Origin of the sequence: Streptomyces sp. NPDC059166, from assembly GCF_042755185.1 — a bacterium.
Classification (GTDB): domain Bacteria; phylum Actinomycetota; class Actinomycetes; order Streptomycetales; family Streptomycetaceae; genus Streptomyces.
This window is the reverse complement of sequence record NZ_JBHZCI010000007.1, coordinates 115,344-198,238: the sequence shown is the minus strand read 5'-3', so window position 1 is coordinate 198,238 and position 82,895 is coordinate 115,344. Positions and strand designations below refer to the sequence as shown.

62 protein-coding genes (1 of these 62 only partly in view) are annotated in these 82,895 nt (G+C 71.4%); 26 read left to right on the top strand and 36 right to left on the bottom strand.

The genetic code is table 11. The features are described from left to right. Window positions 1-175: 175 nt before the first annotated feature. Window positions 176-2,896, bottom strand: a complete 2,721-nt coding sequence (locus ACFXOA_RS07960) for a cellulose binding domain-containing protein (RefSeq protein WP_385023810.1) — start codon at window positions 2,894-2,896, stop codon at window positions 176-178. 787 nt (window positions 2,897-3,683) lie between these two features. On the opposite strand from ACFXOA_RS07960, the gene ACFXOA_RS07955 reads away from it, so the two are divergent. From ACFXOA_RS07955 to ACFXOA_RS07940, 4 genes are all read left to right on the top strand, one after another. After that, entirely contained in the window at window positions 3,684-3,911 is a 228-nt protein-coding gene (locus tag ACFXOA_RS07955; RefSeq protein WP_362672133.1) for a type A2 lantipeptide, read from the top strand. 76 nt (window positions 3,912-3,987) lie between these two features. Further along, window positions 3,988-4,794 carry an HlyD family efflux transporter periplasmic adaptor subunit gene (locus tag ACFXOA_RS07950; RefSeq protein ID WP_385023807.1) on the top strand — a complete coding sequence of 269 codons (807 nt, stop codon included), beginning with the start codon at window positions 3,988-3,990 and terminating at the stop codon, window positions 4,792-4,794. Continuing rightward, a complete protein-coding gene (locus ACFXOA_RS07945; protein ID WP_385023805.1) occupies window positions 4,791-7,070 on the top strand; it encodes an NHLP family bacteriocin export ABC transporter peptidase/permease/ATPase subunit in 2,280 nt (759 codons plus the stop codon). The genes ACFXOA_RS07950 and ACFXOA_RS07945 overlap by 4 nt, the downstream gene beginning before the upstream one ends. Before the next feature lies 1 nt (window position 7,071). Further along, entirely contained in the window at window positions 7,072-9,930 is a 2,859-nt protein-coding gene (locus tag ACFXOA_RS07940; protein ID WP_385023803.1) for an NHLP bacteriocin export ABC transporter permease/ATPase subunit, read from the top strand. A 217-nt stretch (window positions 9,931-10,147) separates the two neighbouring features. On the opposite strand, the gene tkt is transcribed toward ACFXOA_RS07940, so the two are convergent. Further along, entirely contained in the window at window positions 10,148-12,328 is a 2,181-nt protein-coding gene (tkt, locus tag ACFXOA_RS07935) for a transketolase (RefSeq protein ID WP_385023801.1), read from the bottom strand. 581 nt (window positions 12,329-12,909) lie between these two features. Here tkt and ACFXOA_RS07930 point away from each other — a divergent pair. Further along, window positions 12,910-14,751: a SpoIIE family protein phosphatase gene (locus ACFXOA_RS07930; RefSeq protein WP_385023799.1), complete on the top strand. Its 1,842-nt coding sequence runs from the start codon at window positions 12,910-12,912 to the stop codon at window positions 14,749-14,751. A 164-nt stretch (window positions 14,752-14,915) separates the two neighbouring features. On the opposite strand, the gene ACFXOA_RS07925 is transcribed toward ACFXOA_RS07930, so the two are convergent. Genes ACFXOA_RS07925 through ACFXOA_RS07915 form a run of 3 tightly spaced genes read right to left on the bottom strand, consistent with a single transcriptional unit; the run spans window position 14,916 to window position 18,228 of the window. Beyond that, window positions 14,916-15,818 carry a polysaccharide deacetylase gene (locus ACFXOA_RS07925; RefSeq protein WP_385023797.1) on the bottom strand — a complete coding sequence of 301 codons (903 nt, stop codon included), beginning with the start codon at window positions 15,816-15,818 and terminating at the stop codon, window positions 14,916-14,918. Between the two features lie 14 nt (window positions 15,819-15,832). Continuing rightward, the gene (locus tag ACFXOA_RS07920) at window positions 15,833-16,987 is read right to left on the bottom strand and encodes a GAF domain-containing protein (protein ID WP_385023795.1); all 1,155 of its coding nucleotides are present in this window, start codon (window positions 16,985-16,987) and stop codon (window positions 15,833-15,835) included. Further along, entirely contained in the window at window positions 16,984-18,228 is a 1,245-nt protein-coding gene (locus tag ACFXOA_RS07915; RefSeq protein WP_385023793.1) for an MFS transporter, read from the bottom strand. The genes ACFXOA_RS07920 and ACFXOA_RS07915 overlap by 4 nt, the downstream gene beginning before the upstream one ends. Before the next feature lie 247 nt (window positions 18,229-18,475). Here ACFXOA_RS07915 and ACFXOA_RS07910 point away from each other — a divergent pair, with 247 nt between their 5' ends. Further along, window positions 18,476-19,162, top strand: coding sequence for a GntR family transcriptional regulator (locus ACFXOA_RS07910; RefSeq protein ID WP_385023791.1), 687 nt, complete (start codon window positions 18,476-18,478; stop codon window positions 19,160-19,162). Here ACFXOA_RS07910 and ACFXOA_RS07905 read toward each other — a convergent pair. Both ACFXOA_RS07905 and ACFXOA_RS07900 read right to left on the bottom strand, forming a co-directional pair. Beyond that, window positions 19,102-20,619, bottom strand: a complete 1,518-nt coding sequence (locus ACFXOA_RS07905) for an amidase (RefSeq protein ID WP_385023789.1) — start codon at window positions 20,617-20,619, stop codon at window positions 19,102-19,104. The genes ACFXOA_RS07910 and ACFXOA_RS07905 overlap by 61 nt on opposite strands. 38 nt (window positions 20,620-20,657) lie before the next feature. Further along, window positions 20,658-21,986, bottom strand: coding sequence for a purine-cytosine permease family protein (locus ACFXOA_RS07900; RefSeq protein ID WP_385023787.1), 1,329 nt, complete (start codon window positions 21,984-21,986; stop codon window positions 20,658-20,660). Window positions 21,987-22,228: 242 nt separating this feature from the next. On the opposite strand from ACFXOA_RS07900, the gene ACFXOA_RS07895 reads away from it, so the two are divergent. After that, window positions 22,229-23,170 carry a DUF3626 domain-containing protein gene (locus tag ACFXOA_RS07895; protein WP_385023785.1) on the top strand — a complete coding sequence of 314 codons (942 nt, stop codon included), beginning with the start codon at window positions 22,229-22,231 and terminating at the stop codon, window positions 23,168-23,170. 69 nt (window positions 23,171-23,239) lie between these two features. Here ACFXOA_RS07895 and ACFXOA_RS07890 read toward each other — a convergent pair whose 3' ends face one another. The 5 genes from ACFXOA_RS07890 to ACFXOA_RS07870 form a co-directional block, all read right to left on the bottom strand. Further along, complete coding sequence (locus ACFXOA_RS07890) at window positions 23,240-24,145, bottom strand: Gfo/Idh/MocA family protein (RefSeq protein ID WP_385023783.1); 906 nt, start codon at window positions 24,143-24,145, stop codon at window positions 23,240-23,242. Window positions 24,146-24,190: 45 nt separating this feature from the next. Beyond that, on the bottom strand, window positions 24,191-25,405 hold the full coding sequence (locus ACFXOA_RS07885; RefSeq protein WP_385023781.1) for an ROK family transcriptional regulator: 1,215 nt from the start codon (window positions 25,403-25,405) through the stop codon (window positions 24,191-24,193). A 76-nt stretch (window positions 25,406-25,481) separates the two neighbouring features. Next, the gene (locus ACFXOA_RS07880) at window positions 25,482-26,348 is read right to left on the bottom strand and encodes a carbohydrate ABC transporter permease (RefSeq protein ID WP_385023814.1); all 867 of its coding nucleotides are present in this window, start codon (window positions 26,346-26,348) and stop codon (window positions 25,482-25,484) included. 77 nt (window positions 26,349-26,425) lie between these two features. Further along, window positions 26,426-27,409, bottom strand: a complete 984-nt coding sequence (locus ACFXOA_RS07875; protein ID WP_385023779.1) for a carbohydrate ABC transporter permease — start codon at window positions 27,407-27,409, stop codon at window positions 26,426-26,428. A gap of 34 nt (window positions 27,410-27,443) precedes the next feature. Next, the gene (locus tag ACFXOA_RS07870; protein WP_385023777.1) at window positions 27,444-28,847 is read right to left on the bottom strand and encodes an ABC transporter substrate-binding protein; all 1,404 of its coding nucleotides are present in this window, start codon (window positions 28,845-28,847) and stop codon (window positions 27,444-27,446) included. 135 nt (window positions 28,848-28,982) lie between these two features. Between ACFXOA_RS07870 and ACFXOA_RS07865 the strand changes: the two genes are divergently transcribed. From ACFXOA_RS07865 to ACFXOA_RS07850, 4 genes are all read left to right on the top strand, one after another. Continuing rightward, window positions 28,983-30,029: a zinc-binding alcohol dehydrogenase gene (locus ACFXOA_RS07865; protein ID WP_385023775.1), complete on the top strand. Its 1,047-nt coding sequence runs from the start codon at window positions 28,983-28,985 to the stop codon at window positions 30,027-30,029. A 133-nt stretch (window positions 30,030-30,162) separates the two neighbouring features. After that, window positions 30,163-30,963, top strand: a complete 801-nt coding sequence (locus ACFXOA_RS07860) for a sugar phosphate isomerase/epimerase family protein (protein ID WP_385023773.1) — start codon at window positions 30,163-30,165, stop codon at window positions 30,961-30,963. After that, window positions 30,960-32,354: a hypothetical protein gene (locus ACFXOA_RS07855; protein ID WP_385023771.1), complete on the top strand. Its 1,395-nt coding sequence runs from the start codon at window positions 30,960-30,962 to the stop codon at window positions 32,352-32,354. The genes ACFXOA_RS07860 and ACFXOA_RS07855 overlap by 4 nt, the downstream gene beginning before the upstream one ends. Continuing rightward, window positions 32,351-34,315 (top strand): glycogen debranching N-terminal domain-containing protein, encoded by a 1,965-nt coding sequence (locus ACFXOA_RS07850; protein ID WP_385023769.1) that lies wholly within the window; start codon window positions 32,351-32,353, stop codon window positions 34,313-34,315. The genes ACFXOA_RS07855 and ACFXOA_RS07850 overlap by 4 nt, the downstream gene beginning before the upstream one ends. A gap of 64 nt (window positions 34,316-34,379) precedes the next feature. Here the strand turns inward: ACFXOA_RS07850 and ACFXOA_RS07845 are convergent, their stop codons facing one another. From ACFXOA_RS07845 to ACFXOA_RS07835, 3 genes are all read right to left on the bottom strand, one after another. Further along, complete coding sequence (locus ACFXOA_RS07845; RefSeq protein WP_385023767.1) at window positions 34,380-34,511, bottom strand: hypothetical protein; 132 nt, start codon at window positions 34,509-34,511, stop codon at window positions 34,380-34,382. A gap of 279 nt (window positions 34,512-34,790) precedes the next feature. Next, window positions 34,791-38,180, bottom strand: coding sequence for a CARDB domain-containing protein (locus ACFXOA_RS07840; protein WP_385023765.1), 3,390 nt, complete (start codon window positions 38,178-38,180; stop codon window positions 34,791-34,793). A 508-nt stretch (window positions 38,181-38,688) separates the two neighbouring features. After that, entirely contained in the window at window positions 38,689-39,288 is a 600-nt protein-coding gene (locus ACFXOA_RS07835) for a TetR/AcrR family transcriptional regulator (RefSeq protein WP_385023763.1), read from the bottom strand. Window positions 39,289-39,348: 60 nt separating this feature from the next. Between ACFXOA_RS07835 and ACFXOA_RS07830 the strand changes: the two genes are divergently transcribed. Beyond that, window positions 39,349-40,416, top strand: coding sequence for a hypothetical protein (locus tag ACFXOA_RS07830; protein WP_385023761.1), 1,068 nt, complete (start codon window positions 39,349-39,351; stop codon window positions 40,414-40,416). A 263-nt stretch (window positions 40,417-40,679) separates the two neighbouring features. Then, window positions 40,680-41,387 carry a DUF2470 domain-containing protein gene (locus ACFXOA_RS07825; RefSeq protein WP_385023759.1) on the top strand — a complete coding sequence of 236 codons (708 nt, stop codon included), beginning with the start codon at window positions 40,680-40,682 and terminating at the stop codon, window positions 41,385-41,387. Window positions 41,388-41,421: 34 nt separating this feature from the next. Here the strand turns inward: ACFXOA_RS07825 and ACFXOA_RS07820 are convergent, their stop codons facing one another. Beyond that, window positions 41,422-41,787, bottom strand: coding sequence for a YybH family protein (locus ACFXOA_RS07820; protein ID WP_385023757.1), 366 nt, complete (start codon window positions 41,785-41,787; stop codon window positions 41,422-41,424). Between the two features lie 98 nt (window positions 41,788-41,885). Here ACFXOA_RS07820 and ACFXOA_RS07815 point away from each other — a divergent pair, with 98 nt between their 5' ends. Continuing rightward, window positions 41,886-42,818 carry a LysR family transcriptional regulator gene (locus tag ACFXOA_RS07815; RefSeq protein ID WP_385023755.1) on the top strand — a complete coding sequence of 311 codons (933 nt, stop codon included), beginning with the start codon at window positions 41,886-41,888 and terminating at the stop codon, window positions 42,816-42,818. 118 nt (window positions 42,819-42,936) lie between these two features. Here ACFXOA_RS07815 and ACFXOA_RS07810 read toward each other — a convergent pair whose 3' ends face one another. Continuing rightward, window positions 42,937-43,014, bottom strand: a complete 78-nt coding sequence (locus ACFXOA_RS07810; protein ID WP_371604899.1) for a 50S ribosomal protein bL37 — start codon at window positions 43,012-43,014, stop codon at window positions 42,937-42,939. Window positions 43,015-43,403: 389 nt separating this feature from the next. Here ACFXOA_RS07810 and malX point away from each other — a divergent pair, with 389 nt between their 5' ends. From malX to ACFXOA_RS07785, 5 genes are all read left to right on the top strand, one after another. Then, complete coding sequence (gene malX, locus ACFXOA_RS07805) at window positions 43,404-45,008, top strand: maltose/glucose-specific PTS transporter subunit IIBC (protein ID WP_385023753.1); 1,605 nt, start codon at window positions 43,404-43,406, stop codon at window positions 45,006-45,008. Window positions 45,009-45,010: 2 nt separating this feature from the next. Continuing rightward, on the top strand, window positions 45,011-46,213 hold the full coding sequence (locus ACFXOA_RS07800) for a MalY/PatB family protein (RefSeq protein ID WP_385023751.1): 1,203 nt from the start codon (window positions 45,011-45,013) through the stop codon (window positions 46,211-46,213). Between the two features lie 364 nt (window positions 46,214-46,577). Continuing rightward, complete coding sequence (locus tag ACFXOA_RS07795; protein WP_385023749.1) at window positions 46,578-47,048, top strand: MarR family winged helix-turn-helix transcriptional regulator; 471 nt, start codon at window positions 46,578-46,580, stop codon at window positions 47,046-47,048. Continuing rightward, window positions 47,045-49,804 carry an FUSC family protein gene (locus tag ACFXOA_RS07790; protein WP_385023747.1) on the top strand — a complete coding sequence of 920 codons (2,760 nt, stop codon included), beginning with the start codon at window positions 47,045-47,047 and terminating at the stop codon, window positions 49,802-49,804. The genes ACFXOA_RS07795 and ACFXOA_RS07790 overlap by 4 nt, the downstream gene beginning before the upstream one ends. Before the next feature lie 107 nt (window positions 49,805-49,911). Then, window positions 49,912-50,286, top strand: a complete 375-nt coding sequence (locus tag ACFXOA_RS07785; RefSeq protein WP_385023745.1) for a VOC family protein — start codon at window positions 49,912-49,914, stop codon at window positions 50,284-50,286. A 76-nt stretch (window positions 50,287-50,362) separates the two neighbouring features. On the opposite strand, the gene ACFXOA_RS07780 is transcribed toward ACFXOA_RS07785, so the two are convergent. Beyond that, the gene (locus ACFXOA_RS07780) at window positions 50,363-51,808 is read right to left on the bottom strand and encodes a gamma-aminobutyraldehyde dehydrogenase (RefSeq protein WP_385023743.1); all 1,446 of its coding nucleotides are present in this window, start codon (window positions 51,806-51,808) and stop codon (window positions 50,363-50,365) included. Window positions 51,809-52,007: 199 nt separating this feature from the next. Between ACFXOA_RS07780 and ACFXOA_RS07775 the strand changes: the two genes are divergently transcribed. Continuing rightward, window positions 52,008-53,459 carry a PucR family transcriptional regulator gene (locus ACFXOA_RS07775; RefSeq protein WP_385023741.1) on the top strand — a complete coding sequence of 484 codons (1,452 nt, stop codon included), beginning with the start codon at window positions 52,008-52,010 and terminating at the stop codon, window positions 53,457-53,459. A gap of 136 nt (window positions 53,460-53,595) precedes the next feature. Here the strand turns inward: ACFXOA_RS07775 and ACFXOA_RS07770 are convergent, their stop codons facing one another. From ACFXOA_RS07770 to ACFXOA_RS07720, 11 genes are all read right to left on the bottom strand, one after another. Further along, window positions 53,596-54,315, bottom strand: a complete 720-nt coding sequence (locus tag ACFXOA_RS07770; protein WP_385023739.1) for a FadR/GntR family transcriptional regulator — start codon at window positions 54,313-54,315, stop codon at window positions 53,596-53,598. Window positions 54,316-54,496: 181 nt separating this feature from the next. Beyond that, the gene (locus tag ACFXOA_RS07765; RefSeq protein WP_385023737.1) at window positions 54,497-55,480 is read right to left on the bottom strand and encodes a sugar kinase; all 984 of its coding nucleotides are present in this window, start codon (window positions 55,478-55,480) and stop codon (window positions 54,497-54,499) included. Beyond that, window positions 55,477-56,142: a bifunctional 4-hydroxy-2-oxoglutarate aldolase/2-dehydro-3-deoxy-phosphogluconate aldolase gene (locus ACFXOA_RS07760; protein ID WP_385023735.1), complete on the bottom strand. Its 666-nt coding sequence runs from the start codon at window positions 56,140-56,142 to the stop codon at window positions 55,477-55,479. Before ACFXOA_RS07760 ends, ACFXOA_RS07765 begins: the two co-directional genes overlap by 4 nt. A 70-nt stretch (window positions 56,143-56,212) precedes the next feature. Further along, entirely contained in the window at window positions 56,213-57,358 is a 1,146-nt protein-coding gene (gene dgoD / locus ACFXOA_RS07755; RefSeq protein ID WP_385023733.1) for a galactonate dehydratase, read from the bottom strand. Between the two features lie 242 nt (window positions 57,359-57,600). Continuing rightward, entirely contained in the window at window positions 57,601-58,365 is a 765-nt protein-coding gene (locus ACFXOA_RS07750; RefSeq protein ID WP_385023731.1) for an ABC transporter ATP-binding protein, read from the bottom strand. After that, window positions 58,362-59,162, bottom strand: coding sequence for an ATP-binding cassette domain-containing protein (locus ACFXOA_RS07745; protein ID WP_385023729.1), 801 nt, complete (start codon window positions 59,160-59,162; stop codon window positions 58,362-58,364). The genes ACFXOA_RS07750 and ACFXOA_RS07745 overlap by 4 nt, the downstream gene beginning before the upstream one ends. After that, the gene (locus tag ACFXOA_RS07740) at window positions 59,159-60,013 is read right to left on the bottom strand and encodes an ABC transporter permease (RefSeq protein WP_385023727.1); all 855 of its coding nucleotides are present in this window, start codon (window positions 60,011-60,013) and stop codon (window positions 59,159-59,161) included. The genes ACFXOA_RS07745 and ACFXOA_RS07740 overlap by 4 nt, the downstream gene beginning before the upstream one ends. Beyond that, complete coding sequence (locus ACFXOA_RS07735) at window positions 60,010-60,975, bottom strand: ABC transporter permease (protein ID WP_362670712.1); 966 nt, start codon at window positions 60,973-60,975, stop codon at window positions 60,010-60,012. The genes ACFXOA_RS07740 and ACFXOA_RS07735 overlap by 4 nt, the downstream gene beginning before the upstream one ends. Then, window positions 60,975-62,492, bottom strand: coding sequence for an ABC transporter substrate-binding protein (locus ACFXOA_RS07730; RefSeq protein ID WP_385023725.1), 1,518 nt, complete (start codon window positions 62,490-62,492; stop codon window positions 60,975-60,977). The genes ACFXOA_RS07735 and ACFXOA_RS07730 overlap by 1 nt, the downstream gene beginning before the upstream one ends. A 37-nt stretch (window positions 62,493-62,529) precedes the next feature. Then, window positions 62,530-63,270 (bottom strand): DUF1684 domain-containing protein, encoded by a 741-nt coding sequence (locus ACFXOA_RS07725; RefSeq protein ID WP_385023723.1) that lies wholly within the window; start codon window positions 63,268-63,270, stop codon window positions 62,530-62,532. Window positions 63,271-63,502: 232 nt separating this feature from the next. Next, window positions 63,503-64,153 (bottom strand): LamG-like jellyroll fold domain-containing protein, encoded by a 651-nt coding sequence (locus ACFXOA_RS07720; RefSeq protein WP_385023721.1) that lies wholly within the window; start codon window positions 64,151-64,153, stop codon window positions 63,503-63,505. Between the two features lie 424 nt (window positions 64,154-64,577). Between ACFXOA_RS07720 and ACFXOA_RS07715 the strand changes: the two genes are divergently transcribed. Then, window positions 64,578-64,847: a hypothetical protein gene (locus ACFXOA_RS07715; RefSeq protein WP_362550864.1), complete on the top strand. Its 270-nt coding sequence runs from the start codon at window positions 64,578-64,580 to the stop codon at window positions 64,845-64,847. A 526-nt stretch (window positions 64,848-65,373) separates the two neighbouring features. On the opposite strand, the gene ACFXOA_RS07710 is transcribed toward ACFXOA_RS07715, so the two are convergent. From ACFXOA_RS07710 to ACFXOA_RS07700, 3 genes are all read right to left on the bottom strand, one after another. Further along, window positions 65,374-65,790: a nuclear transport factor 2 family protein gene (locus tag ACFXOA_RS07710; RefSeq protein WP_385023718.1), complete on the bottom strand. Its 417-nt coding sequence runs from the start codon at window positions 65,788-65,790 to the stop codon at window positions 65,374-65,376. Window positions 65,791-65,919: 129 nt separating this feature from the next. After that, on the bottom strand, window positions 65,920-66,348 hold the full coding sequence (locus ACFXOA_RS07705) for a helix-turn-helix domain-containing protein (RefSeq protein WP_385023716.1): 429 nt from the start codon (window positions 66,346-66,348) through the stop codon (window positions 65,920-65,922). Window positions 66,349-66,479: 131 nt separating this feature from the next. Next, complete coding sequence (locus ACFXOA_RS07700; protein WP_385023714.1) at window positions 66,480-68,438, bottom strand: acyl-CoA dehydrogenase; 1,959 nt, start codon at window positions 68,436-68,438, stop codon at window positions 66,480-66,482. Window positions 68,439-68,862: 424 nt separating this feature from the next. On the opposite strand from ACFXOA_RS07700, the gene ACFXOA_RS07695 reads away from it, so the two are divergent. After that, window positions 68,863-70,425 (top strand): amino acid permease, encoded by a 1,563-nt coding sequence (locus ACFXOA_RS07695; RefSeq protein ID WP_385023712.1) that lies wholly within the window; start codon window positions 68,863-68,865, stop codon window positions 70,423-70,425. A gap of 95 nt (window positions 70,426-70,520) precedes the next feature. Here ACFXOA_RS07695 and ACFXOA_RS07690 read toward each other — a convergent pair whose 3' ends face one another. Then, window positions 70,521-71,150, bottom strand: coding sequence for a TetR/AcrR family transcriptional regulator (locus ACFXOA_RS07690; protein WP_385023710.1), 630 nt, complete (start codon window positions 71,148-71,150; stop codon window positions 70,521-70,523). 194 nt (window positions 71,151-71,344) lie between these two features. Between ACFXOA_RS07690 and ACFXOA_RS07685 the strand changes: the two genes are divergently transcribed. Genes ACFXOA_RS07685 through ACFXOA_RS07670 form a run of 4 tightly spaced genes read left to right on the top strand, consistent with a single transcriptional unit; the run spans window position 71,345 to window position 78,031 of the window. Then, window positions 71,345-72,163: an urea amidolyase associated protein UAAP1 gene (locus tag ACFXOA_RS07685; RefSeq protein ID WP_385023708.1), complete on the top strand. Its 819-nt coding sequence runs from the start codon at window positions 71,345-71,347 to the stop codon at window positions 72,161-72,163. Next, window positions 72,160-72,777 (top strand): urea amidolyase associated protein UAAP2, encoded by a 618-nt coding sequence (locus tag ACFXOA_RS07680; protein WP_362550837.1) that lies wholly within the window; start codon window positions 72,160-72,162, stop codon window positions 72,775-72,777. The genes ACFXOA_RS07685 and ACFXOA_RS07680 overlap by 4 nt, the downstream gene beginning before the upstream one ends. Further along, a complete protein-coding gene (uca, locus tag ACFXOA_RS07675; protein WP_385023705.1) occupies window positions 72,774-76,346 on the top strand; it encodes an urea carboxylase in 3,573 nt (1,190 codons plus the stop codon). The genes ACFXOA_RS07680 and uca overlap by 4 nt, the downstream gene beginning before the upstream one ends. A gap of 59 nt (window positions 76,347-76,405) precedes the next feature. Beyond that, a complete protein-coding gene (locus ACFXOA_RS07670; RefSeq protein ID WP_385023703.1) occupies window positions 76,406-78,031 on the top strand; it encodes an allophanate hydrolase in 1,626 nt (541 codons plus the stop codon). A gap of 132 nt (window positions 78,032-78,163) precedes the next feature. On the opposite strand, the gene pntB is transcribed toward ACFXOA_RS07670, so the two are convergent. From pntB to ACFXOA_RS07655, 3 genes are all read right to left on the bottom strand, one after another. After that, window positions 78,164-79,582 carry a Re/Si-specific NAD(P)(+) transhydrogenase subunit beta gene (gene pntB / locus ACFXOA_RS07665; protein ID WP_385023701.1) on the bottom strand — a complete coding sequence of 473 codons (1,419 nt, stop codon included), beginning with the start codon at window positions 79,580-79,582 and terminating at the stop codon, window positions 78,164-78,166. 1 nt (window position 79,583) lies between these two features. After that, complete coding sequence (locus ACFXOA_RS07660; protein ID WP_385023699.1) at window positions 79,584-81,110, bottom strand: Re/Si-specific NAD(P)(+) transhydrogenase subunit alpha; 1,527 nt, start codon at window positions 81,108-81,110, stop codon at window positions 79,584-79,586. Between the two features lie 445 nt (window positions 81,111-81,555). Next, window positions 81,556-82,895: the 3' portion of a glycoside hydrolase domain-containing protein gene (locus ACFXOA_RS07655; RefSeq protein WP_385023697.1), read on the bottom strand. 283 nt of this gene lie beyond the right edge of the window; the window shows 1,340 of its 1,623 coding nt (coding positions 284-1,623); its start codon lies beyond the right edge, outside the window; it ends in the stop codon at window positions 81,556-81,558.

Sequence of the window (82,895 nt, the reverse complement as noted above, 5' to 3'; positions counted from 1 at the left end):
TGTTTTTAGCAGTGTGAGCTCTTGGTAGGGGGGGGCCCGGGGGGTTTTCGCCGGGCCCCACGTCGTGCTCGACCCGCCCGCTCGGCCGGCCGCGTGTCCCCCAGGCTCCACGGTGTGAGGGGCACGTCGCCGGGCGGGCCGGTGCGAGGCCCTGCCCCGCACCGGCCCGACCAGGTCATCCGACGGTGCAGGCCTCACCGTCCAGCGTGAACGCGGCCGGGGCGGTACTGACCCCGGTGGTCGTACCGGTGAAGCCGAAGCCGGCGGTGGAACCCGGTGCCACCTTGCCGTTCCAGCCGGCGTCCTTCGCCGTCACCTTCGCCCCGGACTGCTGGTAGGAGGCGTTCCACATCTGGCCGACCTTCTGGTTCCCCGGGAAGGACCAGACCAACTGCCAGCCGTCGTACGGCGTGGAACCCGTGTTGGTGACCGATACATCGGCCTGGAATCCACCCGACCACTGGTTGGTGATCTTGTAGGTCACGGCGCAGGAGGAGTCCCCCGGCTCCGGGTCGGGATCGGGATCCGGGTCCGGGTCGGGATCAGGATCGGGATCCGTTCCGCCTCCCCCGCTGTCGGATGTCTCCCCGACCTGGATGCCGCGTCCGTTGGTGGAGACGTAGACCCGGCCGTACACCCGTGGGTCGCCCGTGATGGCGGCACCCGTCCAGGCCCACTGGTGGGCGTCGTCGTTGATCCTCGTCCACGTCGCACCCTTGTCGGTGGACCGGAAGATGCCGCGCACTCCGCCGATCTTCGCGCTGACGAAGACCGTCTGGTACGACGCACCCGGGGCCGCCTTGCCGAAGCCCACGCTGTCGGCCTGTTCCACACCGGCGAACCGGGTGAACGTCGCGCCCGAGTCGGTCGAACGCCACAGCCCGTACGTGCCCGCTGCCGAGCCGCCCGCGAACCAGATGTCGCCCTCGGTGCCGGGCAGGGCCTTGAAGCGGACGTTCCCCTCGGCGGGCAGGCCGCTCGCCTTCGCGGTGAAGCTGGCGCCGCCGTCGGTCGACACGTAGAAGGTGCCGGCCTTGAATCCGTAGAACTTCTTCGGGTTCACCCGGTCGGACTCGACCGTCGCCCCGGCCGGAATGCCGGTGGAGGCGGTCCAGGAGTTCCCGTAACCGGTGGTGCGGTGGACGCCCGCGCCCTCCGGGCTCCAGACGAAGCCGCTGCCGTCCGCGGCCGCCGCGACCGTACCGCCCGCGGTGACCCCGGAAGGCTCGGATGCCTGGAACCAGTTGGCTCCGTTGTCCGTGGAGAAGCCGATGTGAGGTGCCGCGTCGGCGTTCCCCACCCGGACCACCGTGCCGGGAGACTTCTCCGCGAAGTCCAGGCTGGTGGTCGAGTCCAGGTTCGGCGAGGTGAACATCATGGCGGGCACGGCGTCCAGGTCCGTGTGCCGGAAGCCGCCTATGTCACCGAGTGCGCTGAGCAGGGGAGCTCCGGAAGGAGGGCTCGCCAGGTCGTTGACCGCGGTCTCCTCGAGCCCCTTCACCATGGGTGTGATCTTGAACTTGCCGCCGGAGTCCCACTGCGTGAGGTTCTCGGTCCCGTAGACAGTGGCACCGGTGCCGTACATCATCCGGTTCGAGTCGAACGGGTCGATCTCCAGTGACTCGGTCATCCATCCCAGCTTGGGTGCGGTCTCGGGCGGCGAGGGGTTGGCTCCCCAGCTGAGCCACGGCGAGGAGGAGATGTCCATCGTGTAGCGGTCGGATCGGTTGGGGTAACTGGTGAAGTCCCAGGCCCTGGTCCAGGTGGCGCCGCTGTCCGTGGACCGGAAGATCTGGGTGTCCGGCCACCAGGAGCTGTAAGCCGTCGCCATCAGGGTTCCCGGCTTCTGCCGGTCGACGGACAGGCCGCTGAATCCGTGGTAGACGTCCGCCTCCGTGACGGGGCTGACATCCTTCCACGCGCCGGACCCTGTGTCGTAGCGCCAGATCTGGCCCTTGGCTCCGTCGTACGGGCCACCCGTGTCGCTCGTCGTCAGGTAGAGGTAGCCCGTGGCGGAGTCGAGAACCCCCTTGTGGGCGAGGTATCCGGTCGGCTGGCCGGCGATCCTCGACCAGGTGGAACCGCCGTCCGTGGAGCGGTAGACGGTGTTCTGCTTGTCGGCGACGCCGACGTAGATGTCCTTGGTGGCGCTGCCGGCGCTCCCGGACCGCTCGTCGAACGTCACCCAGACGATGCCCTGGTTGTCGTTGCCGTAGCCGCTGGTGTCGGTCGGATCGGCGGCGTAGTTACCCGGGTTGGGGAACGCGGACACCTGCGACCAGGTGACCCCGGAGTCCGTGGAACGCCACAGTCCCTTGCCGCTGGGAGCACCGAGGTACAGCACGGAGTTCTTGTTGGGGTCGACCGCGAGCCGCTCCCCCATGCCGCGCCCCGGCATGTTGCCACCGAGCTTGAAGGGCAGCGTGGTCGCCTTCCAGGAGGCCCCGCGGTCCGAGGAGCGCAGAACCGCGCCGTTCGTCGGGTCCCAGCTGTTGGTGTACGTGCCGACCGCCGCGTACACGTTGTCGGGATCCACGGTGTCCGAGGCCAGGCTGACCACCCCGGACCAGCCCCACCGGTCCCAGTCCACCCAGTCGAGCAACGGCTTCCACTGCTTGCCCGACTGGTCCCAGCGGTAGGCACCACCGATGTCGGTTCGGGCGTAGGCGAGGTTCTTCTCGGACCGGTTGAAGACGATGCCCGGCACGAAGCCGCCGCCGTCGATCCTCGCGTTCTTCCACGTGTAGGTGTCCGCCGCGATGGACACATCGGATGCCTGGGCGACGGCGCGACCGTCATCCGGACGTGCCACGGCCGGCGTTCCGGTGATCGCTAACCCGGCGGTGAGGGCAAGTGCCGCCACCAGGGCGGCGATCGGTCTGGTGCTGAGGCGCACGGAAACGTCCTCTCCGAGCTGGGCCGCCGCACAGCGGCGGTAGGGGACCGACAGAAATGGGAGCGCTCCCATAGAGCAGGCCGATCGTAGCGCCGCCCACGGGACGGAGAGAAGGGTCGTGCAGCCGGTTCATCGGATGAATGCGGTCACCCCCACACCCCGCCCCACCCCGCGCCCGCAGCCCCGCGCCCGCACCTCCCCGTCCACCCCGTCTCGCACCACGCTCCTCGATCGGCTCCGCACGGACGGCACAGTTCCTCCATCTCTCCGGAGGTCGCGTGGCCTCACGATCACACAAAACCTGAATGCGCTTCATGGGCGCATCCACTCCGGAAACCCGGGCCGGAAAAAGACACTCGCTCATCTTTTACAATGGCGTGAATATCGATACCTTCCGAGCATTATTCGGCGACGCGAATCGCCTGCGCGCGCGAATCGGGCCGCCCCGCAGTCCGGCGGATCTGCACACGGCACGCCCACAACGATCACCGGAGACGAAGCGAACTCGCAGGTCCAGTCCACCTCGTGAGGCGATTGGGGCCGTACTGCCCCAGTTGGGGCATGCGGCCGTGCGACCGCGGAGAATTCATCCGGTGAAACTCGTGAAGGATCCGCCGACACGGAATGGACGCTTGTGCAGAAAAATCGATTCCGACGGCCCGGCAACCACCGATCGACCTCGGTCCGATTCGCTGCCCGAGGCGTGGGCGTGCTTTGATCCTGGGCCATACGGAGGCCGCAGCACGGGTTTCCGTGAATAGCAATTCCCATACGAAGGGCGCTCATCATGAACCACACCCCCCAGGTCGAGACCGCCGAGATCTCCGACAGCGACCTCGACAACGTCTCGGGCGGCCTCGTCGGCGGCCTCGTCGGCAACGTCACGGGCACCGTCGAGGGCATCGTCCCGGTCACCGGCGTCGTCGGCTCGGTCACGGGTCTCGTCGAGTCGGCCACCGGCGTGAACACGGGCGCGGTCACCGGTCTGGCCACCGGCCTCACCGCCGGTCTCTGAGAGACGGCAGTGCCCGCCGAGCCCCGGAACCGGTCGGTTCCGGGGCTCGGTGCCGACCGAGGTGAGGAAGCGTCCCGTGCAGTTCCGTCAGCAGGCCCTCTCGAAGCTGCAGTCGCCCGAACAGCTCGACCTCCCCGTGCGCTTCGCCCGCCCGCAGGGTCTGCTCGTCCTCGTCGTGACCCTCGTGGTGATGGCCGGTGCCTGCTTCTGGGCGGTGACGGGTTCCGTCGCGAGCACGCTCGATGCCCCCGGCATCCTCACGCACTCCAGGGGCAGTTACATCCTGCAGAGCCCCGTGTCCGGCCAGATCACCGAGGTACTGGCCGACGAGGGCACGTCACTGCCACGCGACTCCCCCCTGCTCAAGGTCCGCACCCAGGACGGCGAACGCGTCGTCCGCACGATCGACGCCGGCCGGCTCACCTCCGTCAGCGCGACGATCGGCGCGGTGGTCACCACCGGCACGGACGTGGCGAGCGTCGAGCGGACCGGAGGCTCCCACGACCCACTGGTCGCCCTGCTGTACGTCTCGGGCGGCAAGGCGGCCTCTGTCCCCGTGGGCGCGTCGGTCGACCTCACCGTCCAGTCGGTCCCCGCACAGCAGTACGGGGTGCTTCGCGGCAAGGTGGCCGCGGTCGGCAGGAGCGCGCAGACGGAGCAGCAGATCACCCGTTTCCTCGGCGACGCGCAGCTCGGGGAGCAGTTCTCCCGGCACGGCAGGCCGCTCGCCGTCGTGGTCCGGATCGAACGCGCGGCCTCGACGGAGTCGGGCTACCGGTGGTCCTCCGCCGACGGACCGCCGTACGGGATCGGCTCGATGACCCTGGCCACCGGCTCCGTCCGCCTCACCGACCAGCGCCCGATCGATTGGCTGCTCCCGTGACCGCTCCTCACCCCTCCCCCGCCGCACAGAAGCTGCCGCCCGCCGGCCGCGGGCGTCACCGCCCCGAGCGCCGGTCCGGCGCCGGGCGGCGCTCTCGGTCCGGGCCCGGCCGGGAGGGCGGGAGGACCAGGACCGTACGCAGCCCCACCGTGCTCCAGATGGAGGCGGTGGAGTGCGGCGCCGCCTCGCTGGCGATGGTGCTCGGGCATCACGGCCGCCACGTACCGCTGGAGGAGCTGCGGATCGCGTGCGGTGTGTCGCGCGACGGCTCGCGCGCCAGCAACGTGCTGAAGGCCGCCCGTGGTTACGGTCTGCGGGCCAAGGGCATGCAGATGGAGCCCGCCGCCCTGGCGGACGTCCAGGGGCCGGCCATCCTGTTCTGGGAGTTCAACCACTACGTCGTGTACGAGGGGCCGGGTCGCCGTCTCGGGCGTCGCGGGGTGCACATCAACGACCCCGGCAAGGGGCGCAGGTTCGTGTCCGCCGAGGACTTCGACACCAGCTTCACCGGAGTCGTCCTCGTCCTCGAACCCGGGGAGGACTTCCGGCGAGGGGGCCGCAGACCCGGCGTCATGGCGTCCCTGCCCGCACGGCTGCGCGGGACGACGGGCACGATGCTCGCCGCCCTGCTCGCCAGTCTGCTGCTGGTCGCGGTGGGAGCGACCCTGCCGGCGCTGAGCCGCACCTACATCGACACGTTCATGATCGGTGAGCAGACGTCCCTGCTGGGCGTCCTGTTCGCCGCGATGGGCACGACCGTCGCCCTCACCGTCGTCCTGACCTGGCTGCAGCAGGCGAACCTGCTGCACGGACGCATCATCACCTCCACGCTCGGCAGCGCACGGTTCTTCCGTCATCTGCTGCGGCTCCCGGTGACCTTCTTCTCCCAGCGCAGCCCCGCCGACCTGGTGCAGCGCCTGCAGTCCAACGACGCGGTGGCCGAGACGCTCGCACGGGACCTCACCGCGGCCGGGGTGGACGGCGTCGTCGTCCTCCTCTACGCCTTCCTGCTGTGGACCTACGATCCGCAGCTGACGGCGGTCGGGGTGGGGATCGCGCTGCTCAACGTCGTCGCGATGCGGATCGTCGTGCGGCTGCGGGCCACCGGGACCCAGAAGCTGCGGGCCGACAGCGCGCGGCTGACGAACACCTCGTACACCGGTCTCCAGCTGATCGAGACGATGAAGGCGACCGGCGGCGAGGACGGGTACTTCCGCCGGTGGGCGGGGCAGCACGCCACCACGCTCGACGAGCAGCAGCGCCTGGGCGTTCCCAGCGCATGGCTGGGTGTCGTCGCTCCGGCCCTCGCGACCCTCAACAGTGCGCTGATCCTCTGGATCGGCGGTCTGCGTTCCGTCGAGGGGCATCTGTCGATCGGTCTGCTCGTCGCCTTCCAGGCGCTGGTGACGCGGTTCACCGCACCGGTCACCCGTCTCAACGGGGTGGCGGGGCGCATCCAGGACTTCGCCGCCGACGTGGCCCGGCTCAAGGACGTCGAGAACTTTCCCGTGGACCCCCTCTACTCCCGGCCCGAGCCGGTGGCCAGCACCCGGCGCCTCATGGGCCATGTGACGCTGGAGGAGATCACCTTCGGGTACAGCCCTCTCGACGCGCCCCTGCTCAAGGACTTCTCGCTGTCCGTGGGACCCGGGCAGCAGGTCGCGCTCGTGGGTGGATCGGGCAGTGGCAAGTCGACGGTCTCCCGGCTCATCTCCGGGCTCTACAGCCCGTGGGAGGGCACGATCCGGATCGACGGGCAGCGGCTGGAGGACATCCCCAGGGGCGCGCTGGCCGCCTCCGTGTCCTTCGTCGACCAGGACGTCTTCCTCTTCGAGGGGACGGTGCGGGACAACGTGGCGCTGTGGGACCCGTCGGTCCCGGACGAGGCGGTGGCCGAGGCCCTGCGTGACGCCGCGCTGCACGACGTCGTCGCCCGGCGCCCCCAGGGCATCCGCAGCCGCGTGGAACAGGACGGCCGGAACTTCTCCGGCGGGCAGCGCCAGCGGCTGGAGATCGCCCGTGCGCTCGTGCGCCGCCCCAGCATCCTGGTGCTGGACGAGGTCACCAGCGCACTGGACGCGGAGACCGAACGGATCATCATCGACAACCTGCGCCGTCGCGGCTGTGCCTGCGTTGTCATCGCACACCGGCTGAGCACCGTCCGCGACAGCGACGAGATCGTCGTCCTGGACCACGGGACGGTCGTGGAACGCGGGCGCCACGAGGATCTGGTGGCAGCGGGCGGGGCGTACGCCGATCTGGTCAGGGAGCACTGAGTTGACGTCGGTTCATCACCTCGCGAGCCCGGAGGCTCCCGGACACGACCCCGTCATCGGCGCCCTGGGCGCCCTCGGGGAGCCGGTCGACCGCACCGGGATGCGGAGCGTCTCCCTGGAGGGTCCGCAGGTCCTCTGGCTGGTCGTGGGCGGTGCCCTCGACCTGTTCGCGGTCGACGCGTCGGTGCGGGGGCACTGGCACTTCCTGGGCAGGCTGGAGCCGGGGACCCTCGTGCTCGGTCCGGTCGAGGGCCCGCAGCACACCCTCGTCGGCCGGCCGCTCCAGGAGTGCGCGCTCCGCCGCATCCCGTTGCGTGAGCTGTACCGCCCGGAGTACGCGGGGCAGGAGGCGTACGAGGGCCAGTACCGCAGCAGCTACGACACCGGGGACACCACCCTGAGCCTGCTGGAGCACGCCTTCTCGCTCGGGGTGGGCCGCAGTCACAGGGTGTTGTTCGAGGCCCCGCTGGACGGCCGGGCGGGCGTCGAGGACGGCGTGGGGGACGACGACGTCCTGTGGCTGCCGGTCTCGCCCGGCAGTGTCCAGTACGGCGCCGCGTTCAGCGCGGAGGCCGCGGGTGACCTGCTCGTCGACCCGGACATGTGGCAGGGGATGGTCAACCAGCAGTACCGGCTGCTCTCCGCGCTGGACCGCTGGATCGAACAGCTGGAGCGGGCTCACGAGGACCGGACCGCGGCCGGCCTGAAGGCCGGGGAGACCGTCCGGAGGGAGGCCGATCAGGCACTGCTCACCTCGATCAGCGGGCCGGGGAAGGGCGCGCCGCGCACGCCGGGGGCGTCGGACGACGCCGTGTACGCGGCCTGCCGCCTGGTGGCACGGGACTCCGGGATCGTCCTGGCCGAGCCCTCGGCGGGCGGAGTGGCGGGTGATCGGACGGATCCCGTCGAACGCGTCGCGGTCGCCTCGCGCGTACGGACCCGGGCGGTGCGGCTGGACGGGCGCTGGTGGCGGGAGAACTCCGGTCCCCTGGTGGGACGTCGCGCCGTTTCCGGGGCACCCGTCGCGCTGCTCTGGCGCCGTGGCCGCTACGAGGCGGTGAGCCCGCTGACCGGGCGGCGCAGCCGCCTGGGCGCTTCCTCGGCCGGTGAGTTCGAGGAGCGCGCGGTGATGTTCTACCGGCCGCTCCCCGAGCAGCCGCTGAGAAAGCGGCAGTTGCTGCGCTTCGCACTGTTCGGCACCCGTGGCGACCTGCGGAACCTGGCGCTGGCGGGTCTGGTGACGGTCGCGCTCGGTTCACTCGTCCCGATCGCCACGGGCAAGGTGCTGGGCGTGTACGTCCCCAGCGCTCAGACCGCGCTCATCGTGCAGGTGTCGCTGGCCGTCATCATCGCCGGGGTCGTCTCGGCTGCCTTCATGCTGTTGCAGAACCTCACGATCCTGAGGATGGAGGGGCGCATCGAGAGCACGCTCCAGCCCGCGGTCTGGGACCGGCTGCTGCGCCTGCCCACGAGATTCTTCGCCGAGCGATCCACCGGGGAACTGGCGAGCGCCGCGATGGGCGTGAGCACGATCCGCCGGGTGCTGTCCGGTACGGGACCCGTCGTGGTGCAGGCCGGCACGCTCGGGCTGATGAACCTCGGTCTGCTGCTCTGGTTCAGTGTGCCGCTCGCCCTCGTCGCAGTCGCCATGCTGGTGGTCATCGCCGGGGTGTTCCTCACGATGGGCCTGTGGGAGCTCCGCTGGCAGCGCCGTCTGGTCGAGTTGGGGAACAAGCTCAACAACCAGGCGTTCCAGACCCTGCGCGGACTGCCCAAGCTGCGGGTCGCGGCGGCGGAGAGCTTCGCCTACGGGGCGTGGGCGGCGCAGTTCGCCCGCAGCCGTGAGCTCCAGAAGCGGGCCGGCCGGATCAAGAACCTCACGACCGTGCTCAACGCCGTCTATCTGCCGCTGTGTTCGCTGATCGTCTTCGTTCTCCTGGCGGGTCCGGCGCGCGGCTCGCTCACCGCCGGTGAGTTCCTGACCTTCAACACCTCGGTGACGATGCTCCTGACGGCCGTCACCCAGCTCACCGGGGCCTTCGTGTCCGCCGCGGCGGTACTGCCGATGTTCGAACAGATCAGGCCCGTCCTCGACGCGATGCCGGAGGTGCGGGCGGCGAGCACCCAGCCGGGCACGCTGTCCGGGGAGATCGAGGCCCGCGGCGTCAGCTTCCGCTACTCCGACGACGGTCCGCTCGTCCTGGACGAGGTGTCCCTGTCCGTGCGCCCCGGCGAGTTCGTGGCGATCGTGGGCCCCAGCGGCTGCGGCAAGTCGACGCTGCTCAGGCTGTTCATCGGCTTCGACCGGCCGGTCTCCGGCAGCGTCCTCCACGACGGCCAGGACCTGGCCTCGCTGGATCAGGCGGCGGTACGCCGCCAGTGCGGGGTGGTCCTGCAGAACGCCCAGCCGTTGTCGGGGTCCATCCTGGACTGCATCTGCGGTGCAGAGGTGTTCAGCCAGGAGGAGGTGTGGGAGGCCGCGGCGATGGCGGGGCTGGCCGAGGACATCAAGCGCATGCCGATGGGGCTCCACACGATGATCTCCGGGGGCGGCTCGATCTCGGGAGGTCAGCGTCAGCGGCTGATGATCGCCCAGGCGCTCGTGCGGCGCCCCCGGATCCTCTTCTTCGACGAGGCCACCAGCGCACTCGACAACGAGACCCAGCGCACCGTCATCGAGAGCACCCGTGCCCTGCGCGCCACCCGGGTCGTGATCGCTCACCGGCTCTCCACGGTGATGGACGCGGACCGTGTGATCGTCATGGCGGACGGCCGTGTCGTGCAGGAGGGGCCTCCGGCCGAACTGCTGGCGGACACGGGCGGGCGGCTCCACGAGCTGGTGCGGCGGCAGATGGGCTGAGGCCCGGAGGCAGGCACCTGCGGCCTTGTCCTCGGCGGGCCCCGGGCCCGCCACGGCAGGGAGCCCGAGTGGCCCCGCGTCCCCCGCTCGCCGCCGACGGCCCGGGGGCGGCGCGTGACCTGCCGGCCGTCGTCCGCCGGAACGGGAGCGGACCGGGGTCGCGCCGGCTCCGTGGCCGAACGCGCCGCCCGGTCCGCCGGGGTTCCGCCGCCGCGGTTCAGCCCCGCTGCCCACCCGGCCTGGGCGGCTGAACCGCGTCGCGGACGGAGGCGCGTGCCGCCGCTGCGACCGCGTCGGCGGTGATGCCGAACTCCTCGTAGAGGCGCTCGTAGTCGGCCGAGGCGCCGTAGTGTTCGAGGCTGACGATCCGCCCCGCGTCGCCCACGACCTCGCGCCAGCCCTGGCCCACGGCCGCCTCGACGCTGACGCGGGCACGGACGTCGGGCGGAAGCACGTCGTCCTGGTAGGCCCGCGGCTGCTGTGCGAACCATTCGCGGCAGGGCATCGAGACCACACGGACGGCCAGTCCCTCGTCGGCCAGCAGCTTGCGTGCGTCGAGGGCGATCTGCACCTCGGAGCCGGTCGCCACGAGGATGACGTCGGGGGCGCTCCCCGCGGCATCGACCAGGACGTACGCGCCACGGGCCGCGCCGTCGGCGGCGGCGTGGACGCCGTCGCCGCGGTCGAGCACCGGCACGTTCTGCCGTGTCAGGACGAGTCCGGCAGGGCGGTCGGTGTGCTCGAGGATGGTCCGCCAGCAGACGGTGGTCTCGTTGGCGTCGCCGGGTCGTACGACGTCGAGGCCCGGGATGGCGCGGAGCGCCGCCAGGTGCTCGACGGGCTGGTGGGTGGGGCCGTCCTCGCCCAGCCCGATGGAGTCGTGGGTCCACACGTAGGTGGCGGGGAGCTGCATGAGCGCGGCCAGGCGGACCGCGGGACGCATGTAGTCGCTGAAGGTGAGGAACGTACCGCCGTAGGGGCGGGTCAGGCTCTGCAGCGCGATGCCGTTGAGCACGGCGCCCATGGCGTGTTCACGGATGCCGAAGTGCAGCGTCCGCCCGTACGGGCCTCCGGCGAACTCCTTGGTCTGGCGGTTCTCGGGGACGAACGAGGGGACGCCGTCCATGGTGGTGTTGTTGCTGCCCGCGAGGTCCGCCGAGCCGCCCCACAGTTCCGGCAGCACCGGCGCCAGGGCGTTGAGCACCTCACCGGACGCCTTGCGCGTGGCCATGCCCTTCGCGTCGGCGGGGAACTCCGGCAGGGCTCCGGTCCAGCCGTCGGGCAGTTGCTGCTTGCGCAGGCGGTCGAGCAGCTCGGCCCGCTCCGGGTGGGCGGACCGCCAGTCCTCGTAGGCGCGGTCCCAGGCCTCCCGTGCCTGCCTGCCGCGCTCCGCGACCGCCCGGGTGTGGGCGAGGACGTCGTCCTCGATCGGGAAGAACTCCTCGGGGTCGAAGCCGAGGAGGCTCTTGGTCCCCGCGACCTCGTCGTCGCCCAGGGCCGCGCCGTGGGCCTTGCCGGTGTTCCGCTTCGTGGGGGCCGGCCAGCCGATGATCGTACGGAGCATGATCAGCGAGGGCCGGGACCGCTCCGCCTTCGCCTCCTCGATCGCCGCGAGCAGGGCGTCGACGTCCTCGACGTAGTCACCGGTGCGGGTCCAGTCCACGGTCTGCACGTGCCATCCGTAGGCGGCGAAGCGTGCCGGGACGTCCTCGCTGAACGAGATGTCGGTGTCGTCCTCGATGGAGATCTGGTTGGAGTCGTAGAAGGCCACGAGGTTGCCGAGCTGCTGATGACCGGCCAGCGACGCGGCCTCGGAGGCGACGCCCTCCATCATGTCGCCGTCCGAGGCCAGGACGTAGACGTGGTGGTCGAAGGGGCTGGTGCCCGGCGCCGCCTCGGGGTCGAGCAGACCGCGCTCACGGCGCGCGGCCATCGCCATTCCGACGGAGGCGCCCATCCCCTGCCCCAGCGGGCCGGTGGTGATCTCGACGCCGCGGGTGTGCTGGTACTCGGGGTGGCCGGGGGTGGCCGACCCCCAGGTGCGCAGGGCCTTCAGGTCGTCCATCTCCAGGCCGTAGCCGGCCAGGTAGAGCTGGATGTAGAGGGTGAGGCTGGTGTGACCGCACGAGAGGACGAACCGGTCCCGGCCCAGCCACCGGTCGTCGGCCGGGTCGTGGCGCATGACCTGCTGGAACAGCAGGTAGGCGAGTGGCGCCAGGCTCATCGCCGTGCCGGGGTGGCCGTTGCCCTTCTTCTGGACGGCGTCGGCGGCCAGCACCCTGACGGTGTCGACCGCCCGCACGTCCACGTCGCTCCAGCCCGCCCGGCCGGCCACCGGCAGGGCAAGTCGAGGATCACGGGATGCGATGCTGCCGGAGGTGGATCGCTCGGGCGCCATGGTCTGTCTCCCTCGGATGTCGCTTCTGGTCACGACGGGGCCGCCCACCGGGGCTCGCCACCCTTCGCATCCTCTGTTCCTCCGTCCGCCTCCGCACCCGGAGAGACCCTGGGCGGCGGCGGGCCCGGAACCGCGGGACCGGAGGGTGCGGCGGCCCGTGGAGGTGGTGCACGGTCTCCGTCGTGCGGTCGCCTACCCGCTGTGCGCCCGTTATGCCTCCGGCGCACCGGCTCCACGGCTCCGCGTGCGCCGGAGGCGGTTCCGGGGCCGCCGGGAGCGGATGAGCCCGAGGAGGGTCCCGGCCGGCGGACCGGTGGGCTCTCCCGAGCGGCGGAACGGGCGCGCCGGATGAATGATGAGCTGATGCCGTGGTGCCACGGGTGCGCCCGGCGGCCTCGCCCGGACGACCGGAGGGGCCCGCACAGGTCAAGAGGCGGAAGGCGTGAGCGCATGATCCGGCAGACCGCGCCCCCTGCTTCGGACCGGGCGCCCGTACGCCTCCCACGCCGTGGTCCGAGGGACGTGCGCGCGGCGGGCCCGGGCGGCGGGGGCCGGCGCACCGGACCGGTGAGGGCCGGACGATGAGGTCCCGGGACGGGCTGCTCGAGGTCGACTTCATGCGTACGGTCTTCGACAGCCTGGGGGCCGGGGTCTTCGTCACCGACATGACCGGCCGTCTCACCGCGTGCAATCCCCGCGCGGCACGGCTCCTCGGCCGGCCGAGGGACGCGATGCTCGGTCACGACCTTCACGATCTGCTGCATCGTGGGCGCGACGGCGGGACGATCCCGCGGAGCGAGTGCGGTCTGCTGGCGGTGCTGGAGAGCGACCGACCGGCCGAGGGCACCGAGGAACTGTTCCTGCGCGGTGACGGCAGCCTGGTACCCGTCATCTGGGCGGCCACACCCCTGCGCCACGAGGGGCATCCGGAAGGCATGGTGATCGTCTTCCACGACTTCAGCCTGCACCGGGACGCCGCCGAGCAGACGGCGGCCTACCTCGCCGCTCTGGAAGGACTCACCGCCCGGCTGACGATGGTGGCCGAGGTGTCCTCGGTCCTCATCTCCCCCTCGGGCCCCGCCGAGACGCTCAGGAAGCTGGCCGGCCTGCTCGTGCCCGACATGGGCGACTGGGCGGCGATCGACCTGCGCTCGCCGGGGGACACGGGTGCGATGCGCCGGGTGGCGGTGCGTTCCTCCCTCGCCCAGGAGACGGCGGACGCACTCATGGGCCCGCTGCCGCCGTTGCCCGAGTCCACCCGCTCGAAGGCGATCCAGGCACTGCGGAACGCGGAGACCGTCGTGCTCGACGCGGACGCCCTCGCGGAGCCGGCCGACAGCCCGCTCGCGAGGGCGCACCGGGAACTGTTCGACCGGCTGGGCGGTGCCTGCGCGGTCGTGGTGCCGCTGCACACACGGCGTCAGGTCCTCGGCGCACTGACCGTGGCCCGTGTCCCGCCTGGGTCCTCCTACACGGAGGCCGAGGTCTTCGTGCTCGCCGACATCGGACGCCGCGCCGGCCTCGTCCTGGAAGCCGCGGAGCTGTTCGAGCAGCAGCGCCACATGGCCGAGACCATGCAGCGCCAGCTCCTCACCCCGCTGCCGCAGGTCGACCACCTGACGATGGCAGCGCGCTACCGTCCCGCCGAGAGCGCCGCCGAGGTGGGCGGGGACTGGTACGACTCGTTCCTGCTGAGCGACGGGGTCCTGACGATGGTGATCGGCGACGTGGTCGGCCATGACCTCAAGGCCGCGGCCCACATGGCCGAGGTGCGCAACATGCTGCGCGCCCTGGCGTGGGACCGGACGGAGCCCCCGAGCCTGATCATGCGCCGGCTGGACGAGGCGATGACCCACACCAGTGACGCCCCCATGGCCACCTGCGTCTTCGGGCGCGTCGAGGGCCCGGAGGGCGGGCCCTGGCAGCTCCGATGGGTCAACGCCGGCCACCCACCGCCGCTTCTGGTCACCCCGGACGGGGAGGCCACGTTCCTCGACGCCGGGCACGGGCCGCTCCTCGGCCTCAGCTCGGCCCTGCACCTGGGGCTCGGATGGCCCGACGCGCGCGCCGACCTCCCGCCCCGGTCCACCCTCCTGCTCTACACCGACGGCCTCGTCGAAAGCCGCGACCGCGACCTGGAGGCCGGGCTCGAGACGTTGCGCGGGCATGCCTCGGCCCTGGCCGGCCGCGACGTCGAGGAGTTCCTGGACGAGCTCCTGGAACGCATCGACCCGAGCGGCGACGACGTCGCCATGCTCGTTCTGCGCATCCCCGCGGCGGGCGTCGGAGCCGGGGCCGGGCAGGCACCCGCCCAGCACGCGCACAGCCCGGCCGCACCGGGACGCGGCGCACCGGGGTCCCGCGTCGAGGACACGCCCGTGCGCGACACCTCCGACGCTCCTGACGCGCGGGACCATTCCTGACGCGTGGGGCCGGTCCCGGCGCGTGGGGCCGGTCCCGGCGCGTGGGGCCGGTCCCGGCGCACACCTCGGGCCGTCCGGCCAGGGGCCGCCGGGGCACACCGTCGATGCCGGGTGGAGCCTCACCGACAGCACCGTCGTGACGCGGGACACCACGGCGGCCGGGGTCAGCGCATGTCGGCGGGGCGTTCCCTGCCTTCGAAGGGGAAGCGCCGGCGGAAGTCGTCCGCCGCGTCCTCCAGAGTGCAGAAGGACACGCCCTCGAAGGCCGACACATAGGCGATGAACCGCTCGAGCATGAGCAGGACCTGCGGCCGGCCCGACACGTCCGGGTGGAGGGTGACCGGCACGACGGCGTAGTCCAGCTCGCGGTGCACCCAGTCGAACTGGTCCTTCCAGTCCTGCTCCAGCGCACGCGGTGACACATAGCCGTGACTGTTGTGGGAGTGCTTGTTGAACATCATCGGCGGGAGGTCGTCGACGTACCAGTTGCCGCAGAACTCGACCAGGTCGACCTCGTGGCCGTGGACGAGCGGCTTCATCCAGTCCTCGGCCTGCCGGGAGTAGTCGATCTTCGTCCAGGAGTCGCCGACCCGGGCGTAGAAGGGGGTGAAGTCGCGGTAGTTCTGGGAGTGGTCGTAGGAGAAGCCGTACTTGTGGAGGAGCGCGGCGGTGGACTCCGACATCTCCCACCAGGGAGCGACGTATCCCCTCGGCCTGCGCCCGGTGAACTCCTCGATCAGTTCGACCGACCTGGCCAGCACGTCCTCCTCCTGCTGCGGGGACATGGCCACGGGGTTCTCGTGCGAGTAGCCGTGCGCACCGACCTCGTGCCCGGCCTCGACGATCATGCGGGTCTGCTCGGGGAAGGTCTCGATCGAATGGCCGGGGATGAACCAGGAGGTCCGGATGGAGTGGCGTTCGAACAGCTTGAGGAGACGGGGGGTGCCGATCTCACCGGCGAAGACACCGCGCTGGATGTCGTTCGGCGAGTCCTCCCCACCGTAGGAACCGAGCCATCCGGCGACGGCGTCCACGTCCACACCGAGAGCGATCTTGATGTCCTTCATGCGGATCTCCTTGTTCACAGGGCGGTGCGGATGCGGGTGGCGGCTGTCTCGAGGGCCGTCGTGTCGGTGTCCGTCCAGTCCCGCTCCCGGAGACTGTGGACGGAGATCCATCCGGTCATGGCACCGTCGGTCTCCACGGGCGCGAGCATCTGGGCACGGACCCCGTAGACGTCGACGAGCGCCGCGGGCGGGTGTGGTTCCGCGGCGAAGCCCGGCTGGACCAGGGGGCGGCGATGGTGTTCGAGCCACTCGACGGTGTTGAGGCGGCGCTGGTCGAGTGAGGCGTCACGGCGGATCGGACGCACCCCCGGGCGGAGCTCCTCCCCCGCCGTGACGTCGACGTGGAGCCCGTGTTCCGGCAGATCGGCGCGGAAGGTGGTGCGGTCGGCTCCGGTCTCGGCGAGGAGCAGCGCGAGTGTCTCCCCGATCAGGGCACGCAGACTGCCCGAGCGCAGGAGATCGCCGCGGCCGGGGAGCGCCGGCGCGACGCCCGCGAGCCGCAGGGCCTTCCAGAGTGTCGCGGTCACCGAGTCGAAGACCGGCAGTCCCAGCCGTTGTTCGAGCGGGTCCGCCAGCTGCGCTCCGTGGACATTCGTGCAGACGACCGCGACGGCGTGCACGTCGTCCCGTGCGGCGCGCTCGATCTGCGCGGCGACGTCGGAGGCCGGTATGCGGGCGAAGGCCTCGTTGTCATCCGTGCCGAAGGGTTCGGCCATGACGCACTCGATGCCCTCGTCCGCATAGGTCTTCACGATTCGCTCGCAGACGTCCCGGGTGTACGGGAGGGCGAGGCCGAGCCGTGTCACGCCGTACGCGGCGCACGCGTCGAGCAGGGCCAGGGTGGAGGTGGTGGCCGGGATACCGGTGGCTTCGGTGATCGCGCGGGTGAGGGCGCGGTCGCGGTCGGGACCCAGCCAGGATCCGGAGGTCCCGTTCCAGGCGATGACGTCCACATCGGCGTCGGCGAGCTGGTGCGCCGCCTCCAGCATGGGGCCGGGGTCGAACTGCGCGTCGCTGTCGCCGTCGAGCGCGATCCTGGTGACCGGGACGCGGGCGAAGTGCGCGGTCGCGGCGGAGGTGCCGTGCAGCAGGGCGTATGTCTCCGGCTCCAGGCAGGTGTTGGACGAAGGGGTCAGCATGCCGAGCCGAGGGGGTGTGTGGCTGCTCATCGGACCGCGAGCCTCCTGGAGTAGTCGATGACGAGGGACGAGACGGTGAACAGGGCTCCGGCGCCGACGAAGTAGAGCAGCGCCCAGGTGTAGGAGCCGGTGGCGCCGACGACGAAGCCGACGACGATCGGTGTGACGATGCCGGCGATGTTGCCCGAGAGGTTCATGGCCGCGCCGACGAGACCGGCGTTGGCGCGTCCGCCCAGGATCGAGGGCAGCGACCAGTACAGCCCTGCCCAGCGGAGGAAGAACAGGACCACGGCGAGCAGGGTGACGGCGGTCATGGCGTCGGGGACGAGGACCACGCCGAGGAGGCCCGCGACGACGACGGCGCCCGCGATGCCCATCAGGGTGCGCATGACCCTGTTCGCCCCTGCTCCGGCCGCCTGCCAGTGGTCGGAGAGCCATCCGCCGGTGAGTTCACCGACGAATCCTGCGCCGAAGATGACCAGGGTGGACCAGCCGATGGACTTGATGTCGAAGCCCTTGGTCTCCGAGAGGTAGAGCGGGCCCCACGTGAGGATGCCGTAGAAGACGCCGTTGAAGCCCGTCCAGCCCAGGCACATGCCCCAGAAGGAGCGGTACTTCAGGTAGTCGGACAGCCGTCCGCGCCTGTCGGTCCCGGCGGAGTCGGCGTCCTCGGCGGCGTGGGCTTCCTCGATGTACGCGGCTTCCGCCTCGTTCACGCCGCGATGGGCGCGCGGCGTGTCGCGGAGGAACCACAGGGCGACGAGGCCGAAGCCCAGGGTCAGGGCTCCTGCGACCACGAAACTGATGCGCCAGCTCCCGGTCCAGGAGATGAGGCCGGAGATCGCGATCCCGCCCAGGGCGGAACCGAGTGGCGCGCCGCCGTCCATCAGGACCGCGCCGCGGCCTCGCTCCTTCGCGGGCAGCCACTGCGCGTTGAGTTTGCCGCCCGCCGGCATGACGGGTGCCTCCACGGCACCGAGCAGCAGACGGAACCCGAGCAGGGAACCGACGCCGGTGGCCACGCCGGTCAGCCCGGTGGCGAAACCCCAGCCGACGCAGGCTCCGCCCGCCATCACCCGGGGGCCGTAGCGGTCGATGAGCCGGCCGCTGGGGATCTGCATCAGGGCGTACGTCCAGAAGAAGGCGCTGAGGACGAAGCCGGTGACCTCCTTGGAGAGGTGGAGGTCCTCGGTGATGAGAGGCAGAGCCACGGACATGGAGCCCCGGTCGATGTAGTTGAGCGACACGACGGCGAGCAGGAGGACGAACACCTTCCAGCGTGTGCGGGTGGGCCGGATCCCGTGCGGGGCTCCCGGTGAGTCCGTCGGGGCGTCCTGCGCAGGGGCGTCCGGCGTAGGGGAAGGGTGAGCTGGCGGCATGGCGGAACCTCGAATCGGCGGAATTCGGGTACGTGCTGACGTGCAACTTCGTCGCTATGGCATACCAAACAATGGCGGGCGCACCCCGCCGGGGTCAAGGGTTTGGTATACCGTGAGGACTTCTTTGCAGGGAGAACACATGACAGAGGAACAGTCACCGGTGGGGAACTCCACGGGGACGGGCTGGCTGCGGGACCAGGTCTGTGAGGGGATCCGCGACCAGATCATCACCGGGCGGCTGGGGCCGGGCGACCGCCTCGTCGAGCGGGATGTGGCCGAGGAGTTCGGCGTCTCCCGGATCCCGGCGCGCGAGGCGATCCGCATCCTGATGGGAGAAGGGTTCCTCGAGGCGCTGTCACCGCGCCGGATCGTGGTCAAACAGCTCTCACGCCGCGACGTCCTGAACCTGTTCGATCTGCGCGAGGCGCTGGAGGTGCTCGCCGTGCGCCGCGCCGCGGAACGCGCGGACGAGGCGCAACTACGGCAGTTGCGGAGGCTGCTGGAGAGCGCCCGCAAGGCGACCGACTCCGGCCGGCCGGAGCGTGTGTCCCGCGCCAACACGGCCTTCCACCAGTACATCGTGGAGATCGCCGGCAACGACCTCCTCGCCAGGACGCTGGAACCTCTGGAAGGACGGCTGCGATGGCTGTTCCACCAGATCGACGACCCCGCCTCGGTGTGGGAGGAGCACCGCCGAATCTACGAGACCGTCGCGGCGGCCGACGCCGAAGCGGCGGCCGCCCGTGCGCTGAGCCACGTACGCCACTACCGGGAGGTGGCGCTGCGCCTCCTGTTCGACGGCTCGGACTCCTCCGGCGCCCTCTGACCCCGGTCCCAAGGGCCGTCCGGCCACCTGTGGGCCCAGGGCGCCGCACGTTCGAACGCCGCCGCCACGCGCAGGACCTGGGCGTCGGCGAGGTGACGCCCCACGATCTGCATGCCGACCGGCAGCCCGTCCCCGGTCCAGCCTGCGGGGACGCTCACCGCCGGCTGCCCGGTGAGGTTGGCCGGGAAGGTGAACCCGGTCCAGGCGGTGTCCGCCACGACCCGCCCGTCGATGAGTTCGGGCCCCTGGATGCCGACGGCGAAAGGAGGTACCGCCGCCGTCGGGGTGACGAAAAGGTCGTAGGCGGACATCAGCCGTGCCGTTCGGTTGACGACCGCCTTGCGGACCATGTTGGCGTCGGTGAACTCCTCGGCCCTCCAGGGCCGTCGCATCATGGCCACCAGATGGGGCGACATCCGTTCGCCGTACGTGTCGGCCAGACGCCGCATGCCCGTCAGGTCGGTCTCCGCCGCGATGAGCGCGGCGAACGCCTCGGAGGGGTCGTCCCACCCCGGGTCGACCGCGTCGACACGGCAGCCGAGGTCCCTCTCCAGGACCTCGACCGCCGCGCCCACGACGCGGCGGACCTCCGGGTCGACCGCGAGGTAGCCGAGGTCGGCGCTGTAGGCGACCCGCAGACCGCTCGTGCCCGTGCCCCGTGCCCTGTCCGTCCAGTCGACGTCGTCGCACGGGATCGAGTGCCGGTCACGCGGATCGGGCCCGGCCAGTACCGACATCATGAGTGCGGCGTCCGCGACGGTGCGGGTCAGAGGCCCGATGTGCTCGAGGGACTCCCACCCCGAGACGCCCGGATAGCGCTCGTCCCGGCAGCCGGGCCACACGGGGACCCTCCCCATGGCGGCCTTGAAGCCGACCAGCCCGCAGTGCGCGGCCGGCACCCGCACCGAACCGCCCCCGTCGGAACCGAGGGCCACGGGGCCGAGCCCGGCGGCGACCGCGGCGGCGGACCCCGCGCTCGAACCACCGGGAGTCATCGCGGTGTTCCAGGGGTTGCGCGTGGTGGGGAACAGCGGGTTGTGGCCCACCGCGCTGTATCCGAACTCCGTGGCATTGGTCTTGCCGAGGACGACCGCCCCGGCGCCCAGGACGCGTTCCACCACGATGTCGTCCTCGTCGGGCACGAAGTCCTCGTAGGCGGGCGAGCCCGAGGTGGTGCGGATGCCCCGGGTGGTGATCAGGTCCTTCACCCCCATCGGCACGCCCGCGAGCGGTCCGACGTCCTCGCCGTGCGCCAGCCGCTCACCGATACGGCGGGCGCGTTCGCGCGCCTGGTCCGGGACGGTCGTGCAGTAGGCGTGCAGTTCGGTGTCGGCGTCGTCCGTCCGGTCCAGGACCGCGTCCACGGCTTCCAGGGGTGACAGTTCGGACTTTCGTATACGGGCGGCCAGTTCGGTGGCGGACATACGGCAGATCTCGTCGCGTGCGGCGCGGTCCATGTGGTGCACTCCTCGGTGCGGCGGGCGGGGCGGATCGGTCAGGCGGTCCGGGCCGCCGGGACGGCGGCAGAGCGCTCCAGGGCGTAGTGGACCCCGCAGGCGACGGCCATGCCGACGACCGCGTCGACCGAGCCCGGCACCAGGTAGTGGGCCACCGTCGCGGCACCCGCCCCGGCGGCCCACGCGGCGAGCGCGGACGGGCGGTAGGCGCGTGGCTCACGCCCCGCCGTACGCCGTCGCAGGACGAGCTGGTCCATGATCAGCACGGCGCCGATGGGCGGTACGAAGATGCCCAGCAGATTCAGCCAGTCGAGGAAGAGGCTCCAGACCCCGGTGAGCGCGGCGACCAGGCCCACCACGCTCAGGACGATCGCCAGGGGGCGCATCCGGAGCGGAGTGATCGCGGACCAGCCGACGGCTCCGTTGTAGAGACAGTGCGAGGCGACCGAGCCGAGGTTCACGAAGACGAACACCACCGCGACCGTCGTCAGCAGGGGGCCGTGCCCGGTGAGAAGCCCGAGGAAACCGCCGCCGTTGACGGCGGGGTCCACGGCGCCCCCGACAGCCACGACGAACCCGCCGATCAGATAGGCGACGCTGTTGGCGAAGGGGAAGGCGCAGCTCGCCGCGACGACCGCGGCCCGGCCGTCGCGCGCCCAGCGGGTGAAGTCGGCGGTCATGGTCCCGGAGTCGGAGAAGCCCGCGATCACGATGCTCATGGCCGCGCCGAAGGAGAGGGCGTGTCCGGTGCCCTCGTACGACCAGGCCTGCCCGAGTGAGGCGCCGCCCTCGGTCACGCCGAACCAGAGGGCCACACCGGCCAGCACGACGAACAGCGGTGTGGCGACGAGACCGATCAGCGAGAGGGCGCGGATCCCGAGGACGGTCAGCACCGTGTAGAACACTCCCCCGGCCAGCGCACCGAGCAGCGGCGCCCACCCGAGGGCCTCCTGGAGCGTGGTCCCGCTCAGGCCGATCTGGAAGGAGTACCAGCCGATGACGACCGTGGAGAGGAAACCGGCGGGGATCCGGCTGCCGAGAGTGCCGAACGTGCGGGCGGCCTGGTGGGAGAAGTTCTCACCCGTGCGTCCCGCAAGCCAGCTCAGGGCGCCGACGTAGGCGAAGAGGACGAGGTTGCCGAGGACGATCGCCGCCGCCCCGCGGGCGAGGCCGAGGCTGTGGACGATGACTCCGCCGAACACCGCGTTGCCCAGGTTCATCGGAAAGCCGAACCACACCGCGGACACGGAGAGCATTCCTCGCCGTGCCTCTGCCGGTACCGGCTCGTGCTCGTACTCCTCGCCGAGCGGACCGTCCTGACCGCGCGCCGATCCGCGCCGCTCCGCCGCACCCGTAGTCGTGGCCACGAGACCTCCCGTTTGGTATACCGTTTCGACGCTTGGACGGTAGGTTCGGCGTGTTTCGGCCAGAGGCATGGCTTGTTACGGGCCCGGGACACCGAAATCCGGTTCGGCCGAGGGACCTTCGCGGCGGGCCGGCGCCCCGGGCGGCGGGCCGGGGCGGGATCCCGCGAGGGGCCGCCCCGCGACAGCCGCGCCCGTCCGGCAATCCAGGTGCCTCGGCGGCCAGGAACGGGGACACTGTGCGGATGTATCCCACGGCCTCACGGACACCTCAGGAACACGCCCTGCAGCATGTCGCGGAACTCTCCTCGGGCCCGCCGGCGGACCCGGCACTGCGGGTGACCCTCAACTTCCACCCGGACCGAACGATGCGTGGCGGGACGGTCCTGGAGGCGATGGCCGAGGACGGCGTGTACCTCTCGCAGTTCGTCACGGGGACCGGCAACGGCGGGCTGACCGCAGTTCCCGGCGGGGACCGGTGGCGTTGGGAGAGCCGGATCTTCGACGGCGCGTACGACGCGGCGCCCGCTCACGAGCGTCCGGTCTACGGAGCGCTGAACTTCCGTCTCAAGCCTGTCGGCGCGGCGCCCCGGTTCGGCTCGGCGCACTTCCGGCTGACGGCCGGGACGCTGGGGCGGACCACCTTCTGCTACCCCGACAGCTTCCTGGAACCCGTCCATTTCGGTGTGGCCGACCGGCTGGGGCTCATCGGGACGGCACTCGCCGACAGCCCGGACGATCTCGACGACTACATCGAGGCCCAGGTGCACGGCCCGGTCGACCTGAACAGCCACGTGGAGGCGCTGGTCCTGGATCCCTCCTTCCGGGGCACCGAGGTCGAGTCCGCGGCTCTGCGCCTGGGCTGTGCCGTGGAGTGGCATCCGGGGCTGCGGCTCGAGGCCGACGCGCTCCGTGGTCACCACGACTACCGTGGGCAGGAGTACGTCGACCTGGCCGGGCGGATCGCCGTGGACGGCGTGCTCGATCCGCGCATCGTCGGGGACGCGGCGAGAACGGGCCGGCACGATCCGCAGGCGGTCAAGAAGGTGTGGCACTACCTGGCGCGCTTCGGGACGGCAGCGCACCAGGCGCCCGGCCCGGGCCAGGTCGGGCGCGGAACCGCAGGCGCGGAGAACGACGGCGCCCGAACGGGGGCCCTTCCAGAGGGCGTTCGCCGGCCCGGGTAACCGTGGAGCGCCTTCCGCCGTTTCGAGTGCGTACGGCTCGGGCGCCACACCCCGGTCGGCCGCGGAACCTCAGCGGCCGTCGCGCGCCGCCCGGTCGAGCAGCTTCTGGATGTGCAGGCCGCGCGCCGCGTCGATGCCGGTGCCCACGCCGGTCCGTACGGCGGTGGCGAACTCCCGGCGCAGGACCGGCCAGCACTCCTCGTGGTCGATTCCGGCGGTGTCATAGACCAACTCCTCGCCGGGCCCGAAGAGTTCGACCCGGGTCCTGGCCCGGGGAAGACTCACGCTCCCCGAGAGCGAGGCCTGGCTGACCGCGCCGTTCTCGTGCTCGCAGGTCAGCTCGATCCAGCGGCGCGGGTCCCCGGTCGCCCGCACGGAGACGATGGGTGCGACCGCGCTGTCGAGGATGTCCAGCAGGTGCGGGCCGAGGTCGAGCAGCGCTCCGTGCTCCAGGCGCCACGACGTGGCGAACTCGCCGCCGAGGAAGGCCCCGTGCAGATAGCAGGAGCGCGCCCCCGTCACCTCACGGGTGGCGGCCTCGGCGAGGAAGGCGCGGGTGGCCGGGTGGTAACGCTTCGTCAGGACGAGTTGCGAGACCACTCCGTGCTCGCGGACGGCGTCCGCCACCGCGCGGGCCGTGTCGAGGTCCGGGCCGAGCGGCTTCTCCAGCAGGAGGGCGCGACCCGCCGCCGCGGCCCGCGGGGCGAGGGTCGCCTGCACGGCCGGAGGCACGGCGAAGGCGACGGCCTCGCAGCGGTCGAGGAGTTCCTCGAAGGAGCCCGCGACCGGCGCGCCGTAGGGGCCGGCCACCTCGGCCGCGGCCTCGGGGCGCCGGGCCCAGACGGCCGTCAGTTCGGTCTCCGGGCCGGTGGCCAGCACCCGGGCGTGCATGGCGCGGGCCCAGGGGCCGGCGCCCACGAGGCCGACCCGTACCGGCTGTTCGGACCAGGTGTCTGCGAGGGGGGCGGTGGACATGGTGCTCTCCGTCGTTCTGCTGTGGGTGTGGCGAGGCGGCGGCGTTCAGGCGCCGTCGCGGGCCGTTGCGGCGGCCGCGAGGCGCGCGTCGGCGCGGTCCGGTGAGTAGAGGTGGTCGACGACCATGCGGGCGGCTCCGGCCAGGGCCGCGCGGTCGCCCAGCTCGGAGGTGACCACCTGGAGGTGGGCGGTGGTGCGGGGCATGGCGCGCTGGTAGAGGAGTTCGCGTACGCCGGTGAGGAACGGGGTGCCCGCGAGGTCCCCACTCAGCATGAGCACACCGGGGTTGAGCAGCGTGACGACGGTGACCAGCACCTCGCCCACGCGCTGCCCCGCCTCACGGGCGAGCCTGACGGCGTCCGGCTGCCCCGAGGCCAGGTGATCGCGTACGTCGGATCCCGACGCGGTGGGCACCCCTGCCGCCGTCAGCTGTCCGGCGATGGACCGCCCGCTGGCGACCGCGGCGAGGCAGCCGTAGGAGCCGCACATGCACAGCGCGTCGGGGCGGTCGTGGAGCCGGATGTGGCCGATGTCGCCGGCGCCTCCGTCGATGCCGCGATAGATCTCCCCGCCCACGACGACACCCGCGCCGATACCGGTGGACGCCTTGACCAGGACGAAGGCGCTGCAGTCCGGGTGTCCGGCCCGCTGTTCGGCCAGGGCCATCAGGTTGGCGTCGTTGTCGACGAACACGGGCAGGGGGCCGGGTCCGGGCACCGGGCCGACGTGTTCGGTCCAGGCCTGGCGGAGGCGTTCCCGTACGGGGAAGCGGTCCCAGCCGGGCATGATCGGCGGCTGGACGATGCGGGCGGTCTCCCAGTCGACGGGCCCGGGGACGGACAAGCCGATGCCGCAGACGTCTGCGGGGGACGTGCCCGCCTCGGCGAGCAGCGGGCCGAACCAGCGGGCCAGTTGATCGAGGGCGTGGTCCGGTCCGTCGGCGATGACGAGGGTGTCGGTGTGCTCGGCCAGGGTGTTTCCGTCGAGGTCGAGCGCCGCCACGCGGGCGTGCCGCGTCTCCATGTCGGCGACCAGGACCACCGCGTGCGTCGGGTCGAACTCCAGCCGGGACGAGGGGCGTCCACCGGTGGAGGTACCGGCGGCGCCGCGGAGCCAGCCGGCGCCGAAGAGCTGGTCGAGGCGGTGTCCCACGGTCGAGCGGGAGAGGCCGGTCGCCTGCTGGAGCTCTCCCCGCGTGGTGGCCTCGCCGCTGCGAATGAGCTGCAGCAGATGCCCCGCGCTGGCCTGGTTTCCTGCCATCCCCGCCGTCCTCGCTCTGTCCGTCGCGTCCGTGCCCGGCCGGGGACCAGGTGCGGCCCCCTCCGGTCCGGCGTTCTCAGCTCTTGTCCGCACCGCTGGTCAGGCCCTCTGTGAGGAGCCGTTCGGCGGAGAAGAACAGGAGTACCACAGGGATGGTGAGCACCACCGAACCGGCCATCAGCACGGTCTTCGACACCTCGATGCCGTTGGCCAGTTGCTGCAGGCCGAGGGAGACGGTCCACCGGTCCGGGTCGGCGGCGAGGAAGAGGAGTGCGAACAGGAACTCGTTCCAGGCGATCATGAAGACGTACAGGCCGGTGGCCATCAGGGTGGGCAGCGCGAGCGGCAGGATGATCCTGCGTACGGTCTGGAGGCGCGAGGCCCCGTCGATCGAGGCCGCTTCCTCGATGCTGAAGGGGATGGTGACGAAGTAGTTCTTCAGCATGTAGATCGAGACGGGCACGGTCTGCGCGATGTACACGATGGCGAGCCCGACGAGGCTGCCGGACAGGCCCATCTTCGCGAACATGACGAAGAGCGGCACGGCCAGCAGGGTGGCCGGGAAGAGGTAGACGGCCAGGAACAGCGCGCTGACCTGCCGGTTGCCGAAGAACTTCAGCCGGCTCACCGCGTACGCGCCGGGTACCGCCGCCGCCAGGGTGAGCAGCACCGTGGCGATGGCGACGAGCGCCGAGTTGACCAGCATGCCGAGGAAGCCCTGGCCGCCGTCCGCCTGGGACTTGAGGACGCTCTCGTAGGTGTCGAGTGTGAAGTCCTTGGCCGAGACCCAGAGGTTGCCCGGGTCGAGGAGGAGCGCGTCGATGGGCTTCACCGACAGCATCAGCATGTAGTAGAAGGGCACGATCGTGATCGCCGCGAGGAAGGCGATCACCACCCAGCGCAGCACACCGAAGAAGCGCTCCTCGAACTGGGCGCGGCTCATGCCTGCCCGGGGCCGGCGGGGGGCCGGGGCGGGGCGGGTGAGGTCAGGGCGCCCCTGGGTCACGGTCTCGGTGGCGGTCATGCCGCTTCCTCCTGCATCTTCTTGCCGAAGAACTTGAAGTAGACGCCCAGGAGGGCCATGAGGACGACGGCCAGGACTAGGGCCTGCGCGGAGGCCGCACCGACGTCGAAGCGCGAGGTGAGGAAGTCGTAGACACGGACGGCGACGACGTCGGTGCCCGAACCCCCGCCGGTGAGCAGGTAGATGTCGTCGAACTTGTTGAACGTCATGATGAAGCGCAGGACGGACAGCAGGGCGATGACGGGCATCAGCTGCGGCAGCAGGATGTGCCGGAAGCGCTGCGAGAGGGTGGCGCCGTCGACCTCGGCCGCCTCCTCCAGGCCGGCCGGTACCGCCTGGAGGCGGGCCAGCATGAAGAGGAAGGCGAAGGGGAAGTAGCGCCAGGTCTCGAACGCGATGACGGTGAGCAGCGCGAGCGGGATGTCGAAGTGGACTCCGAACAGCCCCACTTCGTAGGACCGGGTGGAGAGGAAGGCGATGGGGTCGTCCCATCCGAAGAGCTTCTGGCCCCACTCGTTGACGATGCCGTACTGCGGGCTGAGTGCCACCTCCCAGACGAAGGAGACCGCGACCACGGGGGCGACGTACGGCAGGAGCATGGCGGCGCGCAGGGCGCCCCGGCCGCGGAAGGGCCGGCGCAGGGCGAGGGCGGCGACCAGGCCGAGGAGGACCGAGCCCGCGGTGGCTCCGACGGTGTAGAGGAGTGTGGTGCCGAGGCTGCTCCAGAAGCCGGGCGAGCCGAAGACCTGGGCGAAGTTGTCCAGGGTCCACCGTCCGAGGAGGCCGTTCTCCTGGATGTCGACGAGCCTGGCGTTCTGGAAGGCGAGCAGGACGGTCCAGATGATCGGCAGGATCACCACCACCAGGACCACCAGGAAGGTGGGGGTCACGAAGGCGAGGCCCGCGCGGTTCTCCCTGCTGCTCGAGGACTGCGGGGTCGGGACGCGGCGCTTCTTCGCACCGCTCGGGGTTGTGCTCATGGGGTCGGTTTCCTCGTGAGGGAGCGGCGTGGGGCTACTGGAGGGACTTCTGGAGGGCGGTCACTTCTTCGTCGGCCTCCTGGGCCGCCTCTTCCGGTGTGAGCTGGCCGCTGGTCATGGCCCCGATGGCCTTGGCGACGGGGAGTTCGCCGTTGGTGGCACCGACGAGGGTGCCCTGGCCCTGGGTGAGGCCCCACCGCTGCATGTCGCCCACTCCGGTGACGAGCCGGTCGAGGAGGGCGGAGGGGTATGCCTTGCTCATCGACTCTCGGCGGTCGACGCCCATGACGCTGGACCGCCATTCCTGTGCGAAGGCGCCGGGCTGCTGGACGGTGCCGGTGCGGACGGGGATCTTGCCCTCGGGGGCCATGCCGAACCAGTCGGCGTACCCCTTGCCCATCATGTATTCGATGAACTCGCGGGAGGCGCCCGTCTCGGCGGTGCGGGTGACGGCCCAGGAGGTGATCTCGCCGAACTGGGCGGGCTCCTTGCCGTCGGGGCCCTTCAGGGAGGTGACGACGCCGGTGTTGCGGGCGAGGAAGCCCGGGTCCTTCTTGCACTGCGGGCAGCTGGGCAGTGCGTCGGACCGCAGACCGGCCAGCTCGTCCAGGAGGAAGGACGACCAGACCATCATGGACGACTTCCCGGCGAAGTAGGTGGCGCGGGTGGTGTCCACGCTCTGGGTGCCGGGCGCACCGTGCTTGCGGGCCAGGTCGTCGTAGGCGGTGAAGGCGTTGCGGCAGGCCGGGGAGTCGAGGGCGGGTTCGCCCTTGCCGTCGACCAGCTGGCAGCCGTTGGCGAGGGCGAGGTCCTCGAAACTCTGCTGGGTGAAGACGTCCGAGGGGTCGGTGGCGAGCGAGATGCCGTCCCGTCCCCCCTTGTCGAGCGTGGCGGCGGCCTTCAGGGCGCTCGCGTAGTCGTCGGGAGCGTCCAGGCCTGCCTTCTCGAAGAGGTCCTTGCGGTAGACGAGTATCTGGAGCCATGCGTCGGAGGGGACTCCGAGGCGGGTGGATCCGTCGGCGGTGAGCGCGAGCGCGTTGCTGTTGAAGGTGTCGGGGTGGAGGTCCTCGACCACGCGCTTCGCGACGTCGGTGTTGAGAAGGCCGTTGCCGTACATCTGCCAGACCTGGCCCATGGGCACGGCCCCGATCACGTCCGGGAGCTTTCCGGCGGCGGCGGCGGACATGATCAGCTGCGGCAGCTGGGCCTCGTCCACCCCGACCAGATCGACCTGGACCCCGGTCTCCTTCTCGAAGCGGCTGACGACCTTCCTGGTCGCCGCCATCCTCGGCGGCAGGTTCTCCTGCGACCACACCGTGATCCTGTTGTCCGGCCGCTCGGCACCGGAGCTGCCGGAGCAGCCTGCCAGCAGCCCGGCTGCCAGGGTCGCGGCGAGCCCGAACAGGGTCGCCCTCGACCGTCGGGTCTTCATCACCATGCTGTGTCCTCACGCCACTTACGCATTTGCCTGATGCATCTCAGCATCACTTTTGCGTATTGACAAGACATAACTCTGAGATATCTTCGACTGAAGTCAGCGAGCAACACCCCTCCCAGCGCTACCGGAGCCCCCGTGGAACGCGTCGTCCAGTTCACCGGCCCCCGTCAGGTCGAAGTCGCCGAGCACGAAAGCGCTCCGCTCCCTGCGGGACACCTGCGGGTCAGAACTCGCTATTCGGGCATTTCCGCCGGTACGGAACTGACCGCCTACAGGGGCACGAACCCCTACCTCACACGCACCTGGGACGCCGAGGCGCGGATCTTCCGTGACGGCGCGGCCGGCATCGAGTACCCGGTGGCCGGCTGGGGCTACTCGGAGGTCGGCGAGGTGACCGAGGTCTCCCCCGAGCTCGTCGGCACCCCCGGCATGCCGGTGGTGGGCGATCTGGTCTGGGGCATCTGGGGCCACCGGAGCGAGGGCATCGTCCCCGCGGAGCGCATGGCGGGCCACACGCTGCCCGCCGGCCTGGAGCCGCTCGCCGGGGCCTTCGCCCGGGTGGGCGCCATCGCGTACAACGCGATCCTCGCCGCCGACATCCACCTCGGCGAGGACGTGGCCGTCTTCGGCCAGGGAGTCATCGGGCTCCTCACCACGCGGCTCGCCCAGCTCAACGGCGCACGCGTCACCGCGGTCGACGCCCTGGACGGCCGGCTCGCGACCGCGCGTGAGTACGGCGCACGCCGCACCCTGAACGCCCGCGCCGACAGCGTCGCCGAACGCATCCGCGAGGCCACGGGCGGGGCGGGCGCAGACGTCGCCATCGAGATCAGCGGCGTGTACCCGGCCCTGCACGAGGCCGTACGGTCCGTCACCGTGGGCGGCCGCGTCGTGGCGTCCGGGTTCTACCAGGGCGACGGCGCGGGGCTGCGCCTCGGCGACGAGTTCCACCACAACCGCGTACAGCTGATCTGCTCCCAGATCGGCGGGGTGCCTCCGCAGCTCGCGGGACGCTGGACCGTCGAGCGGCTCCAGCAGACGTTCCTCTCGCTGGTCGCCGAGGGCCAGGTCGATGTGAAGTCCCTGGTCAGCCATGTCGTCCCGGTGGCCGAGGCGGCGGATGCCTATGTGCTGCTCGACGAGAGGCCCGCCGACGCCCTCCAGGTGGTCCTGGAGTTCTGAGGTCCCGCAACGCCCCGCCCGCACGGCGGTGAGGACCCTCGCCCCCACCCGGACCGGCACGGCGACGTGCCGGTCCAGCCCCCCGAACAGCCAGCACTCCAGCGCGCCCCGTACGGGCGCCGAAAGGCATCCCATGCTGAGAACCGCATGCCAGGAACAGCTCCTCCCCGGCGACACGCTCCAGGACAAGTGGGCCTTCGCCCAGGAGGCCGGCTACGACGCCGTGGAGCTGCGGTCCAGGGGCGACTTCCACTTCCGCGACCGGCTTCCGGAGCTGAAGCAGGCGCTCGCCGACGGCGTGGTCATGCCGACGGTCTGCGTCGAGATGCTGCACTTCTTCGCCGCTTTCGACGACGACCTGCGCCGGGACGCGCTGGAGCAGATGAAGTCCCAGCTGTCCGTCGCGGCCGAGATCGGCGCACTCGGTGTGCAGACCCCCGCGTCGTACGGGATGTTCTCGCGCCGGCTGCCGCCCTTCGAGCCGCCGCGCACCGAGGAGCAGGACCGCGAGGTGCTGCTGGCGGGCCTCTCCGAGCTCGGCGAGCACGCCCGCCGGGAGGGCGTCACCCTGTACCTGGAGCCGCTCAACCGGTACGAGGACCACATGGTCAACCGGCTGGAGCAGGCCGTAGACCTGATCCGCACGGTGGGCCTGGACTCCGTCCGGATCGGCATCGACAGCTACCACATGAACATCGAGGAGTCCGACCCCTCGGCCTCGATCCTGGCGGCCGCCCCGTACATCGGCCACGCCCAGGTCAGCGACTCCAACCGGTTCCAGCCCGGCGCCGGTCACCTCGACTGGCCGGCCTGGCTCGGCGCCCTGCACAGCATCGGCTACGACGGCTACCTCGCCGCCGAGTGCAGGCTGACCGGCGACCCGGTGGCGGCCGTGCGCTCCGTCCCCGGCTTCCTCCGGAGGTCCGGGGCGTGACGACGCTGCTCGAGACCCCCGTGCCCGCCGCCGCCGATCACCTGACCCTTCGGCGCGGCGCGGCACGGGTCCTCCTCACCAACTGGACCGGTTCCTCCACGGTGCCGTCGCGCGGCCTGTATCCGCACCAGTGGAGCTGGGACTCGGCGTTCATCGCGATCGGGCTGCGCCATCTGTCCGTCCGCAGGGCGCAGCTCGAGCTGGAGAGCCTGCTCGGTGCCCAGTGGGCCGACGGACGGATCCCGCACATCGTGTTCAGCCCGGCGGTACCGCTGGACGCCTACTTCCCGAGCCCCGACTTCTGGCGCTCCTCCACCGAAGGCGCGCCCGCCGGCGCCCCGGCCGGTACCGAGACCTCCGGGATCGTGCAGCCCCCGGTCCACGCGCTCGCCGCGTGGCTCGTCCACCAGGCCGACCCCGAGACCTCACGCCGCCGAGGCTTCCTGCCCCGCGTGTACCGAGGACTCGTCGCCTGGCACGACTACCTCACGGGACGTCGCGATCTCGGCGGCGGCGGGCTGGCGGCCATGGTGCACCCGTGGGAACCCGGCATGGACAACAGCCCCTGCTGGGACGCCCCGCTGGCGAGGGTGAAGCCCGCGCCGCCCGGTTCGTACCGGCGGGCCGACCTCGACCACGGCCAGGCGGCCGAGCGCCCCACCGACCTGGACTACGGCCGGTACGTGCGGCTCGCGGCCGATTACCGCGACGGCGGTTACGCCGATGTGCCCGGCGGGCACGAATTCGCCGTCGAGGACCCCTGCGTCAACGCGCTGCTGATCGTCTCCGAGCAGGCACTCGCACGGATCGCCGCCGAGACCGGAGCCGATCCCGCGCCTCACGAGGAACGCGCCGCCCGGCTCACCGACGCCCTGGTGGAGCGGCTGTGGTCGCCCGCCGACGGCATGTTCCTCTGCCGTGACCTGGTGGGCGGCGAGCTCATCCCCGAACGCAGCGTCGCCGGGCTCGTCCCGATGATCGTCCCGGGCCTGCCCCAGCACATCGTGCAAGCCCTGCTGGACACGGCGACCGGCCCGGGGTTCAGGCTCGGCGAGGTCCCGATGGCACCGTCGTACGACCTCACGGGCCACGCCTTCGACCCCTCGCGCTACTGGCGGGGGCCGGCCTGGTTCAACACCAGCTGGCTGCTGGAGCGCGGGCTGCGCCTGCACGGCCACCCCCGCACCGCGGACGCCCTGCGTTCGGCGATGCTCGACGCCGCTGGAGCGAGTTCGTTCGCGGAGTACGTGGATCCGTTCACCGCGCACGCGCGCGGCACCCGGGCCTTCGGCTGGACGGCGGCCCTCACCCTGGATCTGCTGGCGGCCCACGACCGCACGCCCGGCCACGCCGGTGACCCGGGCGGCACCTCGAACGGAGTACACACGTGAGCGGCTCGGGGGACACCACCCTGGTGCACTCGGGAACCTTCGCCGTACTGGGGGCGGACGGAGGTGTGACGGGCCGGCGGGGCACCTCGCCCGACGGCCTGTTCCACCGTGACGCCCGTCATCTCAGCCACTGGGCCCTCACCGTCGACGGTGCGGCTCCGGCTGTGCTGGTTCCGTCCGAAGGTGACGGGGTGTCACTGTCGGTCCTCACTCCCCCGGGCACCAGGGACGAACCGGCGGCCTACACGGTCTTCCGTGAACAGGCGGTCGACAGCGGTGCGCTGACGGAGCGTCTGCGTCTGGTGAACAACCGTCCGTCACCGGTCGCCGCGGAGCTCTCGCTGACCGCGGACGCCGACTTCGCCGACCAGTTCGAACTGCGCTCCGACAAGCGCGGTTACGACAAGGAGGGGGCCCGGCACACGGCGCTGGTCCACGAGGACGGTGTCACGTTCACCTACGGACGCGGCGACTGGATCTCCCGTACGGAGGTCCGCGCCTCCCCCGCTCCGGAGTCGGTCGGTCCGGCGGTGCCGGGAACGGCACACCGACTGGACTGGCACCTGGAGATCCCCGCCCACGGCACGGCCGAACTGCTGCTGACCGTCGCGGCGCACGCGCACGGGACTCCCGCACCCGCACGACCGGGCACACCCGCGGAGACCGCAGCGAGGCAGGCGGCGGACGCGGCGGCCTTCACCGGCACGCCTCTGCCCCTGCCCGAGGACGCGCCGGACGGTCTCGCCGCGGCCTGCGCGCGCGGGCTGAGCGACCTCGCGGCCCTCCGGGTGCCCGCGACGGGGCCGGACGGCGAGCGGCTCCGGGTACCGGCGGCCGGAATCCCGTGGTTCCTCACCCTCTTCGGGCGGGACTCGTTGTTCACCTCGCTGTTCGCCCTTCCCTACCGCCCTGAACTGGCCGAAGCCACCCTGCTGGCGCTCGCCGCCACCCAGGGCACCGGCTACGACGCGGGCCGGGGCGAGCAGCCGGGGCGCATCGTGCACGAGATCCGGCACGGCGAGCTGGCGCACTTCCGACAGGTGCCGTACGGCCGCTACTACGGTTCGGTCGACGCCACCCCGCTCTTCCTGGTGCTCCTGGACAGCCTCACACAGGCCACCGGCGACACGACGCTCTCCGCGCGGCTGGAGCCCCAGGCCCGGGCCGCGGTGGAGTGGATGTTCCGTGACGGCGGGCTGGGGGACGGCGGATACCTGGTCTACTCGCCCGATCCGCAGGGCCTGATGAACCAGAACTGGAAGGATTCCGAGGGCGCGATCTGCTTCCTCGACGGCACCCAGGCCGAAGGTCCGATAGCCGTCGCAGAGGCCCAGGGGTACGCCTACGACGCGCTCGTGCGCACCGCGCGCACCGCGCGCGCCGTGTGGGGCGACGCCGCGTACGCCGACCGGCTCGACGGCGCGGCCGCCGAGCTCAGGGAACGGTTCGTGCGGGACTTCTGGATGCCGGGCCCGGACTTCCCGGCGCTGGCGCTGGACGGCAGCGGCAGGCAGGTCGACTCCCTCGCCTCCGACGCGGGGCACCTGCTGTGGTCGGGGATCCTGGACGACACCCGCGCGCGGCGGGTGGGCGCCCGTCTGCTGGAAGCGGACTTCTTCTCCGGCTGGGCGATCCGGACCCTGGCCTCCGGTGCGCCGGGGTACCACCCGCTGTCCTACCACCGGGGCACGGCCTGGCCGCACGACAACGCGGTCATCCTGCTCGGCCTGGCCCGCCACGGCCTCTTCGCGGAGGCCAGGACTCTCGCGCTTGGCCTGCTGGCCGCGTCGGCACATCACGGTCACCGGCTGCCGGAGGTCATGGCGGGCTACTCCCGATCGGAGCACCCCCGCCCCGTGCCCTATCCGCACTCCTGCTCGCCGCAGGCCTGGGCGGCGGCCACCCCGCTGGCCGTCCTGACCGCGCTGCGTGAGGAGTGTGCCCGCGGCGCCACCGGTTGACGGGACGAGGCAGCGCCCGCCTCCGGGTCATGCGGGTCCGAGGGCCGGCATGACCCGGAGGGCTTCACCGCCTGTCGTTGCCCTTCTCCTGCAGGCGGCGGCCCTCTTCCCTGAGCTGCCGGTTCTGCAGGACCTTGCCGTCGGCTTCCATGATCCGCCCGCGCACTCGGTTGATCGCGGAAGTCATCTTGCCCATGAAAGGTCACCTCACGTCGTCGGGCGGCTGCCACGCGACTGGCGAAATGTCGCGCATGTCCGCCTTTCCCTCATTTCTCGCATCTCTCGAATCCGAATGCAAGTACGGATATCCCCTCCGCTCGCGGTGGCCCGGGCAGCATCGACGGGTGGACGGGTGCCGGGCGGCGACACCGCGGGGAGGGCGAGGGTTCCTTCGGGACGATCCCTCACGCCGACGGCCCCGGTGGGTTCCCGAGGGGAGGCCCACCGGGGCCGCGGCACGTCCGCGAGTGAGGGACTAGCGCCGGGTGCCCGCCTTCCCCGCGGTTCCGTTGACGACGAACTGTGAACCGGGTTCGACCACCACGTCACCGTCCGCGGAGCCGGTGATGGTGACGTCGGTGAGCGTCGCGCTGCCTCGCGCTCCGCCGTGGGCGAGGATTCCGGCCCCGTTGACGGAGTTCTCGATGGTCACACCGGAGATCACCGCCCCGGGCACGGAACCGCCGCCCGACTTGAACTGGATCCCGTCGTAGGTGGAGTCACTGATGTCGGTGTCACGGATCGTGACGCCGGGGATGTCCTGACCGGCGGCGAAGAGGGTGATCGCGCCGAACTCCTGGGCCTCGCCCCAGAAGGCGCCGCCCGTACGGTGGAGTGCGTTGTTGGCGATCAGCGTCTGCCCCGAGAAGGGCAGGGGGTCGTGGTCCGTCGCCAGCATGATGCCGGGGTAGTTCATGGTGTCGGAGATGATGTTGTTCTCGATCGTGTTGCCGTAACCGCCGTAGATCGCGACTCCGTTGGCCCGCCAGGGCAGTTGGATGGTGTTGTTGCGGAAGTGGTTGTCGTGCCCGACGTCCACGGACGGGTTCTTCACGTACTTGCTCGACCACACGGCCAGCGCGTCGTCCCCGGTGTTCCGTAGGGATGAGTTGAACACCGTGGAGTTCCTCGTGCCGTTGGCGAAGTTGATTCCGTCGGCGTAGGTGTTGCGGATACGCATGCCGGTGAACTCGACGCCGTCCCCCGGACCCCAGAGGTCCGGGATGTTGTCGTAGTCGCGTCCGACCCAGACACCTACGTTGGCGTGCTCCAGCCACACGTTGGTGATCGCGGTCCCCTCGCCGAAGCGGCCGTTCAGTCCGACGCCTCCCTCGGCGTTCCCGTCTCCGCCGCGGATGGTCCCGGAACCGAAGATCGCGAGGTCGGAGATCTTGGTGTTGTCGTCGATGTCGAAGCCGAAGTTCCCCTCGTGGGGGTGGTTGATGCCCCCCGCGTTCTGCGGCGGGGTCAGCGTGTACAGCTGGGAGTGCCACATGCCCGCGCCGCGGATGGTGACGTCCCTGATGCCGACCTGGTTGAACTGCCCCCGGTTCAGCGGGTCGTCGGTCAGGATCTTCTGCTCCTGCCGCCACTGGCCCGGTGGGATCCAGACGCAGCCGATGTCACCGTTCTGGTCGGCGGTCACCGCGCGCTGGATGGCGTCGGTGTCGTCGATGCCGTCGTTCGGGACCGCCCCGTAGGCGGTGATCGAGGTGCAGCCGGACGGCTGGGCCGTGGCGGGGGCGACCTGCTCCAGGTCGACCAGGTCGATGATGTAGAAGGCGGCCGAGTCGCCCGCGTCGCGCTGGAGCCGGAACTTCGTCCCCGCCGGGTAGGTGCGGGTGAGCAGGGCGTTGGACTCGTCGAAGAGTCTCCGGGCGTCCGCACCGGGCTGGTTGGTGAGGCCTTCGGGGCTGTCGGTGTCGCCGTAGAGCCAGCTGTGCTTGGAGGAGAGGGTCAGCTTCCGGACGAAGGTGTTGTCCGCGTAGAGGCTGATCGTGGCCTCCGCCCCGCCACCTCCGGGCGCGTCGGGGATCGAGTTGCGGACGACGATCGAGTTGGACGGCACGGTCGAGGTGATCTCGACGTACTCTCCGGTGGCGTTGAGCCGTACGGATTCACGGCCGGACGACTCCGTGGCGAAGTTGGTGTGGCCGAAGGTGCGTTCCTTGTCGGACTTGAGCAGGGTGCCTCTGTACGTGCCCTGCTCCGCCTCGAACTCGGTGTAGGGCACCGCGGCACCACGACCGACCACGATGGCCCGCGAGTAGACGTTGTTGCTCTCGTCGGTCTCGGCGACGGCGCCCGTGGCGTCAGCGGTGGCCGTCAGGTTGGCCCCGCCGCTCTTCGCGGTCCAGCTCCCCGTGATGGGCACCGTGACGGTGCCTCCTGCCGGAACGGCACCGGTCGTGCCGTTCAGGGTCGTGTTCTCCACCTGGAGCCGGGTGACCGAGGACGCGGTCGCCGCCGTCGTACCGCGGTTGTGGACGGATACCGAGAAGGTGACTGCCGCGCCGACGGCGGGGTTGGCCGGGCTGGAGGAGATCCCCAGCACCTGCAGGTCGGGACCGGGACTCTGGGCGACCACGAGCTTCGACGCGGTGGTGCGGCTGTTGTTGCTGTTGTCCTGCTCGACGACCGTGTCGGTCGGGTCGACCACAGCCGAGACACCGTAGCTGCCCTGCGGACGCTTGCCCACGGCGACGGCCACCGTGGCCGAGGCTCCCGGGGCCAGCGCGCCCACCGACGCGCTGCCGGCGACGGCACCCTCCAGGCTGACCTCGACGGCGGTCGCCGCCGACGCGGACGTTCCCGCGTTGCGCACGGTGGCGTTCACGGTGATGTCGTCCTTCTCCGACGGGGACGCGGGTGACCACGTCAGGTCGGAGACGATCAGATCCGGGTTGGGTGCGGCGGTTCCGACCACCTGAAGTTCGGCGACCTGCGCCCCGGGCGCACCTGTGTTGGAGGAGAACTTGAGCTGCACGTCCGCGTACCGCCCGCTGACCGGAATGGTCACGGTGTTCTGGTTCCCGGACGGGCTGAAGACGTGGTCGGCCCGCGCCTTGACCGAGGTGAAGCCGGTCGAGGCCTGGGCGCGTCCCAGTACCTCGATGCTCTGGGTGCGGGTGGCCCACGCCTGGTCGGGCGAGAGCTTGACCACGACGGCTTCGACGTCGGCGTCCGCCCCGAGCTTCACCGTCAGCGTCGAGGGGTGGCCGTTCGACTCCCAGTACGTGCCGGTCTCACCGTCGTTCGCGTGGGCCGCGACATAGGTCTGCGTGTACGAGGACGCCTCGATCGGCTTGTCGAGCGCGAGGTTGGTGCCGTCCACGGGCGTCGGGCCGGGGTCGTTCTCGCCGTACACCTCGACCTGGGAGAGCTGTGCGGCGTTCCAGCCGGTGTTCGCGGTCACCTGCACCCGGATGTAGCGCACCTGTTTCGACGCGAAGTCGACGGTGACCGTGTTCCCCGTCGTGGGACCGAACACCCGGGCGGCGGACGCCGAGAGGGTGCTGAAGGTGTTCCCGTCCGTCCCGCCCTGGACGGCGAGGGTCTGGGTGCGCGCCTCCCAGGTGGCCGGCAGGCTCAGGACCACGCGGTCGACGTCCAGGGATGCACCGAGGTCGATCCTGACCCACTGCGGGAAGGTTCCCGGGCTCTCCCAGTAGGTCTGCTGACTGCCGTCGGTGATGTTCGACGCCGGGTAGGCGCCGTGCGCGCCACTGGTCGTGACCTGCTTGCCCCGGGCCAGGTCGGGCCCCGGGGCCGCCGCCTGCGCCGTGACGGGCAGGAGCCCGACGGTCATCAGCGCGGCCGTCACCGCGCCGGCGGCGAGCCGCCGGACGAGTCTCTTCCATCTCATGCTGTCCTCGTGTTCCGTGAGGCGGCGGGCCGGAAGGACACGGCCGCGTGTCACCGGCCGCGCGGGGCACCTACGGCGCCTGACGGTGGGTCACATGGCGGGTGCGTGCTGCTGCCGGTACACCGACGGGGGACTGTCCAGGACGCCGGCAGGAGACCGGGAACGGGCCCCCTGCCAGCAACTCACGCTTATTGCTTAGATTTTTGAGTGATCCAGTCAATATTTTGCGGTTCCGGGGTGACAGGTTTCTATCGCGTCACACATTTGTCAACGGTTCTCACACCGGCCCGCCGGTACGCCCCGCATCGGGGGCCGCGCCACACCGTTCGCGCGCCGACCGGACACCCTGGCCGCCGGCAAGACCACGCACACCCCGGCCGGCCGTGATCACGTGAACCCTGTGACCATCCGGCCCCGTCCACGAAGACGCGGCGAGACTGCCGGTGGGGGGCTCTCCCGGGGTCCGTCGCGTCGGGTGGGCGATGCTCAGCGAGGGGGCCGCCAGAAGCTAAGGGCCCTCCGCCCGCCCGACGAGAGGCAGGAACAGGACGTCCACGATCTCCTCCAAGTCACTCTCGGAGGGTGCGCGGTGGGCCATGAGCAACTCGTGGAGGACTTGCACCACGGGGAGCGAGACCACCCGGTCCGGGAGGGCGAGGGCCGGGTCGATCTCCCCGCGCCCGGCCGCGCGGGCAAGGATCTCACGCATCGCGTCCGTGCCGGGGCGGCGGTTCCTGGAGGCCAGGTAGTCCGACAGATCGGTGTCCTGCCCCTGTTCGGCAGCCAGCACCTGGCGCACCGGGGCCAGCTCGGCCATGCGCCGCACGACGGAACGCAGCAGAGCCAGCACATCACCGCGCAGGTCACCCGTGTCGGGCGGCTCCTCCGCGACCGGCGGCGCCTTCCGGCGCAGAGCGGCCAGGACGAGTTCCCGCTTGCCCGGCCAACGGCGGTAGAGGACGGCGCGGCTGGTACCCGCCCGCGCGGCGACGGCCTCGTAGGTCAGCCGCTCGTAGCCGAGAACCACCAGCTCGTCCCAGGCGGCGTCGAGGAGCGCCTGCTCGAGCACCGCCCCACGACGGCGTCTGCGTACGGGTTCTTCGGGCACACCGTGTATCTTAATGTCTCCACTCAAGATACACAGCGACTCTTATCTGGGGGCGCCTGTATGCGCGACAAGGGCATTCACTACGACACCGGCCTGCACTTCATGGGCCGGCACTCCCGGCCCTCCTTCGATCCCGGGGACGTGGAGCGGGAGATGGGGATCATCGCCGGAGAACTGCACTGCGACGCGATCCGGATCATCGGCGACGATCCCGGCCGGATCGACACGGCGGCCCGCCTGGCGGCCGCCGAGGGACTGCGCGTCTGGTACTCGCCGTTTCCCTGCGAGATGACGGAGGAGCAGATGCTGCCGTACTTCACGGACTGCGCCCGGCGCGCCGAGTGCCTGCGCCGCGAGGGGGCGGACGTCGTCCTCGTGACCGGCTGCGAACTCAGCATGTTCGCCAGGGGGTACCTTCCGGGCGACACCTTCGCCGACCGGATCAAGGTCCTCACGGGCCCCGACCGCGAAGCGACCCTCCGTGGCGTGCCACAGCGCGTGAACGCCTTCCTCGGCAAAGTCACCGACGCCGTGCGGCCCGTCTTCCGGGGACCGGTCACCTACGCCTCCAGCCCTCTGGACGGCGTGGACTGGGCGCCGTTCGACATCGTCGGCCTCGACGCGTTCCGCAGCCTGCGCAACGCCGCGACCTACCGGGAGGACCTGCGCAAGGAGTTCGCACACGGAAAACCGGTCGCCGTGCTCGAGGTCGGCTGCTGCACCTTCCGGGGGGCCGGGGACCACGGAGGGGCAGGCTGGTATGTGGCGATGGAACCGGACGGGGTCACGCTCAGGCCGGACCTGGTGCGTGACGAGGGTGAACAGGTCCGGTACATCGACGAGATCATGCCCGTCCTGGCCGAGGAGGGCGTCGACTCGGTCTTCTGGTTCAGCTTCCTCGACGGGCGGAGCCCGCACCGCACCCATGGCGGCCCCGACCTCGACATGGCCTCGTACAGCATCGTCAAGCTGATCGAGGAGGAGGAGGCCAGGCCCTCCCGCCCGGGCATCTGGACCGGTCTGCCATGGGAGCCGAAGGAGGCGTTCCACGCACTCGCGGGCCACTACGCGCGTCTGGGCCGGCCGGGCGCGGGCGCCCCCGGGCCGGATCGGGACCCGGCGGCCTGAGGGCGGCCGCCGGGGGCCCGTCGTACCGCACCCTTCACCCACTCCAGGACCTTCGGCCGACGGGGAGTTCGAACCGAAGGCCGCCCGGGTGGCGAGGCGGCGGCGTACGGGCCGCATCCGCAACCCGGACCCGATCGTGATCGACGCGGATCGGGCGCGCCCCGCGCTACCCGATCCTCCAGCCATGGGTTAGGTTAGGCATACCTAAGTAGCCGAAGGTCTTCTTGCGAGGCCTCCCCCGCCTGCTCTTCTGGAGAAGTTGGATGCGTCCGTTCACCTCCCGCGCCACCCAGCCCACACCCGCCGAACGCGTGCTGTCCATCCTGACCGCAGCCCACTCGATGACCGTGGTGAGCGACGGGCACGAGCCCGTCGAGGTGCACCGCCTCGACGGCACGGCCGCGATGGGCCACATCCACCTGCACGAACCCTCCACGGCCGGTTCCAGCCCGGCGGGGCCACGCGTCCCCGTACGGCTCGAGTTCACCGACATCGCACCCACACCGGCGCGCGACCGGACACGGGCGCGCGTCACGGTGACCGGCCTGCTGTCTGCCCCCTACAGCACGGAGTCCTCCGAGAGCACCTGCATGGAGTTCGGCCAGGCGGTCTTCGAGGACCACCGCGGCCGGGCGTTCGTCACCCTGGACGAACTCCAGGCGACGGACCCGGATCCCCTCGCCACCGACGAGGCGGGGATGCTGACCCACCTGCTGGACGAGCACGCCGAACTGGTTCCGCTGCTCCTTCGCCTGACGCACCCTCAGCCGGACAAGGGGGTGACCCGCGTCCTGCCCCTGGCGATGGACCGCTACGGCGTGACCCTGCGCCTGGAGTACCCCGGCACCCACCGCGACGTCCGCCTCCCGTTCGCGAAGCCCGTCGTCCGGCTCGACCAGGCGGGCCCGCAGATCCACGCCCTGCTGACCGCCGCCCGTCGGGCTTCCCACCACAGCAGGCTGCTCACCTGAGAGGCGGCCGGGGAACTCCGGCGGGGGCGGCCGGTCACCGTCCCGGGGTGACGAACTCCGGCTGGTCGAGCAGCCGGAGCCAGCTGCCGTCGGGCTGGCGCCGGACGACCTGCGCACGGGCACCCGCCCCGTCCCGCGGCGGGGTCGAGGTGAGGGCGATGTCGCCGCTGACCAGTGTCGGCAAGGGCTCTTCGGGCTCGAAGCGGGGGCGGTGAGCGAGCACTTGGGCCCACAGGTCCCGGATCGCGTCCCGGCCCACGGTCGTGGATCCCGGAGGGTAGGCCATGACCGCGTCCTTCTCGTAGAGCGCCGCGACGCCTTCGGCGTCACCGGCGTTGCTCCGCTCGACGAACAGACGGGTGATGTCCTCGGGCCTCATGGCCTTCTCGTACTCCGGCACTGGTCTCTCCTGACGTCGGTTTCCGCTGTCTCCCAGCGTGGTCGCCCTCGGTACAGAAGTCCAACAGCTGGTTCTACTGGAAGCTAGAATCCACGCTCATGGACCTGAGGCAGCTGGAATACTTCGTGGCGGTCGCCGAGGAGCGGAGCTTCACCCGGGCCGCCGGGCGGGTCCACATCAGCCAGTCGGGGGTCAGCGCCCAGATCCGGCAGCTGGAGCGGGAGCTCGGCGCCGAACTCTTCGACCGGTCGGCGCGCGCCGCCACCCTCACCGCCGCGGGGCGAGCCGCGCTCGGGCCTGCCCGCGCCGCCCTGTCCGCCGCCGGGTCGGTCAGCCAGGCGGTGGGCGAGGTGGCGGACCTGATCAGGGGGCGACTGAGCGTCGGGATGGTGATCGGCTGTACCGTCGCGCCCCTGTTCGACGCGCTGGCCGCCTTTCACCGGGCTCACCCGGGGGTGGAGATCAGCCTGGTGGAGGACGTGTCCGACCGTCTCGTCGACAGAGTGCGCGCCCACACCCTCGATCTGGCGCTCATCGGAAGCGCGCGGGCCGAGCACGAGGGCCTGGACTCGATGACGATCGTCAGTGAGCGGCTCGTGGCCGCCGTCCCGGCCGGTCACCCGCTGGCGAGGCGAAGCCGGGTCACCCTGAGCGACGTCTGCGCCCACCCCGTCGTCTGCATGCCTCCCGGCACGGGGCTGCGGACGGTGTTCGACGAGGCGTGCGCGGCGCGGGGCCTGCGGCCGGCCATCACGCTGGAGGCCAGCGCGGCGGACGCCGTCGCCGGCCTCGCGGCCCGGGGTGTCGCCGTCGCCGTGCTCAGCCCCACGATGGCAGCCCCTCATGGAGACCGGCTCACGGTCCGCGCGATCGAGGACGCCCGGTCGCCGGCTCTGCTGTCCCTGGTCTGGAAACCGGCCCACAGCCCGGCCGCACGGGAGTTCCTCGCGTACGGCCGGCACGCGTTCACCGGAGGACGGGAAGGGGTCCCCGATCACCGACCGGACGAAGAGGCGGAGGACGCCCCCTGACGTCTTCGCGCCGGAAGGACACGCTCACTCCTGAGGACGGTGGACGCGGCGGAGCGTCCGCACGGGAACGCGTTCGGGGGGTGGCGCGTACGCCACCCCCCGAACGTGCGGGCTGCCCTCAGGTCTGGGGGCGGCTGCCGTGGTTCGCGCCGTTCTTGCGGCGGGCCTTCTTCTTGCGACGTCGCTTCGAGGACATCGAACCTCCTCATTCGGTAGCTCTTGCACACTATCCACCGGATTGTCGGATCCGGCGATCACAGGGCCCCTTACCCGCGGTCGTCACACCAAACACCGCACGGGCGACTCGGACGAGTGACGTGCGCCACGTTCCGCGTTCGGGCGGCCACAGCGGGCGTACGCCTCTCAGATCGGGCTTCCGGGCTCCATGGACAGCCGCCGACCTGCCGTGATGTGATCCGTGCGGCGGGACGGCCTGTCCGGCGCTGCTCATCCGGCGATCCCTGGTGCGTCGCGCGAGGACGGCGGCACGGCTCCCGCCTCACCGCCGCCGTTCGGCCGTCCGGGACCCCACGTCCACGCGCCGGGCGTCCGGGTCCGTCCCCCCATGCTCGAAAGTTCGCACACATGCAGAAGACCAAAGCCGCCCTCTGGGAATTCCTCCAGGGGCTCGGCAAGACGTTCATGCTCCCGGTGGCCCTGCTCGCGTTCTGCGGCATCATGCTGGGCGTCGGTTCCTCGCTCTCCAGTGAGGCCGTCACCGACAACCTCCCCTTCCTCCAGGCGCAGGGCTTCCACCTCGTCTTCACCTGGATGGCCAACACCGGGCTGGTCGCCTTCACCTTCCTCCCGGTCCTGTTCGCGATGGCGATCCCGCTGGGCCTGGCGCGCGAGGACAAGGGGGTCGCCGCGTTCTCCGGCTTCGTCGGCTTCGCCGCGATGAACCTGGCGGTGAACTTCTACCTGACCGCCAGGGGGGTCGACCTGGACGACGCGAAGGCGATCGAGCACTACGGCATAGCCGAGGTGCTGGGCGTGCAGTCGATCGATACGGGACTCCTCGGAGCCGTGGCCGTCGGCATCGTTGTCAGCCTCCTCCACCAGCGCTTTCGTACGCAGCGCATGCCTGACGCCCTCGCCTTCTTCGGCGGGCTGCGCTTCGTGCCGATCATCTCCGCGCTCGTGATGAGCGTGCTGGGTCTGCTCATCCCCCTGGTGTGGCCCGCCTTCAACGGCTGGATCACCGCGGTGGGGCGCGGTATCGGGCACACCGGGGTCTTCGGGCCGTTCTTCTTCGGCATGGGCGAGGTGCTGCTGCGGCCCATCGGCCTGCACCACATCCTGGTCGCCATGTTCCGGTTCACCGACGTCGGCGGTTCGGGAGCGGTGTGCGGGGAGCACGTCTCCGGCGCGCTGAACCTGTTCTACGCCCACCTGGACTGCGCCGGGGCACCGGGCACCGCCGTGACCGACGCCACGCACTTCCTCTCGCAGGGCAAGATGGCCGCCTACCTGGGCGGACTCCCGGGTGCGGCGCTCGCGATGTACCACTGCGCGAACCGGAGGATGCGGCCCGAGATCAAGGCCCTGCTGGTGTCGGGTGTCGTGGCCTGCGTGGTCGGCGGGATCACGGAGCCACTGGAGTTCCTGTTCCTGTTCGTCGCGCCGTGGCTGTACGCCATCCACGCCGTCCTGGTGGGGCTCGGCTTCCTCACGGCCGCCGTGCTCGGCGTCTTCATCGGGAACACCGACGGGAACGTCATCGACTGGCTGGTATTCGGTGTGCTCCAGGGTTCGTCGACCAAGTGGTACCTGGTGCCGCTGATCGCGGCCGTGTGGTTCGCCGTCTACTACTTCCTGTTCCGCTGGGCGATCAAGCGCTTCGACCTGAAGACCCCCGGCCGCGAGACGGAGCCGGAGCAGGCGGACGGGGACGTCGAGCCCGCCGAGGACGGGAGGACCGGCCCCGCGCGCGAGCTGGTGGCCGGGAAGTACGACGCCGTGGCGATCCTCGAGGCGATCGGCGGCGCGGACAACATCCGGTCCCTGGACAACTGCATCACCCGTCTGCGCATGACCGTCGAGGACGCCGCGCGGGTGGACGAGGCACGGCTGAAGAAGCTCGGCGCCGTGGGCGTGATCAAGCTCGACGACCACAACGTGCAGGTCATCATCGGGCCCCAGGTGCAGTCGGTGAAGGACGCCGTCTCGACGCTGATCCCGGTGGGCTGACGATGACCCCGCCCACGGACCGGACTCCCCTCGCGGCCCACGACCCGTACGGCTTCGGCACCCCGGTGGACCGGCACGGCACCTGGTGCACCCAGTGGGACTACGTCGAGGACAGGTTCGGTGTCCCCGGGCTGCTCCCGTTCACCATCTCCGACATGGACTTCGAGACGGCGCCCGAGATCGTGGCGGCGCTCCGGGGCCGCCTGGACCACGGCGTGCTCGGCTACTCGCGGTGGCGGCAGGACGACTTCCTCTCCGCGGTCGTCCACTGGTACGCGACCCGGCACGCCACGGCGGTCGATCCGGAGACGGTCGTCTACGCCCCCTCGGTCGTGTACCAGCTGTCTCAGCTGCTCCGGCTCTGGTCTGCTCCCGGTGACGGAGTGGTCGCCCACACCCCGATGTACGACGCCTTCCCGAAGACGGTGGCGGCCAACGGCCGCCGGCTCCGGGAGTGCCCGCTGGACGACTGGGAGGAGCTGGAGCGGCTCCTGGCACTGCCCGACACGGCCGTACTGCTGCTCTGCTCCCCGCACAACCCGACGGGCAGGGTCTGGTCCGCGGACGAACTGGACCGGATGGCACGGCTGTGCGAGAGGCACGGTGTGGCGGTCGTCAGCGACGAGATCCACTCCGACCTCGCCCATGCGCCGCATGTCCACCGCCCCTGGGCCGGGCACGCCGGCGAAGGACGGTGGGCGATGATCACCTCCGCTTCGAAGTCGTTCAACATCCCCGCCCTGACGGGCAGCTACGGGGTCATCGGCGACCGCGCCTCGCGCGAGGCGTATCTGCGGCAGCTCAAGGAGGCGGACGGCCTCTCCTCCCCCGCCGTCCTGTCGCTGGTGGGCCACATCGCGGCGTACCGGGAGGGGGCCGACTGGCTGGACGCCCTTCGCGAGTACCTCGCGGGCAACCTCGCGACGGTTGCGGACCGGCTAAAGGCGGAGCTACCGCAGCTGGGCTGGGAGCCCCCGCAGGCGGGGTACCTCGCATGGATCGACCTGCGGCCTCTCGGGATCGACGACGACGCCCTGCAGCGCGAGCTCGTGGACGTCGAGAGGGTGGCCGTCATGCCGGGGGCCGCGTACGGGGCACCCGGGCACCTGCGGCTCAACGTCGGGTGTCCGCGCTCCAAGGCGGAGGCCGGGGTCGACGCCCTGACGAGAGCCGCGCGACGGCTCATGGAGGCGGGCCGGGCTTAGGGCCTCTCGTCTGGATCATGCCGGGCTCGCGTGCCCCGGTGCCGCACCTCGCGGCGTTGTCGTCGGTCCCCGACGCTCCTTCCCCCGGCTCTCGACTCCGCTCGAGCAGGGAGGCCCCATGCGACTCCGCCGTGCGATGCACGGCACCAGGCCCCGCTCCCTGATCCGGCCTGATCCGAACGGAAGACCCCGGGGCCCGCGCTGGTCGCTGCACCCTCGGACCGTGGGCCCGGCGCGCCGTCCCGGCGTGCCGGGCCCCTCGCATGGGGCGCCGTCACCTCTCGGACCCCTGCCCCACAGGGACAAGAGGGGCGTTTCCCCCTGGTGCGGCTCCGGCACTCCTTGACATATATATAATTGCTATATGCATCAATCCTTGTCCCCGGCGGGCCCCACGGACGAGCAGCGGGTGGAGAGCGCCGCCCGCGGCCTCCTCCGGGACATCGGGCGGCTCTCGCAGATCCTCTTCAGGGCAGGCGATTTCGGGCTCAGCCGCGGTCAGGTCGGCGTACTCGACGCACTGGAGGACGGCCCCCGCCGGGTCACCGCGCTCGCGGCCTGCACCGGCACCTCCCAGCCCCGGGTGACCGTGGTGCTGCAGAGCCTCGAGGAACAGGGGCTCGCCACGCGGGCACGGTGTGCCGGGGACCGCCGAGCGGTCGAGGCCTCCCTCACCCCCGCCGGACGGGAGCTGCTCGAACAGGGCCGAAGACGCATGGCTTCCGCACTCCTGCGGGGCCTGGACGCCGGGGTCGACGACTCGGAGCGAGTGGCCGGTGCGGCCCGGGACGCCCTCACCACCTTGTTGAACGCATTGGATTCGGAGCAGATTTGAGCAGCCCAGGTACCGCACCGTCGAAGACGGCACCGGAACTCCCGTCCTCCGCGGGCCGCCACGGCGCGCTCGCGTCACCGCCGGGCTCACTGGTACCGCATCGCGTCGGCGGCCGCCGACGGCGATGGGACTGGGTACTGGCCGCGGATCCAGGACTGGGGCAGCTCCAGGCGGGATGGCGCACCCTCGTCGCCATGGTCACCTCGCTCGCGGCCGGCTACGCCATGGCACGGGCACTGGACGTCCCGGCCATGATCGGCATGATGGTCGGCGGGATGATGGGGCTGATGAGCGCCTTCGCCGTCGCCGAGAACACCTGGCAGCGGCTGAGCCGCGCCATCCTGTGGATGCCGTTCCCGTACACGGGGGTCCTGTGGCTGGCCGGCGAACTGCACGACGACCGGGGCCTGGAGATGACCCTGATGGTCGTCGCCCTGGCGCTGACCTTCTTCCTCGCCCGGTTCGGGCAACTGGCCCTGCTCACCGGGATGATGCTCTTCAACGGCCTGATGGTCGGCATGATGGCGGGCATCCCTCCGTCCATGGCGGGCAAGGCCTTCGCGATCGCCCTGGTGTCCGCCGTGGCCGTGCTGCTCACGCGGCTGCTCCTGTGCTACCCGATGCCGCGCGAGGATCTGCTGCGCACCCAGCGGGCGTTCGTCGTGGAGGCCCGCAGGGTGGCCGACGCCGCGGTCGAGGCGCTGGACCCCGACGCCGACCAGGAACGGGCCGTGCGCCGCATGGGGCGTGCGCTGCACCATCTCAACATCACCACGGTCACCATCGACGGGCGGCTCGCCCAGCCTGAGGTCGCCGCCGACCCCGTGGTCGCGGAGCTGCTGCACCGGCATCTCTTCGACGCGGAACTGGCCCTGCGCGGCATCGGCCGGGCCGTACAGGACCTCGCCCGGCTCGACGTACCGCCCCACCTGCGTGAGGCGCTGGCCGTCGGGCTCGTCATCGCGCGGGACACGCCCATCGGCAGCGCCCAGGGCCTGCGGCCGGCGGCCGAGCACATCCGGCTGGAGGCGGACCGGCTGCGCCGGGATCCCGGTGACGACGCGGGGGTGCGGGCCGTCGAGCCCGCCCACCGTGTGGCCCGTCTCCTCGACTCACTGGCAGGCTCGCTCTCCCGTTGGCTCGCTCTGGGCCGGCACTCGACGGAGTCCTCGGACCAGGTCCCCTTCCGGCCGACCGTCGCCCTGGAACGCAACCGCCCCGCGGGTTCGGCAGCGGCGACGCAGCGTGTGCTCGCCGCCCGGACGGAGAAGAGCTGGCGTCGCGCCGTCCCCTACGTGCGTGCTCCTCTGCACGCGGGGATCGCCGCCGCGATCGTGTGTCCCCTCACCGACGCCATCGACCCGCAGCGCTTCTACTGGGGCCTGGTCGGCGTGATGATCACCCTCTTCGGCACCAACACGACGCACGAGCGGCTGCGCAAGTTCGGCCACCGCATGGCGGGCACGGCGGTGGGCGCGGTGCTGGGCATCGCCCTGCTCCATCTCCTCGGCCGTGACCACGTCCACGCCACCCTCGTGGTCATCGTGGCCGGTCTCACCCTCGGCGCCTGGGGCATGCAGCGCGCGTACGCGCTGTGGGTGGTCGGGCTGGTCGCGGCGCTGGTCCAGCTGTACGGGCTGACCACGCCCTACGACGGCATGGATCATCTGCTCGGTGAACGACTCCTGGACAACGGCCTCGGCATCCTCGTCGCGACCGCTTGCGCGGCACTGATCTTCCCGCTGTCCAGCCGGAGGATCACCAGGGAGGCCGAGCGCGGCTACGTGTCGGCCGTCGACGACCTCCTCACGGAGCTCGCCCGGCGCTGGAGCGACCCCGAGGCGCCCGTCCGGCTGCGCGGCGCCGCCCGCGCGGTGGACTCGGCGCTGTACGAGGTGGTGAGCCTGGCACGCCCCCTGGTCCGGATGCCCCGTGGGCTGCGTGGTCATGACGCGGACCACCGCACCGCGCTGCTCGGCACGGCGGCGGGCCATGCCAGGGCGCTCGCGGCCGCGGCGGACGTGGACATCGACCTCGCACCCCGGGTCGCCGGGCTGTTCGCCTCCGTCACCTCGGTGTTCAGCGGTTCACTGCGCGCTCTGGACCGGGCCCTGACGACCGGTGAACCCGAGGACGCCTACCTTCGGGTGGACGCGCTGGTACGGGAGATGGCGGCGGAGCTGGAGACCGCGCCGCCCGGCCCCAGGCTGTCGCGCCTGCGCACGGCCCTGGCGGAGCTGGCCGCACTGGACGAGGCGCTCGCCGGGTACGCGGAGCGGTGCGGGCTCGCCGTGCGGGAGCACCCGGGCGGTGCGACCGCGGGCTCGCCCATGGAACGGCGTACGCGTGCGCTGGTGGAGCAGTGGGCCGTCCGGCCCGCACCGGCGGCCCCGGTCGCCCGCCCTCCGGGGGCAGGCGGACGGGCGCCGTCCACCGCGCCGCGGCCTGCGGTCGCCGACCCCGCGGCGTCGGGCGGCACGTGCCGGGCAGGCGCGACCGGCGGCATCACCGTCAGCGGAGCCGTGCGGTGTTCCGCGCACCCCGCGGGGTGCTCCGGATGGGTCACCGTGATCGACGCCCGCGGCAAGCGGGTCGCCGCCGGGCCGGTACGGTCCGGCCGTTACCGCGTGGGCGGGGTCGGTCCGGGGAGCCACACCCTCATCGTGTCCGCCGCCGATCACGCGCCACGTGCGGAGTTCCTGCACGTGGCGCGAGGCGGGGACGCCGAACCGGTCGGTCACGACATCCGGCTGTGACGGCCGCCGCCGGTGGCCGGCCCCGAAGCGGTCGGCCACCGGCGGGCCGGTGCGGTTCCGACAGGTCGACGGGCGGCCCGGGACGGTCCCTGAGGCATCGTGGGTGCATGACCACGACACTCGGTGCCTTTGTCCTCGGCACACCCGATCCCCCCGCCCTGGCCGACTTCTACCGTGCCCTGCTGGCCTGGGAGGAGGTCGACCGTGAGCCCGACTGGGTCCGGCTGCGCGCTCCCGAGCACGAACGCCCCGGCCTCAGCTTCCAGTTGGAGACGGATCACATACCCCCGGTATGGCCTCAGCGGCCCGGCGGCCAGCAGATGCAGGCTCACCTGGATCTGCAGGTCGACGACCTCGACGCGGAGACGCGGCGTGCCTGCGCCCTGGGCGCGACGCTGGAGGAGCACCAGCCCCAGGAGGGCGTGAGGGTGCTGCGCGACCCCCACGGACACCCGTTCTGCCTCTTCCTCCCGGGCTCCTGAAGCGCCGGCCCCCGGTCGGCACCACCCGGCCCGCGGTCCCGGGTCTCTTCCCCGCCGGACCGCGGGCGGCCGGGGATCAGCCGTCGAGTGACGTCATGACGTGCTTGATCCGGGTGTAGTCCTCGAAGCCGTAGGCGGAGAGGTCCTTGCCGTAGCCGGACTTCTTGAACCCGCCGTGCGGCATCTCCGCGACCAGCGCCATGTGGGTGTTGATCCACACGCAGCCGAAGTCGAGGTTCTTCGACATCCGCATCGCGCGCGCGTGGTCCCTGGTCCACACCGAGGAGGCCAGCGCGTACTCGACGCCGTTGGCGTACTCGACGGCCTGCGCCTCGTCCGTGAAGGACTGCACGGTCATGACCGGGCCGAAGACCTCGTTCTGGACGATCTCGTCGTCCTGGCGCAGACCCGAGACGACGGTGGGCGCCCAGAAGTAGCCCTTGTCGCCGACCCGGTGACCGCCGGCCTCGACCTTGGCGTGCGCGGGCAGACGGTCGACGAACCCGCTGACCTGCGCCAGCTGGCCGGCGTTGTTGAGCGGGCCGTAGAGCACGTCCTCGTCGTCCGGCAGGCCGGTCTTCGTGCCGGCCGCGGCCTCGGCGAGCGCGGCGACGAACTCGTCGTGGACGGACTCGTGCACGAGCACACGGGTAGCCGCCGTGCAGTCCTGACCGGCGTTGAAGAAGCCGCCGACCACCAGGTCCTCGACCGCCTTGGCCAGGTCGGCGTCCTCGAAGATCACGGCCGGGGCCTTGCCGCCGAGCTCCAGGTGGACCCGCTTGACGTCCTTGGAGGCGCTCTGCGCCACCTGGATGCCCGCGCGTACGGAGCCCGTGATGGAGGCCATCGCCGGGGTCGGGTGCTCGACCATCAGCCGGCCGGTGTCGCGGTCGCCGCAGACGACGTTGAAGACGCCGCGCGGCAGTTCCAGTGCGGCGAGTACGCCGCCGATGATCTCGGCGATCAGGACCGTGGAGGCCGGGGTGGTGTCGGACGGCTTGAGGACGACCGCGTTGCCGGCCGCGAGGGCCGGGGCGAACTTCCACACCGCCATCAGCAGGGGGTAGTTCCAGGGGGCGACCTGTGCGCACACCCCGACGGGCTCGCGGCGGATCACGGAGGTGAGCCCCTCCATGTACTCGCCCGCCGAGCGGCCCTCCAGCATCCGTGCCGCTCCCGCGAAGAAGCGCACCTGGTCGATGGCGGGAGCGACCTCCTCGCTCAGGGTCAGGTGGAGCGGCTTGCCGGTGTCCTTGCTCTCCGCGGCCACGAGCTCGTCCGCCCGTGCCTCCATCGCGTCGGCGATCTTCAGGAGGGCGCGCTGACGCACGGCCGGCGTGGCGTCGCGCCACAGCGGGAAGGCGGCGGCCGCGGCGGCCATGGCCGCGTCGACGTCCGCCTCACCCGAGAGCGGCGAGGTCGCGTAGACCTCCCCGGTGGTGGGGTCGACCACGTCGAGGGTGCGGCCGTCGGCGGCGTCCGCGAAGGCACCGTCGATGTAGTTGCGGAACGTGGTGCTCATGGAACGTCTCCAGGTCAGGCGGTGGTGCGGGCGGAAAGGTCCTCGTCGGGGATGCGCTCGACACCATCGGTCTCGATTTCGGTGATCGAGGTCGTCACGGACGCTCCGCCTTCCGTTCGTGCGTAGGGGCGTCCCACAGTCTGTGGCTCGAAATGATCAGCGGCAATTGTGTCCGGCACAGAGATGTAGGCTGCTTTATGTGGCCGGAAACAAACTCGTCGTGGAGGATCTGCTCGCTTTCCCGGCTCTGCAGCTCTCGGTGAAGGCAGGGGGCGGAGGGCTGCGGCGGTCCGTCTCGTGGGCACACGCCAGCGAGCTCGCCGACCCGACGCCCTGGCTGCTCGGCGCCGAGGTGATCATGACGACCGGACTCGCGGTGCCCCGCTCCGCGGCCGGACAACGGGCCTATCTGGAGCGGCTGGACGACGCGGGGGTGTCGGCCCTGGCCCTGTCGGCGCAACTGCACATGCCGCCGCTCCACGCCGAGTTCTTCGAGGCGGCGGAGGAGCGGGGGTTCCCCGTCCTCGAAGTCCCCCTCGCCGTCCCCTTCATCGCGGTGTCCCAGGAGGTCGCGGCCGCCGCCCAGGAGGACGCCCGCCACCGTCTGGGCGCACAGCTCCAGGTGTTCGGATCCCTGCGGTGGCTGGTCGCGGAGGACCTGGACACACCGGCGCTGCTGCGCAGGCTGGAGGCTCTGTCGGGCTACGACATCCGCCTCTGCACGCCTCAGGGGCGTCCGCTCCTGCCCGGTGTGCCCGTGCCCGCGCCGGACGTCCTCCCGGCCTCCGTCGATGCCCCTCCCACGGTGCCGGGCGGATTCGTCCTGCCGGTCCCCGCACCGGGCGGTCCAGCCGGGTTCCTCGTCGCCTACGAGCGTCAGGGTGCCCAGCCCGCGGGCCTCGCCGTCGCCCAGCACATCGCGACGGTGGCGGCGCTGCGACTGGCGATGGTGCGCAACGAGCGCGAGGTCCTGCGCCGCGAGGGCGCGGAGACACTGGCCGAGCTCCTGCAGGAGGTGCTGGACCCGGAGGCCGCCCGCCGCAGGCTCGCCCGGCACTCGATCGAGGGGGACGCCGTGCTCATGGTGGTCCGCCGGGCCACCGAGGAGGCGCTGCTGCTATGCCTGGAGGGCCACCCGCATCTGCTGCTGACCTGGGGAGAGGACCGTTACGTCCTGGGCGCGCCGGAGCTGGCCGGGGCGGTGGGTGAACTGCCGGGCGTGGCGGCCGGGATGAGCCGGCCGTTCCAGCCGGGCGTCGCGCTCAAGGTGGCCGAGCGGGAGGCGCTCTGGGCGGTGTCGAAGGCGGCGGAGTCGGGACGCGCCCTCGTCCGGTACGGCGACGACGCGACCGGCCGCTGGCTGCCGGACGACCCGGCGGTCCTGTCGGCGCTGGTCGAGCACGTGCTGGGCGAGGTGCTGCGGTACGACAGGACCCATGACTCGCATCTTCTCGTCTCCGCACGGACCTGGATGGAGCGCGACCGCCGGACCGAGACCGCCGCCGCGGCGCTCCACATCCATCCGAACACCCTGGCCTACCGGCTGCGGCGGTTCGGCGCGCTCACCCACCGCGACCTGACGTCCACCGGCGCGCTGACGGAGGTCTGGCTGGCCATCCAGGCGGCGGGGGCCCTGGGGCTCACCGACTGAACGCCCCGTCCGCACCCTGAATGAACGGCGCTCGGCGGCGAAGGGGCAGGACGGGAGCGTGTCCCTGAGGCGGGCGCCACGTGCGATCCGCGGGGCGGTCCCGCCCCGACGCATGTCACCGCGGCCGGCCGTGGGCTCAGATCTCCGCGTCGGTTGCCGCCGCGCCGGTGGCGTCCTCGGCGTCGGCCCGCGCCTGGGCCAGGAGTTCCGTCATCGCGGCCTGGGCCGCGTCCCGGTCACCGTCCCGGACGGCGTCCAGCACAGCCCGGTGGCTGGGCACGGGATCGTCGTCCTGCCGGTGCGTGTACACGAGCCGGTCACGCTCCAGGAGTCCGGGCCCGAGCAGCAGATCGAGCCGGGCGAGCAGGTCGTTGCCCGTGGCCCTGAACAGGGCCCGGTGGAACGACGTGTCGGCGACGGCGGCCGTCTCGGCGTCACCCCGGGCCCTGTCCATGGCGCCCAGCGCCTCCTCCAGGGCGACGAGATCCTCCTGGGTCCTGCGCCCCGCCGCGTGGCTGGCCACCGCCGGCTCGATGATGGCCCGGACCTCGGCGAGATCGCCGAGCAGCTTCGCGCCCTGCCCGCTCGCCACGCGCCAGCGGATCACGTCGGCGTCGAGGAGGTTCCACTCCCGGTCGGGCTGGACGTAGGTGCCCCGCTTCTGCCGGGAGTCGACGAGTCCCTTGCCCGCGAGCACCTTCAGGGACTCCCGCATCACGGTGAGGCTGATGTCGAGTTCCTCGGTGAGGGAACGCACGTCGATGGTGTCCCCCTGGGAGATCCGTCCGGACACGATCCGGTATCCCAGCTTCTCCACGACCTGACCGTGGATACCTCTGCCGGCGTAGGCCGCCATGGCCCTCCTCCTCGTTCGTGCCGAAACCGTGCGGGCAGGACCGTTCCCCCCGTCCTGGCCACGCCGTCGCCCGCCGTGCCCGGGTCACGGGGCCCCGCCGCGCGGAGCGGCACCATTGAAGCACCGTGGAGAAGCGGTGCTTCGACGGTGCCCTCCGCCTCCCGGACCGCGGTTTCGCCGGTCAGCGGATCGTGGTGCCGGGTGCGGCCGCCAGCAGGCCGAGTTCGTCGCGGCGCGGCAGTCCCTCCCAGTCCCCGTCCGAGGCCACGGCGAAGGCGCCGAGGGTGTTCGCGAGGGCGAGCCGCTCCTCGGGCGGGAGCCCGTCGAGCAGACCGGAGAGGTAACCGGCGCAGAACGCGTCGCCCGCTCCCACCGTGTCCCGCACCGGTACGCGCAGGGCGGGGACGGCGTGCCGCACGCCCTGCCGGTCGCTGAAGGCGGCGCCCTGTCCCCCTCGTTTGACGACCACCTCGCGCACTCCGGCCTCGATCAGCGTGTCGACGGCTCGTTCCTCGCCGCCCGGCGCCGTGGTGAACGCGTCGCTGACGACTGGGAGTTCGTCGTCCGAGGCGATCAGCACGGTGAGGTACGGCAGCAGCGGCCGGAGTGCCCGGCCCGCCTCCCGGGCCGTCCACAGCCTCTGCCGGTGGTTGACGTCGAGCACCACGGTCCATCCGCGGCCGTGGGCATGGGCCGCGGCCTCGCGCACCGCTTCCAGGGGGCCGGGGCCGAGGGCGCAGGTGATGCCGGTCAGGTGGAGCACCCGGGCACCGTCGTGGAGAGCGGGCTCGACGTCGGCCGCGGTGAGGAGCGAGGCCGCGGAGTCCCTGCGCCAGTAGTGGACCCGCGCGAGGTCGGCGACGCGCTGCTCGCGCATCATCGCGCCGGTGGGGGCGGTGGCGTGGGTGGCCGCGCGGCTGATGTCGACGCCCTCCCCGCGCAGCGTGCGCAGGACGAGGCGGCCGGGCTCGTCGTCCCCGACCAGTCCTGCCCATGCGGCACGGTGCCCCAGCCGGGCGAGGCCGATGGCGACGTTCGACTCCGCGCCCGCGAGGGTGGTGCGGGCCTGGGCACCGACCGTCAGCGGACCCGGAAGCTGGGTGGCGAGCATGGTCTCACCGAACGTCAGCACGTCGACGGCCGTCCCGCCGGGTGCGGCGCTCATGCCTGCTCCTGGGTGCCGTCGGCGCACAGCGCGACGAAGCGCCGGGCGCGGGCGCGGAGGGCGGCGAGGTCGCCGCCGTGGGCCGCGTCGCCGACCAGCGGTGATCCGACGCCCACCGCCACGGCGCCGTGGGCGAGGTACTGCTCGGCTCCGGCGAGGTCGACGCCTCCGACGGGCACGACGGGCATGTCGGGGAAGGGGTCGCGCAGTGCCTTGAGGTAGCCGGGGCCACCGAGCGAGGCGGGGAACAGCTTGACGGCGTGGGCGCCCGCGCGGATGGCGCCGACGGCCTCGGTCGGGGTGAGGGCTCCGGCCAGCACCGGCAGCCCCGCCCGTACGGAGGCGGTCACGGACTCGGTGAGTGCCGGGGTGACGATCCAGCCCGCCCCGGCCTCCCGGGCGCGGGCGACGTCGTCCTCGGTCAGCACGGTGCCCGCGCCGAGGAGGGTCGCGGGGCCCACCTCGGCGGCGGCCCGGCGTATGACGCCGAGGGCGTCGGCGGTGTTGAGGGAGACCTCGACGAGCGCGACGCCCTCCTCCGCGAGGGCCAGGACGGTGCGCAGCGCGGCGTCGGGGTCGGTTCCCCTCACGATGGCGGCCAGCCGGGTACGCCTGAGTACGCCGTCGAAGGTGTCGCTGCCGGGCTGGGACAGGGGGTGCATGTGATTCACGTCCTGGAGGTCGCTGCCGTGCGTGTGGGTCGGGTGCGGGAGGGCCGGTGCCGGCGCCGGGTCACCATTCGGCGAAGGAGCCGTCCGCGTGGCGCCAGACGGGGTTGTGCCAGTCCTCGGTGGTGCCGTCCGCGGCGCGGACCGCGCGCTCGTCCACCTCGATGCCGAGGCCCGGGGCCGTGCTCCGCAGGAAGTGTCCCTGGTGGAATCGGAGCGGGGCGGGATCGGCAAGGTAGTCCAGCGGGCCGGCTCCGACGTTGTAGTGGATGCCGATGCTCTGTTCCTGGATCAGGAAGTTCGGGGTGCTGAAGGCGACCTGGAGGCTCGCGGCGAGCGAGACGGGCCCGAGCGGGCAGTGCGGTGCGAGCAGCACGTCGAAGGTCTCGGCGAGCGAGGCGATCCGGCGGACCTCGGAGATGCCTCCGGCGTGGGAGAGGTCGGGCTGGATGACCGCCACCCCCGCCGTCAGCGCGGGAAGCACGTCGGTGCGCGAGTAGAGCCGCTCCCCCGTGGCGATCGGCACGGGGGATCCCGCGACCAGGTCCTTGAGCCTGTGGGTGTGCTCGGGGAGTACGGGCTCCTCGACGAACAGGGGGTTGTACGGGGCGAGATGCGGGAGGACCTTGGCCGCGTTGGAGGTCGTGAACCGGCCGTGGAAGTCGACGGCGAAGTCCCTGTCGTCGCCGAGTGCCTCCCGGGCGGCGGCGGCGCGGGAGACAACCTGGTCGATGTCCCTGGTGGTGGCCAGCCGGTTCATCCGCCCGGAGGCGTTCATCTTCACGGCGGTGAACCCGGCCTCGACCTGCTCCCGTACGGCCTCGGCGATCTGCGTGGGCTCGTCCCCGCCGACCCAGGTGTAGGCCCGTACGCGGTCCCTCACGGGTCCGCCGAGCAGCTGGTGCACGGGGGCTCCGTACACCTTGCCGGCGATGTCCCAGAGAGCCTGGTCGAGCCCGGCGACCGCACTGGAGAGGACCGGTCCTCCCCGGTAGAACGAGCCCTTGGTCATGGTCTGCCAGTGGTCCTCGATCCGCAGCGGGTCCTGCCCGACGAGGACTTCGGCGAGTTCGTGCACGGCCGTGCGTACCGTGGCGGCCCGGCCCTCCACCACCGGCTCGCCCCACCCGACGGCACCGTCGTCGGTCTCCACCCGGCAGAACAGCCAGCGGGGCGGAACCGCGAAGGTCTCGACGCGGGTGATCTTCATGCTTCTCCTCGGAACAGCCGGGGGCGGACGGACCGGCCGCCGCCCCGGCACCCTGTGCCGGACCCGGGAGGGCGGCGGCCGCGCGGACAGGGTGCGGCGGCTGCGGATCCACGGCTGGGTCGGCACTCGGACAGTGGGTGCCCGAGAGCACCCACAGGAGCATTAAATATGAATTATAGAGGCCCGTAAAGGGGCTTCCGCCGTACACGCCCCGCAGCCGTCACGGGTGCGGGGCAACGGCCTCAGACGGGCAGCCTCGGCACGCTCTCGATCAGGCGGCGGGTGTACGGGTGACCGGGATCGCCGAGCACCTGCGAGGTGGCCCCCTGCTCCACGATCCGGCCCCGCTCCAGCACGGCGGTCCGTTCGCACAGCGAGGCCACGACCGACAGGTCGTGGGAGACCATGACCAGGGTCAGTCCCCGCTCCTGCTTCAGTTCGGCCAGCAGGTCGACGACCTTCACCCGGGTGGTGACGTCCAGTGCACTGACCGGCTCGTCGGCCAGGATGACGCGCGGCTCGCAGACCATGGCACGGGCGATGGCGATGCGCTGGCGCTGCCCGCCCGAGAACTCGTGGGGATACCGGTCCACGGCGTCCGCCCCCAGTCCCACGCGCTCCAGCGCGGCGGCCACCCTGGGTGCGGCGCCGGAGCGCGATTCGAGGCCGAGCGAGCGCAGGGGTTCCGCGACGACGGCCCCGATCCTGCGGCTCGGGTCGAGCGAGGAGTACGGGTCCTGGAACACGCACTGGACGCCGCGCCGGAAGCGGCGCATCTGTTCGCGGTCGCGCGTGTCCAGGCCGGCCCCGTCGAAGGCGACCGTCCCGGCGGTGGGGCGGACCAGGCCCAGCAGCAGTCTCAGCAGGGTCGTCTTCCCCGCGCCCGACTCACCGACCAGGGCCAGGCTCTCGCCCGCCTCGACGGCGAGGGACACGTCCGAGACGACGTCGGAGACGGCCCCCCGGTAGCGCACCGCGGCGTCCCTCAGCTCCAGCACGGGCGTCATCGCGCGCTCCTCAGGTCCAGTGCGGACTCCAGTCTCCGGGCACTCGCGACCAGGGCCCTGGTGTACTCCTCGCGCGGCGCGCGCACGATGTCGCGCACCGAGCCCTCCTCGACGGCCCTGCCGTCCTTCATGACCAGCACCCGGTCGGTGACCTCGGCTACGACGGCGAGGTCGTGGCTGACGAACAGCACGGCCATCTCCCGTTCCCGGACCAGGCCGTCGATCAGCTCCAGCATCTCCGCCTGCACCGACACGTCCAGCGCGGTGGTGGGTTCGTCGGCGATGAGCAGCTTCGGCTCGCAGGCGAGGGCCATCGCGAGCGCGACGCGCTGCCGCTGTCCGCCCGAGATCTCGTGCGCGAAGGCACGGGCGATGCGGGCGGGCTCCGGGAGCCGCACCTGTTCGAGCGCCTCGTGCACTGCCGACCTCAGGTTCCTGCCCTTGAGGCCCGTTCGGCGGGCCAGCGGCTCGGCGATCTGCCGGCCGAGCCGCATCAGCGGGTCCAGCGCGGTCAGCGGCTCCTGGAAGACGACGGCCGCGTCCCGTCCGCGGACGGCGTCGAGGCTCCTGCGGGTGGCACCCACGGTCTGCGTTCCGGCGAGCTCCACACTGCCCGTGGAGGTCATGCCGTCGGGCAGCAGACCGAGTACCGCGAGCGTCGTCAGGGACTTGCCCGAGCCTGACTCCCCGATCAGGCCGAGCCGTTCACCGCCGGCGACCGTGAAGGAGAGGTCGTCGACCAGAGCCCGTCCGTCGGCGGTCCGTACGGACAGTCCGCGTACGTCGAGGAGAGTCATGCGCGCCTCCGCCGGGTGGCTGGGTCAAGGGTGTCGCGCAGTCCGTCGGCGACGAGGTTCACGCCGATGACCAGGACGACGAGCAGGATGCCGGGGGCCAGCGCTCCGGCGGGCGCCGTGGTGAAGGTGGCCTGGGCCTCCTGCAGCATGCGGCCCCAGGACGCGTTGGGCGGCGGGGCTCCCAGCCCGAGGTAGGACAGTCCGGCCTCCGCGAGCACGGCGAGCCCGAACTGCAGGGCGAGGTTGACCACCAGCGTGGGCCAGATGTTGGGCAGCACGTGGGCGAGGACCGTACGCGGCCAGGAGGTCCCGGATATGCGGGCGGCGGTGATGTAGTCCTGCGCCAGCACCCGCTTGACGAGGATGCGCACCAGTCGCGCCACGACCGCGCTCTGCGCCAGGCCGATGGCCAGGACGGCGGAGCCCAGGGTCGCCGAGCGTGCGGCGACGATCAGCATCGCGAGCAGCAGGGTCGGGAAGGCGATCAGGATGTCGAGGAAGGCCGAGAGCGTGTCGTCGGTCCACCCCTGCGCGAAGGCGGCGAGCACGCCCAGGGCGATCCCGATGACCGCTGCGACGGTGACCGATCCGAGGCCGGCCTCGACCGCGATGCGCGAGCCGGTCATGACCTGGGTGAACAGGTCGCGTCCGAGCTTGTCGGTGCCGAGGAGGTGGCCGCCGCCGGGCCCGGCGAGCCGTCCGCCGGAGGTGTCATCCGCGTCGAACGGCAGCCAGACGAACGAGATCAGGGCGAGCAGCACGACGAGACCTGCGAGTACGCAGCCGGTGGTGAGGGTGACGGAGCGGCGGCGCCGGGCCTTCGCGGGGGTCAGCCGGCCGGTCCCGGTCATCGGGTACCTCCCGAGAGCCTGCCGCGCAGCCGCGGGTCGATGATCCGCTGGACGAGGTCGGCCGCGAAGCCGATCACCAGGACCGCGAGGGTCGACACGAAGAGCACGCCCTGGATGACGGGGTAGTCGTGCTGGGAGATGCCGGTGGCGAGCAGCGAGCCGAGGCCCGGCAGCGCGTACACCGACTCCACGACGACGGCGCCGAGCAGGGTCGAGGCGAGTTCGATGCCGAGGACGGAGATCACCGGCACCGAGGCGTTGCGCAGACCGTGACGCCACATCGCGCCGCCGAAGGTCGAGCCGAGGGCGCGCGCGGTCCGCAGGTAGTCGCTGCCGAGGACGTCGAGTGTCGCGGAGCGGACGTAGCGGATCAGTGAAGCGCTCATTACCAGGGCGATCGTCACGACCGGCAGGACGAGGGAGCGGACCGCCTCGGCCGGATCGGCCCAGCCGTCCTGCGGGAAGCCGCCGGAGGGCAGCCAGCCCGCGTTCAGCGCGAACACCGCGATGAGGATCATACCGAGCCAGAACACGGGTACGGCGATGCCCAGTTGGGACACCCCGTTGAGGAGCGTGCCGTACCAGGTGTGCCGTTTGTGGGCCGCCGTGAAGCCGGCCGGGACCGCCACCAGGACGGCCAGGACGAACGCGGCCAGGGTGAGCGGCACGGTGACGTTCAGCCGGGCCGTCACCTCGGGGCCCACGGGGAGCGAGCTGACGAAGGAGGTGCCGAGGTCGCCGCCGGCCAGGCTGCTCAGCCAGTGGGTGAACTGTTCGGGCAGCGGCCGGTCGGACCCGATGGAGTGGCGGGCGGCCGCGATCTGCTCGGGACTTGCGCCGACCGAGGTGAGCGCGTTGGCAGGGTCGCCGGGGAGCATGCGGAGCAGCACGAACAGCACCACGCTCGCCAGCGCCAGCGACACCGCGAGGAACGCGAGCCGGCGCACCAGGTAGCGCGCCATCAGCCCTTCTTCTTGATGTCGTAGGCGAAGAACTGCGAGTTCAGGCCGTTGACCGGGTAGCCGGAGAGCTTGTCGCTCGCGACGACGATCTGCGGGTAGAGGTACAGCCAGTCGCTCGCCGCCTCCTCGGCGGTACGCCGGTTGACCTTCTTGAGCAGTTCGGTCTGGGCGGCGGTGCTCGAGGCCTCTTCCGCCTGCTCGACCCACCGGGTGACCTGCGGGTCGTCGTAGCCCCAGTAGAAGTCGGGGCTGCCGTACCAGACGAGGTCACGGTCGTTCACGTGCTCCTGGAGGGTGGCCGTGAAGTCGTGGTTCTTGTAGACCTTCGTGTACCACTCGTCAGGGGTGATGGTGTTGATCTTGACGGTGATGCCGACCTCGGCCAGCTGGGACTTGATGAACGTCGCGGCGGTCGGGTGGGGGTCGTAGTTGGGGGTGTCGAGGGTGAAGCTGAAGCCCTTGGCGTGACCGGATTCGGCCAGCAGCTTCCTGGCCTTCGCCACGTCATGGGCGTTGACGTCGGTGAGGTCCTCGTACCAGGGGTCGGTGGGCGGGACCATCGAGCCGATCTGCTTGCCGTATCCGCCCCAGACCGACTCGAGGAGCTTCTTGTCGTCGATGGCGGCGGACACCGCCTGGCGCACCTTGACGTCGTCGAAGGGCTCGGCCTTGTCGTTGAACGCCAGCAGCAGCTTGGTGGTGGAGTCCCCGTCGTTCACCTTGTAGCCGCCGTTGCTCTTGAACTGCTCCAGCGAGTCGGGCGACTGCTCGCTGGTGACCACGTCCACGGCGTTGGTCAGCAGGGCGTTGTTCAGTGCCGAGGCGTCCTTGTAGTAGTGGAAGACGACCTGCTTGTTGGCAGCGGCGCCGCCCCAGTAGCCCGTGAAGCGGTTCAGGCTCAGCGCTGAACCCCGGGTCCACTTGTTCAGGGCGTACGGTCCCGTACCGTCCTCGGTCGTCTTCAGGTTCTGCGCCTGCGAGTTGATGATCCAGACGTAGGAGAGGTTGTAGACGAAGGAGATCGACTTCTTGGACAGCGTGATCTTCACGGTCCGCTTGTCGGGGGTGGCTATGTCCTTGACGACCTCGAGGTTGCTCTTGCGGGCCGACTGGGAGTCGTCCGCGGTCACCTTCTCGAGGCTGTACTTGACGTCCTCGCTGGTGAGTTCCTTGCCGCTGTGGAACTTCACGCCGTCGCGCAGGGTGAAGGTGTAGGTGAGGCCGTCGGCGCTGGTCTCGTAGTCCTGGGCGAGGAGCTTGTCGACCTTGCCGTCGTCGGTGAGCCGGAAGAGGCCTTCGTAGACGTTGCCGTTCAGGGCCTCCGTGACGCCCTGGCCGCCGCCCGCGGTGTTGTCCAGGTTCTGCGGCTCGTAGAGGGAACCGATGTTGACGACGGCGTCCTTGTCCCAGGTGCCGCCCGAGGCACCGGATCCGGCCGACCCGCCGCAGGCGGTGAGGGGCAGCGCCAGGGAGACGACGACGGCGGTGGCGTACAGGACGTTCTTCTTGGTGCTCATGTACCAGGTGCTTTCGGTGCGGAAGGCTGCGGGGTGATCAGTGCTGGGCGTCGAAGCCGTCGCGGAAGACAGGAAGCTTCTCGCCGGCCTCGACGGGCAGGTGGAAGCGGTTCTGCCGCGGCGGCATCGGACAGTTGTACTGATCGGAGAACCCGCAGGGAGGCACGAAGGCCTGGTTGAAGTCGAGGACGACCCGGTTCTCGTCGTCCGTGCGCCGTACGAAGAGGAAGCGGCCGGCCCCGTAGGTGCCGTCACCGTTGGTCGGGTCCCCGAAGACGAGCAGCAGGGTGCCGTCGTCGTCGAAGGCGCTGAGCGTGTAGGAGCGGCCGTCGACGGTGAGCGTGATGTCACCGGGGACGACCAGGTCCCGGCTGCCGCCGTTGTCCCGGATGTGCTCGAACGCGACGCTCCGGGCGCCGGGCACGGGGGTGTACGAGGCCTCCATGACCCAGGCCGGGTCGTAGGGGAAGACGTCGACCCGGTCGAAGTGGCGGATCGCGGGTGATTCGGCGTCCCAGAAGCGCAGCCCATGCTCCGGCTCGCCGCTCACGAGGTCGGTACGGCGGAGTGTGGTCACGGTCACCGTGTCCGGCAGGCCCTCCCGCGCCTCCTCGGCGTCGGGCTCCTCGCCCGCCGGGGCCCAGCGGGTCTCGATCAGGGCGAGATTGCCGGTCGGGGACGTGAGCGCGCGGTGGCGCCCGGCCCGCCAGGCATCCCACTCCTCCGCGGGGTCGACGGATGTGCTGTCGGGGGAGGCATGGGACACGGCGGTACTCATTCGTCTAGTGAGGGCGGCCGCCCTCACAGCCTGCGGTGACAGGGTGTGAATGAGTGGCCAAAGCATCACCTTTATTGAACATAAGTGCACCTAATGTCAAACCTTTGTCTCACCCAGCGAGACGCCTTCTCTCGCATGGAGGACGGTGTGCCCTTCCGGGGAGCCCGGGCCGCCCTCGCGCCCTGCATCGAAAGGGCACGAGGACGGTCCGGTCTCCGCAGCGGCTCCGGACTCAGCAGAGGTAGGCGTACGACCGCGCCTCGGACGCGGTGAGGGCGCCGTCGAAGACCCGAACGGTGTCGGCCCCGCCGCGGCAGTACTCGCCCCAGTCACCTGCGGCAGTGTGTCCACGGCCGATCTGCAGCGGACCGGGCGCGTTCCACGCGGCATCGAACTCCGCGGATGCGACCTCCTCACCCCCGACGTACAGGGTGATGCGCCCTTCGGAGTCGTCGTGGACGACGACGACCTCATCGGCATCCGGCGAAGGAACACCCGAGCCGGCGACCACGGTCTCCGTGGCACTCGGGTCGCCGCTGTCGGTGACGACCAGTTGCCATTGCGAGCCGACCGGGTCGTAGCGGACCTTGAAGGCGTCGCGGTCGGAGTCCCCCATCGACAGCACGGTCATCGCCCGGTCGGGAGCCGTGGCGGCGAACCGGACTCTCATGCCCACGCTGAAGCTGTTCGAGGTGTCGGCGACGGGACCGGCGGTGGCGGCGTAGCCGTCCGAACCGTCGAGTTCGAGGTGGTCGTCGCCGTCCAGGGCGCTCGCCGGGAAGTCCACGCACTCGGGGTCCTCGAGGCAGGCCTCGATGTCAGGGGTGTAGAAACCGGCACCGCCGTGCACGGAGAGCGGTGCCCCACCGTTCCGTTCCGGCACCACGCCGCCATCGGTGCGCTCGATGTCCCAGGCGGCGGTCAGTTCGGCCGGGCGGGAGCCCAGTTCCTCGATTTCCTGACCGGCTACTGCCCGGTCCCAGACCCGGGCGAGTCAACGCGGTTGGATCTGGCTGGCATGACTGTAGATCAGCCCTCCGACAACCTCGGAAGCATTTTCCGGTCCGCCGTGAAGATCCGGGGAACTCTCCGTGTCACCCCTCACGACCCCGGCAGACCCCGACGCGCTGCGGTTCGCGTTGACCGAACAGGAGACACCGGGCGGGGAACCAAACCGCCCCCTGTTCGCCCACCGGAGTGCCATCCGCGCTTCAAGTGGCCGTATCAGAAGGGAACTTCGGGGTACGCGTCATGTCGGCCGGTCACTATCCGGATCAGGCCTCAGGGCGATCGTGAAGGAGTGGCAGATGACTTCGCCGTACGGAAACCAACCCGCCGGGCAGCCGCCGCACGGCACACCTCAGCAGACGGCGACCGGCAACGCCATGAGTATCGTCGCCATGGTCATGGGAGTGATCGCGCTCATCATCGTGCCGATCGTGTTCGGTGTCATCGGGCTGGTGCTGGGCATCGTCGCGAAGACGGTCCGCCACGAGCGCCTCGCCGTGCCGGCCATCGTGGTCAGCGCCGTGGGCCTGGTCGGAGGGATGGTCCTGGGGCTCCTGGTGGCCGGCTGACGAGCCGATCCCGCGCGCGAGAGGCCCGGGCCGGCCGCCGTCACCCCGATGAGTGGTGACGGCGGCCGGGCCGGGCCTTCGGGTGGCTTCCATGCTCCCGTCTCCCCTGAGCTCAGGGCGGGAACGGCAGACACGGCCCCGCGTCGGATGGTGCCCGGTGCGGGATGACGTTGGCCACCTGACGGTGATCGCACCACCGCCCGGGGTGGTTGTCGCCACGGGGCGGAAGCGGCTGCGGAGGTCGCCACTCCGCCCCTGCCAGGTCCCCGACCAGTCACGCAGGGGCCGACGAACCAGATCTGGTCCTGGCGGACCCACTTGCGCAGCGTCTCGGTCGTCCCGATCCCCAGCTTGGCCACGACCGCCTTCATCGCGGACCACTCGGTGTCGTACTCCGGCCGCACCTCGGCGACCATGCGAACCGCGCGCTTGCGCAGCTCAAAAGGGTAAGGGGAAGGCCATGCCATGCTCGATCCTCTCAAATGATCGAGTCCCTACCGAACCCGGAACGGTTCAATGTGCCTGGTCAGCCGGGCTTTGTCATCCCACCCAAGGGAGTTCGGCATGGCGAGAGTTTGCGGTGGCTGATCCGCCAGCCGTCAGCGGTGCGCACGACGGTGTCGTCGTAGGAGACGGAACCGCAGGAGCCGTCGGCCTTGATGCCCAGCCCTTTGGAACGGACACGAACCTGGCCGTCCGCCGACGCGGTGAGGACGACGTTGGTGACGTGATGCGCGACAGGGTTGGCCGCTCCCAGCGCCCATGCAGCTTCTCGGATGGCCGCCACCCCCCGCAGCGGCTCCTGGCCGAAGTCGGTGAGGTCGTAGACCACATCGGCGATGAACAACTCCTCTAACCGGTCAAGGCTTCCGTCGTCAACAAGATGACCATGCAGCGAGATCAGTTCGGTGATGGCCAAATGATCTTCCAGAGCGAGTGACACACGCGTCCTCTCCGACCCGGCGTGGAAGCGCCAGGCCAAGCATCGATCCGACGTCAGCACGGCACCACACTGCTCGACGAGTTGGGGCGCATCCGACAAGAGCAGCGCCGTGCACGTCGTGATCGTCTCTTACCGACGGTCAGCCTGCCACCGACTTGTCCACCTGTGCCCTGTCACCGCCGGCCGAAGCACGGCTTTCGGGAAAGCCCTTAGGTGCGCCAGACGGGCCAGTCGGTAGCGGGCGAGCATGCGATGGACAGTGGCGGGATTGACTCCCAGCAGGTAGCCGATCCGAGCGGGCCCCAGCGGCGCAGGACCCGCACCTTGATGATCCTCCTTTCGAAACGGGTCGGGGTGCGGCGCGGTTGCGATACGGCACGACCGATCGTGCGTGCCGGCTTCGCCTTGCTCGCGGTAGCGGTCAGCCCACCGCTTGGCGGTGGTGGCCGAGACCTGGAAGCGTTCGGCTGCCCGTCGCAGAGGCCAGCCGTCGTGTACGACGCAGAGGGCCAGGCGGAGGCGGCCGGTTTCTGTCAGAGGTGCGTTGCGGTGGGGCATGGGGATCTCTGGTTCTGTGTGCGACCCGGCGGGTTCGAAGTGCCTGGAGGAGGACACAGGGAACCCGCGCGCATGCCGCCGTCGCAGTGGGCAGTCAGCGCGCGGGGTCCGTTCCCTCATGGTCAGAACATCTAGCCCACGAGATCCGGTGCGCGCAGCATCTCGGTCGGGATGCCCCAGGCATCGACCAGGTCCTCCGCGAGGGGCCGGACCTTGCGGCAGAGGTCGTTCACCTCCCGGCTGATCGCCTTGGAACGCTGGACCGTCAGCCGCCCGTGCTCCATGAACCAGGCGCGGTCCGCCTCGATCGTCGACAGGGCGAACAGGTCGCACAGCAGGCCCACCGCGATCCTGTTGCCGCCCTCGGGCAGCGCCTTCGTCCTGGCGACGAACGCCTCCAGTACCAACCGTTCGACGTGGGCGTGGGCGACCGCGATGACGTGGTCCTGCACCTGCGAGAAGACGACGCCGGGGTTGCGTTTCTGGTCGATGCCGCGCTTGAGGCGACGGGCCACACCGGCCAGCATGTGCTCCTCGCGGTAACGCAGCATGGCGAGGTGGTACTCCGAGTCGAGCAGTCCGGCCTCCTGGTCCCACTCGTCGCCACCGGGCAGCAGGTCACGCACCCGCTCGAGCAGCTTGTGGGCGGAGGTCTTCTCGATGACCGTCTCGACCGCCAGGCCGGTGACGTAGCGGACCATGCCGAGCTGGTCCAGGTCCTCGAACTCCCCGGCGTAGTGGGTCAGCAGCCCCTTGGCGACGAGCTGCAGCAGCACGTGGTTGTCGCCCTCGAAGGTGGTGAAGATGTCGCTGTCGGCCTTGAGCGCCGCGAACCGGTTGACCGCGAGGTACCCGGCTCCCCCGCACGCCTCGCGGCACTCCTGGACGGTCCGGGTGGCGTGCCAGGTGCCGAGGGCCTTGGTGCCGGCGGCACGGGCCTCCAGGAGACGGCGCGCCTGCGGGTCGTCCGTGACTCCGGAGAAGACCTCGTGCAGTTGGGTGCGGACGACGTCCTGGGCGAAGTGGAGTGCGTAGGTGCGCGCGAGGAGCGGCAGCAAGCGCCGCTGGTGCAGCCCGTAGTCGAGGAGCAACTGCTCCTCGGTGTCCGACGCAGCCTCGAACTGGCGCCGCCGCACGGAGTACTTGACGGCGATCGCCAGTGCGACCTTCGCGGCGTTGACGCCCGCGCCACCGACGCTCACCCGGCCCTGGACCAGCGTGCCGAGCATGGTGAAGAAGCGCCGGTCGGGGTTGTCGATGGGGCTCTCGTAGACACCCTCGGGCGTGACGTCCGCGAAGCGGTTGAGGAGCGCCTCGCGTGGAACGCGTACCCCGTCGAACCGGATGCGGCCGTTGTCCACACCGTTGAGACCCATCTTGCGGCCGTCGTCCTCGATGTGGACCCCGTGGGCGACCTCGCCGCCGACCCGGATCGGGACCACGAAGGCGTGTACCCCCTCGGTGGTGCCGCCGACCTTCAACTGGGCGAACACGACGGCCAGTTCCCCGTGGCGGGCGGCGTTGCCGATGTAGTCCTTGCGTGCCTGGTCGCCATGGGTGGTGATGACGAACTCCCGGGCGGCGGCGTCGTACTCCGCCACCGTGCCGAGCGCCTGGACGTTGGAGCCGTGCCCGGTCTCCGTCATCGCGAAGCAGCCCATCAGCTGACCGGTGATCAGGTCGGGGAGGTAGGCCTCATGGTGGCGTTCGGTGCCGAGATGGAGGATGGCGCCGCCGAAGAGCCCGAACTGCACCCCGACCTTCACCAGCACGGACAGATCGCCGAAGGCCAGCGTCTCGAACGCCGCGATCGACGCGCCGACGTCGCCGCCTCCGCCGTACTCACGGGGGAACCCCATGCCGGTCTGGCCGGTGGCGGCCATCTCGACCACCAGTTCGCGCACCCGCTCCCGGTAGGCGTCGACGCCGAGATCGTCGGCCTCGTCGAGGACGGAGGCGTAGGCCGTGAGGTTGCTGCGGACGAGGTCGCGGATCTCCGCGTACTCACCGTCGAGCAACTCGGTCAGTGACCGTACGTCGACTTCGGGCTGCACATAGCCGCTCGCGGCAGGGGGTGTGTCAGTAGGCATGTCAGTCCGCTACCCCACGCCGGGGCGATCAAGCCGCGCGGAGCGCCGCCCCGGAGCCGAACGGCGAACGAGGCACCCGCGCGTGCCGCGACGGTGCACCGGCGCCGCGGCGCACGGCCCCTTGACGCCCTGACGGGCCCACCACCCGTTCGGCCGTCGCTCGGCGGGCGGATGTGAGCACTTGGGTCCGCGCCGGTGACCGGCACGACATCGCATGGAAACAGGCCCTCCCTATTTTCTGTCGCTCGACAGGAACTAGCTCGGGCGGACGCGCCCGAGCAACCTCCGCGCGGCAGGACCGGCCGCCACTCCCGGCACTTCCGCGCGGCAGGACCGGCCGCCACTCCCGGCACCTCCCCGACGCATGCGAACGAACAGCACCTCCACCACGCCGCCCCGTGACAGCAGAAAGCAGGTGCCACCCATGTCCCTCACCGGCACAGACGTACTCCCCGAGCACTCCGCGGCCGACGGACCCCCCGCCGGCGGCTCACTCGAGGCGTTCGGATACCGCCAGGAACTCCACCGCAGCCTCGGCGGGTACGCGTCGTTCGCCGCGGGGTTCTCCTTCATCTCCGTGCTGACCACGGTCTTCCAGTTCTTCGGGATCGGATACTCCTTCGGCGGTCCGGTCTTCTTCTGGGCCTGGCCCGCCGTTCTGGCCGGTCAGCTCCTGGTCGCCGCGTGCTTCGCCGAGCTCGCGGCCCGCTACCCGATATCGGGCGCCGTCTACCAGTGGTCCAGTCGGCTCTCCACCCCGTCCTTCGGCTGGTTCGCCGGCTGGATCATGGTGCTGGGCCAGATCGTGGTGGTCGGCGCGGCGGCGCTCGCGCTCCAGATGGTGATGCCGCCCCTCTGGTCCGGCTTCCAGCTGGTCGGCGGGGATCCCGCACCGCTCTCACCGACCGGCGCGGCCAACGCGGCGGTCCTCGGCGTCATCCTGCTGGCCCTCACCACCGCGGTGAACGTCGTGGACAACCGCGTCATGTCGGTCGTCAACCGGGTCGGGGTCACGGCGGAGATCATCGGGGCGGTCCTCATCGTGGTCCTGCTCCTCAACCACTCGGAGCGCACACCGGGCATCACCTTCCACACCGCCGAGGGCTCGGGTGACGGTGTGCTCGGGGCACTGCTGGTCGGCTCGTTCACCGCCGCCTACGTCATGATCGGCTTCGACAGCGCGGGCGAGCTGAGCGAGGAGACCCACAACCCGCGGCGCACCGCGCCTCGCACGATCCTCACCGCCCTCGCCGGCGCCGGCGTCCTGGGCGGCCTGCTCGTCCTCTCCGGGCTCCTCGCCGCCCCGAATCTCACGGACGGCCATCTCGCGACCGACGGGCTGAGTTACGTCCTGACCAGCAGCCTCGGGGACGGCGTCGGCCGGATCCTGCTGGCGGACGTCGTCGTCGCCATCGCCGTGGCCACCCTCGCCATCCAGACGTCCGCTTCCCGGATGCTCTTCTCGATGGCCCGGGACGGGAGCCTTCCCTTCTCGCGGAAGCTGTCCCGGGTCAGCCCGCGCACCGGTATGCCGGTCTTCCCGACGGTGGTCGTGGGCGCGCTGGCAGCGGCGTTGCTGCTGCTCAACTTCGGCTCGCCGCAGGCATTCCTGGCCATCGGGTCGACCTGCATCGTGATGCTGTACCTGGCCTACTCGATGGTGACCGGCCCGCTCCTCCTGCGCCGGCTGCGGGGCGGTTTCTCCACGCGGGGCGACGGCGTCGACGAGACCGGCCGCCCGCTGTTCTCCCTGGGACGCTGGGGAGTCGCCGTCAACGCGGGCGCCGTACTGTTCGGCCTGTTCATGACGGTGAACCTCGCCTGGCCCCGGACTTCCGTCTACGACCCCGAGGGCGGCCACTGGTACTTCCAGTGGTTCGCCGTACTGTTCGTGGGCGCTTCGGTGGTGCTGGGCGCCGCCTACCGCTTCCGGGTCTCACTCCGCCGGCGTACCCGGGCCGGGTCCGGGACCGAGATGCCGGGCTGATCCCGGAGGTACGGCCACCGGGTCAGGGCGGACGACGGGTCAGGACGGACGGCGGGCCGTGTCGCCGCGCGGGGCGCGTCGGCGGGAGGAGGGTGTCACCGCGCGCAGCCGGCGACGCGCAGCGCGGCGTCCGCCGTCGCCTCCGCGAAGGCATCGGCGGGCCGGTGCGGGTCGGTCCGGTGGATCAGGATGACGCCCTCGATCAGACCGAAGACAAGATCCGTGCGGAGCGCCAGTTCCGCACCGTCGAGCGCCTTGCCCTCCTCGGTGGCGGCGACGAGCAGGGCGTACGCGGACTTGAGTTCGGCGCGCACCTGGTGGAACCCGGCGAACCGCTCGCCCTGCACCTCGGGGAGCAGATAAAGGGCCCCGAGGTTGTGGGGTCCACCGCACAGGAGCGTGACGTCGGAGCGGCACAGCCGCCACAGCCGCTCGGCCGCCGGTGCGCCCTCCTCCGCGAGCAGGGCGCGGGCGAAGGTGAGGGACGGGGTGACGGTGGATTCCAGGAGCTCGCACAGGAGCTGCTCCTTGCCGCCGACGTAGTGGTACATCGACGCCTGCCGCATGCCCGCACGCTCGGCCACCGCCCTGGTGGTGGTGGCGCCGTAGCCGCGGGTCGTGAACAACTCCGCGGCTGCCGCGAGGAGTTCCTCGCGCGGGGTGAGCCCGCTGTCCGGCCGTTCCTCGGCGCGCGGCCGGCCGACCCGGCGTCCTGTGCTCGTCATGACCGAGATCGTCGCACACGCCACTCCGGCACCACGGGGGTGAGCACTTCGTAACTCGCGCGCAACGGCAGGGCAACGGCGCGGAAGCGCCCGCTTCCTAATTTCTGTCGCACGACAGAAAAGGTCCTCGCCGACGGGCCGCTCCCGCGTCCGGCGGAACGACCGCAGCGCCACCGAGCCGGAGGGACGCCGCCATGGCGACAGCGACCACGTACGGAGCCAGGGACCACGCCCGCGCCCAGGAGGGCGCCCGGGTGGAGGCGATGCCCACGGTGCCCGCCTCCACCTGGCCGGAGGAGGCCCCCGGCCAGGTGGTGTGGGCCGAGGTCGTCGGCGGCGGGAACTACACCCATCGTGTCCTCGCCCGGGGTACCGAAATGCGCCTCACCGACCTGCGCGGTGACGCCTGCGCCCACCTGCTCCTGTACGCCGACGGCCGCCCGTGGGAGCGCCTCAACACCGCGGACACGGTCAAGGTCCGCTGGAACGCCTACCTCCGCGAGGGCGCCCAGCTCCTCTCCGACCAGGGACGTGTCCTCGCGACCCTGGTCGCCGACACCTCGGGCCGGCACGACACGCTGTGCGGCACCTCGGCGCTCGCGCGCAACCGGCGGCGGTACGGGGCCGGGGAGCCCGAGTCCGACTCCCCCGCGGGGCGCGAGCTCCTGAAGCTCGCCGCCCTCAAGAACGGCCTGGAGCCGCGCGATCTGCCCCCGTCGCTCTCGTTCTTCCAGGGCGTGGAGGTCCGCGAGGACGGTGCCCTGGACTTCACGGGCACGGCCGGGGCCGGCGCCTCCGTCACCCTGCGCGCCGAGCAGGACCTGACCGTCCTGATCGCGAACGTCCCGCACCCGCTGGACCCCCGCCCCGCCTACGTATCCACCCCGTTGGAGGTGCTCGCGTGGCGGTCCGGGCCCACTCGGCCCGGTGACCCGCTGTGGGACGCCTCCCCCGAGGGGCGGCGCGCTTACGCCAACACCACCGACTTCCTTGCCTCCCGGGGGATCGCATGAGCCGCACCGAGAACATCTCCACCACGACCGTCCCGGCACGTGCGGCCTGGTCCGCCGTGGTCCGCGCGGGTGAGCTCCTGACCATCACCGACCTGCACGGCAACCAGGCGGTCGACTTCCTCGTCTACGACGCCCACGACACGGCCGTCCGCTACAGCGCCCCCGACACCCTGCAGGCGCAGGGCTCGCTCTTCCTGACGACGGGAAGCGTCCTGCTCTCCGGCGAGCACACCCCGCTGATGACCGTGCTGGAGGACACCTGCGGCCGGCACGACACGGTCGGGGGAGCCTGCTCCAAGGAATCCAACACCCTGCGGTACGGGCACCACACCTACGGCCAGCACGCCTGCGTGGACAACTTCCTCGCCGAGGGGGCCAAGCACGGCCTGGGCAAACGCGATCTGGTGTCCAACATCAACTGGTACATGAACGTGCCGGTCGAGAAGGACGGGACCCTCGGCATCGTCGACGGGATCTCCGCGCCCGGGCTGAAGGTCGTACTCCGCGCCGAGACAGACGTACTCGTCCTCGTCTCCAACTGCCCGCAGATCAACAACCCCTGCAACGGCTTCGAGCCGACCGCCGTACGGATGACCCTGGAGACGCCCGCATGACCACCGACGCCCTGCCGGCTCCCGGCGGCCCGGCCGGCCCGTTCGCCTTCGACACCCTGCTGATCGCCAACCGCGGCGAGATCGCCTGCCGGATCATCCGGACGGCCAAGCGCCTCGGCCTGCGCACGGTCGCGGTCTTCTCGGACCCGGACCGCTCCGCGCCGCACGTACGCCTCGCGGACCACGCGGTCCGCCTCGGCCCGGCGCCCGCCAAGGAGTCCTACCTCGACGCCGGGCTGGTCCTCGCGGCCGCGAAGGAGAGCGGTGCGGGGGCCGTCCACCCCGGGTACGGCTTCCTGTCCGAGGACGCGGACTTCGCCCGCCGCTGCGCGGAGGCCGGGATCGTGTTCGTGGGCCCGACCGCCGGACAGCTGGAGCTCTTCGGTGCCAAGCACACCGCCCGCGCCGCGGCGGAGGCGGCGGGAGTCCCCCTGGCTCCCGGCACCGGCCTGCTCGCGGATCTAGACGAGGCGCGTACGGAGGCCGACCGCATCGGCTACCCGGTGATGCTCAAGGCGACCGGGGGCGGGGGCGGCATCGGCATGAGCGCCTGCCACGACGCCGCCTCGCTCGCCGACGCCTGGGAACGGGTGCAGCGGGTGGCCGCCGCGTCCTTCTCCTCGGCCGGTGTCTTCCTGGAACGGCTCGTCGAGCGTGCCCGCCACGTGGAGGTCCAGGTCTTCGGCGACGGGACGGGCCGCGTGGTCACCTTCGGCGACCGTGACTGCTCCCTCCAGCGGCGCAACCAGAAGGTGCTGGAGGAGGCCCCGGCACCGGGGCTGCCGGACGCCGTACGCCTCCGGCTCGCCGACGCCGCTCGGGAGCTGTGCGCGAGCGTCGGCTACCGCTCGGCCGGAACCGTCGAGTTCGTCTACGACGCAGCCCGCGAGGAGGCGTACTTCCTGGAGGTCAACACCCGGCTCCAGGTGGAGCACCCGGTCACCGAGGAGATCTACGGCGTCGACCTGGTCGAGTGGATGATCCGCCTGGCTCGCGGCGAGCGGGACGTCGTCAGGGAACCCGGGCGCGCCACCGGGCACGCCGTCGAGGCGCGCGTCTACGCCGAGGACCCCTCGCGCGACCACCGTCCGAGCGCCGGGCTCCTCACCCGTGTGCGCTTCCCGGAGGGGCCGGGGGTCAGGGTCGACGCCTGGGTCGAGACCGGTACCGAGGTCACCACGTCGTACGACCCGATGCTGGCGAAGATCATCGCTCACGGCCCGGACCGCGCTCAGGCGCTGGCGCGGCTCGACGAGGCGCTGGCCAGGACCCGTGTCGACGGCATAGAGACCAACCTCGGACTCGTACGCGCCGCGCTGGGAACCCCGGGCGTCCGCGAGGCGACCCACTCCACCGCGACCCTCGCCGGTGTCACCGACCCCACCCCACGCGTCGAGGTCACTTCCGGCGGCACCCTCACCACCGTGCAGGACTGGCCGGGGCGGCTGGGGCACTGGCAGGTCGGCGTGCCGCCGTCGGGCCCCATGGACGACCTGTCGTTCCGGCTCGGCAACCGCGCCCTGGGCAACGACGAGGGGGCACCGGGACTCGAATGCACCCTCCAGGGACCGACGCTGCGCTTCAGCCACGCGACCACCGTGTGCGTCACGGGCGCACCCGTCGCGGTGAGCGTGGACGGGACGGCCGTGGCCCAGTGGGAGCCCGTCACCGTGCCGGCGGGGTCGTCGCTCGCCGTGGGCAAGCCCGACGGACCCGGGCTGCGTACCTACGTCCTGTTCGCGGGCGGGCTCGACGTACCTTCCTTCCTGGGCAGCGCCTCGACGTTCGCGCTCGGCAGGTTCGGAGGTCACGGCGGCCGGGCGCTGCGAACGGGCGACGTGCTGCACGGCGGCGAGGCCCGCGACGGCGTGGGTCCCGTCCCGCTCTCGGAACGGCCCTCCATCGGAGCAGTGTGGGAGATCGCCGCGGTCGAAGGCCCGCACGCCGCGCCGGAGTTCTTCACCGAGGACGACATCCTCGACTTCTACGCCGCCGACTGGAAGGTCCACTTCAACTCCGCCCGCACCGGGGTCCGCCTGGTGGGCCCCAAACCCCGCTGGGCGCGGACGGACGGCGGGGAAGCGGGCCTGCACCCCTCGAACATCCACGACACGCCCTACTCGGTGGGCGCGGTCGACTACACCGGTGACATGCCCGTCCTGCTCGGTCCTGACGGGCCGTCGCTCGGAGGGTTCGTCTGCCCGGCGACGATCGTGCGCGGTCAGCGGTGGAAGCTGGGACAGGTGCGCCCCGGCGACACCGTCCACTTCGTGCCCGTCACGACCCAGGCGGCGGCCGCACTCCGCAGGACTCCCGCCGCTCCTCCCGTCGCGGACCGGCCCCCTGTGGCCGACGGGGGTGTCCTGGCCCGTGACGGTGATGTGACGTACCGCCGCAGCGGTGACGACAACCTGCTCGTCGAGTTCGGTCCGATGCAACTGGACCTGGCGCTGCGCATGCGGGTCCACGCCCTCGCCGAGTCACTGGGCGAGTCGGGGCCACAGGGCATCACCGACCTGACGCCGGGGATCCGCTCGCTCCAGATCCAGTTCTCCCCCGACCTGCTTCCGGCCATCGAACTCCTCTCCCAGGTACGTAAGTTGCAGGCCGCCATCCCGCCGACCGGCGAGTTGACCGTCCCGTCGCGCACGGTCCACCTCCCGCTCTCCTGGGACGACCCGGCCACCCGCGAGGCAATCGCCCGCTACATGGCGGGGGTCAGGGACGACGCCCCCTGGTGTCCGTGGAACATCGAGTTCATCCGCCGGGTGAACGGACTGGACAGCCCGGAGGACATCTACCGCACGGTCTTCGACGCCGAGTACCTGGTGATGGGGCTGGGTGACGTCTACCTCGGCGCCCCGGTCGCGACCCCGCTCGACCCGCGTCATCGTCTGGTCACCACGAAGTACAACCCGGCCCGCACCTGGACTGCGGAGAACTCCGTCGGTATCGGCGGCGCCTATCTCTGCGTCTACGGCATGGAGGGTCCGGGCGGCTACCAGTTCGTGGGCCGGACCACACAGGTCTGGGCGCGCTGGCAGCGCACCCCGTGGCTGCTGCGGTTCTTCGACCGCATCAGGTGGTATCCCGTCGAGGCCGGCGAACTCCTCGAACTCCGGGCCGACATGGCCGCGGGGCGCTGGTCCCCCCGGATCGAGGAGGGCACCTTCGCTCTCGCCGACCACGAACGCTTCCTGGCCGAGAACGCCGACTCGATCGCCGCCTTCCGCGCTCAGCAGGCACGGGCGTTCGGCGCGGAGCGTGACGCCTGGGAAGCCGCGGGCGAGTTCGCGCGTGCGGCGGCCGTCGCCGAGCCCGCCGCACCGTCCGAGATCGAGATACCGGAGGGAAGCCGTCTCGTGGAGGCCGAATTCGCGGCATCGGTCTGGCAGTTGTCCGTGTCGGAGGGGGAACGGGTCACGGCGGGTCAGCTGCTGATCGCGCTCGAGGCGATGAAGATGGAGTCCCCTGTGCACGCTCCGGCCTCGGGGACGGTGACCCGCGTCCTCACCAAGCCGGGCGCCCAGGTGGAGGCCGGCACCCCACTGCTGGTGATCGCACCGTGACCGCCGGAACCGGCACGGCGCCCGTAGCCCCGGCCGATGACACCCCGAAGGACTCGCGCATGCATCATGTCCGCACCGTCTACGACCGCATCTCCGCCGCCGGCCGTCCGGAGATCTGGATCCATCTGCGGCCCCGTGACGAGGTGGAGGCGGAGGTGGCCGCGGTCGATCCGGGACTGCCGCTCGCGGGACGTCTCCTCGCCGTCAAGGGCAACATCGATGTGGCCGGGTTGCCGACCACCGCCGGCTGCCCGTCGTACGCCCGTCTCCCCGACCGTGACGCGCCGGTGGTGGCGCGCCTGCGCGCGGCGGGCGCGGTGGTCATCGGGACGACGAACATGGACCAGTTCGCGACCGGCCTGGTCGGAACCCGCTCACCGTACGGAGCGGTGCGCAACGCCGTCGACCCCGACCGGATCAGTGGCGGTTCCAGTTCCGGGTCCGCCGTGGCCGTCGCGCTCGGGATGGCCGACTTCGCGCTCGGCACGGACACGGCGGGGTCGGGGAGGGTGCCCGCCGCCCTCAACGGGATCGTCGGCCTCAAGCCGACCTACGGCACCGTGTCCACCGAGGGCGTCGTCCCGGCCTGCGCGAGCCTGGACTGCGTCACCGTCTTCGCCCGTACCCTGACGGAGGCCGAGACGGCACTCGCCCACATGACGACCGGGGTGAGCCACCCGCCCGAGCGTGCCCCCGGCCCCTGGCGGGTCGCCGTCCCCGGGAGGGGACAGCTCGGCGAGCTGGACCCCGGTGTGGGCGACGCGTACGACGACGCGGCCGCCCTCCTGGCTGCCGGGGGCGCCCGGCTGAGTCCGCTCGACCTCACGCCGTTCACCGAGGCCGCGGCCATGCTCTACGAGGGCGCGTTCGTCGCGGAGCGCTACACGGCGGTGGGCGCGTTCGTCGACGAGGGGCACCCGGATCTCGACCCGACGGTCGCGGCGATCATCTCCGGGGCCCGTGACGTGGCGGCCCACCGCGTCTACTCCGACCGCGCCCGCCTGGCGTCCCTCCGGACCCGCGCCCTGGGCGCCCTCGGCGATGCGGACGCCCTGCTCCTGCCCACGACGCCGGGCCACCCCACGCTCGCGGAAGTAGCCGCGGATCCTCTCGGCACCAACGCCCGGTTGGGCCGCTTCACCAACTCGACGAACCTCTTCGGGCTCGCCGCGGTCGCGGTCCCCGCGGGTACGGTGCGCGGTCTGCCCTTCGGGGTGATGCTCATCGGCCCGGCGCACACCGAGTCGCGGCTCACCCGCATCGCCGCGCTGCTCACGGACCCGCCGGTGCGCCTGGCCGTCGTGGGGGCGCATCTGACCGGCCAGCCGCTCAACCCCCAGCTGCTGGCCCTCGGCGCCCGGCAGGTCGCCGCCACGACGACCGCGCCGTCGTACCGGCTCCACGCACTGTCCACCGATCCGCCGAAGCCGGGCCTGGTCCGGGTGGCGGACGGCTCGGGGGCTCGGGTCGAGGCGGAGGTCTGGGAACTGCCGGCCGCCGGACTGGGCGCGCTGGTCGCCTCGCTCCCCCAGCCGATGGCGATCGGCCGGGTCGCCCTCGCCGACGGCACGTCGGCGCCCGGCTTCCTCTGCGAGCCGGAGGCCGTCGGGGACGCGCGCGACATCACCGGATACGGCGGCTGGCGCGCGTACCTCGCCTCCGTCGGCCGGGAACGCGACTCGTGACGCGCGGACGGCTCGCCGCCCCGCGCTGATGAGCGGAGCGCCCGCCGGTCCCTCGCGTGTCTCACACCGCGCCGGACCGGCGGGCTTTCGCCCCGGGCTCTGCCGCTCACCTCTCGGAGAGGCTTGAGCGCCTCAGAGCGCGCCGACTATGTCCTCGACCCGGGCCTTGGCGTCGCCGAAGAGCATCGAGGTGTTCTCCTTGAAGAACAGCGGATTCTGGACACCGGCGTACCCGGAGGCCATCGAGCGCTTGAACACGATGACCTTCCCGGCCTCCCAGACGCTGAGGACCGGCATGCCGGCGATCGGGCTGCCGGGGTCCTCCGCACCCGCCGGGTTGACCGTGTCGTTGGCTCCGATCACCAGGACGACATCGGTCGCGGCGAAGTCCCCGTTGATCTCGTCCATCTCCAGGACGATGTCGTAGGGCACCTTGGCCTCGGCGAGGAGCACGTTCATGTGACCGGGCAGCCGGCCCGCGACCGGGTGGATGCCGAAGCGCACGTCGACGCCCTTGGCACGCAGCTTCGAGGTGAGCTCGGCGACCGGGTACTGGGCCTGGGCGACCGCCATGCCGTACCCGGGCGTGATGACCACGGAGCGCGCCGAGCCGAGCAGTTCGGCGGCGCTCTCCGGGGTGATCTCCGTGTGCTCGCCGTAGTCGGTGTCCTGCCCCGAGGCCGCCTCGATGCCGAAGCCGCCGGCGATGACCGCGAAGAAGGAGCGGTTCATCGCCTTGCACATGATGTAGCTCAGGTAGGCACCGGAAGAGCCGACCAGCGCGCCGGTGACGATCAGCAGGTCGTTGCCGAGCAGGAAGCCCGACGCCGCCGCGGCCCAGCCGGAGTAGCTGTTGAGCATCGAGACCACGACCGGCATGTCACCGCCGCCGATCGAGGCGACCAGGTGCCAGCCGAGGGCGAGCGCGAGGACCGTCACGGTGACCAGCAGCCAGAGGTCCGGCGTGATCACGAACCACACGGTCAGGGCGACGAACAGGCCGAGGGAGCCAAGGTTCAGCGCGTTCTTGCCCGGCAGCACCAGCGGCTTCGAGTCGATCTTCGCCGCGAGCTTCAGATACGCCACGACGGACCCGGTGAAGGTCACCGCGCCGATGAACAGCCCGATGAACACCTCGGCATGGTGGATGCCCAGCAGGCCGAGCGTGTCCAGGGCGCCGGCCTCGTGGCCGTCCGGGTCGTGTTCGACGTCCAGGTAGCCGTTCCAGCTGACCAGTACGGCGGCCATCCCGACGAAGGAGTGGAGCAGCGCGATCAGTTCGGGCATGCCGGTCATCTCCACGCCCCGGGCACGCTGCAGGCCGATCGCGGCGCCGATCAGCATCGCGACGGACATCAGGACGATGCCCGCGGTGCTGACGTCCCCGTCGATCGCGAGCACGGCCGTCGCGGCGAGGGCGACTCCCATGCCGAGCATGCCGAAGGAATTGCCGAGGCGGGCCGTCTCGTGCTTGGACAGCCCGGCCAGCGCGAGGATGAAGAGCAACGCGGCAACAAGGTAGGCCGCCTGGGCGGCGGTGGTCGCAGACATGTCAGCTCCTGTTGAACATCGCGAGCATGCGGCGGGTCACCGCGAAGCCGCCGAAGACGTTGATACCGGCCAGCATGATCGCCACGGAGGACAGCACCGTGACCGCCGTGTTCGCGTGCCCGATCTGGAGCAGCGCGCCCACGACGATGATCCCGGAGATCGCGTTCGTCACCGACATGAGGGGGGTGTGCAGCGCGTGGTGCACATGGCCGATGACGTAGTAGCCGATGACGATCGCGAGTACGAAGACCGTGACATGGGGCAGCAGCGCGGCGGGCGCGAAGCCGGCGGTGAGGAACAGGGCGAGGGCCGCGACGGCCACTCCCCCGAACTTCTGACGTACCGTCATCTGGGTTTTCGCGGAGCGCGGTTCGGTGACGGCGGCGGGGGCCGTGGGGGCGGGTGCCGCCGAGACCTGGACCGGCGGGGGCGGCCAGGCGAGCTCCCCGCCGCGCACGACGGTGATCGAGCGCTGCACCGGGTCGTCCCAGTCGAGGACGAGCCCGGCCTCCTTGTCCGGTGTCATCAGCTTCAGCAGGTTGAGCAGGTTCGTGCCGTACAACTGCGAGGCCTGCGCGGGCAGGCGCCCCGCGAGGTCGGTGTAGCCGATGATCGTCACGCCGTTCGCCGTGAGGGTCCTCTCACCCTTCACGGTGCCTTCGACGTTGCCCCCGTTGGCGGCCGCCATGTCGACGATCACCGACCCCGGCTTCATGCTCGCCACCATCTCCGCGGTGATCAAGGTGGGTGCGGGGCGGCCGGGGATCAGGGCCGTGGTGATGAGGATGTCCGCTTCGAGGCACTGGGCCGCGTAGAGCTCGGCCTCACGCGCCTTGTAGCCGTCGTCCATCTCCTTGGCGTAGCCCGTCCGGGAGACCTCGGCCTCGGCGGATTCGATCGACAGGTACTCCCCGCCCAGCGACCGCACCTGCTCGGCGACCTCAGGACGCGGGTCGGTCGCGCGCACGATCGCGCCGAGCGAGCCCGCGGCGCCGATCGCCGCCAGGCCGGCGACCCCTGCCCCCGCGACGAGCACCCGCGCCGGCGGCACCTTCCCCGCCGCCGTCACCTGCCCGGTGAAGAAGCGGCCGAACTCGTGCGCCGCCTCGATGACGGCCCGGTAGCCGGCGATGTTCGCCATCGACGAGAGCACGTCCATCGACTGCGCACGGCTGATGCGGGGTACGGCGTCCATCGACAACGCCGTGAAGGGGCGCCTGGCCAGGTCCTCGGTCATCTCCGCGTCGAAGGCGGGCGAGAAGAGCGCGATCACCGTCGCATCCGGCCGGATGCGGTCCAACTGGGCCGGTTCCGGGGCGTTGACGCCCAGCACCACATCGGCCGTCGCCGCGTCACCGGTGGTCGCTCCCGCGGACTCGTAGGCGCTGTCGACGAAACCGGCGGCCGCTCCCGCACCCGGGTCGACGACCACGGTGTACCCCAGTCTGCGGATCTGTCCGACGGTTGCGGGCGTGGCCGAGACGCGACTCTCACCTGCCCGGGCTTCCTTGAGGACTCCGACAATCACGAGTGTTCTCCGTTCGCTGCGATGACGGTCAACGGTGTTCCCAGATCGATCAGCGGTGCGCGCACCCCGGCCGACCGGGGTGCGCGGCTCAGCTTGACCGCCCGGAGGTGTTCTTGAACAGCACCCACCGGTGAGGTACGCGGCACACTTCGTCCGGCTCGCCGGTCACCCCGGGGATGGCCCGTCACCGGCGACCTGTTCCATGGCGACGGCCGGGACGACGGCGTGCTCGCCTCGTCGACGCCTGCTCGCTGCGGGTCCGGGCCCTCGCCGGTTCTTCCGGGGCTCCGCGGACCGGCACTGCGAGGCGGGGAGCCGGCTGCGGGCCCACGGGATGTACCCGGTGCCGCAGCCGGCTCCCCGCCGGCGGCGCCTACGCGTCAACTCTCGCTACCTCAGGAGGACTTATCCGGTCCGGTGCGTGGCTCCCGCCTCGTCCCGCGGCTCACCTCCCGGCCTGGAGGGCACTCCAGGTGGCCGGGCCGGCCACTCCGTCGGAGCCCAGCCCGCGTGAGGACTGGTAGTCCCGTACGGCCTGTTCGCTGCCCGGTCCGAAGACTCCGTCGACGGACACCGTCCGGCCGAGCGCGGCGGTCAGGGAGCGCTGCAGCCGCCGGACCGCCTCCCCGGTGGAGCCGTCGCGGACGGTCGTGGCCGCCCCACGGGCCAGCAGTGCGGTCCAGGTCCTCGCCCCGACGACGCCGTCGGCCGTGAGCCCTTTGCCGGACTGGAAGTTGCGGGCCGCGGCGGCCGTGTCGGGGCCGAAGATCCCGTCCGGGGTGCCCGGGTCGGACCCTGCGGCCTTGAGCAGGCACTGAGCCGCCTTGACCTGCTCGCCGGCCGACCCGCTCCGGACGGTGGGGTAGGAACTGAAGTCGAGGTTCGCGCCGGTGCAGGTGGGCGCCGGCGCGGATGCGTCGCCGACGTCCAGGTAGTCACGGTCGATGTTGATCGAATAGCCACCGTAGGACTCGGTGACCTCGCCGGCGTACTGGTGGATCCTCTGGTGGCCCGACCAGTAGGAGGACGGCACGTACGAACCGGTGGCGGTGTCGGCCGCACCGTTCCACCACGCGTAGAAGAGGTGGTCGACCCGTGTGTAGGCGCTGTTGGCGTACTCGGCGGCGGCGTCCTTGATGCCGGAGGCCGCGCTGGAGTAGAAGCCCGAGAGGTAGCCGCTGCTGTGCAGCCGCTCGGTCCAGCCGGACAGGTACGACAGCACGGACGCCTTGCAGGCCGCCGTGGAGGTGTACGCCTCGATGTCGCTGTAGACGGCGCTGCCCGCGGGGATACCGAGGCCCGAGGCGGCGCTTACGGCCCCTGCCGCCGCCGTGACTCCTTGGGACCTTGCGGTTGCCGGATCGGTGGACATCTTCAGCGAGTAGTTGGTGCAGGGCGCCTGTCGGCCCACGTCGATGGGGAACAGGTGCCATCCGTTTCCGGTCTGGCGGGTCACCCAGCCCGCCGTCAGATTCGGCTGGGCGCAGCCGCGGAAGGAGCCGCTGATGTACACACCGACCGCGCTGTAGGGCGAGCTCGCCTGCCAGGCGTCCATGGCGGCCTGCGACGGCGCGGCGCAGGCGTCGAAGCCCTTGCCCAGATAGCTGCCGGGTTGCGGTCCGGCGGCGGCCGCGAGGGCCGGGTCGGCCTGCCGGACCGCGTGGGGCAGCGCGGTGCGTTCGGCGTCGCCGGTCAGCGTGGCGGTGGCGAGGACGCCGCGTACGAGCGACTCGGTGGCGGGCGTGTGGGCGGCGGTCACGAGTACGCCCGCGTCCTCGACCGCGA

Coding starts and splice junctions, on each gene's coding strand:
- ACFXOA_RS07955 (WP_362672133.1), top strand. CDS start 3,684: ATGAACCACACCCCCCAGGTCGAGACCGCCGAGATCTCCGACAGCGAC.
- tkt (WP_385023801.1), bottom strand. CDS start 12,328: ATGGCGCCCGAGCGATCCACCTCCGGCAGCATCGCATCCCGTGATCCT.
- ACFXOA_RS07930 (WP_385023799.1), top strand. CDS start 12,910: ATGAGGTCCCGGGACGGGCTGCTCGAGGTCGACTTCATGCGTACGGTC.
- ACFXOA_RS07925 (WP_385023797.1), bottom strand. CDS start 15,818: ATGAAGGACATCAAGATCGCTCTCGGTGTGGACGTGGACGCCGTCGCC.
- ACFXOA_RS07920 (WP_385023795.1), bottom strand. CDS start 16,987: ATGAGCAGCCACACACCCCCTCGGCTCGGCATGCTGACCCCTTCGTCC.
- ACFXOA_RS07910 (WP_385023791.1), top strand. CDS start 18,476: ATGACAGAGGAACAGTCACCGGTGGGGAACTCCACGGGGACGGGCTGG.
- ACFXOA_RS07905 (WP_385023789.1), bottom strand. CDS start 20,619: ATGGACCGCGCCGCACGCGACGAGATCTGCCGTATGTCCGCCACCGAA.
- ACFXOA_RS07895 (WP_385023785.1), top strand. CDS start 22,229: ATGTATCCCACGGCCTCACGGACACCTCAGGAACACGCCCTGCAGCAT.
- ACFXOA_RS07890 (WP_385023783.1), bottom strand. CDS start 24,145: ATGTCCACCGCCCCCCTCGCAGACACCTGGTCCGAACAGCCGGTACGG.
- ACFXOA_RS07885 (WP_385023781.1), bottom strand. CDS start 25,405: ATGGCAGGAAACCAGGCCAGCGCGGGGCATCTGCTGCAGCTCATTCGC.
- ACFXOA_RS07880 (WP_385023814.1), bottom strand. CDS start 26,348: ATGAGCCGCGCCCAGTTCGAGGAGCGCTTCTTCGGTGTGCTGCGCTGG.
- ACFXOA_RS07875 (WP_385023779.1), bottom strand. CDS start 27,409: ATGAGCACAACCCCGAGCGGTGCGAAGAAGCGCCGCGTCCCGACCCCG.
- ACFXOA_RS07870 (WP_385023777.1), bottom strand. CDS start 28,847: ATGGTGATGAAGACCCGACGGTCGAGGGCGACCCTGTTCGGGCTCGCC.
- ACFXOA_RS07860 (WP_385023773.1), top strand. CDS start 30,163: ATGCTGAGAACCGCATGCCAGGAACAGCTCCTCCCCGGCGACACGCTC.
- ACFXOA_RS07845 (WP_385023767.1), bottom strand. CDS start 34,511: ATGGGCAAGATGACTTCCGCGATCAACCGAGTGCGCGGGCGGATCATG.
- ACFXOA_RS07840 (WP_385023765.1), bottom strand. CDS start 38,180: ATGAGATGGAAGAGACTCGTCCGGCGGCTCGCCGCCGGCGCGGTGACG.
- ACFXOA_RS07830 (WP_385023761.1), top strand. CDS start 39,349: ATGCGCGACAAGGGCATTCACTACGACACCGGCCTGCACTTCATGGGC.
- ACFXOA_RS07825 (WP_385023759.1), top strand. CDS start 40,680: ATGCGTCCGTTCACCTCCCGCGCCACCCAGCCCACACCCGCCGAACGC.
- ACFXOA_RS07815 (WP_385023755.1), top strand. CDS start 41,886: ATGGACCTGAGGCAGCTGGAATACTTCGTGGCGGTCGCCGAGGAGCGG.
- ACFXOA_RS07810 (WP_371604899.1), bottom strand. CDS start 43,014: ATGTCCTCGAAGCGACGTCGCAAGAAGAAGGCCCGCCGCAAGAACGGC.
- malX (WP_385023753.1), top strand. CDS start 43,404: ATGCAGAAGACCAAAGCCGCCCTCTGGGAATTCCTCCAGGGGCTCGGC.
- ACFXOA_RS07800 (WP_385023751.1), top strand. CDS start 45,011: ATGACCCCGCCCACGGACCGGACTCCCCTCGCGGCCCACGACCCGTAC.
- ACFXOA_RS07795 (WP_385023749.1), top strand. CDS start 46,578: ATGCATCAATCCTTGTCCCCGGCGGGCCCCACGGACGAGCAGCGGGTG.
- ACFXOA_RS07785 (WP_385023745.1), top strand. CDS start 49,912: ATGACCACGACACTCGGTGCCTTTGTCCTCGGCACACCCGATCCCCCC.
- ACFXOA_RS07780 (WP_385023743.1), bottom strand. CDS start 51,808: ATGAGCACCACGTTCCGCAACTACATCGACGGTGCCTTCGCGGACGCC.
- ACFXOA_RS07770 (WP_385023739.1), bottom strand. CDS start 54,315: ATGGCGGCCTACGCCGGCAGAGGTATCCACGGTCAGGTCGTGGAGAAG.
- ACFXOA_RS07765 (WP_385023737.1), bottom strand. CDS start 55,480: ATGAGCGCCGCACCCGGCGGGACGGCCGTCGACGTGCTGACGTTCGGT.
- ACFXOA_RS07760 (WP_385023735.1), bottom strand. CDS start 56,142: ATGCACCCCCTGTCCCAGCCCGGCAGCGACACCTTCGACGGCGTACTC.
- dgoD (WP_385023733.1), bottom strand. CDS start 57,358: ATGAAGATCACCCGCGTCGAGACCTTCGCGGTTCCGCCCCGCTGGCTG.
- ACFXOA_RS07750 (WP_385023731.1), bottom strand. CDS start 58,365: ATGACGCCCGTGCTGGAGCTGAGGGACGCCGCGGTGCGCTACCGGGGG.
- ACFXOA_RS07745 (WP_385023729.1), bottom strand. CDS start 59,162: ATGACTCTCCTCGACGTACGCGGACTGTCCGTACGGACCGCCGACGGA.
- ACFXOA_RS07740 (WP_385023727.1), bottom strand. CDS start 60,013: ATGACCGGGACCGGCCGGCTGACCCCCGCGAAGGCCCGGCGCCGCCGC.
- ACFXOA_RS07735 (WP_362670712.1), bottom strand. CDS start 60,975: ATGGCGCGCTACCTGGTGCGCCGGCTCGCGTTCCTCGCGGTGTCGCTG.
- ACFXOA_RS07730 (WP_385023725.1), bottom strand. CDS start 62,492: ATGAGCACCAAGAAGAACGTCCTGTACGCCACCGCCGTCGTCGTCTCC.
- ACFXOA_RS07725 (WP_385023723.1), bottom strand. CDS start 63,270: ATGAGTACCGCCGTGTCCCATGCCTCCCCCGACAGCACATCCGTCGAC.
- ACFXOA_RS07715 (WP_362550864.1), top strand. CDS start 64,578: ATGACTTCGCCGTACGGAAACCAACCCGCCGGGCAGCCGCCGCACGGC.
- ACFXOA_RS07705 (WP_385023716.1), bottom strand. CDS start 66,348: ATGCCCCACCGCAACGCACCTCTGACAGAAACCGGCCGCCTCCGCCTG.
- ACFXOA_RS07700 (WP_385023714.1), bottom strand. CDS start 68,438: ATGCCTACTGACACACCCCCTGCCGCGAGCGGCTATGTGCAGCCCGAA.
- ACFXOA_RS07695 (WP_385023712.1), top strand. CDS start 68,863: ATGTCCCTCACCGGCACAGACGTACTCCCCGAGCACTCCGCGGCCGAC.
- ACFXOA_RS07690 (WP_385023710.1), bottom strand. CDS start 71,150: ATGACGAGCACAGGACGCCGGGTCGGCCGGCCGCGCGCCGAGGAACGG.
- ACFXOA_RS07685 (WP_385023708.1), top strand. CDS start 71,345: ATGGCGACAGCGACCACGTACGGAGCCAGGGACCACGCCCGCGCCCAG.
- ACFXOA_RS07680 (WP_362550837.1), top strand. CDS start 72,160: ATGAGCCGCACCGAGAACATCTCCACCACGACCGTCCCGGCACGTGCG.
- uca (WP_385023705.1), top strand. CDS start 72,774: ATGACCACCGACGCCCTGCCGGCTCCCGGCGGCCCGGCCGGCCCGTTC.
- ACFXOA_RS07670 (WP_385023703.1), top strand. CDS start 76,406: ATGCATCATGTCCGCACCGTCTACGACCGCATCTCCGCCGCCGGCCGT.
- pntB (WP_385023701.1), bottom strand. CDS start 79,582: ATGTCTGCGACCACCGCCGCCCAGGCGGCCTACCTTGTTGCCGCGTTG.